The sequence below is a fragment of the Paraburkholderia sejongensis genome, assembly GCF_020880815.1.
Classification (GTDB): Bacteria; Pseudomonadota; Gammaproteobacteria; order Burkholderiales; family Burkholderiaceae; genus Paraburkholderia; species Paraburkholderia sejongensis.
The window spans coordinates 55827-169873 of record NZ_JAJITD010000009.1 but is presented as its reverse complement, the minus strand read 5'-3'; the positions used below and the strand labels follow the sequence as shown (position 1 = coordinate 169873).

The window sequence follows — 114047 nt, the reverse complement described above, 5'->3', positions numbered from 1 at the left end:
CTCACTGATGCGGTATCTGCGGGACTCCTACCGAATCCCCTTTCAAAAAATCGACGAACGCACGCAGCGGCGCGGGTACGTGGCGATGTCCCGGATAGTACAGAAACGGCCCCGAAAAGCTCTGCCACCACGGCTCCAGAATCGCTTCGAGTGCGCCGCTCGCGAGATACGGACGCAACATGTCCTCGAACAGATGAATTACGCCCAGGCCCGCGATCGCGCCGCTGATCGCGAGGTCGAGCGCCGCGCTCGGCCGCACCAGCAGCGGGCCGGCCGGATTCAATTGCAGCAGTTCGCCGTCGCGCTCGAAGGACCAGGTCGGCGTAGCGCCGCCGGCGAACTGGACGCGCAGGCACGCCTGCGCGAGTAGTTCGCGCGGATGGCTGGGGCGCCCATGCAGGTCGAGATAGGCGGGCGACGCGGCGGTTGCGAAGCGCTGCACGCGCGCGCCGATCGGCACCGCGATCATGTCCTGTTCGAGCCGCTCGTCATAGCGGACGCCCGCATCGCAACCGGCCGCCAGCACGTCGACGAAACCATCCTCGACCACCACTTCGACGCGAATGTCCGGGTACAGCTTCAGAAAGCGCGCGAGCACGTCGGGCAGTTCCATGCGCGCGACGCTGGCCGGCACGTTCAGCTTCAGCGTGCCCGTCGGCTTGTCGCGAAAGCCGTTGAGCACGTCCAGCGCCGCTTCCATTTCGCCGAACAACGGTGTCAGTTTTTCGATCAGCCGCGCGCCGGCCTCGGTCGGCGCGACGCTGCGCGTGGTGCGGTTCAGCAGGCGCAGCCCGAGCTTCGTTTCGAGGCGCCGCACAGCGATGCTCAGACTCGACGCCGACACGCCGCTCATCCGCGCGGCGTCGCGAAAGCCGCCCGCCCGGGCGACCGACACGAAAGCGGCTAGATCATTCATTTCCATGGAAGCACCGTTCATTTTTTTGAACAACCCGTGCACGTTAGGCCGCTTTTTTCAACAACGCAATCCGGCGATACTGCGCGTCATCACTTCACAAGGAGATCGTCATGCCGAACCTGAGCAACACCGACACCTTCGCGTTGGCCGGCCGCAGCGTGCACCGGATGGGATACGGCGCGATGCAACTGGCCGGGCCCGGCGTGTTCGGGCCGCCGAAAGATCGCGCGGCGGCGCTCGCGGTGCTGCGCGAGGCGGTCGAGTCGGGCGTCGATCACATCGATACGAGCGACTTTTATGGGCCGCACGTGACCAACCAGCTGATTCGTGAGGCGCTGCATCCATATTCGCGCGATCTGACGCTGGTCACCAAGGTCGGCGCGGTGCGCGACAGCGCCGGCGGGTGGCTGGCGGCGCAGGAGCCGGCCGACCTCGAACGCGCGGTGCACGACAATCTGCGCAACCTCGGGCTCGATGCGCTCGAGGTGGTCAACCTGCGGGCGATGGGCAACGTGCACGCGCCGAGCGAAGGGTCGATCGAACGGCAGGTGAGCGCGCTGGCGCAATTGCAACAACGCGGGCTGGTGCACCATATCGGGTTGAGCAATGTGACGGCCGCGCAGATCGAGCAGGCGCAGCGCATTACGCCGATCGTCTGCGTGCAGAATCATTACAACCTCGTGCACCGCGACGACGATGCGCTGATCGCCGCGCTCGGCGCGCAGGGCATCGCGTATGTGCCGTTCTTTCCGCTCGGCGGCTTTACGCCGATTCAATCGTCGACGCTGTCGGAGCTGGCGCGCCAACTCGACGCGACGCCGATGCAGCTCGCGCTCGCGTGGCTATTGCATCGGGCACCTAACATTCTGCTGATTCCGGGAACGTCGTCGGTTGGGCATTTGCGCGAGAACCTGCAGGCCGCGCAGCTCAAGCTCAGCGACGCGACGCTCGCTGCGCTGAATGCGCTTGGCGGCGGCGCGGGTGGAGTGCATTGAAGGCCGGGCTCGCCGCTCACACCGATGCCGCGATGAACTCCCGCAACCACCGGTGCGCGGGATCGCGATGCACGCGCTCATGCCACAGCATCGCCATTTCGTAGCCGGGCACGTCGACCGGCGGTTCGACCGAGCGTAGCGCGCTCGAACCGCGCACGAGGCGCGCGGGCAGCATGCCGACGAGGTCGGTGTTGGCGAGCACCGATTGCATGAACAGAAAGTGCGGCACCGACAGCACGACCTTGCGCGTGAGTCCCACCTTCGCGAGCGTCTCGTCGGTGATGCCGAAAAAGCCGCCGCCGTCCGGCGACACGATCACGTGTTCGAGCTTGCAGAACTGCGCGAGCGTGGGCCGGCGCTTGAGCTTCGGATGGCCGGCGCGGCCGACCAGCAGATAGCGTTCGGCAAACAGCACGCGGCGGCGCAAACCCTCGGGCGCGCCTTCGCTGGTATGAAAGCCGATGTCGATCTCGCCCTGTTCGGCCTGGCGCGCGAGCCGCGGCGGCACCGCCTCGACGATCGCCAGTCGCGTGCCAGGCGCGGCCGCGCGCAGGCCCGCGAGCATCGGCAGAACGATCGTCGATTCCGCGTAGTCGGTCGCGGCGATGCGCCAGCTGTGCGTGGCCGCGGCCGGATCGAACGCGCTGGCGGGCGCGACCGCGCGTTGCAGCGATTCGAGCGCGTCACGCAACGGTTCGCGCAGCGCCTCGGCGCGGGCGGTGGGGCGCATCCCGCGCGGGCCCGGCAGCAGCAACGGATCGCCGAACAGCTCGCGCAGCTTGGCCAGATGCACGCTGACCGACGGCTGCGAGAAGTTCAGCCGCTCGGCGGCGCGCGTGACGTTGTGCTCTTCGAGCAGCACGTCGAGCGTGACCAGCAGGTTGAGGTCGAGACTGCGCAGATTAACCACAGCAATACCTGATATGTTAGTAATTCATTTCCAATATACCTGAGCGACGCCTATCGTGACGACTTTCAGCCACGAAGGTCTCATCATGAACGTACTCATCGTCTATGCGCATCCCGAGCCGAAATCGTTGAACGGTTCGCTGAAGGATTTCACAGTCCGCCATCTCGAACGCGCGGGTCACACTGTGCAGGTGTCCGATCTCTACGCGATGAACTGGAAAGCATCGCTCGATGCGAACGATAGCCGCGAGCGCCTGAACGGCGAGCGCTTCTATCCTTCACAGGAATCGAAACATGCGTTCGAAAACGGCTTGCAGAGCGAGGACATCGCGCGCGAGCAGGACAAGCTGAAGTGGGCCGATGCGGTGATTTTCCAGTTTCCGCTGTGGTGGTTCTCGATGCCCGCGCTGATGAAAGGCTGGATCGAGCGGGTGTATGCGTATGGTCTCGCGTACGGGGTCGGCGAGCATTCCGATGCGCGCTGGGGCGAGCGTTACGGCGAGGGCAAGTTCGCCGGCAAACGCGCGATGCTGGTCGTGACGACCGGCGGCTGGGAGTCGCATTACAGCGCGCGCGGCATCAATGGTCCGATCGATGATCTGCTGTTTCCGATCCAGCACGGCGTTCTTTACTATCCGGGCTTCGACGTGCTGCCGCCGTTCGTCGTCTATCGGACGAGCCGGGTCGATGACGCGAAATACGTTGAGGTGAGCGAAGCACTTGGGCGGCGGCTCGACGCGCTGTGGAACGATGCGCCGATCGCGTTCCGGCAGCAGAACGGCGGTGCTTACACGATTCCGGCGCTGACGTTGCGCGATGAGGTCGCGCCGGGGCAGGTGGGGTTCGCCGCGCATGTCGAAGCACGCGCGAGCGGGGCGGCGGATCACGCAACGCCACTGCAGCCGCGCGAGACGGCTGTCATGTCCGCTGCGTGAGATCCCGCCTCCCCACGCCAATGCGTACGGCGCGACTATGACCGGTCGCGATTGCGCGCCCGGGTGGCACCGGTGGCCACCGCGATGCCGAGCAGGATGACGGCCACGATCGCAATGGTGTGCTGCGCGACATGCAGCGTCATCATTGCCCAGGCGACGCCGCCGATAAAAATGATCCATCCGAGCAGATAAATGAGTAGGGTCATCGTTGTTCTCCTTGTGATTTCGGCGAGTAGCGATCAACGAATCTATCCCTAAGCACATTGCGCGCCTGACGCGGCCGGCCGGCCAATTACCGAGGGCTTGAGCTTAAGAGGCGGCTCCCCAGCCGCCTCCCGCCTACGCGGGCACGCCCACCGGAATCAGATAAACGATGGTCTGCGCCTGCGGCAGCTTGAGCGCGCGCGACGCCTTGGGTCCATCGACCGCGCCCACCGTCACCGCGCCGAGCCCGAGCGTAACGGCCTGAAGCAGGATGTTCTGGGTTGCGTGGCCGACTTCGAGGTCCGCGTACAGATTGGCTCTGCCGCCATAGCGCTGCTTCAGCCGGCCAGGGTCCGCGGCCACCGCGATCACGAGCGGCGCGTTGCCGACCGATGCCTGGTCGACGGCAAGCGATCGCAGCTTCGGGCGCAGGTCAGCCGAGTCCCGCGTTTCGACGCGGTGGCCTTGCGGCAGATAGTGCAGCACCTGAGTGGCGGTCACCGCGTAAAGCTCGAGTGCGTACAACGCGCCCGCCGACGGCGCCGCGCGCCGGCCGTTGTCCGGGTTGGTGATGCCTTGCCCGGCCCAGAACAGTTGGCCGATGGATTCGATCGGCAACGGCTCGGGTTTGAACGAGCGTACTGAGCGGCGTCGCTGGATCGCGTCCTCCAGCGTGACCGAGCCGGTGGTATTGGGCTTTGCCAGCTCGACTTCATCGGTGAACGGCGCCTGGGCCGCTTGCGCCTCGCTGGTGGCAACCTCGGTCACCTCGACAAGCGCGCTTGCGGCCAGCATGGCCAACACTTCACGACGTTTCATTCGGCATCTCCGTTAGCGAGGGAACAGGCCAATCGGTGGGCCTCAGGCCTGTGCGAATCGTGTTTCGACATTCCGCGTTTATCTGTCGCGCGGGCCGGTGAGTCGGGGTTAAGTGTGTGACAGAAGGGCGAATTACGCCAATAGTTACGGAAAACAAAAAAACCGTTATTGCGATCCGGGTGGCTTTGTGTCGCCCTGAAATATGGTTGTAAGTCCCTATTGCTAAAGTCACCAGGAGCACCATCCCCTCCGAACCCTGGCGCCTTCATTCGGATGCCTGATGGATCGATGCCGGATCGATGCTGATTCGAGGCAAACGAAAGCAAGCGGGAGCGACCCACGATGAATCCAGTCCGTGCGTTCTGCCTGTTATTGATGTCGGTATTGATGCTGATCGCATCGCCGGTGTGGGCGTTCCAGACCCGCGTCGTCGCGATTCCGAGCGTCGCGATGCATCGGTCGTTCGACGCGACGGTCGTGTTGCCCGACCGATACGCGCGCGGCAACGCGAGCGCGCGCTTCCCGGTGGTCTACGTGCTGCACGGCTCCGGCGGCAGTTACACCGACTGGACCGCGAATTCGCAGATCGGCAAGCTCGCCGACCGCTACCACGTGATCCTCGTGATGCCCGACGGCGGTCATCAGAGCTGGTACATCGACAGCCCGGTCGATCCGCGCAGCCGCTATGAAACCTACGTGGGCTCCGAGGTGGTCGGCTATATCGATCTGCATTTCCGCACGATCGCGACCCGGCAGGCGCGCGCGATCACCGGTCTGAGCATGGGCGGCTTCGGCGCGTTGCGCATCGCGCTCGATCGCCCCGACGAATTCGGCGCGGCGGGCAGCATCAGCGGCGCGGTGGACCCGCGCGGCTGCGAGGATGAGCCGGGCATCGAACGCGTGTTCGGCGACCCGCTGAAAGATGCCCAGTTCTGGAACGACGAGGCGATCGTCGCGAGCGCGCAGGATTTCGGCCGTGAGCACATCGCGCTGACGATCGACTGCGGCGTCAACGACGCATTGGTGCAATCGAACCGGCTGCTGCACGAGCGGCTCGTCGAACTCGGCGTGCCGCACGATTACGCCGAGCGGCCCGGCGGCCATACCTGGGATTACTGGTCGAATGCGGTCAAGTACCAGGTGCTGTTCTTCGCCGGCGGCTTCCGGCAGGCCGTACATGCGGCGAACGGCGCGGCGACCTGAGCGGTCGCGCGGCGCCTACGAGGCCGCAACCTTCCCGCAACCTCGCTGCAACGCCCCGTCAATCGATCCCATGAAACACCGCATCGTCCGGCCCGAGATACACGGGCGGACGCCACGCGGCATCGCGCATCGAATGCTGGACCAGTTTCTCGACCCCAAGCAGCACCGCGAAAATCGCCATCCGCACCGGAATGCCGTTGTCGGTCTGGCGGAAGATCGCGAGCCGCGAATCGTGGTTCAGGTCGGTGCTCAGGTCGTTCGCGCCGGGGCGGCTGTCGCGCGGCAGCGGATGCATGATCAGCGTATCGGCCCCGCACACAGTGTCGACCAGCGCCTGATTGATCTGGAAGTCGGGCGTGTAGCCCTCGAACGATTCGTCGGCGAAGCGCTCTTTCTGGATCCGTGTCGCGTACACGACGTCGGCGCCCGCGAGCCCGCTGCGCAGATCGTGGGTCTGCTCGATCACGTGACCGTTGCGCGAAATCTGCTCGATGATGTACGCCGGCATTTCGAGTTGCGGCGGCGCGATCAGCGTGAACTTGATGCCGCGATACAGCGCCAGCAGCTTGACCAGCGAATGCACGGTGCGCCCGTATTTGAGGTCGCCCACCAGCGCGATGTGCGCGCCGTCGACGATCTTGCCGAGCCGCGAGAACTCGCGCTGGATCGTGTACAGGTCGAGCAGCGCCTGGCTCGGATGCTCGCCGGGGCCGTCGCCGCCGTTGATCACCGGCACGTTGGTCGCGCGCGCGAATTCGGCCACCGAGCCTTGCTCCGGATGGCGGATCACCAGCGCGTCGACGTAGCCGCTCATCACGCGGCTGGTGTCGTAGATCGATTCGCCCTTGGCCATCGACGAAAACGTGAAGCCGGTCGTGTCGCACACCGAGCCGCCGAGCCGGCAGAACGCCGCGCCGAAGCTCACCCGGGTCCGCGTGCTGGCCTCGAAGAACAGATTGCCGAGCACCGCGCCTTCGAGCACGCGCGAGATTTTGCGGCGTCGCGCGATCGGCTGCATGATGTCGGCGACCCGGAACAGCGCCTCGACCGAGTCGCGCGAGAACTGCTCAACCGACAGCAATTGCGGCCTGCCTTCGAACAGGATCTGGCTCGCGAGCGATTGCGAATCTACGCTTTGCGTATATTTTTCTCCGGGCTCGCCGCTCGCGACGATCTCCGACACGAAGCGCTCGACGATCTCCGGCATCGCCCGCGATTCCTGCGAGTCGTCGGGCAGTAGCCACGTGTCGAGCGCCCGGCGCGACACGCCGATCCGGCTGGCGAAGGTATCGCGCGTCATGTTCAGGCGACGCATCGCGTCGCGGAGGAAGGCTTGTTGCGGAACGCTCATGGGGCACCTGTCGGAAGGAAAGCGGCGGGAGGGCGGAAGTTCGCGCGTCGTATGTACGCGGTGCGTATATTAGTTTCCCGGCCCCGGAAGTCAAGACTTTTTCGAGACAAAACCGTGCCGCACGCCCGCAACGCGCCCCGCGGCGCGGCTTTCGCGGTTACACTGCCGTTCATGCATTCCGGCCCCATGATCCGACTCCGTTCGTCGCTTGCCGCTCGCGCCGCTCTTTCGAGCGCGGTGGACGCGCGCGCGAACGCCGGCGCGGACCAAGTCGGCGCCAAAGCCAAAAAACAGCCGCTCATCTGACCGGAGCGCTGTTCCGTCAGATGTTGCGACGGAACGACCGGTCGATTGCCCCCACGGCTTCTCCCTTTCTTCCTCGCAGCGCTGAGCGGATTCGATACGGTCGTTATCGAGGTAGAAAACATGTCTGATTTCTCGGGTATCTGGATTCCGCTGATCACGCCGTTCGTCGACGGCGCGGTCGATCACGCCGCGTTGCGCGCGCTGGTGCGCCGCTACGCGGACGCCGGCGTGGCCGGTCTGGTCGCGCTCGGCACCACCGGCGAGCCGGCCACCCTCGACGCGGCCGAACAGGACGCGGTGCTCGCGACGATCCTCGACGCCGCGCAGGCCGCCGCGGCCGGCAAAGCAACGGGCGCCGCGGCAACCGGTATCGCTCCACGCCGTCCGCTGCCGATCGTTGCCGGCGTCTCGGGCAACGACACCGCCGCGATGCGCGCGCGGATCGCCGAACTGAACCGCTTGCCGCTCGCCGGTCTGCTGATCGCCGCGCCGTACTACACGCGTCCGGCGCAGCGAGGGATCGTCGCGCACTTCGAGGCGCTGGCCGACGCGAGCGCGCATCCGCTGGTGCTGTACGACATTCCGCAGCGCACCGGCGTGCGGCTCGAACTCGACACGGTGCTGACGCTCGCCGCGCATCCGCGCATCGTCGCGATCAAGGACTGCGCCGGTTCGCTCGACACCACGCTCGCGCTGATCCGCGACGGCCGCCTGCAAGTGCTGGCCGGCAACGACCTCGAGCTCTTCAATACTGTGTGCGCGGGCGGCAGCGGCGCGATCGCCGCGTCCGCGCATTGGCGGCCGGAGCGCTTCGTCGCGCTGCATCGCGCGTTGGTGGAGGGGAGGCTGGAAGAAGGGCGGCGGCAGTTTCACGCACTGGTGCCGCAGATCCAGCTCGCGTTCGCCGAGCCGAATCCCGCGCCGGTCAAGGCGCTGCTCGCGGCCGGCGGGTGGGTGCGCAACGAACTGCGGCTGCCGATGACGCGCGTCAGCGACGCGCTAGCCGAGCGGCTCGCCGCGTTGAGCGAGGAGGTGGCTTAAGCGGTTTGAGTGGCTTGAGCGGCTTGAGCGCGGGGCGGAGCGGCTGACGAGCCGGGGCCAGCCCTCATCGCCCCCCGGCGTCGCAACACCCGCGACTCAAACATTCCACGACAGCGGCTGCGGATGCGTAATCCCGTCATGCTGCCCATACACATGAGCGAGCCGGTCGCGCCGGCGCTGCAATGCGCGCAACGTGCGGCTCGCCGCGAGCTGCGCGGACGCGCTGCGATCGAGCGTCGCGAGCATGTTGCGCTCGACGCTCAGCAGCTTGAACGCCAGCACGAGCAGCCCGCTCGCGAGCAGCAGGTCGCCGGCGAATACGAACGCGTAGAGCGCCGACATGGTTTGCGGACTGCCGAGCAGCAGCGACAGATGCGAGCGATTGGCCAGCGCGAGCAGGAACGGCAGCGTCGAGTTGAAACAGGCGATCACGCCGCCGATCGTCGCAATCGAACGGGCCGGGCCGAGCTTGCCGCGGCGCGGGCGCCACACTTCGTAGAGCGTGCCGATGCGGTAGGGCAGGAAGAACAGCGCGAGCAACGCGGCGCGCCACAGGATCGGCACGTGGAACGCGAGCATGCCCGCATAGAGCGCGCAGAACAGCAGCGACAGCGCGAGCCCGGTGCGCCACGGCGCGCGGCTGCCGAGCAGCTTGCGCAGGCCCGCCCATAACAACAGCCGGCATTGCAACGCCAGCGTCGCCGCCAGCACTGACAGCACATTGCTGTGCCACGTCAGGTGCGCAAACACGCAGGCCGCCGAGCCGGCATTCAGAAAGAACGCGACGGCCCAGAAGCGGAACGCGACGACCTGGGCGAACGTCCGCGACAACGCGGTGGTGAGCAGGGCGCAGCATAAAAACGTGACCAGCCACAACGAGGTAAAAGTCGCTACATCGAAAGTCATGAACTCTCCAGCACGGTCTGCCTGTGTTTGTTTATTCGTATGCGTCGCCGGTCCCTGAATGCCCGGATCGTGTCCCCCGCCGTGGCGGCAGCCGGCAACGTGATTGCACTGTTCTGATTGCCCGCCCCGTGCGACGCGACGCGCCGGTCGATCCGGCTACCGCGGCGGCGCGCACGGGTTGTTGTGCAGCCCGCTGCGCTTATGCGGCCATCATTCGTCCCCTGAGCATCGCGCCGAAATCGTCGGCGTTGACCGGCTTGCCGAGCAGGAAGCCTTGTATTTCGTCGCACATCATCGAGCGCAGCTGGTCGAGCTGCGATTGCGTTTCGACGCCCTCGGCGACCACGTCCATGTGGAGCGAGTGCGCGAGCGCGATGATCGCCGACACGATCGCGCTGCCTTCCGGCCCGTGCGAGTCGAGGCCCTTGGTGAAGGAGCGATCCATCTTCAGCTGCTTCACGCGAAACCGCTGCAGATACGCGAGGCTCGAATAGCCGGTGCCGAAATCGTCGATCGCGATCTCGAAGCCGCTCGCCTGGAACGCGCGGATCACTTCGATCGTGCGCGCCGCGTCGTGCATCGCCACGGTCTCGGTGATTTCGAACATCAGTTGTGTGCACTCGACCCGTTCGCTGCGCACGATCTCCAGCATCGTGTCGACCAGGTCCGGTTGCAGCAACTGACGCGGCGACAGATTGATCGCCACTTTCATTGCCGGCAGACCCTGGTCGATCCAGCCGCGAATGTGCCGGCAGGTTTCGCGCGCGACCCAGTAGCCGATCTGCACGATCTGTCCGGAGCGCTCGGCGATCGGAATGAATTCGAGCGGCATCAGCGTGCCCATCTGCGGATCGTGCAGGCGGATCAGCGCCTCGGCGCCCGCGAGCGTGTCGCCGCTGGCCTGAAATTTCGGCTGGAACTCGAGCGAGAAGCGGTTGTTGACCAAGCCTTCGTGCAGCGCGTGCTGGATTTGCAGCGTGCGCGTCGCCGCCTCGTTCATGCTGCGCTCGAAGAAACGGTAAGCGCCGCGGCCCGCGCGCTTGGCTTCGTACATCGCCGCGTCCGCATGCTTGAGCAGTGTTTCGACGCTGTCGCCGTCCGCCGGATAGAGCGCGATGCCGATGCTGGGCATCACTTGCAGCGGCTGTGCGTCGCTCCAGGTGCCGCGGCGCATCCGGTCGAGCACGCCGTCGGCGAGCGCGGCCGCGGCGTCGCGGCTCGCGAGGTTTTCCGTTAGCACGACGAACTCGTCGCCGCCGAGCCGCGCGACGGTGTCGTTCGCGCGCACGCACTGTTCGAGGCGGCGGGCGAACGCGATCAGCACCTCGTCGCCGGCCGAGTGGCCGAGCGAATCGTTGATCGTCTTGAAGCCGTCGAGGTCCATGAACAGCACCGCGAACGACGTGTTCTGGCGGCGTCCGTGGGCGATTGCGCTGTCGATCCGCTCGGTGAGGGTCGCGCGGTTCGGCAGGCCGGTCAGCGCGTCGAGCGTGGCGAGCCGCACGATCTGGCCGTTCAGCTTCGACACCGCGCCGAGCAGGAAAGTGGTGCGCACATCGAAGCGCGACAGCATCAATGTGACCGTCAGGATTGCGAACGTAGACAGCAGCACGAGGATCGCCAGCCAGGTCGAATCGATGCCATTGGCCGCGCCGCAGATCGCGCCGGGCGCGAAACCGGCGGCGGCCATACCCGCATAGTGCATGCCGCTGATCGCGACACCCATCACCAGCGCGGCAGCGAAACGTTTGCGCGCGAGGTGGAGGGTGTTTTCGTTGCTGAGCGCGCGCGCCATCCACAGCGCCGCGCTCGATGCGCCGATCGCGATCGCCAGCGACGCTGCGACCCAGCCCGGCTGATAGCTGATCGCGGGCGCCATCCGCAGCGCCGCCATCCCGGTGTAGTGCATGCCGGCGATGCCGAGCCCCATCAGCACGCCGCCGAGCAGCAGGTGGCCCGGCGTCAGGCGCGCGCGGGTGGTCATGCACAGCGCGAGGTACGACGCGCCGATTGCCAGCGCGAGCGACCATGCGGTCGGCCCGAGGTCGTAGCCGAGCGGGATCGGCAGCGAGAACGCGAGCATTGCGACGAAGTGCATCGACCAGATGCCGACGCCCAATGCCAGCGCGCCGCCGAGCCGCCAGATGTGGCGCCGCGGCGCCGAGGCGAGCAGGAAGATGCGGCCGGTCAGATCGAGCGCGGTGTACGACGCGAGGGTCGCCACCGCGAACGAAATCGCGACGAGCCAATAATTGTAAGAACTCTGCATAGTCAGTCGAACCGCGGGGAGGGTGCGGCTGGATATGTTATCGGCTAAATGCGGGTTTTATTTAGACTTTTTGAGAGGCGGCGGAGGGGCGGGCTGGGATGGGTTTGGTGCTTGGCTGCTTGTGGCTATAGCCGTTTTGGCACTACGTTCTCATCTGTTGGGGCGCGGCCCCGCGGACGCCGGCGCGCCGGCCGGCGATCATCTCGGATAACCAGTTCACGACGAGTGCCGTGTACGCCCATTGGCTGGCATCGTCCGACAGCCCATGATCCGCGCCCTCGATGATCCGGTACGTGAGCGAGTGCGCGGACAAAAAGGCCTGCAGGTAGCTGGCGATCGCGGTGTGCGGCACGATCTCGTCGTGTTCCGATTCGACGAGCAGCACATCGCCGCCAAAGCGGGCCGCAGCGCGCAAAGCGCGATTGTCCGACGACGGCACGATCCGTTTGCGATACGCGACCAGATCATGTTCTACATGCAGTGCGCGCTTCGGTGTATTCCATCCATCATCGAGGTAAAGCGCCGGCACGCGCAGGCCCAGCCAGCGCACCGGGCGCAACTCGGTCAGGATGGCTGCGAGATAGCCTCCGTAGCTGCTACCCACCACGGCGACCGCATCACGGTCAATCGACGGATGCGCAACGAGCGCATCGTATGCTGCAAGCAGGTCCTGCAGGTTGGCCTCCCTCGTCACGTTTTGCTGTTCGGCCACCGTGCGCCCATGTCCTGTCAGATCGAAGGTGAGGCAGACGCAGCCGAGCGCCGCGGCCTGCCGGGCGCGCTCGAGGTACTGCTCCTGACTGCCGCCCCAGCCATGCACGAAAAGAACGCCAGGCACCGTTGTCTTCGGCGCCACGAAGGTGCCGTCGAGGTAGCCGTGCTTCACCTTAATTTGCACACCGTAACGGTCCGCTGTCATATGTCGCTCCTCCCTTGAAAGGTGCATGGATCTACCGTGTAGTACTTGGTGATGGCGCCCACGTGCTCATCGACGCCTCGATAGACTATGCACGCGCCATCGGGTATCTGCGCACCTTCTCCATAAAGTTCGCGCGTCGAGGCGTGCACGGCGTATATCCGAGGGGATGCCCTGAACATGCGCAACGCGCCAATCTCCGCACCTGTTGCGCCGCCGACCCGCCACGACTGCTCGAGTACGCCGCAATGGCGTTTGCCTTGCGAATCGACGCCCCAAGCGACGTCGTAGTTACGCCGAGATGCAAAAAAGCCGGCGTAATCCAATTGCACGGCGGCATCGAACGCACTCGACTTGACGATAGCTTCGTGGATGTCGCTTGAGAGGTTGAGCCGCACGAGCATTTCGAAGCCACCGCGCACTACAACCAGATCCGTTCCGCCATACACGTGGTGCCCGTGGTTGTTGACGGTGAGACGCTGCACGCCGTAGTAACTCGCCACCATATCGTCGAGCGTGACCTGACCGACGCTCAGCGTTTCGATCGAATCAAGATGCCGCTCGACGACGATGCCTTCGGCTCGCAACGCCGCGTCGCCGAGCGCGGCAAGCTCCTTTTCCAGTTCATCCATGTTCGCAACGAGTGCCTGTCCTGCGCCGCCGATCCCGTAGGGCCGCTTGATCCGCACACGGCCGTCCTGCCAGAGCATGCGGGCCGCCTTGCGGGCATCATCGCGCGAGAACGCGGAGAAGCCCGGCAGAACCAGCGTCGCGGTGCGCTCTCCGAAGGCTCGCGACCAGCCACGTGGCGAAACCTGCGCGTCGTCGGGCAGGCGGTGTGCGATCACTTTCGTCGCGACGAACGGAAAGGGCACGACGCCACCGAACAGATCGCGCACCGAGCGCACACCAAGCCTGTGCGCTTCGGCCAGCGTAAGCGTGTCGTCAGGAATCAGGTAACGATGTGCGGGATAGGTGCGCATCGCATCGAACTCGCCCGCAAGCCGCGTGCCTTTGAGGTCAGCGATCTGGCTGGCGAGCTCCCATAGCGTGTCGACCTCGTGACCGGCGCGCGCCGCCTTGCGCCCTCCGGGATAGACAAGGACAACGGGTAGCCCTCGCGTCACAGTTCCCTTCACACGATTTCGCATCGAGCATGCCTCCTGAACCGAGCCAGGTCAGCCAAACCTGTTCGTCGTTGCTGTTGAAGCAGAAGGTTATCCGGGTTTCATTACACGTAGCACCGGACGTCCTTCAACGTCCCTCAGCGGGAAGTACGAGCGGTGTGTGGTTGGGTCGATGACCACAACATGCGCATTTGGCCCCAGGCGGCTTTCTCCGATCCTCGCGACAGTCGAGCCTTTCACGCTGAAGACCGATACAACGCCGGCTTCCCCGGCCACATACAGGCGGCCCAGGGCGGGATCGAACGCCAGCACGTCCGGGTCCTTGCCGATGTCGAACGACTGCACGACGCGTCGGGCGCTCATATCGAACACAAGCAGCCTGTGATTGCCCTGACAGGCGATAAATGCAAGCCGGTCCGGCGAATCGATCAGCAGTCCATGATTGTGGTCGGCGCCGCGCAGCGCAATCCGTGCGACGACCTTGTCGATCGCCGGGTCGATTTCAATGAGTTCATTGCGCGTCTGAACGTTGACAAAGACATGATGCGATTGTGGATCGTACTGCGTGTTGCCAACCTCGCCGCCAAGCGCAATGGTCGCGACACGCTGGTTGCTTCGGACATCGACGACCGTCTCGGTGCCGCCCGTCTCGTCCGACGCATAGAGCTTATGCACGTCGGGCGCGTAAGCCATGCCGTCCGGGTAGTGGCCGCCCGGCGTGCGTGCCACTATCTTGAACGTGGCTTCATCGATCGCGACGATCTCCCGTTCCCGTCGCCGAGGTGAGCGATGAACAGCAGGTGGCGATCCGGATCGTAGCTTTCGTAATCGAGTCGGGTCGTGCGACCGGGTAAAGGGATATCGGCGACGTGTGCGAGCGGTGGGTTATCGGCTCGCTCTTCTGCTGCAGCGCGGGGACCCATCGGTGACAGGCCACCTGCAATGGCAGACAAAACAACAAGAGCGAGGTACCACGGGATCGGGCGGCGTGAGCGCCAGTCTTGCAAGGCCTTCATGAAACCCTCCCACGACACGACTACCACGTCCGCGCATAAGCACATGGACGGCAGCGGGTCTGAACACCGTAGAGTTACCGCGCGCTTGCGCTCTGCACATCAAGGGCAGCCTTCCCCTTGCCCCGGTAGTGCAGGAACAGGTTCGCGGCGTCTCATTGGTCATATCACGAAGTTGTGGCGAGCCCTTGGACGGGCTCACCACGGGAACCGGGCGAGTCGCCGGGGCACCGCCGGTACCGGCGCCTAGCCGTTGCGAAAGAACGACTGCAACTGCGCGAGGTTGTGCACATCGAGTTTTCCGTAGATTTTGCGCACATGGTCGATCACCGTGCTTTCGCGGATGCCCATCAGCGTTGCAACTTCCCCATGCGAGCGGCCGACCAACAGATGGGTGCACAGTTGCCGCTGCCGCTCGCTCAAGCCATGCCGGAAGCCCCGCGTCTCCACCTCGAGCGCGAGCGGCGGGAAATGCTCGGCGTAGATCGCGATGCATATGTGTTGCGTGCTCGCGGTAGGGTCCTCGAAGCGATAGCCTTTGAACGTAAATCGGCCGGCGGCACTCACGCGTTCGTGCGCAGGAGGCGCGACGGCATCCCCTCGCCAGATGCTATTGAAATTCGCTAGCAGCGGCGTCAGCCACGGAGGCAGCCGCGCGGGCCGCCCGAAGCTGGCCGATTCGCCGCTCGCCAGCGCAAGCATCCGTATTCCGTCGTCATTCTGCAAAATGATCTTGCCCGCTGTGTCGGCGACGATAACCGTCGACCGGCCAGTCTGCGTGTGCTCGACGTGTTGCGCGTGGGGCGAAGTGAGCGCGTGCGCAATATGTCTGGAGAACGGCCGGATCTCCGCGATATCACGTTCCGAAAACGGCCGGCCATCCGGCATTCGCTTAAGCGTGACACTGCCCCACCCACGTTTCCCGTCGAACGCGGTCATTTCGAGGCTGTGCCTGATGTACACCGGACGATAAAGTTCTTCATACATCGCACTCTTAACCAATGTCGCATCGTTGCGCGCGGAGTTCTCGTAGCCGCGCCCTCGCCGCATGGCAGTCGAAAAGTCGACCCCCATCGCGTCACTCTGCGTTTCTTTGTTATGCACTTCCGACATATAAAGGGGCAAGATGCGATAGAGGCTCTCGTTCTGGCTGAACATCTCGCTGAGCGCATAGTTCGCGTCGGCATAGAAGAACATCCCCCAATCCCCGCCCACCAGCTTCCGGAGTACTTCAACCACGTGTGGAACGACGATGTGCGGATCAATCCCAAGCGAGCACAGGCGCCTTACGTGCCCCGCCAGGGCAGCGTGTTTTGAATGCATTTGCCGTCTCCGAAGTTGCAGGAAACCTGCTATGTCTTTCGTTACTTTCTATACTGTCAGACGGAATATGCAACTGTTACTCCTAATTGGGAGGACCGCGGTCCAATGCATGAGCCGGGGTTCGGAAGATGGAGCATGCCGACTACCTTCACGCCGCGGTGCGCCTCGTCTATCAGGCTGCGCTCGATGCGCGGCAATGGGACGCCGCGCTTGGTTCGGTCGCGAACGCGATCGGTGCACATAAGTCGTTGCTGAACGAAGTGGCCGGCGAGGCCACCGGTGTCATCGTCTCGGCAGGTTTCGAGCCAGCTCATGTGCGGCTACTACACCACGAAATGGTCTCGCGTATGCCGGGTTGGATCAGTGCTATTGCCGTGGGCGCTTCTTTGCGACAATCCTCGGCGATTTCGGACACGGATTTCAGACGTTCGGAACTCTACAACGAAGCGGTTCGCCCCGCGGGGGGCTTCTACGGAATCGTCGCTCCACTCGTTCGGACTCCTGCCCGGCAGGTTTATCTTTCGGCGGGCCGCGAACTGGGCGCGGAGGATTTTTCAACCGAAGATGTCGATGCGCTCAATGTCATCGTGCCGCATCTGATCAATTCGCTCGAGATCGGTAGTCGGCTGGCGCGCGCCAACCTGTACGCCCAGTCGCTACTCGATGTGCTCGATAGGGCGAACGTCGGCATTATTCTCTTCGACGCAGCGTTGCGCCCTGTTTTCGTGAATCGGTACGCCGACGCGCTCGCAGCGCATGGCGCCGGAGTGGTAGTGACGAAAAACAATGTCGCAGCTTCGAAGCACGCGGAAACGCGCTTGTTGCAACAGGCGATGGCTCAGTGCGTCGCTCTGCACCGCGCGAAGCCGGCTGACCGCGACAGTGGGCTGCTACGCGCGGTCCCGATGCGCTGCTATCTTTCTCGCGAGCCGTCACGGCCGGCCCTCGTTGCGAGAGTCATGCCATTTGCAACACCCGAGCAGCCCGGCAGGGATATGGAGCGTCGCGAAGCCGGGACCGCGTGCGGCGCGTTATTCCTTTCAGAACCCGACCGCCCGTTGGCCCTCGACGTTGATGCACTCACCGAGTCATTTCAACTGAGCCGTCGCGAAGCACAGCTAGCATTGTTGATCGCGAACGGATATGGCCTTGCGGAGGCGGCGTCGACGCTAATGATCGGGATCGGTACAGCGCGAGGCTATCTGAAGCAGGTTTTGGGCAAGACCTGTACTCACAGGCGGGCCGAGCTGGTCGCGCTGGTCCTGCGCAGCAGCCTATGCGCTTTCGGATTTGCGGATGGTCGCTACGGTAACGGTGGCGAGTGAGTTTCCGCGAAACCGGCGAGCAGGCGTTTTTCACGCACGCAGTGACATAACGCTCCAAGCGTCAGCAGTGCTATCGGATAGCACATCCGGTAGTTCAGGTCCGCAAGCAGGAAGCAGCAGGAAAGTAGGGCGAGTGGCGTAAGAAGCCATCGCTCTGCGCCACGTCCGGTCTTCCAGCAGGCGAAGATACAGACCAGATAAAGCACCACGAAGTTCTGGTTGGCGATGGTCAGCAGACCGGACAGCTTGATGTGGAACACCGTAGCAGCTGCCAATACTGCAACGAAGCTTACCGCCACCAACAACACCGCGTTGCGCGGCGTACCTCGCCGGTCCAGGCCCAGGCGCGCAAAGACGGGAGGCAGCAAACGGTTTCGACCGGCCGAGTAAAAAAGACGGCTGGCGGCAAACACCCAGGCGTTGGCCGTCGCCTGGATGATCCCCACGGTCACAAGAGAGAAAGCGGCCTGCCAGTGCCGCGGAACGAGATGGGCGACGCCTTCCGCCGCGCCCACGAACGGTTCGTTGCTCGCCGCACCGTTGACGGTGCCCGCGAGCAACGAATACAACACGATTACGACGACAAAGCTAATCGCATACACGTGCTTGATCGCGCGCTGGGGATCGCGGAATTCTTCGAGGCCGAACGAGACGTTTTCCCAACCTATGAATGCCCAGAAAAGGAGGGCGCTCACTTTCCATACCTGCGAGAGCGTGACGCCCGTCCAGTTCGGCCGCATCCACAACAGCATCCCGGCGTGCAAGTCGGCGCGTCTTGACACGCACAGACCGAGCACGGCGGTGGCGATCAGGCCGAGCGAGAGCTGATTGACGAGCGCGGCTGTGCGAATGCCGACGAGATTAAACGCGACGGCTACGAACAGAATCGATACGCAAACGGGGAAATGCGCGCTTTTGTGGAGTCCAAAGGCGACGAGCGCATAGCTTGCGCCGATCATCGACTGAGCCGGAACGGTGAGCGGGAAAGTCCCGCATAGAACGGCCGTCACGGCAAACTCGGCACGCTGTCCGAGCGCGGCTTCAGCGTAACGGGAAATGCCGGCGGCCGACGCATAGTGCGTACCAAGGGTCGCGAACACGCACAGCAGAGGAAGACAGGCAATCGCGCAGGCCAGCCATCCCAGCGCCGCGATTTGCGGCGATCCGAGCTCCAGCGCAAGGCCAGGTAAACCGAACACGCCGGAGCCGACGACCATCCCGACAGCCAGCGCGGTGCCCCCAGGCAACGAAATCTGCCGGCGTAATCCGTTCACCATCGTTCTCCTTACTAGTTAGGGGCTAACTGATTCAACGGTCGCAGGCTGGCCCGTCGTTTCGGCGCGCCGGTCTCACGCGTGAGGTTATTCGCCGGGCTGTGACGATCGCGCTGGACCGTAGGCAGTCCGGCGCCGCGTGGACTTGAACCGGGAGGCTGTAATGACAGTGTTTTCTTGATGCTAGATTCGGCGCGAAGATGAAGCACCCCATGCGCAGGGGGTATCCGCAATTCGGCGACTGGTCGACGCTGATCGCGCGCGGCTGGCGGAAAGAGCGAAGCTACCAGTGCTGCATTGCAAAGCGGGGGTTGGAAATTTCAGCCATCTGCATCGCGTCGCTCACCGGCGTGGCAAGGGCTCGCGTCGGCTTTGCCTTCGACTCACTGCTGCGGCCTGTCGTCTTTTCGAAGGACGACGGTTGAACGGCAGGGCGCTTTCGCCCGACACACCATCTCTAGCGGACCGCCGGTCCGGTTGTCGGAATTGCGTTTTTATCTGTGTTGCCGTCCAGAATCCTGGATCGCATGTTCGATGTCAGCCTGAGTGAGCTCGCGCGGTTTCTCTCTCCTTCAATCAGGCCGTGTTAGCGGTTCCTCCCCTCTCTTTCCTCGCGCGATCACCCTACGCGGGGTCTGCACAGTTCAGCTCAAACCCTTCATCGATCCAACCGGTAACGCCGCCGGCCATCAACTTGACCGGCCGCCCGAGCTGCGCGAGCCGCAGCGCGCCGCGGGCGGCGCCGTTGCAATGCGGGCCCGCGCAGTACGTGACGAACAGCGTGTCGGCCGCGTAGCCGCTCAGCTTTGAAGCGACGATCTTGCCGTGCGGCAGATTCAGCGCGCCGGGCACGTGGCCCTGCGCGAACAGCGCGGGGCTGCGCACGTCGAGCAGCACGAAGCCGGGGTTGCCGCTCGCGAGTGCGGCTTGGACGTCGGAGCAATCGGTTTCGAATTGCAGCGACGCCTGGAAGTGCGCGAGCGCGGCGGCGCTGTCGGCGGCGGGGATCGCGGTGACGGCGTTGGTGGCCGAGGTGGAAGCAGTGGCGGCAGCAGCAAGGTCGGTCATGGTCATGGCTATTCAGAGTGTCAGGTTTGAGCAGGTTGTCCGACGCGCGTGTCAGGCGATTCGATTGTGCCGGCCGGGACCTCGCCCGATAAGTGGCGTAATCGTCAATCTCCGGTAACATCGCGCCATGCAAAACCATCTCGTCGTCGCGCTGGCATACGACCGGCTCTGTACCTTCGAATTCGGCTGTGTGACCGAACTGTTCGCGCTCGAGCGTCCCGAACTCGGCGTGCCCTGGTATCGCTTCGCGGTCTGCGCGAGCGAGCCGGGCCCGATTCGCGCGGCGGGCGGCATCACGCTGGCCGCGCCGTACACGCTGGAATTGCTCGCGGACGCCGACACGATCGTGATCCCCGGCTGGCGCGACGCCGACGAACCGCCGCCCGCCGCGTTGCTCGCCGCGATCCGCGCGGCCTACGAACGCGGCGCGCGGCTGTGCTCGATCTGCTCGGGCGTGTTCGTGCTGGCGGCGGCCGGCGTGCTCGACGGCAAGACCGCGACGACCCACTGGCGCTACGCGGACAAGCTGCAGCAACGCTATCCGCGGCTGCGCGTGCAAGCGGATGCGTTGTATGTCGATGCCGGTCAGGTGATCACGTCGGCGGGTTCGGCGGCCGGACTCGACATGCTGCTGCATCTGGTGCGGCGCGATCACGGCAGCGCGATCGCCAATCGCGTCGCGCAACGGCTGGTGGTGCCGCCGCATCGCGAGGGCGGCCAGGCGCAGTTCGTGCCGCGTCCGGTCGCGCCCGACGACAGCGGGCGCATCGCGAAGCTGATGGACTGGGTGCGCGGCCACCCGGCCGAGCCGCACACGCTGCGCTCGCTGGCCGAGCGTGCGGCGATGAGCCCGCGGACGTTGCAGCGGCAGTTCCGCGACGCGACCGGGATGGCGCCTTATGAATGGCTGGTGCGCGAGCGGGTCGCGATTGCGCGCGAGTTGCTGGAGGCGTCGGCGGCGCTACCGATGGCGCGCGTCGCGGAGTTGGCCGGCTTCGGTTCGGAGGAGTCGCTAAGGCGGCATTTCCGGCGCATCGCGTTGACGAGTCCGGGCGCGTATCGGCGCAAGTTCGGCGGCGCGGAGGAGGGGTAGTGAGTTGCGGCGGTTCGCGCGAATCCGGGGCGGCGCCCAGCGCGTTGTGCGCGGCGCGCCGCCGACACGGTCAGGTCGGCGAGCGCCGCCGGCGATTGATCGCATAGTGCGCGGCGCTTATCGTCGCGAACAGAATGGCGATCGAGGTCGCCGGAAAAGCCCAGGCGAGCAGCTGATAGGCGCGTTCGATTCCACAGGCTTGCTCGAGCCACACCCACAATGGATGCGCGGCGTCCGTCAGGATCGGAACCCGCGCGTACCACCATAGCGCGTTCGCCAGCCACAGCAGCGCGGTGGCGTCGAGTGCCAGCAGGGGAATGTAAAACGCGCCGTTCGAGCGTTTCGATCGGGTCCAGCGGCGATATCCATAGACGAGCAGTCCACCGATTGCCACCGCTGCGACGAGCAGCGATAAACCAAACACGAGGTCGAGCTTGTCGTCGACGGTGGTCGCGCCGTACGCTTGCAGCAGCCAGCGCCAGCCCGGATTCGAGAACTGTAGGACAGACTCGCCGAGGCGCTCCGACCATAGCGCGCTGATGCCGGCGAAGCACAGGAGCGCCAGCGCGCCGGATAAAACGAGGGCGAGTTTTTTCATCGCACCGTCAACACGCGGTAAGTGGACAGCGCGGTACCTTCCACACGTACACGATGTGTTGCCGGGGAGCGCGGTAAGGTGGCGCCAGTCGGCCTGTTTAGTTCGAAGCTGCATTCAAGCATAAGAACTCGTCCGGTTTGGGTGAAGAGATTGACAATTGCGTCGAAAACGTCGCGATAGCGCTCGAAATGACGAGCAAGGGGCAGTATCTTGGAACCGGGCGTTACACCACTTGATCCGCCGCATGATTTGTCGATGTTGGCGTTGCGGGCGCCGCAGAGGAAGTGCGGCTCACCCCCATTCAGGCAGTGACACCAAGCCCGTTTCCCCCAATCGCGCAATCCCCATTTTTCTGTCAGCATCACGAGCGCGGCATCGACGCTCGCACACAGCATCGGCCGCTATAAAAACGGCGTTTTGAAACGGCTTTCGCAACACCCACGTTCTCTCGTCTGGTGCTCATGAACCTCAAAAACGCCGTCGTCTCCGCGGCTTCCGTACTCACGACCGCCACCGCGCTCGCGGCGCTCGCCGTCGCGCTGGGGCCGGCGAGCGCGGCCGCTCCCGCACAGCACCCCGACTCGCGCGCCGATCTGTACCGCCGGCAGTTGCTCGCCGGCCAGAACGTCGCGTGCCGCACCAACGCGTCGTGCGCGGCGCTCGGCGTGGCCGCGCTCGACGCGGGACGCATCGCCGACGCGCAATCGCTGGTCGCGATGGAGGCGGCGCTCGCCGAGGCGACCGTGCTGCAGGCGACCGACAACGATTCGCCGAAAGCGCTGAGTTCGGCCCGCGCGCGCGTCGCGATGGCGCTCGTGCATCAGGGCGACGTGCAACTGAAGCTCGGCGCGCTGCCCAACGCACGAGCGTTCTACCGCAGCGCGCTCGCGCGCGGCGACGACTATCCGCACGACGCATTGCTTGGCCGCGCGGTCGGCGCGGCGCGCGAGCGCTTCGAGTCGATCGCGCATAAGGAGCTGGTGAACGGTGTGCCGGCCGACGGCGCCCGCTTTCGCCGCTATATGTTTTTCGGCGCATGGAACAGCATCGACGTGAAGCCGGTGAAAGGACGCCATGGCGTGTACCGGATCGACGGCGACTTCGTCTATCCGATGGTCGACGCGCAGGGCGAGCCGAGCGCGAACGTCGGCGACCTGTCCGCGTATGTGCGCTTCTTCGACGGCGTCGCCCGCGTGCCGGTCAGCGACACCAGCAGCAGCGCGCCGCTCGACGCGACCGCGAAGATCGCCGACCTCGCGCGCTACGACCGGCAAGACGACAAATGCCTGCTGGAGTTCCGCCTCGTCGCGCCCGAAACGCTCGACGTGCGCACGCACGGCTCGCCGCAAGCGTGCGGCTTCGGCCACAACGTCAGCGCGGACGGACGCTACTTTCTGATGACGGGTTTCTGACCAGCCGGCTCGCGCTTGCACGCCCGGTTTTTTGCTGCGCTCTGGCCGCGGCGGGACGGCGCCGCTTATCATGCAGACGGTCGTGCCCGCATCGTTGCGGGCCGCGGTTCGTGTTCGCGAATCACAACAACGCACAACAACGCACAACAACAACGCACGCCATGCCAAACGTTCTGAACCATCCCGAACTGGTGTTCATCGTTTCGTTCGTCATCATGTGGGCGTCGGCGCGGATCGGCGCGACGCTGCTGCGCCGCTTCAGAAAAATCGCCGACGATGCGCACGACGACTTCAGCGTGATCCAGGCCGCGACGCTCACGTTGCTCGCGCTGATCATCGGCTTCACGTTTTCGATGGCGGTCGGCCGCTACGACCAGCGCGAGCATTTCGAGGAAGAGGAGGCGAACGCGATCGGCACCGCGTACCTGCGCGCCGATTTGCTGCCTGCCGCCGAGTCCGCAGCGCTGCGCAGCGCGCTAACGAGCTATCTGGACCAGCGCGTGCTGTTCTATACGACACGCGATCCGCGGGCGCTCGAACGCGTCGATAGCGAGAGCGCCCGGCTGCAAAACCGGATGTGGTCGGCCGTCAGAAGCGCGGCGGCCGCGCAGCCGACGCCGATCGCCGCGCTCGTCGTTACCGCGGTCAACGACGTGTTGAACACCCAGGGCTATGCGCAGGCCGCGTGGTGGAACCGCATCCCGGCCGCGGCCTGGGGCTTGATGGCGGTGATGGCGATGTGCGCGAATCTGCTGGTCGGCTACGGCGCGCGCGCGTTGAAAGCGGGCGAGGGCCTGCTGCTGGTGGTGCCGTTGGTCGTGTCGCTCGCGTTCACGTTGATCGCCGACATCGACAGCCCGCGCGGCGGCATGATTCATGTGCAGCCGCTCAATCTGCAGGCGCTGGTGCAGTCGCTGCGGCCGCATTGAATTCGCGTCAGGCGCGGCGGTCACATGCTCACCCGGCAAGCTTGCCGCTCATTAATGGAAGCCGTCCCATGCCCGATATTGCACAGATCATCGCCGCTTACAACGCCGGCCGCGACCCCGAACGGCTCGCGATGAAATACAAGGCGATGCGCGGCTCGCCTTTCGTGTTTCTGCGCGGCACCTGTCATCTGTTTTACGAACGGCTGCCGCGCGCGAAGGTGCTCGACGATGCACCGCCGGTGTGGATCTGCGGCGACATGCATCTGGAGAACTTCGGCAGCTACAAGGCCGACAATCGCCTGATCTACTTCGACAACAACGATTTCGACGAAGCCTGTCTCGCGCCGCCGCCGTACGAACTGGTGCGGCTGCTCACCAGCGTGCTGGTCGGCGCAGCCGATCTGAAGCTGAGCCGCGCGCAGGCGCTCGCGCTGTGCCATACCGCGCTCGACGCGTACGGCGCCGCGTTGGCTCAGGGCAAAGCGCGCTGGATCGAAGCAGAGATCGCGACCGGCATGGTGCGCGATCTGTTCGACGCGCTCGCGAGCCGCACGCGCGCCGCGCACCTCGACCGGCGCACGGTGCTCAAGGGCAAGACCCGCGCGCTGAAAGTGGACGGCAAAAAAGCGCTGCCGGTGAGCGACGCGCAGCGCGCGGCGGTGCTGCAATTCATGCAGCAGTTCGCGGCGGGCGAGCCGAACCCGCAGTTCTATCGCACCCTCGACGTCGCGCGACGGATTGCCGGCACCGGCAGTCTCGGCGTCGATCGCTATGTGATTCTGGTCGAAGGCAAGGGCTCGCCAGACGGCAACTATCTGATCGATCTGAAGGAGGCGTTGCCGTCGTCGGTCGCCCCGCACGTGAAAACGGCGCAGCCGAAATGGCAGAGCGAAGCGCAGCGCGTGGTCGAAGTGCAGCGGCGCAATCAGGCGGTCTCGCAGGCGTTTCTGCACGCGGTCGATTTCAATCAGCGTTCCTACGTACTGCGTAGCTTGCAGCCGTCGGAGGACCGCGTCGCGCTCGCCGATTGGGACGGCAAGCTGCCGCGTCTCGAAGAAGTGATCAACACGATGGCCGAGCTGAGCGCATGGGCGCATCTGCGTAGCGGCGGCCGGCAGAAGTCCGCGATCGCCGACGACCTGATCGCATTCGGTAGCCGGCGCGACTGGCAGTTGCCGCTGGTCGATCTGGCGACGCAGTGCGCAGCGCAGGTGAGCGCCGACTGGAAGGACTATTGCGATGCGTATGATCGCGGCGCGTTCGAGCCGACGGGGAAGGCTTGAAGTTCGGCGCGGCCGCGTCGCGAGCTGTGAGCTGTGAGCTACGAGTGCGTCGCGTCGCGTCGCCGGCTCGTGCCTTACCGCGCCGGCGCATGTGCGGCGAGCAACTGAAGATGGCGCGTTTCGGTTTCGTCGTCGGCGGGGAACATGCATTCGAGCCGCAGTTCCTGGGCGGCCACGTTCTGTGGCGCAGCCACGCTCGTCACCAGCGAGAAATAGCGCAACACCACGCCGTCGTTGACGAAGCCGAGCGGAATCACCGGCAGCGTCGCGCCGTCCGGCCCGTGGTGCGCGTTCCAGTCGCGCGGCACATCCGGGTACGCGAGCAGCGCGTCGAGCAGGCTGCGGGTGCCGGCGTCGATCGCGTGACCGACCGACTCGCGGTACACCCGTTGCAGCAGGCTGCGCGACACCGCATCCCAATCGGCCACGAAAGGGCGCATCCCCTGCGGATCGAAGATCAGATGCAGCATGTTGCGCGGACCCTCGCGCGCGGCCATGTCGACGAAACAGCCGAAAAAGCGCGGCGCCGCGTCGTTGGTCATCAGCACGTTCCAGTGACGGTCCATCACGATCGCCGGAAACGGCTCGTGCTGTCGAACCATCCGTTCCAGCGCGCGGGTGATGCCGTGCATCTCCCGCGCGTTCCACGGCGCATCCGCATACATCGGCGCGTAGCCGGCGGCGAGCAGCAGCGCGTTGCGCTCGCGCAGCGGCACTTCGAGCGTTTGCGCGAGCGTCAGCAACGTGTCCCGGCCAGGTACGCTGCGTCCGCTTTCGATGAAGCTGATCTGTCGTTGCGATACGCCGGCCTCGAGCGACAGATCCAGCTGACTCATCCCACGTACGTCGCGCCAGTAGCGCAGCAGGTCGCCCAGGTCGCGCGATAGTGCGTTCGGAGCGGGTCGGGTGGCGGTCATCGGATGGTTCCGGGGCGGTGTGGATGGAGGGTGTCGCAGCGGGGCTTCACTGCGCGGGCGCATGCCATGCGAATGCCTCGAACGGTGCTTCGAGCGGCGGCCGGGTCACGCTGCTGGTGTAGTTCGTGATCGTCGACGCCGCGACCACCGCGATCACTTCCAGCAGTTGCTCGGCGCTGAACCCAGCGGCGAGAAAGCGCCTCTGATCCGCGTCGTCGAGGTGGCCGCGCTGCTGGATCAGCGTGCGCGCCAGCGCCGACAGCGCGGCCAGCTGGCTGTCGGCGGGCGGCAAGCCGTGGCGGATCGCATCGACGTCGGCGGGCGGCACGTGTTGCTGCAACGCCAGTGCGGTATGAAACGCGACCGGCCATTCGCTCGCGTTGGTGACCGCATTGGTCAGCAACAGCGTCTGAATCTGCGGCTCGCTCAGACTGCTCGCGTGCACGCGCTCGAACAGGCCGATAAAGCCGTTGATCAGCGTCGGCGAGACGGCCATTGTGGCGGCGATGTTCGGAATCAGGCCGAACGCCTGCTGCAATTGCTGGAGCACGGGCTTCGATTGCGCGGGGGCGGATGCGATCGTGTGAAGGGGGTAGCGCGACATGGTATCTCCTCGGTCGATGGGCGCTGCCGGACATGGCGGCGCATGACGGGCAGAGTAGAAGCGCGTCGCGGGCGAGGCAATTACACCGCATGTAATCGGGCGTTTGTGCAGACGATTACATTGCGCCGTCGTACCGGCGGCTCTAGTATGGATGAGCGCGCGACGCGGCTCGCGTGGATGGCCGGGTCGTGCCGGCTCAACTCCTGTCAGGACACAACATGAAAATAATTGCTGCGAGGCGGCTCGGCGTAACGATCTGGATGGCGATGCTCGCGAGCGGCGCGAGCATCGCGCATGCGCAAAGCGCGGCGAATCCCCCAGGCGGGGCGCTGCTGCGCGTGGCCGGGCCGAGCTCGCCGCCGGGAACGAGGCCGGACACCTCGGTGGTGCGCGACGTGCGCCGCGCGTTGCAGCGCGTGCCGGACATGGACGATTCGACGATTCACATCCGGGTGCAGCACGGCGTCGTCACGCTGACCGGCACGGTGCCCGAGACCTGGCAGATTTCGCGCGCGGCCAATGCGGCACGCGGCGTGCTCGGCGTGAGAAGCGTGTCGAACCGCCTGACTCTGCGCAAGCAGCACGCCGCCAACGGCCAGCGTTTGATGGTGTCGGCCAACTAGGCGCGCGGCCGGCGCTTGCATCGGGCGCGGCCGGCTAAGGGCGAATGGCCAACGGCCAACGACCAACGACCAACGGCGAACGGAGGACATCATGCGCAAGCTCACGGTATCCGCGTTCATCAGTCTGGACGGGGTGATTCAGGGGCCGGGCGCGCCGCAGGAGGATCCGGGCGGCGAGTTCCGCTTCGGCGGCTGGATCGTCCCGTATGCCGACGAAGCGATCGGCGACAACCTGCAGGACCTGCTCTCGCAGCCGTTCGATCTGCTGCTCGGGCGGCGCACCTACGATATCTTCGCGTCGTACTGGCCCGGCGTGTCGGCCGACTCGGGCAACTGGGCGATCGCCGATCTGTTCAATCGGGTCGGCAAGCATGTGGCCACGCATCGGCCGGACAGCCTCGGCTGGCAAAACAGTCATGCGCTGCAAGGCGAGCTGGCCGACGCGGTCCGCGCGCTGAAACAGCAAAGTGGCGCCGATCTGCTGACGTTCGGCAGCGGCGCGACGATGCGGCAACTGTTCGCCGCCGGCCTCGTCGACGAACTTCGGCTGGTGATTTACCCGGTGATACTCGGACGCGGCAAACGGCTGTTCGGCGACGACGGCTTGCCGCGCGCGTTCCGACTGCTGCGCTCGACGGTGACGCCGGGCGGCGTGCTGATCACCCACTACCTGCAGGACGGCGAAGTGCGGACCGGGGCGTTCGATTGACGTGTTCGTGCTCGCGTCACGCGCATCCATTGCAGTGCTAAGCGATGCGCACCGCATCGTCCGATCGTGCGTGCCAGCAGCGCTCCAGACAAACCCTCATTGCCGCAAAGATTTGCCCACTGCTATCTTTCGCTGGTCCGTGTGGAAGCGCTTCCACTGATGAATCCGCGGCAGCTTTCGGGCCGCTGCAAACGGCAGCGCCCCCCTTCCGCCACACCCGCTTCAACGACCTCAGCGCAGGAGAGAATTCGTGGAAAACGAAGCATCCGCAGTCATCGACGCCGCCCGTGTGCCCGCCCCGAACCAGCCGCATCAGGAGCCGGGCAGCGACCCGCGCAGTGATCCCTTCACGCCGCCCGAAGACTCGTCGCTATGGCGCCAGGACTTCCTGCTCGGCGCGGCCACCGCGTCGTATCAGATCGAAGGCGCGATCCATGAGGACGGCCGACTGCCGTCGATCTGGGACACCTTCTCGGCGACGCCCGGCAAGGTGCTGGCCGGCGACACCGGCGAGCACGCGTGCGATCACTATCACCGCTGGGAACAGGACGTCGAGCTGCTGGCGGGGCTCGGCCTCGAAGCGTACCGGCTGTCGGTCGCGTGGCCGCGCGTGATGGACGCGAGCGGCGCGCCGAACCGCAAGGGCATCGATTTCTACAAGCGTCTGCTCACGCGTCTGAAAGAGAAGGGCATCACGACGTTCGCGACGCTGTACCACTGGGATTTGCCGCAGTATCTGGAAGATCGCGGCGGCTGGCTCAATCGCGACACCGCGTACCGTTTCGCCGATTACGCGGACTTGATGAGCCGCGAACTGCATGGCCTCGTCGACGCATGGATGACGCTCAACGAGCCGTGGTGCTCGGCGTTCCTCGGCTACGGCAACGGCCATCACGCGCCGGGTCTGACCAACGTGCGCTACGCGACCCAGGCGATGCATCATCTGCTGCTCGCGCACGGTCTCGCGGTACCGGTGCTGCGCGCGAACGATCCGCGCGCGCATGTGGGCATCGTCGCCAATGTCGGGCGCGGCACGCCCAATAGCGACAGCGCCGCCGACCGCCGCGCGGCCGAGCTGTTCGAAGTTCAGCACAACGCATGGATTCTCGATCCGTTGCTCAAGGGCGCCTATCCGCAAGCATTGTTCGAGTTGTGGCCGGGCACCGAACCGCTGGTGCTCGACGGCGATCTGCGCACGATTGCCGCGCCGCTCGATTTCCTCGGCATAAACTATTACTTCCGCACCAACGTCGCGAGCGACGGCGCGCATGGTTTCAAGGAGGTGCCGCTGGCCGGCGTCGAGCGCACGCAGATGGGCTGGGAAGTGCACCCGGACGGCCTGCGCGATCTTCTGACCGGTTTCAAGGAGACCTACACGAATCTGCCGCCGATCTACATCACCGAAAACGGCATGGCGTCCGACGACAAGGTGGTCGACGGCCGCGTCGACGACCCCCAGCGCATCTCGTTCGTGAAGCGCCACCTCGCCGCGGTCGATCAGGCGATCAAGGCCGGCGTCGACGTGCGCGGCTATTTCCTGTGGTCGCTGATGGACAACTTCGAGTGGGCGTTCGGTTACGAGCGGCGCTTCGGGATCGTGCATGTCGACTACGGCACACAGAAGCGCACGCTCAAACGCAGCGCGGAACTGGTCGCGAAGTTTCTGAAGGAGCGCAAGGCGCTCGCGTGACAGCGCGTGCCACGAGCCTGAGAGCCACGCAAACAACAACACGACGAGCGCCGCGCGAAGCGGCGCCAGCAACGCGGTAACGAAGGGTGGAGCTGGTTAGTCTTTCGACTTGACACACGGGCGGTGATCCCGGAGGAGACGGAATGAACAGCAGCAAAATGGTCTTACGAGGCGTGGCTGCCGCACTGGCGCTGTACGGCGTCGTCGCGCACGCGGAGCCGCTGAAGGCCAACGTGATTCACTGGTGGACCTCGGGCGGCGAATCGGCCGCGATCCGCCAGTTCGCCGACGCGTACGACAAGGCCGGCGGCAAGTGGGTCGACAACGCGGTGGCCGGCGCCGACCAGGCGCGCTCCACCGCGATCAACCGGATCGTCGGCGGCGATCCGCCCACCGCCGCGCAGTTCAATACGTCCAAGCAGTTCCACGACCTGATCGACCAGGGACTCCTGAATAACGTCGACGACGTCGCCACCAAGGAGAACTGGAGCGGCATCTTCCCGCAATCGATTCTCGACAGTATCCGCGTGAAGGGCCATTACTACGCGGCGCCGGTCGACATCCACATGCCGGCCTGGTACTTCTATTCGAAGCCGGTGTTCCAGAAAGCGGGCATCGCGAGCGAACCGAAGAGCTACGACGAATTCATCGCCGATCTCGGCAAGCTGAAAAGCGCGGGCGTGATTCCGCTCGCGTTCGGCGGCCAGCCGTGGCAGGAAAAGATCACCTTCGACGCGGTGCTCGCCAACGTCGGCGGCCCGGACCTGTATCTGAAGGTGTATCGCGATCACGACGCGAACGCGGTCAACTCGGAGGCGTTCCGAAAGGTGCTGGTGTCGTTCAAGCGCCTGCACGATTTCGTCGATCCGGGCTCGCCGGGCCGCAACTGGAACGACGCGACCGCGTTGGTGACCTCGGGCAAGGCCGGCGTGCAGATCATGGGCGACTGGGCCAAGGGTGAGTTCGTCGCGGCCAATCAGACCGCGGGCAAGGACTACGGCTGCTTCCCGGGCTTCGGCGCGCGCTCGCCGTATCTGGTCGCGGGCGACGTGTTCGTGTTCCCGAAGACCGACAACGCGACCGTGATCAAGGCGCAGAACCTGCTCGCCACGGTGATGACCTCGCCGTCGGCGCAGGTCGCGTTCAGCGCGAAGAAAGGCTCGATTCCGATCCGGCCCGACGTCGATGCGAACAGCCTCGACGTGTGCGCGAAAGAGGGCATCGCGATCATGAAGGACAAGTCGCGCCAGTTGCCGAATCCGGAAATGCTGCTGTCGCCGGATACCCAGGGCGCGCTGACCGACGTCGTGACGAACTTCTGGAACAAGAACCAGTCGATCGACGACGCGCAGAAAGCCTTCGCCAACGCACTCAAGAGCTAGTAGGGTCCCGCCATGCACGCGCTCAAGCTGCCAGCCGATGGTTCGAAACCGCTTCACCAGGCGGGCCGTGCGCCGCGTCATAAACCGCTGAAACGGCGCTTTTCGATCGCGGTCTGGCTGGCCTTGCTGCCGATGCTCCTGACCGTCGTGTTCGCGTATCTGGGCACGATGGTCTGGACCGCGCGGGTATCGCTGACCAGTTCGCGGACCTTTCCGTCCGACAACTTCATCGGCCTCACGCAGTACGCGCGGCTGTTCCATAACGACCGCTGGCTGGTGTCGCTGCAGAACATCGTGATCTACGGCGCGTGTTTCATCGTCGCGTGCATGGTGATCGGTTTGCTGCTGGCGATTTTCATCGATCAGCGGGTGGTCGCCGAAGGCGCGCTGCGCACGGTGTTTCTGTATCCGTATGCGATGTCGTTCGTCGCGACCGGGCTGGTGTGGCAGTGGATCCTGAATCCGGAACTCGGCGCGCAGCAGGTGCTGCACAGGCTCGGCTTCACGCATGCGCGCTTCGACTGGATCGTCGATCAGGACTGGGTGATCTACACGATCGTGATCGCGACCGTGTGGCAGGCGTCGGGTCTCGTGATGGCGCTGCTGCTCGCCGGCTTGCGCGGGATCGACGAAGAGCTGTGGAAGGCCGCGCGGCTCGACGGCATTCCGCGCTGGCGCGTGTACGCGAGCATCGTCGTGCCGATGCTCGGACCCTCGATCTCGACCGCGTTCGTCCTGCTGTTCGTGATGGTCGTGAAGTTGTACGACGCGGTCGTCGCGATGACCCAGGGCGGGCCCGGCACCGCCAGCGAAGTGCCGGCCAAATTCATCATGGACTACCTGTTCGGGCGCGCCAACATCGGCCTCGCGTCGGCCGCGTCGATCGTGTTGCTGGCCACCGTGCTGGCGATTCTCGCGCCGTTCTTCTATGCGCGCAGCCGCGCGGCGCTGCGTGGAGAGAAAGCATGAATACGCTCGATGCTTCGCTGAAGGGGCCAACCACAAGGGCGCACGCGCGGCCGCGCCGCTCGGCGTTCTCGCCGGCGCGCATCGGCATTTATCTGTTTCTGCTGAGCGCCGCCGCATTCTTCCTGTTGCCGCTGTACGTGATGCTGGTCACGTCGGTCAAGCCGATGAGCGAAATCCGCGTCGGCAATCTGCTCGCGTTTCCCACTCATTTCACGCTCGACGCGTGGAGTGCCGCGTGGCAGTCGGCCTGCACCGGGCTCGACTGCAACGGCATTCGTGTCGGCTTCTGGAACTCGGTGCGGATCGTCGTGCCGAGCACGGTTCTGTCCATCGCGGTCGGCGCGGTGAACGGCTATGCGCTCAGTTTCTGGCGCCCGCGCGGCGCGGGCCTGCTGTTCGGCGTGCTGCTGCTCGGCGCGTTCATTCCGGTGCAGGTGATGGTCTATCCGCTGGTGCGCGTGCTCGCGAGCGTGCATCTGTTCAGCTCGCTGCCGGGCGTCGTCGTGATTCATACGATCTTCGGGATGCCGGTGATGACGCTGCTGTTTCGCAACTACTACGTGTCGATTCCGCAGGAGCTGTTCAAGGCCGCGCGGATCGACGGCGGCGGCTTCTGGCGCATCTTCCTGCAACTGATGCTGCCGATGTCGACGCCGATCATCGTGGTCGCGCTGATCATGCAGGTCACCGGCATCTGGAACGACTTCATTCTCGGCCTCGTGTTCGCCGGCACCAGGAACCTGCCGATGACCGTGCAGCTGAACAACATCATCAACACGACGACCGGCGAGCGGCTCTACAACGTCAACATGGCGGCGACCATTCTGACGTCGATGGTGCCGCTCGCGGTCTATTTCGTTTCGGGCCGCTGGTTCGTGCGCGGCATCGCTTCCGGCGCGGTCAAGGGGTAGGGCATGGCAAACATGGCTAATACGATGAATGCATCGGTCGACGCGCTCGCGGATGCGGCCAGCGCAAGGGACGCGAGCGCGGCGCTCACGCAGCCGGCCAACGTCGCGGTCCGCAATCTGACGATCCGCCTCGGCGCGAACACGGTGATCGAAAACCTCGATCTCGACGTGAACGCGGGCGAGTTCGTCGTGCTGCTCGGGCCGTCCGGCTGCGGCAAGTCCACGCTGCTGCACAGCATCGCCGGCCTGATCGACGTCAGCGACGGCAGCATCGAAATCGCCGGCGAGGACATGACGTGGGCCGATCCGAAAGATCGCCGCATCGCGCTGGTGTTCCAGTCGTATGCGCTGTATCCGACGATGAGCGTCGAGCGCAATCTGTCGTTTGCGCTGCGTATCAACGGCACGCCGAAGGCGGAGATCGCGCGGCGGGTCGAGCGCGCGTCCGAGATGCTGCAACTCGGGCCGCTGCTCAAACGCAAGCCGTCGCAACTGTCGGGCGGCCAGCGCCAGCGCGTTGCGATCGGCCGCGCGATCGTGCGCGAGGCCGACGTGTTCCTGTTCGACGAACCGCTGTCGAATCTCGATGCGAAGCTGCGCACCGAGTTGCGCCGCGAGCTCAAGCAACTGCATCAGCGGCTCGGCGCGACGATGATCTACGTGACCCACGATCAGGTCGAAGCAATGACGCTCGCCACGCGAATGGCGGTGATGCGCGGCGGCGTGATCCAGCAGTTCGGCACGCCGGCGCAGGTGTACGCGCGGCCGGCCAACCTGTTCGTCGCGACCTTTCTCGGTTCGCCGGCGATGAATCTGCTCAAGGGCACGCTGGAAACGAGCGACGGCAACACGTCTTTCCGCACGCCTCACTTGCGGCTCGACGTGTCGTCGTATGCGTTCAACGAGACGGCCGACCCTGCGCCCGCGGCGCCCAGGCACGGCCAGCGCTGCGTGCTCGGCGTGCGCGCCGAAGACGTGCACGTGCGGGCGGGCTCGGACACCGGTGCGAACGACAGCGCACGCGGCGAAGCCGCAAAAGTTTCGCTGGTTGAGCCGATGGGCAACCACCGGGTGATCTGGCTCGACTATCATGGCGAGCAGATCGCGTCGATCGATCAGACCAAAGCGGCCGTTGCCGAAGGCGACACCGTGGCGTTCTCGCTCGACGCCGCGCACGTGTCGCTGTTCGACGAAGCGGGCGGCGCGCGTCTGTGACGCCGCCGCGCCCGAACGCGAGGCGGCGCCCTATGTAAACAGCGCCAGGCTTGATGGAGAACCGCGTGGCAACTTTGAAGGATGTCGCGGAACTGGCCGGCGTGGGCATGTCGACCGCCTCACGAGCCATTTCCGGTAAAGGACCGGTTTCCGCCGACGCCGCCGCCCGCGTGAAGGCGGCGATCGAGACGCTGAACTTCCGCCCGTCGTCGATCGGCCGGGCGATGGCCACCCAGCAGCTGGGCATCATCGGCCTGTTCGTGCCGACGTTTTTCGGCTCTTACTACGGCACGATCCTCACGCAGATCGACACCGAGCTGCGCGCGGTGCACCGTCACGTGGTGGTCGCGACCGGTTGTGGCGAGGTCTCGCCGCGCGAGCAGGCGATCGAGGCGGTGCGCTTTCTGATCGGCCGCGATTGCGACGGCGTGGTCGTGATGAGCCACGACCTGCACGACGAAGATCTGACGATGCTGCACCGGATGCATCCGAAGATGGTGTTTCTCAATCGCGCGTTCGAGCAGTTGCCGGACGCGTCGTTCTGCGCCGATCACCGGCACGGCGGCGAGCTGGCCGCGCGCACGCTGCTCGAATTCGGCCATCGCGACATCGGCGTGATTTCCGGGCCGGCTACCGCGTCGGACAACCAGGCGCGGGTCGAAGGCTTTTTCGGCGAACTGGCGCGCGCCGGCATCGCGCGCGACGACGTCACGCTGATTGAATCGGACTTTTCTCCGCAGGGCGGCTACGCGGCCGCGCAACAGTTGCTCGAGTCGAAGCGGCGCGTGACCGGCCTCTTTTGCGCGAACGACACGATGGCGCTCAGCGTGCTCGCGCGTTTTCATCAGGCGGGCGTTTCGGTGCCGAACGACATTTCGGTGATCGGCTACGACGACGATTATTCGGCCGCCTATACGGCGCCCGGGCTCACGTCGGTGCATATTCCGACCGCCGAACTCACGCAGAACGCGGTGCGCTGGCTCGTCAATCAGTGCTATGGGACGACGTGGGAGATCTTTCGCGAGTTTCCGGTCAGCGTGACGATGCGCGAATCGGTCGGGCCGGTGCCGGCGCTCAAACGCAAAGCGCGTGGCGGCGACCGCTAGAAGCGCCGATCTAATTCTCGCGAAAAGGCGCGTTTTTTAAGCTCGCTGTAATCGTTTGCAATAGAGATTTGCGGTTTTCCCTCATTAAATTGAGGTTAAAAATCGTTAGACTGCCCGGTAACAAGTTGTTACGGGGTGACAAATGCTGGCCGTGTTTCTGATTACCTGTCCTATCTGCATTGCCGCGCTGTTCGGTTTTGCGCGCCATGTGGATCCGCACACGGGACAGTTCAAACGCTAAATACTATCGAGCGATTTCTCCCGGCATTCCTGTCCCGGAGAAAACGTTCGGCGGTAGCGGCGCGTAGGCGGGTTGTCAGGTTTAAACCGGCAGCCTGCGGATTTCCTTTCGATTTACTTTCTCTTTGCCGTTTTCTCAATAGGCTGTTCGCGGCGCGATCAGCGCTTGCCTTTGCATGCGCACTCGCGGCACGATGCGCGATACACCGGGTTTTAGGGCGGCATCGCGTATGCAATTTTCTCTGCAAAAGTTCGCGGCATGCGCGAACGTGCTGAAGGGCATTCTTCCGTTGAACCGGGCCGCGGCCGCGCGCGATGCGCTGGCCGGCGTGCAGCTTGCGTCGATGGACATTCCGCAGGTGCTCGGCTACGCGCGCATCGCCGGGATGCCGGCGGTCACCGGGCTTTACACGGTGTTTCTACCGCTGATCGCGTTCGCGTTCTTCGGCGCGTCGCGGCATCTGGTGGTCGCCGCCGACTCCGCGACCGCGACGATTTTCGCGAGCCGGCTGGCGACGATGGCCCCGGCCGGCAGCGCCGAATACGCGACGCTCGCCGCGATGGTCGCGTTGCTGACCGGCGCGCTGCTGCTGATCGCGCGCATCTTCAAGCTCGGCTTTCTCGCCGATTTCCTGTCGCGCACCGTGCTGGTCGGCTTTCTCGCCGGGGTCGGCGTGCAGGTCGGCATCGCGATGCTCGGCGACATGCTCGGCGTGTCGGGCCATGCGGCAAGGAGCGTCGATCAATTGCTGCTGGTGGTGCGCGAGGTTGGACACATCCATCTGCCGACGCTGGCGATTTCGCTCGCGGTGGTCGCCGCGATCCTGCTGTGCAAACGCTGGTGGCCGCGGCTGCCGGTGCCGCTGTTCGCGGTCGTCGCCGGGATCGCGGCCAGCGACGGCCTCGACTTCGCCGCGCATGGCATCTCGATCCTCGGGCCGGTCGCGGGCGGCCTGCCGCCGCTGCGCATTCCGCTCGTGACGTGGCAGCAACTGCTCGATCTGATTCCGGTTGCCGCGTCCTGCTTCGTGATGATCGTCGCGCAGAGCGCGGCCGCGAGCCGCGTGTTCGCCGAGCGCTATCGCGAACCGATCGATACCAACGCGGACCTGCTCGGCATCGCGGCGGCCAACGCGGCCGCCGCGATTTCGGGCGCGTTCGTCGTCAACGGCAGCCCGACGCAGACCGCGATGGGCGATCGCGCCGGCACCCGCAGCCAGTTCGCGCAACTCGCGTTCGCGCTGGTGGTGGTGATCGTGCTGCTGTTTTTCAGCCGTTTTCTGCAGTACCTGCCGCACTGCATTCTGGCGAGCATCGTGTTTACGATCGCGGTCGGTCTGATCGACGCGCGCGCGCTGGTCGCGATTCGCCGCGAAAGTCCCGGCGAATTCATCCTCGCGCTGTTCACCGCGGCGGCGGTCGTGCTGATCGGCGTCGAGCACGGCATTCTGGTGGCGGTCGCGCTGTCGCTGCTGCGGCACGTGCGTCACAGCTACCGTCCGCACACGATGCTGCTCGCGCCCGGTGACGACGGCCAGTGGGTGCCGGTGCCGGCGGTGCCGGGCATCGAGACCGCGCCGGGGCTGATCGTCTATCGCTTCGGCGCCGATCTGTTTTATGCGAACGATCATTTTTTCGTCGAGGATTCGCGCCGGCTGATCGATCGCGCGCCGCATCCGGTGCGCTGGTTCGTGGTCGACGCGAGCGCGATTACGGACCTCGACTATTCGGCGGCGCGCTCGGTCGGCGACCTGTGTACGCAGTTGAAAAAGAGCGGGATCGAGATCGTGTTCGCGCGTGTGAATCGTTATCTGCGTGCCGATATGGACCGGCATGGGATCACGCCGGTCATCGAGGAGCGCTGCATTTTCGGCACGCTGCATGAGGCGCTGCGCACGGCCGGAGTCGAGAAGCCGCACGAGCAGGTGAAGGGCGCGCCGTGACGGCGCAAGGCCGCGCTAGTTGCGCGACGTCAGCAGCTTCAGCCCGGCAATCCCGAACATCACCGCGAGCGAGCCGTCGAGCCAGCGCCGGATCGCCGCGTAGATCCGCCGCGCCGACGCGGTCGAAAACAGCACCGCGTAGCTGCTGAACACGGCCGCGCCGATCGCCATGCAGCCGAGCACCACCGGCATCACATGGGCCGCGCCATGGACCGGCGAGAGCGCCAGCGACACGATCGACATCCACACGAGCACGGCTTTCGGGTTGGTCAGATGCAGCAGCAGGCCGCGCAGATAGAGCCGCCCGAGCGGTTCGTCGGCGCGTGCCGCGCGCATCGCGGGGGGCTTTGCGCTGAGCGCCGAGCGCGCGGATTTGAAGCCGAGCCACAGCAGATACAGCCCGCCCGCGATCCGGATCGCGACGAGGCACTGCGAGTAGCTGGCGAGCACCGCGGATAACCCCAGCGACGCGAGCAGCGCCCACGAGAACGAGCCCGACACCACGCCCAGTGCGAATACCAGCGCCGCGCGCCGGCCGGCGCTCATCGCCAGCGACATGATCGCGAGATTGCTCGGCCCCGGGCTCGCGGTGCCGACGAAGTAGGCGCTGTAGGCGATCAGGACATCGGCGGTGAGCAGCGGGCTGGCGATCATGATGGAGGCGCGGGCGGGTGGAGCAGGCGATTGTGCGCGCCGCTGGCCCTAACTCACAGATACAGTTGCCGGTTTGCGCGGCGGCACACCTTGCGTGGCCGCCGCCGCGTCAATCCTGAAACCCGCGCAGCACAGCGTCGAGTTCGTCGATCGCGAACGGCTTGCGCAACGCCGCCCATTTGAACGGCACCGCCGGCAGCAGCGGCATTTCATAGCCGGACGAAAACACCACGCACAGCGACGGCTGCCGCGCGGCCGCCTGCTTCGCGAGTTCGACGCCGTCGATGCCGGGCATTTTAAGATCGGTGATCAGGACGTCGAACGGTTCGCCGGCGAGCCACTGCAACGCATCGTCAGGCGAGGTTGTCGCCTTGGCCGCGTGACCGCTCAGCGCGAGTTGTTCCTTGACCGCGTCCGACAGATTCGCGTCGTCGTCGACCAGCAGGATGCGCAGCGCCTGCCCGTTCGCGGCCGCGGTGGAGGCGGGCGCGCTGGCCGCCGGCGCCGCCGCCGCCGCCGCCGCGCCGCGCTTGTCGAGCATCTGGCGGATCTTGCGAGCAAGCTGCTCGCGACTATAAGGTTTGCTGAGCAATTCGACGCCGGGGTCGAGCCGCCCGCCGTGGACGATCGCATTCTGCGTATAGCCGGACGTGAACAGCACCTTCATGTCCGGTTGCAGCAGCACCGCCTGCGCGGCCATCTCGGGGCTGCGCAGCGGTCCCGGCATCACCACGTCGGAGAACAGCAGGTCGACCTCGACACCGCTGCGCAGCACGGTCAGCGCTTCCTGCGCATCGTCGGCTTTCAGCACGCGATAACCGAGCGCGGACAGCGTGTCGATCGCGGTGGACTGCACCTTGCGGTCGTCCTCGACGACGAGGATCACTTCGGTGCCGCCCTTGACCGCGCCGCGCGTGCGCGGCGGCGGTTCGACGGCCTCGCCGGTGGAGCGCGGCAGATAGATCTTGACGGTGGTGCCGTGGCCCGGTTCGCTGTAGATGCCGATATGGCCGCCGCTCTGTTTGACGAAGCCGTACGCGGTGCTTAGGCCCAGGCCGGTGCCGCGGCCTTCCGGCTTGGTCGTGAAGAACGGATCGAACGCGCGGCTCACCACGTCGGGCGGCATGCCGGTGCCGGTATCGGTGACCGCCAGCAGCACGTACTGGCCGGGGGCCAGCTCCGGCACCGACGCAACGTAGTCGTCGTCGAGCATCGCGTTGGACAGCTCCAGCGTCAGCTGGCCGCCCTCGGGCATCGCGTCGCGCGCATTGATCGCCAGATTCAGCACGACGTTTTCCAGCTGATGAATGTCGACCAGCGTATTCCACAGCCCGCCCGCGACGACCGTCTCGATCGAGATGGTTTCGTCGAGCGCGCGGCGCAGCAGATCGTCCATCCCGCGCAGCGCGGCCGCGAGGTTGATCACGACCGGTTGCAGCGGCTGCTGGCGCCCGAACGCGAGCAGCTGCGACGCGAGCTTCGAGCCGCGCTCGACCGCGTCGATGGCCTTGTAGACGCGGTCGCGGGTCCATGCGTCGCGATGATGGCGGCTGTCGAGCAGTTCGAGGTTGCCGCGCAGCACCTGCAACACGTTGTTGAAGTCGTGCGCGACGCCGCCGGTCAGCTTGCCGACCGCTTCCATCTTCTGCGCCTGGAACAGCGCGGCGCGAGTCTGTTCGAGCGCGCGGCTCGCCTCCATCCGTTCGGTGATGTCGCGGGTGATTTTTGCAAACCCGGCCAGCTCGCCCTGTTCGTCGCGGATCGCATCGATCACCACGTGCGCCCAGAAACGCCGGCCGTCCTTGCGCACGCGCCAGCCTTCCGATTCGAAGCGGCCCTCGCGCGCGGCGATCGACAGTCCGCGTTGCGGCAGTCCCGCCTTCGCGTCGTCCGGCGTATAGAAGCGCGAGAAATGCGAGCCGATGATCTCGTCGGCGTCGTAGCCTTTGATCCGGTGTGCGCCCGCGTTCCAGTTCGTGACGATGCCGTCGGGCGACAGCATGAAAATCGCGTAATCGGTGACACCGTTGACCAGCATCCGGAAACGCCGTTCGCTTTCGACGACCGCTTCGTGCGCACGGCGCTTGTCGGTCATGTCGCGCACGATCTTGCCGAAGCCGAGCACGCGGCCCGCGTCGTCCTTCAGCACCGTGATCACCACGTTGGCCCAGAACCGCGAGCCATCCTTGCGCACCCGCCAGCCCTCGGATTCGACCCGGCCGGCGCGGCGGGCCTCCTCGAGCGCGGCGGCCGCGCTGCCCTGGCGGCGGTCTTCGTCGGTGTGGAAAATTTCGAAAGATCGACCGATTACTTCGTCGGCCTTGAAACCGTGAATGCTTTCGCCGCCCGCGTTCCATGTCTTTACGGTGCCGTCCGGCGCGAGGCCGATTACCGCGTAGTCGCTGACCGCGTTGATCCAGCGCCGGCACCAGTCGTCAGGAATGGAAGGACCGCCTTGTTCGTCGCCACACATGAGTTCGTCCCTGGCTTTATCGTGTACGGGCGCGTTGCGCGCAGCACGTCGCCTCATTGCATTGCTTATTCGGAGAAGCCACCAGCAGAAAATGTGCCCGCTACCGGTAAGTGCTGGTAAGTGCCGGGTAAGTGCCCCGTAGCGCCGCCGTGAACGGGACGCCGCTTTTTTTTCGCGAGTCAGATTAAAGCATGTTTCCGGATATTTCCGCTGCGCGACCCGTTCGGGACTCGCAACTATTGCATTAACGGGCGCTAACTTTATTGAACAAACGTTTGCCTGTCCGCAATTGCCGCGCATTGCTCCGCACGCATAAACGCCCGTTAATGCTTACGAAAACCTTCCTGACAGTTCCGCCATTTTCGCGCCATGCAGGCGTTGGCCCTAACGATCTAGCATAAGCGCAGAATTACACATACCTCCTCTCCCGCAATCCTCTCCGGCCCGTTTCAATGTGGATCGTCAACGTAGCGCTTAAGCGGCCATACACGTTCATCGTGATGGCGATTCTGATCGTACTGGCGACGCCCTTCGTGCTGTTCACCACGCCCGTCGATGTGCTGCCCGAAATCAATATTCCGGTGGTCAGCATCATCTGGACGTACACCGGTCTGTCGGCCGAAGACATGGCCAACCGGATGACCTCGGTCAACGAGCGCAGTCTGACCACCACGGTCAACGACATCGAGCACATCGAATCGCAATCGTTGCCCGGCATTGCGATCCTGAAGGTGTTTCTGCAGCCGAATGCGAACATCCAGACCGCGATCGCGCAGACCGTCGCGGTCGAGCAGGCGCAGCTCAAACAGATGCCGCCGGGCGCGACCGCGCCGTTGGTGATCAGCTATTCGGCTTCCAGTATTCCGGTGATCCAGCTCGGCCTGTCGAGTCCGAAGCTCTCCGAGCAGGATCTGAACGACACCGCGCTGAACTTCCTGCGCCCGCAACTGGTGACGATTCCGGGCGCGGCGGTGCCGTTTCCGTACGGCGGCAAGTCGCGGCTGATCTCGGTCGACCTCGACACCCGCGCGCTGCTCGCCAAGGGGCTGACGCCGACCGACGTGGTCGACGCGTTCAATGCGCAGAACCTGATTCTGCCGACCGGCACCGCGAAGATCGGCCCGAAGGAATACACGGTCAACATGAACGGCTCGCCGGAGACGATCGAAGGGCTCAACGATATTCCGGTGCGCACCGTCAACGGCGCGACCACCTATCTGCGCGAAGTCGCGCACGTGCGCGACGGCTACTCGCCGCAGACCAATATCGTGCGGCAGAACGGCCATCGCGGCGTGCTGATGTCGGTGTTGAAGAACGGCAATGCGTCGACGCTGTCGATCGTCGATACGTTGAAAGGACTGTTGCCGGACGCGCGCGCCGCACTGCCGCCCGATCTGCAGATTACCGCGCTGTTCGATCAGTCCGTGTTCGTGAAGGCGGCGGTGCAGGGCGTGGTGCGCGAGGCGCTCGTCGCCGCCGCGCTGACCGCCGCGATGATCCTGCTGTTTCTCGGCAACTGGCGCAGCACCTGCATCATCGCGATCTCGATTCCTCTGTCGATTCTCGCGTCGCTGCTCGCGCTGCACGCGCTCGGGCAGACTATCAACATCATGACGCTCGGCGGTCTCGCGCTGGCGGTCGGCATTCTTGTCGACGACGCCACCGTGACGATCGAAAACATCGAACGGCATCTGCATGCAGGCACCAATCTGCACGACGCGATTCTCGACGGCGCCGGCGAAATCGCGGTGCCGGCGCTGGTGTCGACGCTGTGTATCTGTATCGTGTTCGTGCCGATGTTCTTCCTGACCGGCGTCGCCCGCTATCTGTTCGTGCCGCTCGCCGAAGCGGTGGTGTTCGCGATGCTCGCGTCGTACATCCTGTCGCGCACGCTGGTGCCGACGCTCGCGATGCTGCTGATGGGCCACGCGCACACGCCGAAGGAGGGCGCGAAGCCGAACCGGTTCATGCGGCTCTATCACCGTTTCGATGCCGGCTTCGAGCGGATGCGCGCGGGCTACATCATGATCCTGAGCAGCCTGCTGGTGCGCCGCAAGCTGTTCGGCAGCCTGTTCCTCGCGTTCTGCGTGCTGTCGATGGGGCTCGCGTTCGCGCTCGGCGAGGACTTCTTTCCGAACGTCGACGCGGGCGATATCCGCCTGCATATGCGCGCGCCGACCGGCACGCGGATCGAGGAAACCGCGCGCCTCGCCGATGAAGTCGAGCAGGTGATTCGCGAAGTGGTGCCGCCCAAAGATCTCGGCACGATCCTCGACAACCTCGGGCTGCCGTATAGCGGCATCAACCTGTCGTACAGCAACTCGGGCACGATGGGCACGCTCGACGGCGAAATCCAGATCGCACTGAACGAAGGCCACCAGCCGTCGCAGGTCTATATGGACAAGCTGCGCACGATCCTGCCGCAGCGCTTCCCGGGCGTCGAGTTCTTCTTCCAGCCGGCCGACATCGTCACGCAGATTCTCAACTTCGGGTTGCCCGCCGCGGTCGACGTGCAGATTTCCGGCGCCAATCAGCAGGGCAATTTCGACGTCGCGCGCAAACTGCTCAAGGAAGTCCGGCTGATTCCGGGCACCGTCGACACCCACATCCAGCAGAAGCTCGACGAACCGGTGCTCGACCTGCATATGGACCGCACGCGCTTGCAGCAGTTGAGGCTGAGCGCGAACGACGTCGCGCAGAACGTGCTGGTGTCGCTGTCGGGCAGCTCGCAGACGTCACCGGGCTTCTGGATCAACAACCGCAACGGCGTCGAATACAGGGTGCAGGTGCAGACGCCGCAGTACCAGGTCGCGTCGATCGACGATCTGCTGCGCACGCCGGTGTCGGGTTCGTCGAGCGGGCCGTCGCAACTGCTCGGCAACCTCGTGCGGATCGCGCCGAAGAGCCAGTTCGCGCAGGTGTCGCACTACAACATCCGGCCGGTGATCGATCTGTACGTGAGCGTCGAAAAGCGCGACCTGGGCAGCGTCGCGCGTGAGGTCGACAAGCTCGTCGAGCAGGTGCGCGCGGCGCTGCCGCGCGGCAGCACGATCACCGTGCGCGGCCAGGTGCAGACGATGCGCAGCTCGTACATCGGCCTGGGGCTCGGCGTGGCGATGGCGATCGTGCTCGTCTATCTGCTGATCGTCGTGAACTTCCAGTCGTGGATCGATCCGCTGATCATCGTCAGCGCGTTGCCGGCCGCGCTCGCCGGCATCGTGTGGATGCTGTTTCTGACCGGCACGCACCTGAGCGTGCCCGCGCTGACCGGCGCGATCATGACGATGGGGGTGGCGACCGCCAATAGCATTCTGATGGTCGCGTTCGCGCGGCAACGGCTGACCGCCGGCGCGCCGCCGCTGACCGCCGCGCTCGAAGCCGGCGCGAGCCGGATCCGGCCGGTGCTGATGACCGCGTTCGCGATGATCATCGGCATGATCCCGATGGCGCTCGGGCTCGGCGAAGGCGCCGAGCAGAATGCGCCGCTCGGCCGCGCGGTGATCGGCGGACTGCTGTTCGCGACGGTGTCCACGCTGTTTTTCGTGCCGGTCGTGTTTGCCGGAATTCACTCGCGGCTCGCGCGGCGTCGCCATGGCGATGACGGCCCGCGCCAAAGTTAAACGATGGTTGATTGAGATGACAGAAAAAACGCATGCATCGCTGGCGATCCCCGCGCGGGAAACCGAGGAGGGCGAGCACCGGCTGCCGCCGCGCCATCGCGAATGGAAGCGCGCGAAGATCGCCGTGCTGATCGTGCTGATCCTGCTCGCGCTCGGCGCGCTGCGCACGGTGATCGCGAACATGATGCAAAGCCGCGAGGTCGCGGCGAGCACCGAGCAGAACGCGCAGCAGTACGTGCACATCGTGCTGCCGAAGCAGACCGACAGCGGCGGCAGCTCGCTGCTGCCCGGCACGTTGCGCGGCTATGTCGAGTCGCCGATCTATGCGCGCTCGACCGGCTATCTGCTGCACTGGTACGCCGATATCGGCGCGCATGTAAAGCAGGGCCAGCTGCTCGCCGAACTCGACACACCCGAGGTCGACCAGCAACTCGCGCAGGCGCTGGCGCAGCGGCAACAGACCAGTTCGAGCCTCGCGCTGGCGAAAAGCTCGCTGGAGCGCTGGCAGCAGTTGCGCCAACGCGATGCGGTGTCGCAACAGGAACTCGACGAGCGCCAGAGCACGTACACGCAGGACGTCGCGAATCTGGCCGCCGCCGATGCGAACGTGAAGCGGCTGCAGCAGCTCGAATCGTTCAAGCGGATCGTCGCGCCGTTTACCGGCGTGGTCACGCAGCGCAACGTCGATGTCGGCGATCTGATCGACGCGGGCAGCGGCACTAGCCGCGCGCTGTTCGCGCTCGCGCAGTCGGACCCGCTGCGGGTCTACGTGCAACTGCCGCAGGCGTACGCGCAGAACGTCGCGGTCGGGCAGAAGGTCGTGGTGACCCAGGCCGAGCTGCCGGGCCAGCAGTTCCACGGCACGATCACGCACATGTCGGGCGCGATCGACGTGCCGACGCGGTCGTTGCAGATCGAGGTGACGTTGCCCAATTCCGACGACCGGCTGCGCCCTGGCGCGTACGTGCAGGTTGCCGTGCCCGCCACCGCGCATGCGCGCCTGACCGTGCCGGGCAACGCGCTGCTGTTCCGCGCGGAAGGTCCGCGTCTGGCGGTCGTCGATGCGAACGGCAAGGTCGATCTGCACAAGGTCGTGATTGCGCAGGACCTGGGCCAGACGCTCGAAATCGAAAGCGGAATCGAGCCGACCGACCGGATCATCATCAACCCGAGCGATTCGATCGCGGACGGCGATCACGTGCAGGTGCAGCCGCAAAAGAGCGGCAAGGGGGCGTCGTGAGGGTCGCGCTCACCGCGCTGGCCGGCGCCGCATTGCTGTCCGCCTGCACGGTCGGCCCCGACTATCGGCGCCCGCAGGCCGAGGTGCCGCCCGAGTGGCACACCGATTCGTTCTGGCGGGTCGCCGCGCCGTCGCATGCGCCGCTCGCGCCGGACTGGTGGAACGGTTTCGCCGACCCGACGCTCGCGTCGCTGGAGACTCAGGCGCTCGCGCAGAACCAGACGCTCGCGGCCGCGAGCGCGCACTACGAGCAGGCGAAGGCGACGCTCGCGAACGTCAGCGCGCAGCGCGTGCCGGAAGTGGACTTCGCCGCGTCGGCGTCGCGCTTCCGGATTTCGCATGACCGGCCGCTGACCAACTACGCGACGCCGACCGAGTCGACGGTGCAGAACAACATCCAGCTCGGGCCGACACTCAGTTACGACACCGATCTGTTCGGCCGCATCCGCCGCGAGGTGGAAGGGGCGCAGGCGTCGGCCGAGCAATCGGCCGACGATCTCGCGAACGCGCGCCTCGTCTTGAGCACCGAGGTCGCGACCGACTATTTCTCGCTGCGCGAACTCGACGCCGAACTCGACGTGCTGAACCAGTCGGTCAAGCTGCAACAGAAAGCGCTCGACTACGTGAACGCGCAGCACGATCTCGGCGCCGTGTCCGGGCTCGACGTGCTGCAGCAGAAGTCGCTACTCGACTCGACCCGCGTGCAGGCGCAACTGCTGCTCAATCAGCGCGCCCAATACGAGCATGCGATCGCCGCGCTGGTTGGCGTGCCGGCGCCGCAGTTCGCGATCGCCCCTGAAGTGCTCGACATCAAGGCGCCGGCGATTCCGCTCGGCGTACCGAGCGACGTGCTGCAACGCCGGCCCGACGTGGCATCGGCCGAACGCGCGATGGCCGCCGCGAATGCGCAGATCGGCGTGGCCAAGGCGGCGTTTTTTCCGAGCCTGACTTTGAGCCCGGGGATCGGCTGGGAGAGCACGCAGTTCGCCAATCTGCTGAGCGCGCCGACGCTGATGTGGACGCTCGGCGCGACGCTCAGCCAGGTGGTGTTCGACGGCGGGCGGCGCGCGGCCAACGTGAAGTACGCGAGCGCCGGCTACAAGGCGACCGAGGCGAATTACCGGCAGACCGTGCTCGCCGCATTCCAGCAGGTGCAGGACGGCATCACCGGGCTGTCGGTGCTCGACGGCGCGGCGAGGCAGTCGCACGAAGCGGTCGACGATGCGCGGCGGCTGCTGTCGCTCGCGAACGATCGCTACTCGGGCGGACTCGTCGCGTATCTGAACGTGATCGACGCGCAGCAATCGCTGCTGACGAGCGAGCGCCAGGAAGTGCAGATTCACGGCCAGCAGTTGACGTTGTCGGTGGCGCTGGTGAAGGCGCTCGGCGGCGGGTGGACGGGCAGCGACGACGGCGACGCGAGCGCGCCGCAAACCGCGGCGGCGGCCGGCAGCGAGCACGCGCAGACAAGCGCGCAGACAGGCGCGCCCGCGCGCTGAATCAAGCGGCCCTACGGGCGCGCGCGGGCCGCTACGGCGGCCTGACGAATAGAGGGCGTTTCGTATAATGCACAGAAAGGTACGCGCATGAAATTGCTAATCGTTGAAGACGAGCACAAGGTAGTCGACTATCTGCGCTCCGGTCTGACAGAGCAGGGCTGGGTCGTCGACGTCGCGCTCGACGGCGAGGAAGGCATGCATCTGGCCACCGAATTCGATTACGACGTGATCGTCCTCGATGTGATGCTGCCCAAGCGCGACGGCTTCAGCGTGCTGAAGGCGCTGCGCCTGCGCAAGTCGACGCCGGTCATCATGCTGACCGCGCGCGACCACGTGAACGACCGCGTGCGCGGCCTGCGCGAAGGCGCGGACGACTATCTGACCAAACCGTTTTCGTTTCTCGAACTGGTCGAGCGCCTGCATGCACTCGCGCGCCGCACGCGTTCTCAGGAATCCACGCTGATTTCGGTCGGCGATCTGTTCGTCGATCTGATCGGCCGGCGCGCGACCCGCGACGGCGTGCGGCTCGATCTGACCGCGAAGGAGTTTCAGTTGCTCAGCGTGCTCGCGCGCCGCCAGGGCGACATTCTGTCGAAGACCGCGATCACCGAACTGGTGTGGGACGTCAATTTCGACAGCCATACCAACGTCGTCGAAACCGCGATCAAACGGCTGCGCGCGAAACTCGACGGCCCATTCCCGTCGAAACTGCTTCATACCGTGCGCGGCATGGGCTATGTGCTCGAAGTACGCGAAGAGGCTGAATCGTCATGAACCGTTCGATTGCGCGGCGGCTGGCGTCGATGTTCGCGCTGGTCGCGCTGTTCGTGTTCACGCTGGTGGGCACCGGGCTCTTTCTGGTGCTGCGCACGCAGCTCGAACATCACCTGCGCGAGTCGCTCGACGATCGCACGCAGATCGCCCGCATCATCGTCTATCACGCGGTCACGCCCGAGAAGTGGCGGATGGCCCGCGAAAAACTCACCGACATGACCCCGCACGACAGCAGCACCGTGTACTCGGTGTCGAGCATGGATCCGAACTTCAACTTCGGCAGGCCGGTCGAGGGCACCGTCGTGAAGAGCTGGCCCGGCGGGTACGCGCGCATTGCGCCGGCGGGCGGCGGCGCGGATATGCTGATTTCGACGGTGTCGGTACGGCCTAACGGCGCGCGTCCGCCGATGCAGTTGCAGGTCGCCGTCAGCTACTCGCCGAACCTGCGCACGATGCGCGTGTTCGGCTCGGCGCTCGCCGCGCTGTCCGCGCTCGGCAGCCTCGCGGTGCTGCTGCTCAGTTATTCGGTCACGCGCCTCGGCCTCGCGCCGCTCACGCGGCTCACGCGCGACGCGTCAGCGGTCAGTCCGAACAATCGCTCGCAGCGGCTCAATACCGCGTCGCTGCCGCACGAACTGAACGATCTGGCGAACTCTTTTAACGGCGCGCTCGAACGGCTCGACGGCGCGTATGGCCGGCTCGAATCGTTCAACGCGGACGTCGCGCACGAACTGCGCACGCCGGTCACGATCCTGATCGGCCAGACCGAGGTCGCGTTGACGCGCAACCGCTCGGTCGAGGATCTACGCCACACGCTGCAATCGAATCTCGAGGAATTCGAGCGGATGCGCGCGATCATCAACGACATGCTGTTCCTCGCGCGCGCCGATCAGGGCGAACGCGCGACCGGGCTGATCGATGCGTCGCTCGCGGCTGAAGTCGCGCATACGCTGGAATTTCTGGAGATCCCGCTCGAAGAGGCGCGCGTGCATGCGCAATTGCGCGGCGACGCGTTCGCGCGCGTGAACCGTTCGCTGTTCGGCCGCGCGTGCACCAATCTGCTGATGAACGCGATCCAGCACTGCGAGCCGGGCGCGACGATCAGCGTGACGATCGCGCGCGGCGACGGCGAGATGCGCGATCAGGTACGGGTGATCGTCGCCAATCCGGGCGCGCCGATCGCGCCGGAAGTGCTCGAACATCTGTTCGACCGTTTCTACCGCGCGGAAGTCTCGCGCACCAATAGCCGCGAAAACCACGGGCTCGGGCTCGCGATCGTGAAGGCGATCGCGGAGATGCATCGCGGCACCGTGTCGGCGGAAAGCGCGAACGGTATCAATACGTTTTCGTTCTCGGTGGCCGCGCCGTTGTCGGCGGGTGCCTGCGACGTGCCGCCGCTGCGCGCGAGTGCGAATGCCAACGCGAATGCCAACGCGACTGTGGCCGCCGATACCGCGTATTCGTCGCTCGCAAAAGGCAAGTCGGCCTGAGCCGGTGAGACGGTGAGCCGGCACGCCGGTATGTGCGGCTTGTCGGCGCTAGAAATCCAGCGTGAACTGGGGCGACTCGGTGCCGGTCGATTCCCCGGCCGGTTGCAGGTTGCCGGCCTTGACTCCGAGCAGCCTGATCGATTTCACGAGGTCCACTCTTTTCAGACAGTCGGTCGCCGCGCGGCGCAACGCTTTCGCATCGGCAATCGGCTCGGGGAGCGTGATATCGCGCGTGACGGTCTTGAAGTCGTTGAAGCGCAGTTTGATGCCGATTTTCCGGGCCATATAGCCCTTTCTCTGCAGGTCGAGCGCCACCTGTTCGCACAGACGCGTAAAGGCGGCGCTCAATTCCTGGCGATGCCGTACGACGTGCAGATCGCGCTCGAAGGTGGTCTCGCGGCTCATCGACACGGGCTCGCTGTAGGTGACGACCGGCCTGTCGTCGAGACCGTGCGAGACTTTGCGAAGCCACGCGCCATAGCTGCGTCCGAAGTGCTCGACGAGCCAGGCTTCGTCGCGTGCGGCGATCTCGCCGATAGTTGTGATTCCGAACGACGCAAGTTTGGCGCTAGCCTTGGGCCCAATGCCGTTGATCCGGTTCGCGGCCATCGGCCAGATTTTGGACTGCACGTCCTCGAACCTCACGATCGTGATGCCGTCTGGCTTCTGCATGTCGGAGCACAGTTTTGCCAGCAGCTTGTTCGGCGCGATCCCGACAGAGCAGGTGAGGTTGGTTGCTTCGAATACCGCCGACTTCAGCTTGCGGGCGATTTCTTCCGACGTGCCGGGTGTCAGCGATACGTCCGCGTAGACCTCGTCGATTCCAACGTCCTGGATGTGGGAACTGATGGAGCGCACCGCGTCCTTGAAGAGTCGCGAGTAACTTCTGTAGAGGTCGAAGTTCACCGGCAGCAGGATCGCGTCCGGCGCCAGTCGGGCCGCTTTCATCGCCGGCATTCCGGAATGCACGCCGAACGCGCGAGCTTCGTATGTCGCGGTCGTCAGCACGCCTCTGCCCACATAGTCGCGCAAGCGGGAGAATTCGCGGGTGCCGTCCGCGTTGGTGCGTGGCGCATCCGAGCGACGGCCCGCCACCACCATGGCCTGGCCTCGCAGCTCGGGGTACTGCGATAGTTCACAGGACGCAAAAAAGGCGTCCATGTCGATGTGGGCTATGCGCCGTTCATCTGGCATGCCTAAGACTCAAAAATAGCGGTTCGTTGCTTCGCGCGACTGGGACGGCGGGGTTTCGGCGGCTCGGCGGCGCTCGTGGAGACACGCAGCGAGCCCGCGTAATGCAGCGCTTGTCGGGATTTTACGAGACTGTACATTCATACAGTGTTTTTGTCAGGGTTCTTCTATCGCGCGCGTGATGTTTGCGAGTGATCGCAAGCGTATGTTCCATCTCACCAGGTTGCCAACCCGCGCCCCGCCTGCTTGCCAAGCTGAGCGCGCGCGGCTCGCGCCAAAACAGCGCCGTCGATGCACTGGCGCGGTGCCGCGCCGCGTCGCGCGAGTGCAGCCGCACAGCGCGCCGGCGGGGCGGCGCGGCGAGCGGCGGGCACGCGGCGCTTGCCCGCCGCGTCTGGTCGCACTGGCACGACATTCGCTTATAGACATACACAGAGTAGAAGCGGCTAGCGAGGCGGCGTATCGAGCCGGCTATCGTGGGGCATTGCTCTTGGGGCGCATCGTGCGCCCACGCCGAAGCGTATTCGGCGTTTGAACGGAACCGTCCGGTTCCGCCGACAAGGAGCGTGCAATGCAGTTGCCCCGAATCCTCATCAGGTTGTCGTCCGTCGCGGCGCGTGTTGCATCGTGCGCCGAGTCCGTCGCGCGCGGCGAGCCGCTTGCGCGTGCCGTCGCGCGTGCCGTCACGCGTGCCGTCACGCCCGCCGCACTCGCCGCAACGCCGCAACGCGCTCCCAACCTTCCAACCATTCCAACCATCCTCACTTCCACACGGAGTCACGTCATGCGCGTCACGCGTTTTTCGCCTCTTCTGCATCGCCTGCGTCGTCTGTCCTGTATCGCCGCATCGGGCCGTTCATGGTTCGCGCGCGGCTTGAGCGGCGCCGCGCTGGCCGGCGCCGCGCTCGCCGCGCCGCTCGCTCATGCCGACGACCACGTCACGCTGCTGACCAGCTGGTACGCGCAGGCCGAGCACGGCGGCTTTTACCAGGCGGTCGCGACCGGCATCTACAAGAAGTACGGTCTCGATGTCACGATCAAGATGGGCGGCCCGCAGGTCAATGGGATGCAGTTGCTGGCCGGCGGCCAGGCGGACTTTCTGCTCGGCTACGACTTCCAGGTGCTGTCGGGCGTCGAAGCGGGCATTCCGGTGACCACGGTCGCGGCCGCGTTCCAGTACGACCCGCAAGGGATGATGACCCACGCCGACGTGACGAGTCTCGCCGGTCTGAAGAACAAGACGATCCTCGTCGCGGGCTCGGGCCGCACGACCTGGTGGCCGTGGCTGAAGGCGAAGTACGGCTACACCGAAGCGCAGGCGCGTCCATACACGTTCAATCTGCAGCCGTTCTTCGCCGACCAGAACGTCGCGATGCAGGCCTATCCGTCATCGGAAACGTTCCAGGCCGAACAGGCACATGCGAACGCGCACTTCTTCCTGTTCGCCGACGACGGCTACCCGCCGTACAACACGACGATCGTGACGATGCGCGACACGTTGAAGAACAAGCCGGACGTGGTCGCGCGTTTCGTGAAGGCGTCGATGGAAGGATGGAAGAGCTATCTGGCCGATCCCGCGCCGGGCAACGCGCTGATCAAGAAAGACAACCCGCAGATGAGCGATGCGCAACTCGCGTACGGGGTCGCGCAATTGAAGAAGCTGAAGATCGTGACCGGCGGCGACGCGGCCACGCAAGGCATCGGCACGATGACCGACGCGCGCTGGAAGAAGACCTTCGACTACATGGTCGACGCCAGGCTGCTCAAACCCGCCACCGACTATCGCGCGGCCTACACGCTGCAATTCATCCAGAACGCGAAGGTGATGCCGTGAGTCTCGCGCACAACGCACGCAAAGCACTCAACGCATTCAACGCACTCAAAGCACTCGGCGCCACCACGCCCGAACCGAACGCATAAGAACAGGGAGCCTCACATGCTGGTTACACGTCAACAGGTTTTGCGCCGCTTCTGGTACGCAATCATGCCGATGACCCAACTCGATGCCGGTCCGCAGCCGTTCACGCTGCTCGGCGAACCGATCGTGCTGTGGAAGGGCGCGGGCGGCAAGCCGCACGCATTGCGCGATCGCTGCTGTCATCGGACCGCGAAGCTGTCGAAGGGATTCGTCGACGGCGACGGCAACATCGCCTGCGGCTATCACGGCTGGACTTACGACTGCAGCGGTCAATGCGTGAAAATTCCGCAAGCGAGCGGCGGCGCGATTCCGTCGCGCGCGGTGGTGCCTGCATATCACTGCGAGGAGCGCTACGGTTACGCGTGGGTCGCGCTGGAAGACCCGCTGCAACCGATTCCCGAATTTCCCGAAGACGGCGCGCCCGGCTATCGCCGCATCCTGCAGTTCTACGAACGCTGGCAAACCAGCCCGCTGCGGATGATGGAAAACTCGTTCGACAATTCGCACTTCAGCTTCGTGCACAAGAGCAACTTCGGGCTGTTCGACAACCCGAAGCCGTCGAAGTATGAATTCCGTCCGCACGAATGGGGCTTCGAGGCCGAGACGCACGTGCCGGTGCGCAATCCGCCGGCGAGCCATCGGATCACCGGCACCACCGAGGAGATCACCGAGCGGCATCTGATCAACCGCTGGTTCATGCCGTTCGCGCGGCGCTTCGGCTGCGTGTATCCGGCAAGCGGCATCCATCACATCATCTACAACTGCGCGACGCCGATCGACGACAGCACGCTGATGCTGTCGCAATGGCTGTATCGCAACGACACCGAGGACGCGTGCTCGTCGCAGGAACTGATCGACTGGGATCGCCCGATCACCGACGAAGACCGCGAGATTCTGGAAGCCACCGACTACGACGCGTGCATCGACGTGCGCCGCCAGCAGGAGTGTCATATGGAATCCGATCAGCCGGGCTTGCTGATGCGCCGCATGCTGCTCAAGCTGCTGCACGATCATGGCGAGTCCGAAGTATTTCGCGACGTAGTGCCTCTTCACGTGGAGCAAGCATGATGGCCGACACCGAAGCCTATGTGAGCAAAGTCGCACCGGTGCTGTCGGTGCAGCGTGTCGACAAACGCTATCCGAACGGCACGGTCGCGCTCGAAGACGTGCGCCTCGCGATCGAGCCCGGCGAATTCGTGTCGCTGCTCGGGCCGTCCGGTTGCGGCAAGAGCACGCTGCTCAAGATGATCGCCGGGATCGAGACGCCGAGCCACGGACATCTGCGCTGGTGGGGACAGCCGCTCGCGACGCTCGGCTCGCCGGGGCGGCGCATGTCGATGGTGTTTCAGGAGGCGACGCTGATGCCGTGGGCGACGGTCGCGGACAACGTGCGCCTGCCGCTCGACCTCGCGCACGTGCCGCGCCGCGAAGCCGACGCGCGCGTCGCCGACGCGCTGGCCGGCGTCGGGCTCGCGAAATTCGGCAACGCGCGGCCGCGCGAGCTGTCGGGCGGCATGCAGATGCGCGCGTCGCTCGCTCGCGCGCTCGTGACCGAGCCGGACCTGCTGCTGCTCGACGAGCCGTTCGGCGCGCTCGACGAATTCACCCGCAACCGCCTCGACGAGGATTTGCGCGCGCTGTGGCAACGGCGCGGCATCACGGTGGTGTTCGTCACGCACAGCATTTACGAAGCGGTGACGCTGTCGAGCCGGGTCGTCGTGATGCAGGCGCGGCCGGGCCGCATCATCGCCGACGTGCCGATCGACGATGCGCGCGACGCAGTCACGGGCCGCGCGCTCGAACGCGACGACGCGTGGCGCGTCAGCGAGCCGTTCATTCGCCATTGCCGCACGCTGTCGGAACTGATTACGGACGCGCATCGCGCGTCGCATGCCAACGAACCGAGTGAGGTGTCGTGATGACAGGAGAAGTGCTTGCCGTGCGGTCCGCCCGTTCTTCCAAGCGCGCCGACGATGCGCCCGCGCAGCCGGCGCGCGAACCCTGGCTGCAACGTCCGGGCGTCGCGAAGGCGCTCGCGCCGTGGGTGGTCGGCGTGCTGGTGCTGGCGATCTGGCAGGGCTGGTGCGTGCTGATGAAGGTGCCCGCGTATCTGGTGCCGTCGCCGTCGGCGATCGTCGCGGAGCTGGTGCAGGATGCGACGCTGCTGTTCGGCAGTCTGCTCGCCACGCTGAAGATCACGTTGCTCGCATTCGCGCTCGCCACCGTGGTGGGCGTTGCGATCGCGTTGCTGTTCGTGCAGAGTCCGCTGATCGAGGCGAGCCTGTTTCCGTACGCGATCCTGTTGCAGGTCACGCCGGTGGTCGCGATTGCGCCGCTGATCATCATCTGGGTGAAGAACACCGATGCCGCGCTGGTGCTGTGCGCGACGCTGGTCGCGTTGTTTCCGATCATCTCGAACACCGCGCTAGGCTTGCGCAGCGTGAACCCCGGCCTCGTCAATCTGTTCAGGATCAACCGGGCGACGCGCTGGCAAACGCTGGTGCGTTTGCGCATTCCGAGCGCGTTGCCGTATTTTTTCGGCGGCCTGCGCATTTCGAGCGGCCTCGCGCTGATCGGCGCGGTGGTGGCGGAGTTCGTCGCCGGCACCGGCGGCACCGGCGCCGGCCTTGCGTATCAGATCCTGCAGGCGGGCTTCCAGTTGAACATTCCGCGCCTGTTCGCGGCGCTGTTGCTGATCACCGTGACCGGCGTCGCGCTGTTCGCGCTCACCGCATGGGTGTCGCGCATCGGCCTGCGCGGCTGGCACGACAGTCAACTCTGATTTTCAGGCTCATAAGCACATGACGACACACGCTACGCCCACTTCCACGCTGATCCGCAATGCGGCCGCGATCATGACCGGCGGCCGCGGCTCGAACGACGATCCCGCGCGCGTGAACGGTCCCGACATCCGCGTCGTCGGCGACACGATCGACGCGATCGGCACACTGACGCCGCGACCGGGCGAGACGATCGTCGACGCGACCGATTGCGTGATCTACCCCGCGTGGGTCAACACCCATCACCATCTGTTCCAGTCGCTGCTCAAGGGCGACACGGCCGGCCTCGACGCGACGCTGACGCCGTGGCTCGCGGCGACGCCATACCGGTTTCGCGCGCTGATCGACGAGCGGCGCTTCCGGCTTGCCGCGCGTATCGGCCTGATCGAACTCGCGCGCTCGGGTTGCGCGACGGTCGCCGACCACAACTATGTGTACTACCCGGACATGCCGTTCGACAGTTCGGCGATCCTGTTCGAGGAAGCCGACAAGCTCGGCTTGCGTTTCGTGTTGCTGCGCGGCGGCGCGACGCAAACCCGGCAGCTCGAGGCGCAATTGCCGACCGCGTTGCGGCCCGAAACGCTGGATGATTTCGCCGCCGACATCGAACGGCTCGCCGCGCGCTATCACGATGCGTCGCCGCGCGCGATGCAACGCGTCGTGATGGCGCCCACTACCGTGCTGTACTCGATCTCGCCGGCCGAGATGCGCGCGACCGCGGCGCTCGCGCGCAAGCTCGGCTTGCGGCTGCATAGCCATCTGTCGGAGACGGTCGGCTATCAGGACAGCGCGCACGCGCTGTACCGGCAGTCGCCGGTGGCGTTTTGCGGCGAACACGACTGGCTCGGCAGCGACGTCTGGTACGCGCACCTCGTCAAGGTCGATGCCGTTGAAATCGCATTGCTCGCGCAGACCGGCACCGGCGTCGCGCACTGTCCGCAGAGCAACGGGCGGCTCGGCAGCGGCATCTGTCCGGTGCGCGAGATGGCCGACGCGGGCGTGCCGGTGTCGATCGGCGTCGACGGCGCGGCGTCGAACGAAGCGGCCGACATGATCTCCGAAGTGCACATGACTTGGCTCGCGCAGCGCGCGCGGCTCGGCATGCTGGCGCAGCCGGCCTATCGCGGCGGCAGCTTCGAAGGCGGCGCGAGCGCGGCCAGCATCGCCGACGTGATTCATTGGGGCACGGCGGGCGGCGCGCGGGTGATGGGCCTGACCGAAGTCGGCCGGATCGCGCCGGGCTTCGCCGCGGACCTCGCGGTGTACCGGCTCGACGATCCGCGCTATTTCGGGCTGCACGATCCGGCGATCGGGCCGGTGGCCTCGGGCGGGCGGCCGTCGCTGGCGGCGCTGTTCTGCGCGGGCAAACGCGTGGTGGCGGACGATCAGATCGACGGCGTCGATCTGCGCGAACTCGCGCGCGACGCGCGCGCGGCGGTGCGAGAGTTGCTGGCCGAAGTGGGGTAACTCGCCGGCATCGATGCGGCGCGGCGGGTCCTCGCGGTCCCGCTCGCTCTTGATTTGGAAATGATCGTTTCCTATAATCGCCGGCATGACTACCGCTCATCCCCATCATGCTTCGTCCCGCAGCCGTAGCCGCGGCCGTCCGCGCGAGTTCGACATGAACAGCGTGCTGGATGGAGCGGTGTGCGTGTTTCGCGAGCGCGGCTACCATGCCACCTCGGTCGGCGACCTCAGCGACGCGACCGGGCTGACCGCGGGCAGCCTGTACAAGGCATTCACCGACAAGCGCGGCGTTTTTCTCGCCGCTTTCGAGCGCTATGTCGAAACCCGCAACGCCGAACTGCAACGCTTGCTCGAGCGTCAGCCGGACGGCTTCCACAAGATCCGCGCATTGCTGCGCTTTTACGCCGAGTCGTCGCATGGCAGCGAAGGGCGGCGCGGCTGCCTCGTCGTGGCGAGCGCCACTGCGCTCGCCACGTTCGACGAAGAGGTCGCCGGGCGGATCGAAGCGACGATGCGGCGGTCCGAAGCGCTGCTGCGCCGGCTGCTGCAACAGGGGCAGGCGGACGGTTCGGTGGCCGCGGGACTGCCGGTGGCCGCGACCGCGCGCTCGCTGCTCGCGTTTTTATACGGGCTGCGCCTCGTCGGAAAGTTTGGCCGCTCGCAGCACGACATGCAGACGGCGGCGGACGAGGCGCTACGGATACTGCGCTAAATTTTTTTTGCCAATTTAGGAAATGATCGTTTCCATTTAACCAGTGCAGGAGTTTTACGATGAACGTGCAACAGGAGATCGCTCGACGATTCGTCAATCCGGGCCCGGCCGCGTTGCCCGACCCGGTGCTCGCCGGCTTCGAGCATCGCTACGAAACCGTCGATGGCGTGCGGCTGCATTACGTGGCCGGCGGCAACCCCGACGGCGAGACCGTCGTGCTGCTGGCGGGCTATCCGGAGAGCTGGTTTGCATGGCGCAAAGTCATGCCGGTGCTCGGGCAACGTTATTACGTGATCGCCCCGGACCTGCCCGGCCAGGGCGACTCCGACCGGCCGCTGGAAGGCTATGACACGCTGTCGCTCGCCAACGCATTGCACGCTCTGCTCGGACGTCTCGGTCAGCAGCGTTATCACGTTGCGGCCCACGACGTCGGCGCATGGGTTGCCTATCCGTATGCCGCGAGCTTCGGCGACGAACTGCGCAGTCTCGCGCTGCTCGATGCGGGTATCCCGGGCATTACGTTGCCCGATGCGCTGCCGATCGCGTCCGAGCGCGCATGGCGCACGTGGCATTTCGCGTTTCACGCGGTGGCCGACTTGCCCGAAGCGCTGATCGAAGGCAAGGAGCGTGTTTATCTGGACTGGTTTTTACGACGCAAGACCGCTAATCCGCAAGCGTTCAACGAGGCGGATCTCGACGAATACGAGCGTGTGTTCACGAAGGAAGGCGGTTTGCGCGCGGGGCTGGCTTACTATCGCGCGGCGGCGACGTCCGCGCGCCAGAACCGGCAGTTGAGCGCCAACGGCAAATTGCGGATGCCGGTGCTGGCAATGAGCGCCGATCAGGGCTCGATCGTCGATATGGCCGGACCGCTGGCCGCGTACGCCGAAGCGGTGGAGGGCGTGACGATTGCCCATTGCGGGCATTTCATTCCCGAGGAGCAACCGGGGGCGGTGGCCGAGGAACTGCTGCGGTTCTTCGGTTGACGCGCGCGGCTAGCGGAAAACATCTTCGATCCGTTGCGGTGCGCGACGGGCGAGCCAGGGTTGCGTTCGCCCTGGCTCGCCGCTGCGGAATTGCCGCGAGCGGCGCGGCAACACGCTTACTGCTGCTTGATCCCTTCAGCCTGGATATGCAGCGTGGTCTTCATGTTGAAGCCATACGCCTTGCCGTAGTCGACGCCGAAGTCGTCGCGATTGAACGTCGCGGTCGATTCCGTGCCGCACACTTCGCGCTTGAGCATCGGGTGCTGGATGCACTTGAACGATTCGATCTTCAGATTCACCGGCTTGGTCACGCCGTGCATCGTCAGCGTGCCGATTACTTCGACCGGCGTGTCGCCGTCGAAGCGGATCTGCGTGCCCTTGTAGACCGCGGTCGGGTATTTCGCGGTATCGAAGAACTGCGGCGACACCAGCTCATGGTTGAGCTTGTCGTTGCCGATGTCGACCGACGTGAGGTCGATCGTTTCTTCGAGCGTGCCGGTCTTCGCCGCGCGATCCAGCACGACGGTTCCGGTGTTCTTCGTGAACTTGCCGCGCCACACCGACAGACCGCCGAAGTGGTCGGTCTCGAAGCTCGGCGCCGTGTGGGTCGGATCGAGCACATAGGTATCGGCGGCCATCGCGTTGAACGAGAAGGCAGCGGCGAGTGCGCCGGCGGCGAGCAGGAAAGAGTTTTTCATGTTGGATTCCAGATAGGTGGGGGAGAGAGTGCTGAGTTAGCGAAGCTTATTTTTTGGCCGAGACCAGATGAAATTTGATGACGACTTCGTCGGCGACCACCGACGTGTCCTTCCATTCGCCGGTGCCGACGTCGAATTGCGTGCGTTTGATCGGCAGCGCGCCGTCGAAAGTCTGCGTGGCGCCCTGGCTCGCAATCGTCACCGGCACGACGACGGTCTGCGATTTGCCCTTGATCGTCAGCTTGCCGGTCACCTTGTACTGGTTGCCGCCGGCCGGCGCGATCGCGCTCGACACGAAGGTCGCGCTCGGGTACGCGGCGCTGTCGAACCATTCCTTGCCTTGCGCCTGCTTGTTGTAGTCGTCGGCGCCCAGGTCGTAGCTGGCGGTGTCGATCGACATGCTCGCGGTGCCCGCGGCCGGCTTGGCCGGATCGAAGTTCAGCTGCGCGGAGAACTTCTTGAACTTGCCGTCCACCGGCACGTTCATCTGTTTGGTGGTCGCGATCACGGTGCTTTTCGCGAGGTCGACGTCGGCGTGCGCGAGGTTCGCACCAAACAGCGTAAGCGCCGCGACCGAAGCCAATGCCGCGCGCTGAGCGGAGAGATAAAAGGGTGTTTTCATAGTGGTACGCATCCTATCCGAGCCGCGCGGCCGCATTGCTCACCGCGAGGAATTTGATTGCCAACGAGTCGTAGCCAATGTGACATTCGTTATTCATTTCAGGCCGCTTGCCGCTTGCCGCTTGCCGCTTGCCGCTTGCCGCTTGCCGCGCGCCCGTCGGAGCGCAAGCGAGCGCGCTGACGCGTGCGCTACCGGGCGCAAGCACGCGGCACATCAGCGGGTTTTCAAAAACGGCACCATCCGTGCGAGCAGCCCGTCGCGATCGATGAACTGATGCTTGAGCGCGGCCAGTACATGCATCGCGACCAGCGCAAGCAGCGTGTAATTGAGCAGTACGTGGACCGTGCGCAAGGTGGCCTTCAACGCCTGGTCCGGGCCGATGATGGTCGGCAGCGGCACGACGCCGAGATACACGACCTGAATACCGGCCGCCGAGCTATAGAAATAGCCGGACAGCGGAATGGCCAGCATCAGCAGATACAGCACGCCGTGCACCGCGTGCGCGGCGGCCTTCTGCCATGCGGGCGTCGCCGCGTCGAGCGGGGGCGCGCGGTGGGTCGCGCGCCACAGCACGCGCAGCAGCGCGAGCGCGAACACAGTCACGCCGATCCACTTGTGCCACGAAAAGTACTTGAGCTTGGTCGGCGTGAAACCGGGGATGTCGGTCATGATCCAGCCGAGATAGAAGCCGCAGATGATCAGCGCGGCGATCAGCCAGTGCAGTGCGATGGCTGCGCCGTGGTAGCGCGCGGAAGCTTGTGTTTGCATCGTGTTGGTCCGTTGCTGGAAAAGGCCGCGTGGGAATGCGGATAGTAGGGATGCCAAAGAAAACCGACTAGGCGGGCACGCGGGAACAGATTGTTGTAGCCGTGACGCTAATGGAATTGAAAGGCGTTCGCGCGCGATCTGGGCTGTGGTAATTTGTGGCCCGAACAACGAGCTCGCGCGTGCCGCGCGCGAGCGCCAACATAACCCATTATCCGGGCTGACGTCGTGAATTCCGTTTTTCTTTCCTGGGGTATTGCCGCCGCCGCGACGGCGGGCGTGATCACGCGGCCGTTCAAATGGCCGGAAGCGGTGTGGGCCGTCGCGGGCGCGGTGTTGCTGGTGGTGCTCGGGCTGCTGCCGCTGCCGCTCGCGTTCGAGGCGATCGGCAAGGGCACCGATGTCTATCTGTTCCTGTTCGGCATGATGCTGCTGTCCGAAGTCGGGCGGCGCGAAGGGCTGTTCGACTGGGTCGCGGTGCTGGCGGTCAATCATGCGCGCAGTTCGCCGCGCAAGCTGTTCGTGCTCGTCTATCTGTTCGGCGTGGTGATCACCGCGTTTCTGTCCAACGACGCGACCGCCGTCGTGCTGACGCCGGCCGTGTTCGCGGCAGCGAAGAAAGCGAAGACGCCGCCGTTGCCGCTGCTGTTCGTGTGCGCGTTCGTCGCCAACGCGGCGAGCTTCGTGCTGCCGATTTCGAATCCGGCCAACATCGTGCTGTACGGCAATCACACGCCGCCGCTCGGTCACTGGATGGCGCGTTTTGCGCTGCCGTCGCTGCTGTCGATCGTCGCGACGTTCGTGATGCTGCGCTGGACCCAGCGCCACGCGCTGGCCGGCGTCTGCGAAGCGAATCTCGAAGCGGTGAAGCTGTCGGCGAGCGGCAAGGTCGCGCTCGCGGGCATCACGGTGACCGCCGGCGTGCTGCTGACGGTGTCCGCGTACGACATCCAGCTCGGCATGCCGACCGCGATACTCGGCGCGCTGACCGCGCTGGTGGTGTTGCTCAAGGAGCGCAAATCGCCGCTGCCGATGATCCGCGAGATTTCCTGGAACGTGTTGCCGCTGGTCGCCGCGCTGTTCGTGCTGGTCGAAATGCTCGATCACACCGGCGTGATCAGCACGCTCGCGGCCGAGTTGCGGCGCGCGACCGAGCGCAACGAGATGGCCGCGGCGGGGTGGGCCGGCGCGATCATCGCATTCGGCAGCAATCTGATGAACAACCTGCCGGCCGGGCTGATCGCGAGTTCGACGGTCATGCAGGCGCACAGTCCCGAGCGCGTGATCGATGCGTTGCTGATCGGCGTCGACCTCGGACCGAATCTGTCGATCACCGGCTCGCTGGCGACGATTCTTTGGCTCAACGCGATTCGCCGCGAAGGCGAGGACGTGAGCTTTCTGAAGTTTCTGAAGGTCGGGGTGCTGGTGATGGTGCCGGCGCTCGTGCTGGCGCTGGGGGTGCGGGTTTTGATGGGGTGAGTTTTTTGCAAGCCAATAAAATGACCCTCCCCCCTGTTCACGTGGTCGAGCAAATCTGCCAGCCCCATGTCAGCGTTCGCTGGATGCGGACAACTTCACCTTGTCGTGTCGGGTGGATTATTCCGCCGCTCCGAGTGCCGCTGAAAATCGTCAAATGCTGCGCGATGAAATAGACCGCCAATTCAATCTCGTGCAGCCCACGTACGTGATAACGGGCGGCATGTTCTCGATGGTGCTCGACTCACAAAAGAGAATCAGGGATTGGGACATCTATACCAATCCGGCGCGCTGGACTCGGCAGACCTTGCCTCGCGCGGACGCAAGACCCGCAACGCCAATCGTGGACGCGGCATTCGACGGCAATGGACATGCGCAGGATATCGGCGAGCCCGAAATTCACTACGACGCGCAGCGCGGGACGATTTGTCTGTGCTGGGGGAAGTGGCGAGCTGGCATGCGGTGGCTCCAGCGTTCTCGCTCGGCGTGACTGGAGATAACCGGTTGGTGCAAATCCGGCTCGACGGTGTGCATGTCGAATCGGTCCGCGGAGATCGTTCCGGGCCGTTGGCCCGGTTACGGCAGCGTTTCGGCTGCCGCCGCTAACTCGCGGGGGGCGCTCACCGCTCCGGGTGCACGTCCGCCCCCGCGCTTGGCAGATGCGTCAAACACCCGCTATCAAAGCCGAGCCCGACCGCGTCGTTTCAGGGACCTGACTCAGCCGCGAACCGGCCGAGCGCAACATCGCTTCGAGGCGCACCACGCGTTCGCGTTGCGCGGGCATCAACGATAACGACATCAGCGCATGCAAGCGCCGCTGCCAGTACGACAGCGGAAAGCGGTCACGCGGAGAAATCAGGCCGAATACCACTTCGAGATGGGCAATTTCCTTGTCGATATCCTGGTAACTCATTTGTAGGGGTCCGGAAAGATTGGGGTTAGCCCGCGCGAATCCCTTTCTAAAAGCAATCATCGTTCCAACTTCGTTGAAGGCGGCTGAAGCCAGAGGCGGTGGCGGAAAGCGGCGATTCGACCTGCAAGTTCGGTACATCAATAGGAGTAAAAAGCGCCAACGGCTGCAAGCTTTACTTAATCGTGCCCCCTCACGCTCGCCGTCGGAATTTGCTTTCAAATAACTAACGTCGATGGCGCGGGCGTGCACCGCGGGCGGGCGCCGCATGCCGGTGCAATCGCATCGAGTCATGCAGTGACGGCTCGCCCGCCATGACATAACTCGACATGATTGTTCAATTGCGCGGCAACGATGCCTGGCCAAGAATTCACGCTGTCATCGAAACGGATCGCGGCATTGGCAGGCGACGGCGATGACCCCATCGAAGGAGTCAGTCATGAAGAAGTTGCTCGCCACCGTGCTGCTGTGCTGCGCATCGACCGTCACGTTCGCGCAGGCCACGCCGCAGAGCATGAACCCGCAGCGGATCGAACGCATGGAGCAGCAGTTGCAGACGCGCTTTGCCAATGCGAACACCACGCACGACGGCAAGCTTACGCGCGAGCAGGCCGCCGCCGGCATGCCGATGCTCGCGCGTCATTTCGATGAAATCGACGCGCAGAAACTCGGCTACGTGACGCTGCCGCAGATCGAGGCGTTCATGCAGGAACGCGGGGCGGCGCACTGAGCGGCGCCGGAATCGGCGCAATCGTGGCGGGCGAGGCCGCACGGCACCGCGCGGTTGCCATCGCCGTTGCGCTAATGATCGCCATCGCCATCGCCATCGCCATCGCCATCTCGCTCATGATCGCGCCGCCGCCCGGCACAGCTTCCGCGTTTGCGTTCATACTCGGCGTCGTAGCGCCCGCGCTCGCGGCAAACCCAGGAGCCGTCGCATGGAACGTCCTGCCAGAATCATCGTGCTCGACGACGAAGTCGAGCTACGCAACATGCTGCTGCGCTTTCTGCGCGGACACGGCTTCGACGTGCGCGCGGCCGAGGACAGCAAGCGCCTCTATCGCTACCTGGAGCGCGAACCGTTCGATCTGCTGATCCTCGATCTGATGATCGGCGACGAAGACGGCCTCGAAATCTGCGCACAATTGCGCGCGCAGGGCCAGACGCTGCCGATCCTGATGCTGACCGCGAAGGGCGATCCGCTCGACCGCGCGGCGGGCCTCGAAACCGGCGCCGACGACTACCTCGCAAAGCCGTTCCTGCCGCGCGAACTGGCCGCGCGTATCAACGCGCTGCTGCGGCGGCAGAAGATCGCCGCGGGCGAGCCGACCGTCACTTCGCAAAGCGTGCGCTTCGGCGAATTCGCGCTCGATGTCGGCAAACAACAGCTCACGCGGGCAGGCGAGCCGCTCGAAATTCATTCCGCGCAGATGCTGCTGCTGGTCGCGCTGGCGTCGTCGCCGAACCGCGCGGTGAGCCGCGACAACCTGCTCGCGCGAGCGCGCGGCCGCGATCATGACGCGCTCGATCGCAGCATCGATGTGCAGGTGCTGCGGCTGCGCCAGATCGTCGAGGCCGATCCGTCGAAGCCGCGTTTCATCAAAACCGTGTGGGGCGTCGGCTATATGCTCGCCGCGGACGTCGAATCATGACGCGGCCGCCATGGCGCAAGCTGCTGCCGCGCACGCTGCTCGCGCGCAATATCGTGCTGCTGATCGTGCTGGTGATGCTGAGCCAGATCGCCTCGATCGTGGTGCTGCTGCATTACGTGCAGCGTCCGCGCGTCGAGCGCGCGGCGGCGGTGTTCGCGACTTACGTGACCACGCTCGACGAGCTGCTCGCCGCGAGCCCGCCCGCGTCGCGCGCCGCGCTGAGCGCCCGGTTCGATGCGCGCGAGCAGTTGCCGCCCGAAGCGAACGAAGCACCGCCGCACGATCTGCTGCGCGCGTATCGCAGCTATCAGCGCGGGGTGTTTCTCGACAGCCTGCGCGCGCATCTGCCCGCCGACATGCCGGCCCGCTGGCAGAGCGAGGGCGCACAGCGGCTGTGGATTCGCATGCATGCGCCGGCCGTCGGTGTATCAGAATCAAACGCGGAGTTGAGCGCGGCGTCAAACGGCGACTCGAACGCGGACTCGAGCACAGGCGCACGCGCCACCGCGCCGCCCAGCGCGCCATACTGGATCGCGCTGCCGATCCCGGCAGACGCCCAAGGCAGCGGTCTCGAAGCGGCGATCTTCCTGTCGCTCGGGCTCGGGGTGCTGGCGGCGCTGGCCGGCTACGCGATCCAGCTGCATCTGAACGAACCGCTGCGCGAGCTGACCAGCGCCGCGCGCCGCGTGAGCGCCGGCGAGATGCCCGAACCGCTGCCGACCGGCGGTCCCGCCGAAATCGCCGCGGTCGGCGCCGCTTTCAATCAGATGACGCACGCGTTACGGGAAGCCGAGGCGAGCCGCGCGCTGATGCTTGCCGGCATTTCGCACGACATCCGCACGCCGTTGACCAAGCTGCGGCTGTCGATGGCAATGGCCCTGCCGGAAGGCGCCGACGGCAGCTTCGTGGGCACCGCCGAAGCGTATCTGGACCAGATCGAAACGATCCTCCAGCAGTTCATGGATTACGCCGGCAGCCGCGAGCGCGAGCAGGCGCAGCCCGGGGATCTGAACGCGCTGATCGAGCGGCTAGCCGGCGATTTCGCGGGACTCGGCCACGACTTCGAGCTGTCGCTGGGCGCGTTGCCGGCGCTGCGCTACCGGCCGATCGGCATGATGCGGCTGCTGATGAACCTGATGCAGAACGCGATCGTCTACGGCGGCACCGGGCTTGCGGTGCGCACGTGGGCGAGCGGCGGCGCGGTGACGGTCGCGGTCGGCGACCGCGGCAAGGGCCTGACGGCGGCGGAGCTGGAGAAACTGAAGGCGCCGTTTCAGCGCGGCCGCAATGCGCGCGCGCAGAGCGGCGGCACGGGCTTGGGTTTATCGATCGTCGAGCGGATCGCGCGGCTGCACGGCGGCGGCCTGCAGTTTCATCCGCGCGACGGCGGCGGGCTCGAAGTGTGGGTCGTGTTGCCGGTCGACGCGGCCAGGTGAGCACGTGGCGCGTTTCGCGGTTCGGCCGCGCCGCACAGCACGCCGTTCACTCCCGGTCGAGCCATGCGTCGAGGCCGACGCGAAACGCGACGCCCGCGATCACCGGCACCGTCATCATCAGGATGATGCCGAAGTTCGGAATCTGATCGCCATACATGATCGGGTTGTACAGCACGATGCCCGCGACGATCACGAACATGATCACGCCGATGAGAACCATCAGCAGATTGCGCGCGGTCAGGGACAGCGTCTTGCGCTTCGCGTCGTCCGGCGGAGTATGCGCGCCGGGAGCTTGATCGGGTTGGGCAGGCATGATGGTTCTCGTGGCAGGGATGCGGGATCGGAACTCGAGGGCGCGGCGTGCCGCGCCCGGCATCATACCCGCACACGCCGGGCCCGGGCAGATCGGGCAACGCCGTCGCGGATTTCGATCCCTGACATCAATATATGCCGCCTTGCCCGCGAATTCACGTGTCGGAATCGGCCGGCGCCGGTTCGTGCGCGGTGTCCGGCGTGGGCGGCGCCGCCACGGAGCGGGCCGTCGCCTGCAAAGCCGCGAGCTGTTCGGTCAATTCGAGCGCGTCGAGAATCGCGCTCATCAGCCCGGCGCGCCGCCATTGCAGCCATTTGATGTAGCAGGTTTGCGACGGCGGAAACGTGGCCGGCAGCCGGTGCCATTTTTCGTTGTGCGTGAGCACCCACAGGATCGCATCGAGGATCTCGCGCGGCGGCCGCGCGGGCCGTCCAAAACGGTTGTTCGGTGGCGGCTGGAACAGATGACTGACGCGTGCCCACGCTTCATCGGAAAGAGGAAGATCTAGCATGCCACCCAACGCTTCACTAAGGGGTACATCACGATCTTACGGTTTGGGGGGTTGCTACTAATTCCGGAATTGAGCGTGGTTTCGGCGGTTCAACGGTGGATCGGCGCGTGGCGAATGCTGTTAGCGTCGACGTTTCGTCGTTTGTCCCCTGCGTTGCAATCGCTCGATTGCCGCGCTGCCGGGGACATACTTCGTTTCAGGTCGCGAAGCCGGCCGCGGTGCGGCGCGCGATCGACGGCAACAGCAGCACGCCGAGCAGACCGATCACCACGCTCGCCTGCACGTAGTAGATCGGCGCGAGATTGCTGCCGGTCGCGTGCACCAGCCACGTATTCACGAACGGCGCGAGGCCGCCGAAAATCAGTACCGCCAGGTTATAGGTGACCGCCGCGCCGGTCGAGCGCACGCTGACCGGGAACACCTCGGTCAGCACGATCGGCGTCGGGCCCCAGAAGAAGCTCATGAAGAACGACACACCGACCTGCACCGCGAGCAGCGAGCCGAAGCTCGGCAGCGTGACGAACTGCTTGAACAGCACGTACGACGCGATGCTGTAGCCGACGATCGCCGGCAGCAGCACCGCCTTGCGCCCGTAGCGATCCGACAGATAGCCGGCGAGCGGGCAGAACACCAGGATCACCAGCGTGCCGATGAAGGTGCTCAGGTTCACGTCGGTGGACGACATGCCCAGCTGCTTCTTCGCGAAGATCGGCAGGAAGAACACGAACACATACGCGGACACGGTGCCGACCACCGACATCCCGAGCGTGCCGAGCACCGCGCGCGGATAGTCGCGGAACACGGTACGCAGCGGCGTATTCACGCGCTTGACCTTGCCGCTTTGCACTTCCTGCGTGTACGCGACGAATTCCGGCGACTCGTCGACGGTCGAGCGGATCAGCCAGCCGACCGGCCCGATCAGGATGCCGAGCAGGAACGGCAGACGCCAGCCCCACGATTCGAGCGCTTGCGGCGTGAGGTTGACCGTCAGCAGATAGGCGACCAGCGCGCCGAGCGAGAACGCCAGCGCCTGCGAGCACATCTGGAAGCTGCCGAAAAAGCCGCGGCGGTTTTGCGGTGCGAACTCGACCAGCATCGTGGTCGCGCCGCTGAATTCGCCGCCGACCGAGAAGCCCTGGATCAGCCGCGCGAGCACCATCAGGATCGGCGCGGCGATGCCGATCGCCTCGTGGGTCGGCAGGACGCCGATCATGCCGGTGCCGATCGACATCAGCACGATCGTCAGCGACAGCGCCTTCTTGCGGCCGACGCGGTCGCCGTACAGGCCGAGCAGCACGCCGCCGAGCGGGCGCACTGCGAAGCCGACGCCGAACGTCGCGAGCGTCAGCAGCATCGACGCGAACTCGTTGCCGCTCGGGAAATACAGCTTCGCGATCATCACGGCGAACAGCCCGTAAATCGCGAAGTCGAACCATTCGAATGCATTGCCGAGCACCGAAGCGATGACTACTTTGCGCACCATCGCCGGCGACGGCGTCGGTTTTCCGTTCATAGCTGTTCCCCTCTGATCGATTGCTTTAGATGCGGCCCCAGCGGGCTCGCCGATGTTGCCGTTGGACCGCTTCAACCGAGCCGTTGCCGGACGATTTCGATGAACACCGCCGCGCCGGTCGGCGCGGTGTCGTCGTCGAAATCGAATTCGGGGTGGTGGCAGGTGAGCCCGTCGTGGCCCAGAAAGAAGTATGAGCCCGGGCGCTGCTGCAACATGAACGCGAAATCTTCCGAGGCCATCAGCGGCGCGACGTCGACGATCACGTTGCCCGCACCGAGCACATGTTCCGCCGCGCGCCGCACCGTGTCGGTTTCGGCGGGCGTGTTCAGCGTCGGCGGCGAGGTTTGCAGATGCTCGAAGCTCACTTCGCAGCCGTACATCGTCGCCGCGCCTTCGCAGATCGCGCGCAGTCGCGCGAGCGTGGTTTCCTGCGCCTTCACCGACAGCGTGCGCACCGTGCCTTCGAGCAGCGCGGTGTCGGGAATCACGTTGATCGCGGTGCCGGACAGGAATTTGCAGACGCTGATCACCGCGGTATCGAGCGGATCGACATTGCGGCTGACGATGCTCTGGATCGATTGCACCAGCGTGGTGCCGACAATCAACGGATCGATCGATTTGTGCGGCATCGCCGCGTGGCTGCCGACGCCCTTGATGTTGATCCGGAACAGGTCGCACGCCGACAGGATCGCGCCGCTGCGCACGCCGATCTTGCCGGCGGGCAGTTGATTGTTGTTATGCAGTGCGTAGATCTCGTCGCAATGAAAGCGCTCGAACAGGCCGTCGTCGATCATCGCGGAGCCGCCGCGCAGCGTTTCCTCGGCCGGCTGAAAGATCAGATGAACGGTGCCGCGAAAGTCGCGATTGGCGGCGAGGTGTTTGGCGACCCCGAGCAGGATCGCGGTATGGCCGTCGTGGCCACAGCCGTGGAATACGTTCTCGTGAATCGAGCGGTGCGCGGGGGTGCCTTTTTCGCTCATCGGCAGCGCATCCATGTCGGCGCGCAGACCGAGCGACGGACCGTCGCCGCGCGTGCCGCGAATCGTGCCGACCACGCCGGTGCCGCCGATGCCCGTCTGTACGTCGATCGCCCAGTCGGCCAGCAGCTTCGCGACCAGACCCGCGGTGCGATGCTCGTGAAATCCGAGTTCCGGATGCTGATGGATGTCCCTGCGCCACGCGCGCATCTGTTCGCCCAGAGCTTTCAATTCGCTGTCCATCTGCATACCGCCGATCCTCCTGGTGATGAATGGGTGCGGCGCTCGCTGCGAGACAGCCGGCGCCGGGTCGAGTCGAAGAATAATTTCATTAGTTGCAATTTTCAACTAATGCTTTTCCCTGGTAATCGAATAATGCGGAGGGTCTGGGCTATCATCCTCGATCAGATGCCCGCCGGTGCGTGAAGCGGGCGCTTAAGTAAAGTCTTCAGACAGGACGCGAACAGATGCGAGCAGGGACGCCAGTGGGGGAGCAAAAAAACAACGCGAAGCGGCGCGCCGGCAGGAAAGGGGCGAGCGCGCTGCCGGACGTCGGGCAGGAACCGGCGCGCGACGACGCGCCGGCCGTTGCCGCCGACACAACCGGCGCTGCGCCGGCGAGCAGCTCGATCGAGTGGAACTACTTTCTGACCTTCAAGCTCGATCTGCTGAAGAACGAGATGATCAGCCGCGCGAATGCTTCATACCGCGCCGAGGTCGGGCTCGACGTGCGGTCGCTGCGGGTGCTGCGGGTGATCTGCCACGCCGAGGGGATTACCGCGACCGAGTTGAAGGAACAGACGCTGATCGAGAAGACGCTGCTGTCGAAGCTGGTCGCCGATCTGATCGAGCGCAAGCTGGTGCGGCGCTCGATTCATCCCGACGATGCCCGCCATTTCCAGCTGTGGTCCACCGCCGCCGGCAAGCGGCTGCGCACGAGCGCCGATCAGTTCGGCCAGTCGCTGGAAACGGAAATGCTGTCGATGCTCTCGGCCGACGAGCGCAGCGAGTTGAACCGGATCGTCGACAAGCTGGTCGACGTGTTCCGGCGTAGCGGCAAGCAATAACGCGCGGGCGGCCGGCGCATTTTCTCGCCGGCGCTGAAAACAACGCTAGAAACGCGGCGCTGAATTTCACCGCCGCTTTTTTACACCCGCAGTCCGCGGCTTTTCAGCCGGTAAACCAGTTGCGGCCGCGTAATGCCCAGCGTGCGCGCGGCCGCCGACAGATTGCCCTGCGCGCGTTGCACCGCGCTTTTGAGCAGCGCGGTTTCGATATCGTCGAGCGACGTCGGATCGATCTCGCCGCTCGCGCCCATCAGCAGATCGTTGACCTTCCTGACGACCCGTTCCACTTCGCCGCCGCCCGCCTGCTGATCGAGCAGCGAGCCCGACGGCGTCAGCGAGCCGTTGCTGCCGAGGCCGAACATCTGCGCGTCGATCGTTTCGCCGCTCGTGAACAGATGGCCGATGTCGATCGCGCCGCCGTCCGGCGCGAGAATCACGCCGCGCTCGACGAGGTTTTCCAGCTCGCGGATATTGCCGGGCCAGCCGTAGTTGAGCAGCGCATCGAGCGCGCGGCCGGTGAAGCCGGTCACGTCGCGCGCATGACGTTCGCGATACTTGTGCAGCATGTGATTGAGCAGCACCGGTAGATCCTCGCGCCGCTCGCGCAGCGACGGCACCCGGATCGGAAACACGTTCAGACGGAAATACAGGTCTTCGCGAAAGCGCCCCGCGCGAATCTCGTCCTTCAGATCGAGGTTGGTCGCCGCGATCACGCGCACGTCGACGCGGCGCGTCTGCGTATCGCCGACCCGTTCGATCTCGCCTTCCTGCAAGGCGCGCAGCAGCTTGCCTTGCGCGGTCAGACTGAGAATGCCGATCTCGTCGAGAAACAGCGTGCCGCCGTTCGCGCGTTCGAAGCGGCCCGGGCGGCTCTGGGTTGCATCGGTGAAGCCGCCGCGTTCGACGCCGAACAGTTCCGACTCGACCAGCGCCTCCGGAATCGCCGCGCAGTTGACCGCGACGAACGGGCCGTCGCCGCGCGCGCTGATCCGGTGCAGCGTGCGCGCGCACACTTCCTTGCCGACGCCGCTTTCACCGAGGAACAGCACGGTCGCGCGGGTCGTCGCGACGCGCCGGATCATATGGCAGACCGCGTTGAAGCCGGGCGACGCGCCGACCATGTTGTCGTCGCCGAACGCGGTCGGGGTCGGCGGGCGGCTGTCGCCAGGCAGCGCGGCGATCGCGTCTTGCGTGTCCTGTTGCAGCGCGCGCTTGAGTTCACCGTTCGCCGCGCGCTTGCCGGCGTGCTTCGCCGTCTGACCGGTGTCGCGCCGCGACGCGGCCACTGAAAGCCCGTGCGTAAACGACTGCGCCTGCATGAAGCGCAGATCGTCGGCGGCTTCGTCGCCCCATTCCTCGACCGGCTTGCCGACGATCCGGCATTGCGACTGCCCGAGCGCGCGGCACTCCACTTCGCGATAGACGATCGGCCGTCCCATGAACACGCTCGTATAACCGGACGCATAGCCGATCTGCGTCCAGCACACCGGCTCCGCGCCGATCCCGTAGATGCGCACGTGCTCCTCGTCTTCCGCGCAGTTCTTCCAGACGAACTCGCCGTAGTAGTGGCCTTTTTCGACATCGAGCTCGAGCCGCACCGGCTCGACCACCGTCATGCCTTCGAGCATGTGCAGTTGCGGGCCGACCGCGAACATTTCGGTGATCGAACTATCGGGGCGCACCTTGCGCGCGAGTTCGGCGTCGCGCGCGCCGGAGTTATAGCCCATCCGCGTGAGCAGGCCGCGCGCCGCGTCGATGCCGAGACTGTCGATCAGCTCGCGGCGCATCACGCCGACCGAGCCGGTATGCACGAGCAGCATGCGCTGGTCGCCGAGCCAGATGCGGCCGTCGCCGGGCGAGAAGTGCAGCCGCGACATCAGGTCCGCGATGTCCGGATAGCGCAGGCGGTCCACGCACGCGCCCTGCGGCGAGACCATCGACATGCGCGGATTTTCGGCGGGCTTGCTTCGGGTGACCATCGGGATTCGTCTCCAACCACGTGTCTGATTTTTTACCGGCGGTGCCGGGCCGTCAGTATGCAATGTCGCGCGCGCCGCTGCATGACCGATCGCGGGCCGCACGGCTCCGGGTGTTCCCTGATACCGATTTGATCGGCCGCCCGACGCGCGCGGCGGCCCGCTTTCGATCATTTGATCTAGCGCAAACCGGCCCGCGCGTCGCCACGATTTTGCCGCGTTATTTTCCGCGCGTCGCTTATCCGTTGATTCACAAGGGATTGTGCGCTTTCTGCCGTGCGTCGCGAGGCTTTTCGCGCCGCATTGGCATAGCGGTTGCATTAATAGGCGCGCAGCAGCGATTTTCGATCAAAGCATGCAGTGAAACAGAAGCAGGCGCCGTGCGTGGTCCGACGCGCGCGGAGACCTCGCAACAACACCAAGGAGACGGCGATGTCCTCGCATTCACCCCACGCCGAACCGGCGTCGCGCAGTTTCGATGTGACGCGCCGCTATGTGCGCGTGCGCGAACGCCGCGACGACGGCTTCGTCGAGTTCGATTTTTCGATCGGCGATCCGGGCCTGAGCGTCGAGCTCGTGATGAGCGCGCCGGATTACGCGTCCTTTTGCGCAATCCATCAGGTGCTGCAACTGAGCGACGACGAAGCGGCGGCGCTCGATCTCGAACAGCTGAAGTGGCGTTACGGCCAGCCGGGCGTCAGCGAATAAGCGGTACCGAAGGGCGCGAGCCCCGTAGAACAAACGAAGGAAACGAAGGAGATACCCCATGCAGATCGACATCAAGACCTCTTCGGTCCAGCAGATCCGCCAGACCTTCTCGCATGTCGCGAGACGGCTCGGCGCGGACAAGCCGGCGTCGCGCTATCAGGAAGCGACGCTGGAACTGCAGCCCGAAGATAACTTCCATTACCGGCCGCTGTGGCAACCGGAATTCGCGCTGTACGACAAGGGCCGCACGGCGATCCAGATGAATGACTGGTACGCGTTCAAGGATCCGCGCCAGTACTACTACGGCGCGTATACGATCGCCCGCGCGCGTCAGCAGGACGCGATGGAAAAGAACCTCGAGTTCGTCACGCGGCGGCGTTTGCTGGCCGATCTGCCCGACGACGCGAAAGCGCGCATCGCCGCGTTGATGGTGCCGCTGCGCCACGTCGAATGGGCGGCCAATACGAATAACTGCTTCGTCACCGGGTATGGCTGGGGCACCGCGATCACCCAGGCGACGATGTTTCATTCGATGGACCGGCTCGGCATCGCGCAGTACCTGTCGCGGCTCGGGCTGCTGCTCGACGGCAATTCGGGCAGCTCGCTGATAGACGGCAAGGCGCAATGGCTCGATGAGCCGATGTGGCAGGGACTGCGCCGCGTGGTCGAAGACACGATGGTCGTGAAGGACTGGTTCGAGACCTACGTCGCGCAGAACGTCGTGCTCGACGGGCTGCTGTATCCGCTCGTGTATCGCCATATCGACCAGCGGCTGTCGAAGGAGTACGGCGCGGCGCTCGGCATGGTGAACGAGTTCGCGAGCAGCTGGTTCGATGAAACGAGCCGCTGGGTCGATGCGACTTTGAAGACCGCGGCGGCGGAATCGGCGCAGAACGCGGCGTTGCTCGGGCAATGGATCGCGAAGTGGCGCGCGCGAGTGCTCGATGCGTTGCAACCGCTCGCAGTGGAGGCGCTCGGTGCGCAGGACGGCGACGCCGCGTTGCGGGAAATCGCCGCGAGTTTCGATGCGCGGGTGCAGAAGCAGGGCGTTTCGATCGAGACGGCGCAGCCGCCAAGCCAGGAACAAGCGCAGCCGCAAGCCCAGGAGACCAACCATGGCTGATTCGGTATTCATCGCATTCCAGGCCAACGACGACTCGCGTCCGATCATCGAGGCGATCGAGGCCGACAACCCGCACGCGGTCGTCAACGCGTTTCCGGCGATGGTCAAGATCGACGCGGTCGGCCGGCTGGTGATCCGGCGCGAGTCGATCGAGGAGCGGATCGGCCGCGACTTCGACCTGCGCGAACTGCAACTGAATCTGATCTCGCTCGGCGGCAATATCGACGAGACCGACGACGAATTCATTCTGGAATGGAAGGCCTGAAAATGAGCACCCCGAACGCAACGCCGAAAAAACTCAGCATCAAGGAAAACTACGCGATGCTGACTCGCGGTCTCGGCTGGGAGACCACCTATCAGCCGATGGACGAAGTGTTCCCGTACGACCGCTTCGAAGGCATCAAGGTCCACGACTGGGATAAATGGGAAGACCCGTTCCGCCTGACGATGGACGCGTACTGGAAGTACCAGGGCGAAAAGGAACGCAAGCTGTACGCGATCATCGACGCGTTCCAGCAGAACAACGGCCAGTTCAACGTGACCGACCCGCGCTATATCAACGCGCTGAAGCTGTTCCTGACCGGGGTGAGCCCGCTCGAATACGCGGCGCATCGCGGCTTCGCGCTGGCCGGGCGCAACTTTCGCGGCGCCGGCGCGCGCATCGCGTGCCAGATGCAGGCGATCGACGAACTGCGCCACGCGCAGACCCAGGTCCACACGATCAGCCACTACAACAAGTTCTTCAACGGCTTTCACGACTTCAAGCATATGCACGACCGGGTCTGGTATCTGTCGGTGCCGAAGTCGTATTTCGAGGACGCGATGAGCGCCGGTCCGTTCGAGTTCGTGACCGCGATCTCGTTCTCGTTCGAATACGTGCTGACCAATCTGCTGTTCATGCCGTTCATGTCGGGCGCCGCGTTCAACGGCGACATGGCGACGGTCACGTTCGGCTTTTCCGCGCAGTCCGACGAATCGCGCCATATGACGCTCGGCCTCGAAGTGGTCAAGTTCCTGCTCGAACAGGACCCGGGCAATGTGCCGATTATCCAGAAGTGGATCGACAAGTGGTTCTGGCGCGGCTACCGGCTCCTGACGCTGGTCGCGATGATGATGGACTACATGCTGCCGAAGCGGATCATGTCGTGGCAGGAAGCGTGGGAGACCTACTTCGAAAAGAACGGCGGCGCGCTGTTCCATGATCTGGAGCGCTATGGGATCAGGATGCCGAAGTATCACGAAGTCGCGTCGAAAGAGAAGGACCGCATTTCGCACGAGGCGTGGGGCATTTTCTACAACTACACGCACGCGGCCGCGATGCACACGTGGATTCCGTCCGACGACGAAATGAACTGGCTCGCCGAAAAATATCCGGCCACGTTCGACCGGCTGTACCGGCCGCGTTTCGAGTACTGGCGCGAGCAGCAGAAAGAGGGCAAGCGCTTCTACAACAATACGCTGCCGATGCTGTGCCAGATTTGCCAGATTCCGATGGCCTTCACCGAGCCGGACGACCCGACCAAGATCTGCTACCGCGAAAGCGATTATCTCGGCAACAAGTTCCATTTCTGCTCGGACGGCTGCAAGGACATCTTCGACAACGAGCCGGAGAAATACGTGCAGGCGTGGTTGCCGGTCCATCAGATCTACCAGGGCAACTGCTTCGAGAAAGACGCGGACCCGAGCGCGGCGGATTTCAACCCGCTCGCGGAAGTGCTGCGCTACTACCACATCAATGTCGGCGAGGACGGCCACGAATTCGAGGATTCGCCGGACCGCAAGAACTGGCTGCGCTGGACCGGCAAGCCGAGCCACGGCGGCGAGGGCACGAGCGAAGCAATCGCCGGGCAGGCTGCGCAAACGCAGGCCGCGACCCCCACGCCGACTACAACCGCCGCTCAGCTCGCGTGAGCATCACGTCCGCGCCGACACCATACGAAGGAGACACGACATGTCAGTTATCGCGCTGAAAGATGGCTACACAGGTGAAATGAAGGACCGCGAAGAGAATTTTCACGGCAACCGGCTGCTGTTCGTCGGCTGGGAAGATCACCTGATGTTCTGCGCGCCGCATTGCATCCCGGTACCGCCGTCGATGACGTTCGCGACGTTCGCGCACGACGTGCTGCCGGGCATCTACGCCGCGCATCCGGACTGGGACAAGGTCAAGCTCGACGAGATCGAATGGTTCAGTTCGAACCGGCGTTTCACTCCGGCGTTCGAGCGCACGCTCGGCGAAAACGGCCTCGGCCACAAGGCGGTGCTGCGTTTTCGCACGCCGGGGCTGACCGGCATTCGCGGCTCGTGCAGCTAGGCCCGGCTTGAAGTAACGACGCAACAGTAACGCAAATAGAAACGGAAATTGACACGGAGACGCTGACATGAGTTATCAGCTGACCATCGAGCCGCTCGGTCACAGCATCGAGATCGGCGACGATCAGACCATTCTCGACGCCTGTCTGCGCGCCGGCGTGTGGCTGCCGCACGCGTGCTGCCACGGGCTATGCGCGACCTGCAAGGTGCAGGTGGTCGACGGCGAAATCGAGCACGGCAATGCGTCGCCGTTCGCGCTGATGGATTTCGAGCGCGACGAACGCAAGTGCCTCGCGTGCTGCGCGACCGCGCAATCCGATCTGACGATCGAAGCCGACATCGATGAAGACCCGGACGCGCGTCACTATCCGGTGCGGGACTTCACCGGCCGCGTGAAGGACAGCGTCGATCTGACGCCGACCATCAAGGGCATCTTCGTCGAACTGGATGGCGCCGGCATCGAGTTTCAGGCGGGCCAGTACGTGAACGTGCAGATTCCGGGCGAGGACATGCCGCGCGCGTTTTCACTGGCCGGCAAGCCCGGATCGGCGACGCTGATCGAGTTGAACGTGCGGCGCGTGCCGGGCGGCAAGGGCACCGGCTATCTGCACGAAGCGTTGAAACCCGGCGACGCGCTGCGCTTTAGCGGCCCGTTCGGGCGCTTCTTCGTGCGCGCGTCGGACCCGCAACCGGTGATCCTGATTGCCGGCGGCTCGGGGCTGTCGAGCCCGCGCTCGATGCTGCTCGATCTGCTCGAACAGGGCGACACGCGACCGATCACGCTGGTGTACGGCGCGCGCGATCGCGCGGAGCTGTACTACCACGACGAGTTTGTCGAACTGGAGAAACGCCACGGGAATTTCACCTATGTGCCGGCGCTGTCGAACGAAGCCGAGGGCAGTACATGGGACGGTTTTCGCGGCTTCGTGCACGACGCGGCGAAAGCGCATTTCAATGGCGATTTTCGCGGCCACAAAGCCTATTTGTGCGGACCGCCGGTGATGATCGAAGCGTCGATTCGCGCGTTGATGCAGGGCCAACTGTTCGAACGCGATATTTACACGGAGAAGTTTCTCAGCAACGCCGACGGAGCGGACGCGCTCGCGAAAAGCCCGTTGTTCAGGTCGATATAACTCACGCGATTCAAGCAGGGCGGCGGCATCGTCATCCATAAAGAACCGGCATACCCCTACGGTATGAAAACAGTCTGAATCGGTGTTGGACGGTGCCGCCGCTTCGCCGCAGAATCCACACGGCATCACCCATAACAAGCCGATAAAACGAAAAAACAGGAGATGGAGATGAAGACATTACTGACCCGTTGCGCGCTCGCCTGCGCGGTCGCGCTGACGGGTTCCGCTCTCGCAGCCGGTACTAGCATAAACAGCACAAACAGCACCAGCGCCGCGCACACCGCCACGGCCACCCAAAGCAAACGTCCGAACATTTTGCTCATCGTCGCCGACGACCTCGGCTATTCCGATATCGGCGCATTCGGCGGCGAAGTGCAAACGCCGAATCTCGACAAGCTCGCGCACGAAGGGGTGCGGATGGCCGACTTCTACGCGTCGCCGTTCTGTTCGCCGACCCGCGCGATGCTGATGTCGGGGGTCGACAATCACCGCGTCGGGCTCGGCGGGATGGCCGAACTGCTTACGCCGGCGCAGCGTAGCGCAGCGGGCTACGAAGGTTACATGACCCATAGCGTGGTGACCTTTCCGCAACTGCTGCGCGACGCCGGCTATCACACCTATATGGTCGGCAAATGGCACCTTGGATTGACCGAGGAATACGGCCCCGCGTCGCGCGGTTTCGAACAGTCGTTTGCGATGGTGCAGGGCGGCGCGAGTCATTTCGGCCAGGTCGGCATCATCACCAACGACCCGGACAAGACGCCGAAAGCGATGTATCGCGAGAACGGCAAGCTGATCGATTTGCCAGAAGGCTTCTATTCGACGATCGGCTATACCGACAAGATGCTGTCGTATATCGACAGTCATAAGGACGACGGCAAGCCGTTCTTCGCGTACGTCGCGTATACCGCGCCGCACTGGCCGCTGCAGGCGCCGGACGAAGCGATCAAAAAGTACGAAGGAAAATACGACGCCGGCTACGACGCGATCCGCGCGCAGCGTCTCGCGAAAATGAAGGCGATGGGTCTGGTGCCAAAGGATATGGAGGCATACACCGGCGACGAAGTGTGGCCGCAATGGAGCAGCCTGTCGCCCGTGCAGAAGCAGATCGAGTCGAAGCGGATGGCGGTCTACGCGGCGATGATCGACGTGATGGACACGCAGATCGGCCGCCTCGTCGATCATCTGAAGGAAACCGGCCAGTACGACAACACAGTGATCTTCTTCATGTCGGATAACGGCGCGGACGGCAACAGCATTCTCGACGAGCAGGCGAATCGCGAATGGATCAAGCGTCACGCCGACAACAGCCTCGCCAATACCGGCCGCGCGGGCTCGTTCGTCGAATACGGACCGGGCTGGGCGCAGGTCAGCATGACACCGTTGCGGCTCTACAAGGCATTCGCGTACGAAGGCGGGATCGCGGTGCCGAACATCATCGTGTTGCCGCACGGCGCGCACGACGGGCAGATCAGCAAGGTGCCCGCGCACGTGACCGACGTCGCGCCGACCATTCTTCAACTGGCCGGCGTCGCGCAACCAGACGGCCGGTACGACGGGCGGCCGGTGTTCCGGATGCAGGGCACGTCGATGCTCGACTTCCTGAGCGGCCAGCGCAAAACCGTGCATCCCGAGTTCACCGAGGGCTGGGAGCTGAACGGCCGGCGCGCGATGCGCAAGGGCGACTGGAAAATCTCATATGCGAACAAGCCGTGGGGCACGGGCGAGTGGCAGCTGTTCCATGTCAGCGTCGACCGTTCCGAGCTGCATGACGTCGCGAAGCGTTATCCGGCCAAGCTGAAGGAACTGCTCGCCGACTACGACGCGTATCAGACGGAGAACGGCGTGCAGGATATCCCGCATCTGGGCGAGCGTCCGGGCTACAGCAACGCTACGCATTACTACCAAGATGAACTCGAAACCAACCGTTGAGCGGCGGCGCGCTCGCGTGCCGGGCCGTATGGCGGGCGCGGTTGCGGCGCGGGTGTCGAGGTTGATGCCTGCGCTGCTGCTGGCCGCGTGGCTGCCCGCTTCGGCCGGCGCCGTGAGCGCAGCTGCGACCGCCCCGGAAGACCCCACCGCCGGCCCCCGTCTATGCGCCGCGTACAACGGCGTGCCCGCCGGCTTCGGCCCCGCGCGCAACGGCGTCGCCAATCGAGCGGGCCTGATCCGCATTCCGGCGGGCCGTTTCCGGATGGGTTCGAACGACGGCTATCCGGAAGAGCGCAACGTGCGCAGCGTGCGGCTCGACAGCTTCCTGATCGACCAGCACGAAGTGACCAATGCGCAATTCGCGCGCTTCGTGAAGGCGACCGGCTACGTGACCGACGCCGAACGCGCGCGCGATCCCGCGCAATTACCCGGTGTGCCCAAGGAGCAACTGGTGGCCGGTTCGGTCGTGTTCGTATGGCCGAAGGGCACCGAGCAGTTCGACGACGCCTATCGCTGGTGGAAATTCCAGCCCGGCGCGAACTGGCGTCATCCGTTCGGGCCCGGCAGTTCGATCGCGGGCAAGGACAACCATCCGGTCGTGCAGGTCAGCTACGCCGACGCGCAGGCGTACGCGAAGTGGCTCGGCCGCGATCTGCCGAGCGAGGCCGAGTACGAATACGCGGCGCGCGGCGGCCTGGACGGCGACACCTATCCGTGGGGCAACACGCCGAGCGGGCAGGGCCGCTATATGGCGAACACGTGGCAGGGCGATTTTCCGGCGCGCAATCTGGCGCGCGACGGCTACAAGGGCACCGCGCCGGTCGGCTGCTTCCCGGCCAACGGCTACGGGATGTTCGATCCGGTCGGCAACGTCTGGCAGTGGACCCGGGACGTGTATGAGGACCGCCATCCGCAGGACGAAGCGCAGAACCCGCTGGTGGTGACCGTCTCGCAACCGGTCGACACGCTCGAGCGTCCGGCGCGCGTGATCAAGGGCGGCTCGTTCCTGTGCGCGCCGAACTTCTGCGTGCGCTACCGGCCGTCGTCGCGGCAGCCGCAGGACCCGACGCTCGGCACCGTTCACATCGGCTTCAGAACCGTGCTGCGCGAGCCATGAAAGCGCGCCGCCTGACCCTGCGTCTGTTAAGCAGACCTACGAAGCCGCCTCGAAGCGGTCGAGCCATTGCGCGAGTTCGCGGCGCAACTGGCCAAAATCGAGAGGCTTGCCGAGCAGCCGGGCGCCAGGAATCGTCTCGCCGATCTCCGCGCTGCGACCGTAGCCGGACACCAGCAGCACGCGTATCGACGGCTGCTCGCGACGCACGACGCGGGCGAGTTCGGCGCCGGACATGCCGGGCAGCGTCAGGTCGGTAAGCAGTACGTCGTAGTGCTGCGCGGCCGCGAGCGGCAGCGCTTCCTCGGCGCTGCCGGCCGCGCTGCACGCGAGGCCGAGCGCGCCGAGCAGTTCGGCGAGCGCCTCGCGCGACTGAGCATCGTCTTCGACCAGCAGCACGCGCGCGGCTTCGCGCGGCGCCGGCTCGCCGTGCTGCGCGGCCGCCGCCGGTTCCCGCGTGCCGTCGTAAGCAGCGGGCGGCACGCACGCGGCGATGCCCCCGTCGTGCACCCCGGCGGCCGGGTCCGCATGCGCGGGACTCGCGCGCAGCACGTTGCGCACCATCCGCGCGAGATCGTCGCGCCGGTACGGTTTCGACAGCAGCGTAATGCCCGCGTCGAGCTTGCCGTGGTGCACGATTTCGTCGCGCGTATAGCCGGACGTGAACAGCGTCGGCACCGGCGGCGTGCGCGCGGCCGCGCGCTGCGCGAGTTCGACGCTCTTGAGCTTGCCGGGCATCACCACGTCGGTGAACAGCAGATCGATCGGCACGTCGCTGTCGATGAATTCGAGCGCCGCGTCGCCGTTCGACGCGGTCAACACCTTGTAGCCGAGTTGCGCGAGCATTTCGACCGCGGTCAGCCGCACGTCGGCGTCGTCCTCGACCACGAGGATCGTTTCGCCGCCGCCGACCGAGGTCGCCGGGCCGTCGACCGGCTCCGGCGTCTGCGCTTCGCGGCAGCGCGGAAAGAACAGCGACACCGTGGTGCCGTGGCCCACTTCGCTTTCGATCGCGACACAGCCGCCGCTCTGGCGCGCGAAGCCGAACACCATCGACAACCCGAGCCCGGTGCCGTGGCCGTCCGGCTTGGTCGTGAAGAACGGCTCGAACACGTGTTGCAGGATCTCGGGCGACATCCCCGAACCGGTGTCGGCGACCGAGAACTCCACGTATTCGCCCGGCGACAGTTCCGGCTTGTCGTGGCAGAACGCGGCGTCGAGCCGGCGGTTGGTCGCGCGCACCGTCAGCACGCCGTCGGCGCGCATCGCGTCGCGCGCGTTGATGGCGAGATTGAGCAGCGCGTTCTCGAGCTGATTGCGGTCGACCTGCACGTTCCACAGATCGTCGCTGACGACGGTATCGATGCGCACGGTCTCGCCGAGCGAGCGGTGCAGCATCTCGCTCATCCCGTTTAGCAGGCGGCGCGGATTGAGCACGGTCGGCGACAGCGGCTGGCGTCGCGCGAACGCGAGCAGATGCGCGGCGAGCCTGGCGCCGCGTTTGACCGCCTCCGTCGCGGCCGCCAGACGCCGCTGCGTGACCGGCTGGTCGCCGGCGTCGGCGGCCAGCATCTGCAGGTTGCCGTTGATCACCTGCAGCACGTTGTTGAAGTCGTGCGCGACGCCGCCCGTCAGGCTGCCGATCGCTTCCATCTTCTGCGCCTGGCGCAACTGCTCCTCGGCGAGCGCGCGCGCGGCGATCGAATCGGCGACGCGCTGCTCCAGCGTTTCGGTCAACTGAACAAGCGACTGTTCGGCGATCTTGCGCTCGTGGATGTCGATCAGCACACCGGGAAAACGGCTCGGCCGGCCCTCGGCGTCGAATTCGCAGCGGCCGTTCGCCTGCACCCACACGTAGCCGCCGTTCGGGCGGCGGATCCGGTACTCGGCGCGAAACGGCTCGCCGGTGCGAATCGCGTCGGCGCTCAGCCGCTCGATGAACGGCTGGTCGTCGGGATGAATCATCGCGGTGGTGGCGTCGCGCGACACGCCTTTCGCGGTTTCTTCGAGCGGGAGGGAAAAAGTGCGCGCGAAGCGTTCGTCGCCGCTGACCTTGCCGCTTTGCACGTCGAGCACCCACGTGCCGAGCACCGCGCCGGTGTTCAGCGCGAGCTGCAAACGCTCGTTGGTCTCGTGCAGTTCCGCTTCGGCGCGCTGGCGGCTGCGCTCGGTCAGCACCCGGCCGGTGGTCTCGATCACCAGCGCGATCACGCCGGCCGGCGCGCCGCTGTCGCCGGCGACGGGGCTGTAGTACAGATCCATCCACACGTCTTCGGGCTTGCCGTCGCGCAGCAGCACGAGTTCCTTGTCGCGATACGACAGCGTGCCGCCCGCGAGGCAGGTGGTCATCACGTTGCGATTGAATTCGGCGACTTCTGGCCAGCCGGCTTCGACCGGACAGCCGAGCAGATAAGGGTGGCGCCCGCCCGCGAACACCGCGTACGCGTCGTTGTAGATCATGTAGCCGGGCACGTCCCACAACAGCACGAGCGGGACCGGCGAGGCGAGCATCATCTGCACCGTCGAGGTCAGGCTGCGTTGCCAGTGGTCGATCGCGCCGAGGCTGGTCGCGCTCCAGTCGAACTCGCCGATGCGGCGCGCCATCTCGCCGCGCCAGCCGGCGCAACCGTAATCTTGGGCCGGAAAGGGCATGCTGCTCTCCAGGAGAGATTGCGTCGGAAAGTGCTTGTTCATCATCCGGCGCAGCGGTTCCAGCGCCCACTGCAAACCGTCGATCAGGTCGGCGCGGCGCCGCTCTCGCGCCGCGTCGCGGGTTCCGGTCATTGTAGGCCACAACATTGCATCGGTGAGCGCGGCGAGGCCGCTATGCGGGGTTTGCCTGGCAATCCCAACTTGCGCGAGCTGGCGCAACTCGTCGTTTCGCCGCGCTCGCGCGCGCCCGGTTCGATGTCCGCGCAACTTTTACCGCGGGCGCCGCGGCACGCGTTCGGCAAGTGGCAAGAACGGCCGTCATCGGATTGTCAGGTTCGCCACGTGCTTGGCATCGTCCGACCTCGTACGCGTGCGAGCGCCGCGCTCCGGCGGGCGCGTCGGCCGCGCGCGTAAGAAATCCTCTTCCAGACAGAGCGAACCGCACGATGCTGAACGACACCATTTCGCCACCCGACCCGTCGCAAAAGCGGCTCAAGGAACGTGACAGGGACACGCGCGCAAAGGAGCCGCGCGAACCGGTGACGCGCGAGAAGCGAACGCGTGACAAGCGGCAAAAGGAGCTACCCAAACCGTCAGCACGTCAGCCGCGCCTGACGTTGCGGCGCAACGCGAAAATGGCGCGCTCGGCGCATGCGTACGTGCGCGGCAATACCGCCAAGTTCTACGAATGGCTCGACGGCATCGATGGTCACGCGTTGCCGGAGGGACCGGCGATCTGGATCTGCGGCGATTGTCATACCGGCAATCTCGGGCCGGTCGCCGACGCGCAAGGGCGCGTCGAAATCCAGATTCGCGACCTGGACCAGACCGTGATCGGCAATCCGGCGCACGACCTGATCCGGCTCGGGCTGTCGCTGGCGACCGCCGCGCGCGGCTCCGACCTGCCCGGCGTGACGACGCTGCGAATGATGGAAGCGCTCGCCGACGGTTACGAGCGCGCGTTCGACGAAGTCGCCGGCGACGCGGACATTCGTGCGGAAAAACCGGAAGCGGTGCGCGTCGTGATGAAAGAAGCGGTGCGCCGCTCGTGGCGGCATCTGGCCGAGGAGCGCATCGACGATCTCGAACCGACCATTCCGCTCGGCGCGCGGTTCTGGCCGCTCGCGCAGCGCGAGCGGCGCGAGATTGCCGCGCTGTTCGAGAAAGGCTCACTTGCGCGGCTCGCGACCGAACTGCGCGGCGCCGGCGACGACGCCGACGTCGAGGTGCTCGACGCCGCGTACTGGGTCAAAGGCTGCAGTTCGCTGGGCCGGCTGCGCTACGCGGTGCTGCTCGACATCGACGGCGCCGCGCTCGACGGCGACGACCTGTGCCTGATCGATATCAAGGAGGCAGCGCAGGCCGCCGCGCCGCGCTACCCCGGCGCCCGGATGCCGCGCGATAACGCTGCGCGCGTCGTCGAGGGCGCGCGGCATCTGTCGCCGTCGCTCGGCGAGCGGATGCGCGCCGCGCGTCTGGGCGAGCGCCCGGTGGTGCTGCGCGAGTTGCTGCCGCAAGACATGAAGCTGACGATCGAACAGCTGACGCGCGACGAAGCGATGAAGGCGGCGCGCTTTCTCGCGCTGGTGGTCGGCCATGCGCACGCGCGGCAAATGGATCGGGCCGAGCGGCGCGCATGGTTAGGCGAGTTGCGGCGCAATCGTTCGAAAACGCTCGACGCGCCCGGCTGGCTGTGGACCAGCATCGTCGAGCTGGTCAGCAGTCATGAGGCCGGCTACCTCGAACATTGCCGGCGCTACGCGTTGGAGTCCGAAACAAAGAAGGCGTAAGCGGCGGGCGAGGGCTGCGGCGAGCCGGGCGGCGCAGCTTTTGGCGCTGAGTTCGCCCGGCCCGGTGCGGCGCCGGCCGCCGCCCAGCGATCAGTTCGACAGCGACAGATACTGCGACTGCAACGGCGTCGGCGGGAACGGCTGCAAGCCGGTCTGCTTGCTGAAGCTGTAGCGCACGTAAACGGCCGCGAGCCACTCGCGATATTGGTAAGCATTACCGAGCGATGCGGTAGCGCCGAACGCGAGCTGCGGCGCGAGCTGGTATTCGCCGGTCGCGCTGAACGAGTACGACACGCCGGTCTTGCTCTGGCCGGGGTAGACCTGGTCGGCCTGCACGCCGCTGGCGTTTCGCGTGGCCAGCACCGCGTTGTTTTGCCTGTCGCCGTCGGTCGGGAAGTAGTTCGACGGGTCCTCGCGGTAATGCTGGACCCCGATCGAGCCTTTCACGTCATACGTAAACAGGCCCGCGCGGCCCGACCATTCAACCGGCAGATTCAGGATCACGTACTGCTGCGGGCTGAAGTAGCCGCCCTGACCGTACGTGAAGTACGACAGATTGCGGTTGTAGCCCATCAGCGTGGTGTTCACGCCGATCGTCAGCGTCTGGTCGGCGTCTTTCAGCAAGCGCGTATAGACGCCGCCACCGCCCTTGATCGCGTTGTTGCTCTGCACGTTCGTGCCCATGTAATGCTGGTACGACGCATTCACATACAGGCCGCTGGTGCCGTCGTCCCACGTCAGCGCGGCGCGCGCGCCGTTCGACGTGACGCCGCCCCATTCGAGGCCGGCGCCCGCATCGCGCGCGCCCGCGTAGGACAGCAAACTATCGGTCACCGCGCGGCGCGCGACCGCGAGTGAGTACGAAACCTTGTCGGTGATCGCGCCGTCGTATTCCGCGCCGCCGACGATGTTCTGTTCGCGAAAGCCGATCGGCGTCACGCCGATATCGCCGCTGATGCTGCGGCTTTCATAGCCGACCGACAGCCCCACGCCGCTCGCGGTCTGGCTGCCGTAGTTGTTGGTGTTGGCGACCGCCGCATGGGCCGACGCCGCGGTCGAGATGCCCGCGCCAAAGCGCGCGAGCGTCGACGTGCTGCTCGACGCGGTGCCGGCATCGAGCGTGACCGGTGTCGCGGTGACCACCACATGGCCGTTGCCCGCCTTGATGCGCCCCTGGATCGGCGCCTCGATATCGGTCACCGACGACAGTCCATCCTCGCCCGCGCGATTGCGGAACACCAGCCCGCCGGACACGGTGCTCGACTGCTCGCGATTGACCTGCGCGAGTTCTTCGGCGACGCCAAGCGTCTGCGCGTTCGCGACATTGGCGGGGCGGCGGTTCTGCGCATCGCTGCCGGGCGGATAGTACGGCTGCGCGTAACCGGTCGGCGGCTGCGGGATGTACGGCTGCTGCGCGTAGTAGCCCTGGTTCGGATAGGGCTGCTGCTGTTGCGGATAGGCGGGATACGGCTGTTGCGGGTAAGCCTGCTGTTGTAAATACGGCTGCTGCTGCGGGTAAGCCTGCTGCTGCGGATACGGCTGCTGCTGCGCGTAGACCGGCGCGGCGCGGCTCGTTTTCGTGCCGCTCTTTTTCGCGGTGCCGGTGCGGCTCGTCGTCGGGCGCGTCGCGCCGTACGGCAGCGACGCGCTCGATCCCGCGTTGGCCTGCGCGTCGCGCGCGGCCGGCGACATCGGCCACGGCGTGGCCGCATAGCCGTCCTGCGCGCCGTAGGGCGCCGGTTGCCCGTATGCCGGCTGCCCATACGCCTGTTGCTGCTGCGGATAAGCCTGCTGCGGATACGCCGGTTGCTGCGCATACGGCTGCGGTTGCGCATATGCCGGCGGCTGTTGCGGCACCGGCAACGACTGCCCCTGCGACGACTGCATCTGCGCCGGCCCTTGACCCGGATACGGCTGCAACGGCGCGCCCGACTGGCTCGATCCGTAGCTTTCCTGACCATAGCCGCTCGTTCCGGCATCGGAGCGCGGCGCGTTGTACGGAGCGGCGACGGGCGCCGGATTCGGGTACGCCTGCGCGGGCGCCGCGGAGGGCGCGGAATACGGCGCGACGTACGGCGTCACATACGGCGCGGGCGGAGTAGGCGGCGGATAGTTCGGCACGGTCTGCGTCGGCGTGGAGGACTGCGAATTCAGGAACGGAAGCGCGGAGCGCGTGGCGGTGTCGGCGCTGCCCGGAGTGGCGATCGCCGTCTTGCCTTCGAATGGGTTGGTGCCGGGCAGCGGCGTCGCGCCGATCTGGCGCATCGCCGTTTCCCAGCCGCGCGGCACGTTGGCGGCTGCGCCGTTGCGCGGCCCGCTCGGCTGCGCGGGCGTATTGGCCGCGATCAGCGAGCGTTGCAGATAGGTCGACGCGAGCGACAGCTTGCCCTGCGCGCGATACATGCGGCCCACGGTCGCCAGCACGCCCGGATCGTCCGGCGCCTGCTGCAGCGCCTGCTGCGCAAGCGTTTCGGCATAGCCGAACTGTTTGGTCGCGGCCGCCGCGGAGATCGCCGCCTGCACGAGGTTCAGATCGTCGGGGCGGCGTTGCAGCGCGACCCGGTAGCTGGCGAGCGCGTTGCGGTCGTCGCCGGCGCTCGAGTACAGGCGGCCGAGCGCGGCCTGCAGGTCGGGGTTGTCGGGCATCGCCGCGAGCCACGGCGCGATCACTTCGTACGCGCTGGCGAGGTCGCCGCGCTGACGCACCAGATCGGCCTGGCGCACCACGATGCCCAGATTCAGATTGGCGAAATCGGTGCGCTGCTGCGGCGTCAGCTGCATCGCTTGCAGGCGCCGCATCACCATCCCGAGTTCGTCCTGCTGACCGGTCGCTGCCAGAATCCCCGCGTATTGCAGCAGCAGGTCGGTGTTGCCGGGCGCCGCGTTCATCGCGCCGCGCACGAGGCCGAGCGCCCGGGCCGGGTCGCCGGCCTGCTGGTACGCGCCGGCGATCACGCCGATCAGCTCGGGGCTGTTGCCGGCCACCGGCTCGGCCGCGCGCAGCGTCGCGAGCGCCTGCTGGGTCTGGCCGCCTTTGGCCATCCGCGTGGCCAGATCGGCCTGCTGATGTACCCACAGCCGATGCTGCAACGTCGTCATCGCGGCGGTGCGCTGCGCGACCGGAATGCGGTCGAGCTGCGCGAGACCGGTCGACCAGTCCTGGGTCTCCGCCGACAGCAGCGCGCTCGCATACAGCGCGTCGGTCATCTCCGGATGCGCGGCGAGCAGCCCGTCCATCATGCTGCGCGCGTTCGCGACCGCGCCCTGGCGCACGTAGATGCGCGCGAGGTCCAACCGCAGCCACGGATCGTCGGGCTTGTTCAGCAGCGCGTCCTCGAACAGGCTGCGCGCGGTGCCCAGATCGCCGCGCGCTTCGGCCGCGCGCGCCTGAGCGGCCTGCGCGTCGCCGCGCAAGCGGTCGACGCCGCCGACCTTCGCCTGCTGCGCGGCGTTCAGCTGATTGGCGAACTGCAACGCTTCTTCGCCGCGGCCTTGCGCGGCCAGCGCGCCGACGAGGCCGCGGATCGCGTCGGGGTTGTCGGCCTGGCGGCGCAGCGCCATCCGGTACGCCTGTTCGGCGCCGGCCGGGTCGTGGTTCTGCAGCAGCATTTCGCCGAGCAGCACCTGCGCGGTCACGTCCGACGGATTGAGCGCGATCGCGCGCTCGAACAGCGACTTCGCCTTCGCGAACTCGCCGTTGCTGCGCGCGCCGATCGCGTCGCTGGTGTAGGTCCAGTAGGTCGCGCTGTCGAGCGCGCTCTTCCAGCGCGCCGGGCTGCCGGCGCGCGACGCGCGCTCCAGGTAGTTGCGCGCCTCCGCGAAGCGCTCCTGCTTCAACGCGGCGATGCCCATGCCGCCGAGCGCGTCGGGATCGTTAGGATTGCTGGCCAGCACCGCCGAGAACTTCGCGCGCGCGCTCACCGCGTCGTTGCGGTCGAGCGCGGCGAAGCCCTCGGCGACCACCCGGCCGCGCGCGTCGAGCGCGGCGTTTTCCTGTGCGCGCGAACGGGCCGCGCTGTCCTGCTGGACCATCGAATCGAAGCGCGCCTTCACCGCCGCGTCGTCGCCGGCGCTTTGCAGATACGCCTCGTAGAGCGGCGCATCGGACGGCCGCGCGTCGAGCCACAGCAGCGCCTGGCGCCAGCTCTTCTTCGCGGCCGCGCCGCTCGTGCTGTCGCCCGCCAGTTTCTGCAGACGCGCGATGCCGTCGCGCCGTGTGACGTCGCGATAGGTCAGATGCTGCGCGTACGCGAGCGCGTAGCGCGGCTCGTTGGGGTTCTCGCGCGCCAGCTGTTCGAGGCCGCGGCGCGCCTCGTCCCAGCCCTGCGGGGTCGCCGACAGCGCCTGAAAGTATTCGAGCTGCAATTCCGGGGTGGCCGGCTTGCCGGCCAGCGCGCGCTGATACTGCTGCACCGCGCTCGCGCTCTGGCCGCTTTGCGCGAGCCGCCGCGCGTCGTTGATGGTCTGGTCGCGCGGGCTGCTCTGGCCGAGCCGGCGGCCCAGTTCGTCGAGGCGCGGATAGTTCGGCGCGGCCGCCTTCAGCTGCGCGAAATACTGCTGCGCGCCCGCGCCGTCCTTGCGGTCGGCCAGCACCATGCCCATCCCGAACAGCGCGTCCGGTTGCCGCGGATCGATGCCGAGCACCTTGCGCCACGCCTGCTCGGCGAGGTCGCCGCGCTGATGCGACTGCCAGTACTTGCCCTGATCGATCAGGACTGCGAGCGGATCTTTGGCCGCTTGCGCGAGCGCGCCGGGCGCGGCCGCCGCGATCGCGCACAACGCGCCGGCCGACAGTGCAACGCGCAACGACTGCGCGAGTGCGTTCAATCGCATGCATTCCTCCAGGCGGGCACGAGGCGGCCGGCTTCATCGAAGCGGTAGCGGCCGTCGATAAACCCCGTGCCGAACAGACCCAGCACACGATCGTAGTAAACCGGGTCGCGGCCCGGCACCTCGGTTTCGAGCGCGGCGAGCCGGCTGCGCGCGAGGCCGAGGCCGCGCTCGTCGCCGAGCGCCTTGAAGTAAGGGGCGAGCGCGCCCCAGTAGCTGAGCGGGCCTTCGCCGCTCGACGCGCCGGTGGTCGACGACACCTTCTCGGGCGGGAAGCCGTTCTGCGCGACCTTCGCGCGCATCCCGCCGAGCGCGCCGAGCCACGACTTCGCAAGCGGATCGGCGGGGGCGGTCAGGCCGGCCCACAGATAGACGCGAATCGCGTCGTAGCTGCCGACGTCGCCGTTCTTCGGATCGACCACGAACCGGCCGTTCTGCCACGCCGCCCAGTCGGGCGCGAAGCCTTGCGGCGACACCGTGCGCACGAACTGGTAGGCGGTGTCCGCGAGCTTGCCCCACGGGCCGTCCGGCGCTTCGTGCGCGAGGCCGCGGAGCAGCGGCAGCGGCAGATAGCTCGGATTCAGGCGCGTGACGCTGCCGTCGCGAAAGCCTTGCGAGCCCGGCAGCAGCATCGGCCCGAGGCCCGGCAACGTGACGACTTCGTCGGCGGCGATGCGCGCGGCGAGGCTGCGGCCCAGCTGCGTGTAGGCCGGGTCGTGCCACAGGCGGCCGGCTTCGAGCAGGTCGTAGGCGATCCACAGGTCGGAGTCCGACGCCGAATTCGGGTCGAGCACGCCGAACGAGCCGTCCGGTCTCTTGCCCCATTGCCACGCCGGCAGCCGCATTTTTTGCGCGTCGAACTGGTTGGCGGCCAGGTTCGAACGGGTCCACCCGAGCAGCTTGTCGAAGCTCGCGCGGTCGTTCGCGACCAGCGCGAAAAACATCGCGTACGACTGGGCTTCCGAAGTGGTCTGCCGGGTCGGCGTCGAAAAATCGATGACCCGGCCGTCGGCCTGCATGAAGCGCGCGATGAAGCTGCGATACGCGCTCCAGTCGCCGCAGCCGGCGCCCCCCGGCGCGGTCTGCGCGGCCGGCGCGCCGCTCGCGGCGGCGCTGACGCAGGCCGCCGCCGCGAGGCCGCGCGCGAGCGCGAGGCCGGTCTTTCTGTTGATCCGCAACCGCATACGAGTCATATCCGTTCTATCAGTCTTTGTTCCGTCAGTCCTTCAGGCGGCGCGCGGCGATCGCGCGCAGCGTCCGGTAGCACAGGCCGGCGATCAGCAGCGCGGCGAGCACGCCGCCGAACAGCAGCAGCAGCGGGTGCGACGACAGCGCCCAGCGCAGGTACTCCTGTGGCGACAGACGGCCGACAAAGTAAGCCGTGCCGTTCGACGTGATGGTCACCTCGCGGCCGTGGATCACCGCCATCGCGCCTTGAATCTTCGGCAGCACGTCCGCGTCGAGCAGCGCGCCGGCCAGATCCGCATCCGACTGGCCGGCCGCGCTGACCAGCGCGACCACGCTGCGGCCCTTTTGCAGCGGCGACTCGAAGCCGGTCAAGAGCGCCGCGCCGGCCGAGCTGACCATCGTCAGATCGGCGCGCGCGGGCGAGCGCTCGACCCCGCGTTCGCCATGCCACCAGTCCTGCAACTTGAATACGAGGTCGGTGAGCTGGAACGTGTGCGCGTCGCCGCTGCTGGAGAACGGCATCGCTTTGGCCCAGTGTTGCAGCAGCGGCTGCTTGCCGGGCGCGCCCAGCACGATCAGGTCCTTGTCGGCGTAGCGATCGACGTCGGCCGCATTGGTCACGGTCACGCCGGTCACCGGGTAGCCGCTCGACTCGCCCATCCGGCCCATCGTCAGCAGATACATGCTGTACTCGCCGGGGCCGGCGTCGTTCGGCAGCACCACCGCGGTTTCCGACAGATCGGCCATGCGCGTGAACGGGAAGCCGCTGTTGGCGAACGCGGCGAGGTCGGGCAGCGCCATGTAGTGCGGGAACGACGACAGGTCGATGGTCGAATTCGGATCGATCGCGCCGACCACGTTCGGCAGCAGCCGGCCCGTGCATTCGCCGGTGTTCGGGATGTCGTAGAAGAAGTGCAGCCGCAACTGGGTGCGCGGCGTCAGCAGCAGCGGCGGGATGCGGATGTTGCGCTGCGCGTCGGCGGTGCCGTCGGGCATCACGAGGCTGAGGTAGCGGCTCAGTTCGAACACCGAGGTCGTGCGCGACGGAATCGGCAGCGCCTGCACGAAGCCGTTGTTCACGCTGACGTTCAGCGACGAGCGGTCGCGCGCCGGCCGCACCGTGTAGCGGTAGCGCAGGTCGATCGGCGCGCCGCGGCTGTGCCACATGAACAGGTCGGGCGGCACGCGCATGTTGATGCGCACCGCGTCGGCGTCGTAGCCGAACACGGTCAGGTCCTTCGGATCGGCGAGCTCGCCGAAGCGCACCGCGCGATTGGTCGGCAGCCAGTTCGGCGCGTCGTACGGCACCCGTGGCGTCAGTTCGTTCAACGTAGTAATCGTCGCGCTGGCGCCGGACAGCGCGCTGTGACCGATGCCGAGCGATTTCGCGGCGGTCTTCAGCTCGGCCTCGGTGCGCCCGAGCACCAGCAGCAGCTTGCCGTGCGCGGCCGGCTCGCGCTCGACCACCGCGACGGTCGGGCCGTTGATCTCGGGCAGCGCGACGCCGGCCGGGTGCTGCTCGCTGGTCGCGAACACCACCGCGTTGCCGGTCAAAGGCGGGCTGTCGAGTTGCGCGGGAAACAGCGCGCCGCGAAAGCCCGCCAGCGCGCCGAACCATGACGCGACGATCCCGGCGGCCTCCAGCGTGCCGTTGCCCGGCTTCTGCGCGAACACGAACGGCAGTTCGAGGCGGCGCACGTCGCGGCGGTCGAAGAACGGCTTGGGCAGCGCGGCCAGCTCGGGCCTCACGGCGAGCGACGCGTAGGTCAGGTCGAGCGAACTGGCGTTGCTGATGGTCGCCCACAGCGCGGAGTTCGACGGGTCCTCGCAACTGGTCGTGTAATGGCCGATCAGTTGCAGGTTCAGGTGGTTGAAGTCGGTGATGAAGCGCGGATCGATCGAGATGTCGCGCGCGACCAGCATGCCGGCCTGTTCGTGCGGCACCGGCAGCGTCGCGGCGACCTCGCCGTTGACCAGCACTTTCAGTTGCGACAGCTGCGGCAGCAGCGCGGGCGAATAGCTGTAGATCAGATGCAGCGTCGCGGCGGTCACCACCTCGTCGTTGCGCACCGAGAACGCGATGCCGTTCTGTCCGTCGACGCCGCGCAGTTGCAGCGGATCGAGCGCGCCGAAGTCGGCGAACGTGAGCGTCTGGCGCCGCCCGCCCGGCACCTGGATGCCCGGCTCGGCGGTGGTCGGTGTGCGCATGCCGAGCGTGCGCACCGACGACGCGGCGAGCGCCGGGGTCGGCGTCGCCAGCGCGCCCTGGGCGATCGCATTGGCATCGAATTGCACCGCGGGGCCCGGCGGCGCGACGTTGCCGACGCCGGTTGCGCTCTGCGGGGTTTGCGCGGCGTTCGCGCCGCTGGCGGTTGCCGCGCCCGTTGCGGACTTCGCCGCGGTTGCCGGCGCGGCCGCCGCCAGCGGCGCGAACGCCGCGAGCGGCGCGGCCAGCGCGGTTTGCAACGCGAGCCAGCAGGCGAGGCCGCGCATCAGCGGGCGCGCGTAGGGCGAGTGCCGTGAGTGCCGCGCACGCTGGTCGGCCCGCGCGCCGCGGCCGGCGTCGGCGCTAGCGCCGGGGCCGGAGGGCGGCAGTGATTCGGTACGGCTGCGCCCGTGAGCCGGGCGTTCGAGGTTGTCGTTCGCGATCCTGTTGCCCATAGATCAGTCTTTGGTTTTTAGCTTCTTGACGTCCGCCGGACGGCTTTTGATCGAACTGCGCAGGTCGTCGTACAGATGTTCGAACAGCCCGCCGATGCCGCGCGCGCCGACCTTCAGCACGTGCGACAGACCGCGCAGCGGGGTGTCCTGCTCGCGGCCCTCGGCCCAGCCGGTCCACGCATCGGCGCGCGCGAAGGTGGTCTTGACGAACTCGTACTCCTGCTCGCGGCTCATCGCGCCGAAGCGCAGGCCGACCCGGCCGGGCTCGGTAAAGCTGACGGTGGCCGGGAACGCGAATTCTTCGTCGCCGCGAAACAGCGACACGCTCACGCGCTCGTGCATCGGCACCTCGATGCTGGCGGGCAGCGCGACGCCGACGCCGCCTTCCGAGTAATCGATGGTTTCGCACGCGAGCGTGCGGCCGGTCGAGAACTTCAGCATCACCGGCATCTTCATCGCGACCCGGTGCACCGCGCGAATCTGCCGGCGCTCGCTGGCGGCGGCCACGCTGGCGCCGAGAATCAGCATGTTGTAGCCGGTCCACGCGAGGTTCAGCACGGTGGTCTCGACGATGCTGCGCACGTGGAAATTCAGATAGATGTGCACGAGTCCGGCCAGAAAGCCGAGCAGGTTCAGCAGCAGCAGGAACAGATACGGCCGCGAGATCGACCAGTCGAAGTAGTTCTTCTCGATCTGGCCGCCCTTGGCCGTCACGTTGAATTTGCCGAGCTTCGGGTTGATCAGCGCGAGCAGCGTCGGCGCGGTGATGTACGAGGCCAGCACCGATTCGTACACCTCGGCCCAGAACGAATGGCGGAACAGCCGCTGCATCCGCGAGTTGGTGATGCTCGCGTGCATCATGTGCGGCAGCGCGTAGATCGCGATCGTGCCGGCGGCCGCCTCGATCACGTGCGCGCCGAAGAACAGGAACGACAGCGGCGCGGTCAGGAACACCAGCCGGGGCACCCCGTAGAAGAAGTGCATCATCGCGTTCAGATAGCACAGCCGCTGGCCGAGCTTCAGCCCCTTGCCGGTGAGCGGATTGTCGATCCGGAAAATCTGGGTCATCCCGCGGGCCCAGCGGATCCGCTGGCCGATATGGCCGGACAGGCTCTCGGTCGCGAGGCCGGCGGCCTGCGGGATCGCCAGATACGCGGTGGTGTAGCCGAGCCGGTGCAGCTTCAGCGCGGTGTGTGCATCTTCGGTCACGGTCTCGACCGCGATCCCGCCGATCTCCTCGACCATGCTCCGGCGCAACAGCGCGCACGAGCCGCAGAAGAACGTCGCGTTCCACAGATCGTTGCCGTCCTGCACGAGGCCGTAGAACAGCTCGCCCTCGTTCGGCACCTTGCGGAAAGTGCCCAGATTGCGCTCGAACGGGTCGGCGTTGAAGAAGTGGTGCGGCGTTTGCAGCATCGACAGCAGCTTGTCGCGCAGGAACCAGCCGAGGCCGATCTGCAGGAACGAGCGGGTCGGGATGTGATCGCAGTCGAAGATCGCGATGTACTCGCCGCCGGTGATCTTCAGCGCTTCGTTGATGTTGCCGGCCTTCGCGTGACGGTTGTGAGTGCGAATCGTCCAGTTGACGCCGACTTCCTCGCAAAACGCCTTGAACTCGGGGCGGCGGCCGTCGTCGAGCACGTGGATCGACAGTTTATCGGCTGGGTAGTCGAGCGCGAGCGCCGCGTAGATGGTCGGCTTCACGACCGACAGCGGTTCGTTGTAGGTCGGAATGAATACATCGACGGTCGGCCAGGCCTCGCGATCGGCGGGCAGCGGCAGCGGCTTGCGCTTGAGCGGCCACGCGGTCTGGAAGTAGCCGAGCATCAGCACCAGCGTCGAGTACACCTCGGCGGACACCAGCAGCAGCCCCCACGCGGCATCGAGCGGATGTTCCCAGTAAGTGGTCTCGGTCAGGCGCCAGTACATGTAGCGGCCGGACGCGACGATCGACAGCATGATCATCACCATCGTCGCGTAGCGGCCCTGCATCCGCCGGAACAGCAGCGCGAGCGCGAAGCAGCAGGTCGCGAAGGTCAGCTGCTGCGCGAAGCCGAGCGGCACCGTGAACACGAAATACAGCATGTACAGCGCGAGCAGCGTGACGAGGCCGGTGACGATGCGGCTGTTCCAGAAACGCGCGTCGATGAAGCGCGCGAAGCGCGAGGACTCGCCGCCCTCGGGCTCGCGCGAAGAGGCCGGGCTGCTCATGCGACGTTCCTCGGCGGCACGGCGATCGCGTCGAGCGCCGCGGTGAGCCACGCGCCGCACGCGCGCAAGTCGGCGGCGGCCTGGCTGAGCGGGTCGTAGTGAATCAGCGTGGTGTCGCAGGCGAGCGCTTCGCTGACGCCTTCGTCGAGATGGATCACGCCGGGGAACACGCGGCCGGCGAGCATGTCGCGCAGCACCTTCAGCACGTCCTTGGTCAGCTGGCGCGACTGGTCGATCTGGTTGACCACGTAGCCGACCCCGCCGAACTCGGGACGCGGCGCCGCGTAGCTGGCGATCAGCCGTTCCATTTGCGGGATCGCCGCGTACGACGCGGCGTCGGCGAGCACGACGTTCAGCGCGAAGGTCGCGGCGGTCAGCGCGGTGCGCACATAGACCGACGAGCCGGGCGGGGTGTCGACGATCACGATGTCGGACGGCTCGAGCCGCAGGTGCTGCAACATGTGCGCGAGCCACTGCGGATGCTGGTCGAGATACGCCTCGAAACGGCGCCGGTCGTCTTCGAGCACCGCGCCGTACGGCAGCACGGTGACGCCGTCGATGCCGTCGAACATTACCGTTTGCCACGGGTTGCCGGACAGCGTCGCGCGCGACAGACCGTCGATGCTGTCGAGCGGCACGCCGAAGTGCAGGCGCAGCGCGTTCTGCGGGTCGAGGTCGAGGGCGATCACGCGGCGGCCGCTATTGGCCAGCACGGACGCGAGATTGGCGGCGAGGGTGGTCTTGCCGACCCCGCCTTTGGCGGACACCACGGCGATGACTTTCATGAGCGACGCGAACCGTTGGTGAGCCACGGCGCGAAGCCGCCGCGAGGGGTGGGGGCGGCCGGTGCTGCCGGTGTTGCCGGTGCTGTCGGTGCTGCCGGTGCTGCCGGGTGGTTGGCGGTGGGCGCGGGGGTGCCGCGCAGGCGGTCGAACACCGATTGCAGCGGCGCGGGTTCGGAGCCGTGCGCTTGCGACGGCGCGGCCGGGTTCTGCGCGGCGAACAGTTTGCCGAGGATGGAGCCGGGTTGCGTGGCTTGCGGCGCTTGTGGCGCTTGTGGCCCTTGCGCGGGGGGCCACGCCTGGGTTGGCGGCGCCGGTTGCGCAGCTTGCGCGGCCGGCCACGGATGCGTGGGCTGGGCGGGTTGCACAGCTTGCGCCGCCGGCCACGAACGCGCGGGCTGGGCGGCTTGCGTCACGTAAGCCGGTTGCGCCGCATGGGCGGGCGGCAGCGGCGCGGCCGGCGCTTGGCTGAGGTTCGGATTGCTTGTTGCGGCGGCGCGCGCCCACGCCGGGGCGGGCGGCACGGACGGGATAGGGGGCACCGGCTGCGCGGCCGGCGCGGCAACCGCACCGGCTGCAACCGCCGCGCGCTGCGCCGCCTGCTGCTCGAGCGCCGCTTCAGCCGCCGCTGCGCGCGCACTCGCTTCATCGAGTCCTTCGAGCGTGTTGAAGCGCGCCGCGCCGCTCGGCGTGAGCGGCTTTTCGACGACCGGCTGCACCGGCGGAATGTCGCGCCGGTGCGAGCGCGTGAACAGCTGCGACTTCGCGCGCGTGACCGACGAAACGTCCTGCGGGGTCGTGTCTTTCTGCGCCGCGGGCGCCGGCGCGGCGCTCGCCGGCTGCGGGCGGCTCTCGCCGGCCATGCCGATTTCCGGAATCGCCGGCTGGGTCAGATCCAGCGTGACGAGCAACGGCCAACGGGTGCGCGCGCTGCGCGCGTCGTTTTCGCGGCCGATCTCCTGGTACGCGTTGGCGTCGCCGCCAAACTGATCGAACAGTTTTTCGATGTCGCTCGATGAACTCATGGTGCCGCCGTCTTTTACCTGCTTTGCAGTGCCCCGCTCGGACTCGCCGGGGTGCTATTTATATGAACTGCTTATCCCTGATCCTGGTTGGCGGCCGCCCGGGGCATCGCCGCCTTGCCGCGCCCGGCATTCCCGCCATCCGCCTTCGTCGGCGTTAGCCGCCGCCCTGTGATGCATCCGCGCTGCCAGAACGGCGCCGCGGCCTTGCAGATTCGTTCGTCGATCGGAAGTTAAGCCGGATGCCGGCCGAGGCGGAATTCGAGCGCGCTGTCGACGCCGAACCCGCTCGTCTGCACAACCGACAGACCTTGCGCGCCCAACGCGCTGAACCAGCTCTGATAGACGCCCTCGAGAAACGCCGGGGTCCACGCGAGCGCCGTTTCGCCGAACGCCGGCAGCGGCGCGCAATAGTGCACGATGCGCAGCGACTCGGCTTCGTCCGCGAGTTCGACATAGCCCCAATCCATCGCGCGCCAGTAGTCGTTCAACGCCTGCTGGAGGTCGGCCGTTGACCCGCACGCGGGCAGCGGATGCGCTTGCGCGAAGCGAACCCCGACGCGCTGCATCAACTGGCGCAGTTCGTCACGGCCGATCTGCGCTTCGAACTCGCCGGCCAGCGCGCTCAACATGCCGCGCCATTGCGGCGAGATCTGGCGTTCCAGCAGGTAGTCGAGAATGGGGACCATGGTTTCCGGGAATGATGACTGTCGGGTCCGTCGCGGCGGTCCGGCAGCCAGTAAGAATCAAAGGCAGCGCGGCCAATCATGACGCGCGTACGTCATATTTACCGCGGTGTCCAGTCTGTTGCGAACACTTCGCAGGAAGTCTACTTAAGACACTAACTTTTAGCCACTTTCGATTGGCCAGTTATGCGTGAGTCGACGTACCCGAGCGACACGCAATTACGTCATTTTTTCTGAATCGCTTGTATCGAAACGGTTTTTCGCTATGCATGGCGAAAAACGCTCGCGCGGCTATAGGTGTATTAACCGACAATCAGGTATCGCGCCTACTCTTTTATGCGCGCTCGACATGCCGGCGCGAGCGTGCGGATAAAGCCCGCGTGGCCGGCAAAACTTGCGAATTCTTTCCAAAATGTAGGACGGCGCGCATAGCGCTGCGGCAAGTCCGGCATACGAGCGCGTCTATGTGATGCGTATTAACTCCGTGATTGAGCGAGTGTCTGTTTTGTTCACGGCGACGCTCGCCGCTTATCACGCGGTCCGGGTATTTTTGGCGAATAAAAATCTGCGTAGCATGCACGCGAAGCCGGCCCTGCGATATGCGGCGCGGGGGCAATGCCGTTCGATTCAAATCGACTCGGGAATGCGCGCTCGCGGTGCAAGCGGCGGCGTGCACGCGGGCGGCGGCCGCGGGGTCACGTGGCCGCCGGGCATCCGCGCGATTAACTTTTGTCGGATGTTTGCCGATAACCACTGGCGGAGCAACCGGAACCCAGCCTGATCGCCCTTTATGTCTGCCATCTCCATGCAGCCCCCCGAGCCCGGTTTGCGCGAGCGCTTTCACCAGCGCTCGCTCGATCACCAGAGGCCGGTCTCGATCGTGACGATGGCCTTCACGGTGATCGCGTTCCTGTGCATGGTGGCCGCGCGCACCCAGGTTTCCGGGCCGGCCGCGCCGCTCGCCTACCGGCTGCTGTGCGCGCTGGTGCTCGCGCTGCTGGTGCTGGCGCTGCCGCGCGCGCGCTCGCCGTTCGCGTTCGGCGCGCTCGGCGTCGCTTATCTGCTGGTGTTGACCGGCGGGGTGGTGCTCAATGCGGGCGGCGTCGCGCAGCCGTTGCTGTGGCTGCTGCCCGCGCTGGTCGTGATCCCGATCTGCGCGGGGCCGCTGTGGCTCACGCCCGCGCATTTCATCACGGGCAGCGTGCTGTTCTATGCATGCGTGATCGGTCTGCTGCTCGGCATCCAGCGAACTCCCGAGGTCGACGCGGCGGTGTGGACCTGGGTCGTCGCGGTCGGCGCGCCGGCCTCCGCGGTGTTCCATTTCGGCTTCTACCGGTTTCGCCGCGCGCATTTTCTGCTGGAAAGCCAGCTCGCGCAGCTCGCCGCCACCGATCCGCTGACCGGTCTGCAAAACCGCCGCGCGTTCGTCAAGCGCGCGGAGGAACGGCTCGCCGCGCCGGCGCCGGGCGGGCCACTCAGCGCGATCTTTCTCGACATCGATAATTTCAAGTCGCTGAACGACCGCTTCGGTCATGCGGTCGGCGACCATGCGCTATTCCGGGTCGCGCAGGTGCTGATGGACGAAGTCGGCGCGGGGCAGAGCGTAAGCCGGATCGGCGGCGAGGAGTTCGCGCTGCTGCTCGATGCCGACCTTGCCGGCGCGCTGCGGATCGCGGAGCGGGTGCGCGCCGGGATCGCCGGCATCGAACGCCCGGACGGTTTGCTGAGCGCGAGCTTCGGGGTCGCCGAGCATCGTCCCGGCGAGAGCTTCATGGGACTGCTCGATCGCGCGGACGAGGCGCTGCTGCGCGCCAAGCAGTCGGGGCGTAACCGGGTTTGCGCGGAAGGCGCGGTGCCGGTTGATGCGGCGGGTGCGGTGCGTGTGCCGCATGAGGGCGGCGGCCGCGTATCCGGCGGGCCGGGCGGTGAAGCGGTTGGGACTGCCCTGGTCGATGCGGCGGCGGGGACTGCCCGAGCTTCCGCTGCCGCTGAGGCGTCTGAGGCCGTTGAGACCGCTGAGGCCGCTGAGGCCGCTGAGGCCGCTGGGACTGCCGTGGCCCCTCGCCACCTGTGGAACGACTTCGCGTTGATCTCGCATTTCCAGCCGCTATACAGCCTGTCGCATCAGAAGCAGGTCGGCTTCGAGGCGCTGTTGCGCGGCGAGCGCGACGACGGCTCGCTGGTGCCGCCGGCGACGCTATTCGCGCCGCAGCCGGCCAGCGACGAAGGCGCGCTCGACCGCGCGAGCCATGCGGTGCATCTGGACAACGCGCGCCGCGCGCTGCCCGCCGATGCGTGGCTGTTCCTGAACATCCTGCCGGCCACCTTCATTGCCGACGGCTATGCGGACCGGTTGACGCAAATCGTGCGCGGCGCCGGACTCGAGCCCGAACGCGTAGTCCTGGAGATTCTCGAATCGCACGGCGGCAGCGTCGCCGAGATGTCGCGCGCGGCCGGGCGCTATCGTCAGCACGGTTTCCTGATCGCGGTCGACGATTTCGGCGCGGGCCAGTCGAACCTCGACCGGCTGCTGCGAATCCGTCCGGACCTCGTGAAGCTCGACGGCGAACTGATCCGCGCGACCAGCCACGGCACGCAGCGGCCGATCCTGCCCAAGCTCGTGTCGCTGCTGCATCAGGCGGGGATGCTGGTGGTGGTCGAGGGCGTGGAGACCGAAGCGGAACTGATTCTGGCGGTCGAATCGAATGTGGATTTCGCGCAGGGTTATCTGCTCGGCCGGCCCGCGCGCGAGATCGCGCCGCCGGAGTCGGTGCACCGGCGCATCGACGACGCGTTCGACGTAATCGCGCAGGGCCGCGCGCATCAGCACGCATTGTTCGAATCGGAAGTGGAACCGTACCGGCTGGAACTGCGGCGCGCGGCCACCGAATTACGCGCGGGCGCCGCGATGGACGCCGCGTTCGCGACGCTCGCGGCCTTCGCGCGCTGCATCAGCTGCTTCATTCTCGACGGCAGCGGCCGCCAGCTCGGCCACGAAGTGCGGGGGCCCGCATGGTGCAAGGATACGGCGTCGTTGCAGCCGGTCGCGAATCCGCGCGACGCGCGTTGGGATCATCGGCCGTATTTTCGCAACGCGGTGCTGTTGCCCGGCGAGCCAGTTACCAGTAATCCTTATCTTTCGCTCGCGAGCGGGCGGCCTTGTATCGCGGTGACACTGGCCGAGCAGCTCGGCACCGAGCGCTGCGTGGTCGGTGTCGAGCTGGACTGGTCGGCGCGCGGTTTGCCGTGGCCGGCGCGGGAGTAGGGGAGCAGTAAAGGCTTGTAGTGCGGTCTAGTAACCGCCGTTGACCGGCGCGGCGCTCGCCGGCGTGTCCTTGAACGACGCGGCCAGATCCGCGGCCGCGCGGCTCAGCAGACCGGTATCGGTGCCGACCGCGACGAAGCTCGCGCCGGCCGCCAGATACTCGCGCGCGAGCGCCGGGTCGGGCGCGAGCACGCCGGCCGCCTTGCCCGCGTCGCGCACCGTCGCGATGCCGCCGCGAATCGCGTCGCGCACCCGCGCGTCGCCCGGTTTGCCGAGCAAACCCATCGACGCGCTCAGATCCGACGGCCCGAAAAACACCGCGTCGACGCCGTCGACGCGCGCGATCTGCGCGAGGTTGTCGAGGCTCTGCACGGTCTCGGCCTGCACGATCACGCACAACTGCGACGCGGCGCCAGTCAGATAGTCGGGCACGCGATTCCAGCGCGACGCGCGTGCGAGCGCGCTGCCCACACCGCGAATTCCGTGCGGCGGATAGCGGGTCGCCGCGACCGCGTCGGCCGCTTGCGCGGCGGTGTCGATCATCGGCAGCAGCAGCGTCTGTGCGCCGATATCGAGCAGTTGCTTGATCAGCGCGGCGTCGCTGCGCACCGGCCGCACGACCGGATGCGACGGATACGCGGCCACCGCCTGCAATTGCGCGAGCGTGCTGCGTACGTCGTTCGGCGCGTGCTCGTTGTCGATCAGCAGCCAGTCGAAGCCGGCGGTCGCCAGCAGCTCGGTCACGTACGCGTCGGCGAGCGCGGCCCACAGGCCGAATTGCGGCTTGCCTTCGGCGAGCGCGCGTTTGAACGGGTTATGCGGCACGGACATATCGAGTCGCTCAGATGAAGTTCAAACCGATGCCGCCGAGCGGCCCATAGTCGACGTGGAACGTATCGCCGGCGCGCGCGGGGATCGGGCTGGTGAACGAGCCGCTCAGGATCACGTCGTGCGCGTTCAACATTTCGTCGTACGGAGCAATCTTGTTCGCGAGCCACGCGACGCCGGTGGCCGGATGATTGAGCACCGCCGCCGCCAGCCCGCTTTCCTCGACCGCGCCGTTCCTGTACAGCAGCGCGCCGACCCAGCGCAGATCGACGTCGAGCGGCCGCACCGGCCGGCCGCCGAGCACCACGCCGGCGTTCGCGGCGAAGTCGGAGATCGTGTCGTAGACCTTGCGCGGCGCGCGGGTGTCGCGATCGAACTGCTCGATGCGCGCATCGATGATTTCCACCGCCGGGGTCACGTAAGCGGTCGCGTCGAGCACGTCGAACAGCATGACGCCGGGGCCTTTGAGCGGCCTCGCCAGCACGAACGCGAGTTCCACTTCGACGCGCGGCGCGATGAAACGATCGGCGCGGATGTCCTGGCCGTTGTCGATAAACATGCTGTCGAGCAGCGGCGCGTAGTCCGGTTCGTCGATCTGCGACGAGCGCTGCATCGCGCGCGAGGTCAGGCCGATCTTTCTGCCCTTGATCACATGGCCTTCGGCGAGCTTCAGCCTGACCCACTCGCGTTGGATCGCATAACCGTCCTGCACGGTCATCTGCGGATACTGCGCGGAAAAATGGCGCAGCTGCGTGCGGGTCTTCTCGGCATGGTCGAGTTGCGCGGCGAGTTCGCGGATGATCTGTTCGTCTAGCATGATGAGTACTCAGCCTTTCAGGCGCGCATGCAGGTTGTTGTGTTTCCAGCTGCCCGCTTCGCTGAACTCGTTGATTTCCAGCGACAGCGCGAGACCCCGGCGTTCGAACTCCACTGCGAAGCGCTGCTTGAGCACCGCGAACAGCGCATCGCCGGCGGCCTTCTTCACCGCATCGGAGCGGCCCGCGCCGATCTTGAAGTTCGCGTGCATAAACGCGGCATCGGGGCGGCCGTCGGCGATGCAGTACTGCTCGCAGCGCAGCGCGCGCACGCGGATCCCGCCGAGCGGGAACACGCGTTCGCCGTTGTCGCGTTGTGCGTCGATGCATTGCGCGAGTTCGCTGCACAGTGCGCCGATTCGTTCGGCGTCCGCGAGATTCGCGCTGTATTCGAGTGTCAGGTGCGGCATAAGGGTGTGCTCCGTAATCAGGCGGGCAGCGGTGTGACCGGGAAGATCGCATTGATCTGGCCGGTGCCGGAACTGCCGAAATAAGGGGTGACGACTTCGACCTTGCCGTCGTAGCGGTCCCAGCCGAGCGCGCCGAGTAGCATCGCGGTGTCGTGCATGCCGCCTTCGCCCCAGCATTTCTCGTTGTAGAGCGGCAGCATTTCGCAGAAGGTTTTCCAGTCGCCGCTTTCCCACATGCGGACCACACTGCGGTCCATCTGTTCCAGCAATGGACTCCACACCGTGTGCATGTATTGCTCGGCGGTGCCGTTGTTCGCGAAGTGATGGCTGAGCGAGCCGCTCGCGAGGATCGCGACGGTGCCGTCGTAGCGTTCCTCGATCGCCTTGCGTACCGCGAGGCCGAAGCGCGCACTGGTTTCGAGGTCGTGCCACATGCACCAGCCGGCTACCGAAACGGCCTTGAAATGCTGGTCGCTATTCATGTAGCGCATCGGCACCAGCGTGCCGTATTCGAGTTCGAGCGTGGTCTTGCTGTGCGCGCGGCTTTTTACGCCCATTTCGTTCGCGACCTCGGCGATCAGCTCGCCGAGGCCGACGTTGCCGGGGTACGCGTACGGCATGTTGTTGATGAAATGCGGCAGCTCGTTGCTGGTGTACACGCCTTCGAAATGCGGCGCGCAATTGATGTGGTATTCGCTGTTCACGAGCCAGTGCACGTCGAACACGACGATCGTATCGACGCCGAGTTCGCGGCAGCGCCGGCCGATTTCGTGGTGGCCGTCGATCGCGCTCTGACGGCAGCCTTTATGCGGACCGTCGAGTTCCGACAGATACAACGACGGTACGTGAGTCACTTTTGCTGCTAACGCGAGTCTGCCCATGGCGCGTCTCCTCTGTCGATCCGGCGGCTCGCCGGTTTTACACGCCCCAGCGCGGAATATGATGCGAGCCGAGCGACACGCACACGTTCTTCGGTTCGAGGAATACTTCGTAGCTCCAGGTACCGCCTTCGCGCCCGACGCCCGATGCCTTGGTACCGCCGAACGGCTGGCGCAGATCGCGCACGTTCTGGCTGTTGACGAAGCACATTCCCGCTTCGACGGCGGCGGCCACCCGCAGCGCGCGGCCGGTGCTCTCGGTCCAGATATAGCTCGACAGGCCGTACGAGATATCGTTGGCCAGCCGGATCGCGTCGGCTTCGTCGTCGAACGGAATCAGGCACGCGACCGGCCCGAAGATTTCTTCCTGCGCGATGCGCATCCGGTTGTCGACGTCGACGAACACCGTCGGCGCGACGAAGTTGCCTTTGCACATCGCGTCGGGCAGATCCGGCAGGTCGAGGCCGCCGCACGCGAGCGTCGCGCCTTCCTTCGGGCCCAGTTCGATATAGCCGCGCACTTTGGCGAGGTGCCCCTGGCTGATCATCGGGCCGACGATCGTGCTGTCGGCGAGCGGATCGCCGACCGTCAACCGCTTCGCGCGTTCGATGAAACGCTCGGCGAAACGCGTGTAAATGGAGCGCTGCACGAGGATGCGCGAGCCGGCGGTGCAGCGTTCGCCGTTGTTCGAGAAGATCATGAACACCGCGGCGTCGAGCGCGCGTTCGAAGTCGGCGTCGTCGAAAATCACGAACGGCGACTTGCCGCCCAGTTCCATCGAAAACTTTTTCAGCCCGGCGCTCTGCACGATGCGGTTGCCGGTCGCGGTCGAGCCGGTGAACGACACCGCGTGCACGTCGCGATGCGCGACCAGCGGCTCGCCGGTTTCCTTGCCGTAGCCGTGCACGACGTTCAGCACGCCGGCCGGAATGCCCGCTTCGAGCGCGAGCCGACCGAGCATCGACGCGGTCAGCGGCGACAGCTCGCTCATCTTCAGCACCGCGGTGTTGCCGAATGCGAGGCAGGGCGCGACCTTCCACGTCGCCGTCATGAACGGCACGTTCCACGGCGAGATCAGCGCGCACACGCCGACCGGATGAAACAGCGTGTAGTTCAGGTGCGAATCGGTCGGGTAGGTGTGGCCGTCCACGCGCGTGCACATCTCGGCGAAGTAGCTGAAGTTGTCCGCCGCGCGCGGCACCAGTTGCTTGCGCGTCTGCGAGATGGTCTGGCCGGTGTCCTTCGTTTCGGTTTCCGAAATTTCCGGCACATGCTTCGTAATCAGCTCGCCGAGTTTGCGGGTCAGCTTCGCGCGTTCGGCGGCGGGTTTGGCCGCCCACGCGGGAAAGGCCTGCTTCGCCGCCTGCACGGCTTCGTCCACTTCCTTCTCGCCGCCGCGCGCGACCTCGCCGAGCACTTCCTGAGTGGCCGGGTTGACGGTTTCGAAGTACTCGTTCGAGGCACGTGCCTCGCCGTTGATCAGATGGTCGATCGGCATTGCGTTGTCCTTTGCGTATGCGCTCGCGTGGTGCTGTGAGCGTAGTCCTGTGAGCGTGGTCCTGTCAGCGTGGTCCTTTTAATCAGGCGCGACCGAAGTCCGCGTCCGATGCGATCGTGTTGACGAGACGGCCGAGGCCGTCGATTTCGCAGACGACTTCGTCGCCCGCATCGACGTTGACGGTCCCTTCGGGCGTGCCGGTCAGGATCACGTCGCCGGGTGCGAGCGTCATGAAGCTGCTCAGATATTCGATCAGCGCGGGGATGTCGGTGACGAGGTCGCGCGTGTTGCCGCGCTGCTGCAGCGTGCCGTTCACGAAGGTGCGCAATTCGAGCTGGTTCACGTCGGCGATGTCGGCCGCGTCGACGAACCACGGTCCCAGCACCGTGCCGCCGTCGCGGTTTTTCACGCGCAAATTCGGGCGGTAGTAGTTCTCGAGATAATCGCGAATCGCGTAGTCGTTCGCGATCATGTAGCCGGCCACGTGCTGCATCGCGGTGTCGCGCGTGACGTTGCGTGCGCCGCGGCCGATCACGACCGCCAGCTCGCACTCGTAGTGCATGAAGGTGACGTCAAGGGGGCGGCGCGTGAAGCCGCGATGACCGATTACCGTGCCCGGTCCCTTCATGAACACCAGCGGTTCTTCCTGTTTGCCGAACTGCAATTCCTTCGCGTGCTCCGCGTAGTTCAGACCGAGCGCGAAGATCGTGCCGGTTTCGAGCGGCGCGAGCCAGACCACTTCGTCTTCGCGGCGCACGCGGCCGTCGGCGAGACGCACGCCGTGTTCGTGAGGAGTCGCTTCGTGGATCGCTCCCGCATAGGCAACGCGGCCGCGCATCATGACGGTTCTCCGTTGGTTTCAGTGTTGGTTCGAGTGTTGGTTTGGCTTGCGCCGATGAACGTGATGCTGAGCGGCGGCAGATTGCCGATCGACAGGCTCGCGTTGTCGCCGATATGCGCGACCGGCGAGCCGTGGCGCACGCCGAGCGTCAGCACGTCGCCGGCACTGAGCGTCATGAAGTCGGTGACGTCGGCCAGCAACTGCGCGACGTTGCGCACGGAAGATGCGGTGCTGCCGCTAAAACTTGCGGCGCCGTTCAGCGCCACGCGAATGTCCAACGCATCCGGCGTCGCGACGTGGCGCGCGGCGACGAGGGCGGGGCCGATCACGCAGAAGCCGTCGCGCGCCCGCAGCCGCACGTTCGGGCGATATACGTTCGTATGCGGCACGCTCAGATCGGCGAGCAGCGTATAGCCGGCGATATAGCCCGCCGCCTGCGCAACGTCGACGCGCGACGCGGTGCGGCCGATCACGATGCCGAGCGACGCGCCGACTTCGACGCCGAACGCGTCATCCGGCACGACCACTTGCGCGCGGTGTCCGGCCAGCGTATTGCGCGGCTTCAGATACAGCACCGGCGCTTGCGGCGGCGCCTTGTACGGCGGCGCGTTGACCGCGTCGCCCAACGCGGCGAGCGCCGCACGGTCGTTCAACAGCGTGCCGTACACGGCGCCGGTGACGGGCGCGCGGCACGCAACGCCGCTCGCCAGCAGCGCGGCCGCGGCGTTCGCGTCCACGTCGCGCGGCAATGGATCGCCTTCGGGATGCAATAGATGATCGGCAAGGACAAACATGGACGGGCGGCCTCGTGGCGAGATGAATCCGGCGAAAACACTAATATGTTAGTAGTATTGCGCTTGATATGATTCACGGTCAATAGGCTGTCGATCAATCACGGGTTTTCCCTTAATCGACGTTCGCTTCCACTTTTCTTGCCGATATGTCCGCTGCGTCTACCCGAGTTTTGCACCGTAATCTGCCCATGCTGCTGCTGCGCGCACGCGAAAAAATGATGGAGCGTTTCCGTCCGCTGATCACCGCGCATGGACTCACCGAGCAGCAATGGCGGGTGATCCGCGCGCTGAACGAGCACGGCCCGATGGAGCCGCGTCAGATCTCCGATATCTGCACGATTTCGAGCCCGAGCATGGCCGGTGTGCTCGCGCGGATGGAGGCGATGGAACTGGTGACGAAGGAGCGTTTCGCCGAAGATCAGCGCCGCGTGCTGGTGTCGCTGACGGACACCAGCATCGAGCTGGTGCGGGTGATTTCGAAGGATCTCGAGGCGCATTACCGCGAGCTCGAGCGCAAGGTCGGACCGGAGATCGTCGAGCGCGTGTATCGCGCGGTCGACGATCTGCTGGCCGGGTTGTCGGAAGAGGACGAGTGAACAGGGGACGGCGTAAAGGTTATGCCGCGCCGCCCGCGCCGGGTTGATCGCGCAGCGGTTTACCAGCCGTAAAACCGCGGCCATTCGGTGCTGCTGCCATCGGCGGCCACCGCGTGATACTCGGGAAATTGCGCGCCGGTCGCGCATGCGTGATTCGGCAGGATGCGCAGCTTCATGCCGATCGGAAAGCGCTGCGCGATATCGCCGGCGGGCTCGCCGTCGGCGACCGCCGCGAGAATCCCGTGCTCCTGATTCGCGCCGCTCACCACGTAGCCCGGCAACAGCGTGCCGTTCAGCAAACACGGCTGTCCGTAGCCGAAATCATGGCTTTGCCGCGACGTGCCGCGATCGCGGCTCAGCGCCATCCAGCCCGCGTCGAGAATCGCCCAGCCCTTGTCTTCCTGATGACCGATCACGGTCGTCAGCACGCTGAGCGCGATGTCGTCGAGCGCGCATACGCCGACATTGCGCATCACCAGATCGAACAGTACGTAGACGCCGGCCCGCACTTCGGTCACGCCTTGCAGATCCCGCGCGGCGAGCGCGGTCGGGGTTGAGCCGACGCTGACCGCCGGGCACGCGATGCCCGCCGCGCGCAGCCGTTCAGCCGCGCGCACGCAGCCCGCGCGTTCCTGTTCGGCCAGCGCCGCGAGCGCGTCGGGCGTGTTCAATTCGTAGCTCGACCCCGCATGAGTCATCACGCCGCCGACCGTCACGCCGTTCTCGTGCAGGATCCGGCCGACGTCGAGCAGAGTCTGCTGTTCGGGCTGGATGCCGGAACGATGGCCGTCGGTATCGATTTCGATCCACGCTTCGAAGCGTTCGCCGTGCTGGTCGCCGAACGCGGCGAGCGCCGCCGCGGCGGTCGGATTGTCGACCACCAGTTTCAGATCGCAGCCCTGACGGCGCAGCGCGAGCGCGCGCGGCAGCTTCGACGGCACGATGCCGACCGCGTACAGGATGTCGGTGACGCCGGCCGCGAAAAATGCTTCGGCTTCCTTCAGAGTCGATACGGTGATGCCGCGCGCGCCGGCGGCGAGCTGCGCGCGCACCACATCGATCGATTTGGTGGTCTTTACGTGCGGGCGGAATGCGACGCCGAGTGTGTTCATCCGCGCCTGCATGCGCGCGATGTTCTTCTGCATCCGCGCGATGTCGATCAGCGCAGCCGGGGTGTCGATCTGTTCGAGTTTCATGCTGGTACCAGGAAGGCGAAGTGTTGTCAGGATTGAACTGTACGCGTTGCGCCGAAGCGTGCGAGCCACGGCACGAGGCCGTCGAGCGAGCGCGCCTCGATCTCGGGCGCCGGGGCGCCGGCGACGAGCGGCAGGCCGATATGGTTGTGCCAGTAGGTTCGCAAGCCGACCGCCGCGGTGCCGAACATGTCGTAGCTTGAACCGGCGACGAAAGCCGCGCGTTGCGGCGCGACGCCGAGCTGTTCCAGCGCGGCGCGGTACGGCTGCGGGTCCGGTTTGTAGACGCCGGCCTGTTCGGCCGTGACGATCGCATCCCAGCGGACCGGCAGCAGTTCGGCCGCCTGCGTGCCGAGCCGCGTCGAACAGTTGGTGACGACCGCGAGCTTGCAGTGCGGAGCGAGTGCGCGCAACGCGTCGAGCGCGCCCGGCCACGGTGACAGGTTCAGCCAGTTCGCTTCGAGTGCGTGCGCGGCGGCTTCGGGCAGGCCGACTTCAGCGGCGGCTTCACGCACCAGTTGTTCGTACGGCACGTAGCGGCCGCAGCCGTAGGTCAGACGCAGATACGCGGCGCGCCACGCGCGGCCCGCGCTTTCGGAGCCGGCGGCGTGGTTCCACGCGGTCCATGAGTCGAGCAGCGCGGTGAGGAGGTCGAACAGCACCGCGTCCGGATACGCGGTACCAACGGTGGCGGGCGAAGGGGCGGGCGAAGGGGCGTGCGAAAGGGCGGCAGGGGCGGAGGAAGGCATGATTGCGCATTGGCCGGCTGTTGACGATGCTCCGATTATAGAAGTCCGTTGCCTGTCCGCCGTTCAGTCGGATCGATTGATAGATTCAGTTGGACTGAATCATCGCCGCCACGGCGGCGCCGGCTTGAAGCAGCTTTGCAGATACCGCATGAAATGACGCGTGCGCGCGGGCAATCCGGTACGGCGGTGAGTCAGCGCGATCACGTTCGCGTCCGGCGCTTTCCATCCCGGCAGCAGGCGCACGAGTTTGCCGCTCGCCAGATCGTCGGCGACGTCCCATTCGGAGCGCAGGATCACGCCGCGTCCTTCACAGGCCCATTGGCGGATCACGTCGCCGTCGTTGCAGCTCAGATGCGCGGCGACCCGCACGCTGCGGCGCGTGCGGCCCTTGCTGAACTGCCACAGCGACACGTCCTCGTTGTTCTCGCGCAGCACGATGCACGGCAGCGCGCTCAACGCGTCGGGCGAGTCGGGCAGTCCGAACCGTTCGACCAGCGACGGCGCCGCGCACACGAAGCGCGCGTTCGGCGCGATCGTATAGCCGACGAGGTTCGACAGCGGCAGCTCGCCGATATGGACGACGATATCGAAACGATCGGGCGTATCGGTCAGCGGCCGGTCCGATAGCGTGAGCGCGACGTCGATGTCGGGATTGCGCTGCTGGAACTGGCCGATCAGCGGCGCCAGATGGCGGCGCCCGAAACCGAGCGGCGCATTGATCTTCAGCGTGCCGACGAGGCCGCCGCGGCGCGTTTGCAGGTCGTCGAACAGCGCGTCGAACTGCTCGATCAGCGCGGCGCCGCGCTCGCATAGCAGCAGACCTTCGTCGGTGAATTGCAGGCGGCGCGCGCTGCGATTGACGAGCTGCGTGCCGAGTTTCTTTTCCAGTTGCTGCAAGCGCTGCGTGACCGCCGACGGCGACAGCGCGAGCTTGCGCGCGGCGGCGAGCAGGCTGTCGCTGGCGCGCAGCGTGAGCAGGAAGCGCAGATCGGCCGAGTCGTTCATAGGGGCAAGGGCGGCGTGCGCACGAGGATGGAGTTTCGCAGCATAATGCGTCGCGCGTGGCAGCGGGGTAAAGTGACGCTTCCGCTTGTGTTTCCGCGTGCGTTTCTGTGTGCGTTTCCGCTCGTGCTGCCGGTTTTGCGCGGGCCCGGCGCCGGAACGGCGCCGCGCGGGTTCCAACCTCGCGATCGTCGCGATCATTGAAAGAAGATACCTATGTCGTTGCCTCATCAGCCGTCGGCCGCGCCGTCCACGCCCGCCGCGAGTCCCGGTTCCCCGCTGAAACAGGCGGTTTTTCTGCATACCGGCTGGCGCAGCGCGGGCACGTGGGTGTGGTCGCGGCTGCGCGAACTCGAGCGCGCGGCCGGTTTTTACGAGCCGCTCAGCAACGTGCTCGCCGACCTGAATCTCGCCGACGTGGCTGCGTCGCGGCCTACGCTGACCTCCGGCCATCCGCCGCTCGCCGCGCCGTACTTCGACGAATACCGGCCGTTTCTGCGCGACGGCGCGCGCGGCGTGGCCGGCTACGACCGGCGCTTCAGCATCGACCGTTTCACGCGCGAGCCCGATGCGACTTTCCCCGCGTTGCAGCGCTATCTGCGCGCGCTGTGCGAGCACACGGCGGCGCGGCAGCGGGTGCCGGTGTTCAAGTTTTGCCGTACCGGCGGGCGCTTGCCGTGGCTGAAGCGCGCGTTCGCGGATGCGCTGCACGTCGGCGTGTTGCGCAACCCGGCCTCGCAGTTCGCGTCGGGCTGGCAATTGCGGCAGCAGTGGAGCAATGCGTTTTTCGTCGCCGCGCCGTTTCGCGTGCTCGGCCTGAATCAGACCGACCCGCTGGTGCGGGAAGCGCTCGGCGTGTGCGGCGTGCGCTTGCCGCCGCTCGCGCCGACGACCGAGGACGCGTATGCGCTCGGCTGCGAGCAGTACGCGCGCACGGTGGACAGCGACAACGCGTATCGCGCGTTCATTGCGTTGTGGATTCTGTGCGCGTTGCGGATGGGCGAGGGCGTCGATCTGCTGGTCGATATGGACCGGCTCGGCAACTCGCGCGAGTATGCGGCGGGACTGCGCGCTGAGTTCGCTGCACAGTGCGGGCTCACGCCGGAGTTCGGCAGCGCGCGCGATCTGCTGGAAGAAACGCGGCGCGGCGCGGCGCGGATGACCGGCATCGACGGCGGCGCGTTGCGCGCGGTGCATTCGGCCGCGTTGAAATTCCTCAAATCGCAGCCGGGTATCGAGGCGGGTTTCGTCGAAGTCGTGCGGCAGAAGATGGTGCTGGCGAACGAGCTGACCGAAGCGTGGCGCTGAACGCGAGAGCGCCAGCGCGCGAAGCGGTTGAAAGGCGAAGCGGTTGAAAGCGCGCCGCGGGCGCGGCGCGCTTGGCTGTTGCCGCTGTTTGTTGCCGCTGTTGTTACCGCATTATCGAATCAGGCCGCGGCCGCCGACACCGCCGCGCGCAAGCCGAGCAGATAGCTGTCCACCCCGAACCCGCAAATCTGTCCTTTGACGATCTCAGCGAACACCGACTGATGCCGGAACGCCTCGCGCGCGTGAATGTTCGACATATGAATCTCGACGACCGGCACCGTCAGGATCGCCAGCGCGTCGCGAATCCCGTAGCTGTAGTGGGTCCACGCGCCCGCGTTGATCAGCACGCCGGCCGCGTTGTCGGTGAACGCCTGATGGATGCGCTCGCACATTTCGCCTTCGTTATTGGTCTGAAAGCTCTCGACCCGCACGCCGAGTTCGTCGCCGAGCGCGCGCAGGCGGTCGTCGATTTCGGCGAGCGTGATGGTCCCGTATTGCGCGGGATCGCGCTTGCCGAACATGTTGTGGTTGATGCCGTGCAGCATGACGAAGGTTTTCATTGAGTACCCTGGTAAATGGTTCGGAGCTATCGAGATGACGTGCGTCGCCCGCTAGTTTAGCGTCGCCTCGGCCGTTAGCGTCGTATCGACCAGCGTGCCGGTGCGGGCGGCCTCGACGATCGCCTCGGTAATGCGCAGATTGCGCAGACCGTCCTCGGCGCTGACGAGCGGCGGCTCCTCGCCGTGGATCACCCGCACGAAATGTTCGATCTGGCGCTTGAGCGGATCGTCGCGGGTCATGTCGGCGACGCTGACGTCGAACGGTTTCCACCATGAGCGGTCGGCGGCGTTCGCGTAGGTTTTCAGGCGCATCGTCGGCACCGCGAGCGAGCCGAAGGTGCCGGCGATCACGTAGCAGTCTTCGTCCGGGTAGGTCGGATACGCGTGGTTTTCGCGCGCGGTCTGCTCCCAGCTGCGCGCGCTCGCGGCCGTGTCGGACAGCATGAAGCTGCCGAGCGCGCCGCTGGCGAAACGCAGATTGATCGCGACCGTGTCCTCGACCGCGAAGCCGCGCGTCGCGTGCGATGCGATCGCCTGCACGGCGACGATCTCGCCGCACAGCATGCGCAGGTTGTGCACCTCGTGAATCATGTTCAGCAGGATCGGACCGCCGCCCGGCTGGCGCCGCCAGTCGGCGTCGGCGAAGTATTCGTCGGGCTTGAAGAACACCGCGCTGCCCATCACCGCGACCAGCTTGCCGAGCCGGCCTTCGTCGATCAGCTGACGCGCGCGCGCCATGATCGGGCTATGCGCGCGGTGATGGCCGATCAGCAGCGGCACGCCGCTGCGCCGTGCTTCGGCCACCAGCAGTTCGGCTTCGTCGACGCTCGGCGCGATCGGCTTTTCGAGCAGCGTCGGCACCCGCGCCGCGAGGCAGCGCGACGCGTGTTCGACGTGCAGCTGATTCGGCGTCGCGAGGAT

97 protein-coding genes and 1 pseudogene (2 of these 98 cut by a window edge) are annotated in these 114047 nt (G+C 65.9%); 50 read left to right on the top strand and 48 right to left on the bottom strand.

The window, feature by feature from the left end:
- Positions 1–8: the 3' portion of a response regulator gene (locus LJ656_RS19115; RefSeq protein ID WP_230510940.1), read on the top strand. 352 nt of this gene lie to the left of the window's left edge; only the last 8 of its 360 coding nucleotides appear in the window; the start codon falls outside the window, past its left edge; it ends in the stop codon at positions 6–8.
- Here LJ656_RS19115 and LJ656_RS19110 read toward each other — a convergent pair.
- Entirely contained in the window at positions 2–922 is a 921-nt protein-coding gene (locus tag LJ656_RS19110) for a LysR family transcriptional regulator (RefSeq protein WP_230510939.1), read from the bottom strand. The genes LJ656_RS19115 and LJ656_RS19110 overlap by 7 nt on opposite strands.
- Positions 923–1026: 104 nt before the next feature.
- Between LJ656_RS19110 and LJ656_RS19105 the strand changes: the two genes are divergently transcribed.
- A complete protein-coding gene (locus LJ656_RS19105) occupies positions 1027–1911 on the top strand; it encodes an aldo/keto reductase family oxidoreductase (protein WP_230510938.1) in 885 nt (294 codons plus the stop codon).
- 16 nt (positions 1912–1927) lie between these two features.
- Here the strand turns inward: LJ656_RS19105 and LJ656_RS19100 are convergent, their stop codons facing one another.
- The gene (locus LJ656_RS19100; protein WP_230511098.1) at positions 1928–2836 is read right to left on the bottom strand and encodes a LysR family transcriptional regulator; all 909 of its coding nucleotides are present in this window, start codon (positions 2834–2836) and stop codon (positions 1928–1930) included.
- A 70-nt stretch (positions 2837–2906) separates the two neighbouring features.
- Here LJ656_RS19100 and LJ656_RS19095 point away from each other — a divergent pair, with 70 nt between their 5' ends.
- Positions 2907–3755, top strand: coding sequence for an NAD(P)H-dependent oxidoreductase (locus LJ656_RS19095; protein ID WP_230510937.1), 849 nt, complete (start codon positions 2907–2909; stop codon positions 3753–3755).
- A gap of 35 nt (positions 3756–3790) precedes the next feature.
- Here LJ656_RS19095 and LJ656_RS19090 read toward each other — a convergent pair whose 3' ends face one another.
- Both LJ656_RS19090 and LJ656_RS19085 read right to left on the bottom strand, forming a co-directional pair.
- Positions 3791–3961, bottom strand: coding sequence for a hypothetical protein (locus tag LJ656_RS19090; protein ID WP_230510936.1), 171 nt, complete (start codon positions 3959–3961; stop codon positions 3791–3793).
- 133 nt (positions 3962–4094) lie between these two features.
- Positions 4095–4778 carry a SagB/ThcOx family dehydrogenase gene (locus LJ656_RS19085; RefSeq protein ID WP_230510935.1) on the bottom strand — a complete coding sequence of 228 codons (684 nt, stop codon included), beginning with the start codon at positions 4776–4778 and terminating at the stop codon, positions 4095–4097.
- A gap of 342 nt (positions 4779–5120) precedes the next feature.
- Between LJ656_RS19085 and LJ656_RS19080 the strand changes: the two genes are divergently transcribed.
- Complete coding sequence (locus tag LJ656_RS19080; protein ID WP_230510934.1) at positions 5121–5981, top strand: alpha/beta hydrolase; 861 nt, start codon at positions 5121–5123, stop codon at positions 5979–5981.
- Between the two features lie 58 nt (positions 5982–6039).
- Here the strand turns inward: LJ656_RS19080 and LJ656_RS19075 are convergent, their stop codons facing one another.
- Complete coding sequence (locus LJ656_RS19075; protein WP_230510933.1) at positions 6040–7332, bottom strand: aspartate carbamoyltransferase; 1293 nt, start codon at positions 7330–7332, stop codon at positions 6040–6042.
- Between the two features lie 426 nt (positions 7333–7758).
- Here LJ656_RS19075 and dapA point away from each other — a divergent pair, with 426 nt between their 5' ends.
- Positions 7759–8679, top strand: a complete 921-nt coding sequence (gene dapA / locus LJ656_RS19070; protein WP_230510932.1) for a 4-hydroxy-tetrahydrodipicolinate synthase — start codon at positions 7759–7761, stop codon at positions 8677–8679.
- Between the two features lie 96 nt (positions 8680–8775).
- Here dapA and LJ656_RS19065 read toward each other — a convergent pair whose 3' ends face one another.
- The 6 genes and pseudogenes from LJ656_RS19065 to LJ656_RS19040 all read right to left on the bottom strand — a co-directional run bounded on the left by LJ656_RS19065 (position 8776) and on the right by LJ656_RS19040 (position 16233).
- Positions 8776–9585 (bottom strand): hypothetical protein, encoded by an 810-nt coding sequence (locus tag LJ656_RS19065; RefSeq protein WP_230510931.1) that lies wholly within the window; start codon positions 9583–9585, stop codon positions 8776–8778.
- Positions 9586–9784: 199 nt separating this feature from the next.
- A complete protein-coding gene (locus LJ656_RS19060) occupies positions 9785–11854 on the bottom strand; it encodes a putative bifunctional diguanylate cyclase/phosphodiesterase (RefSeq protein ID WP_230510930.1) in 2070 nt (689 codons plus the stop codon).
- A 142-nt stretch (positions 11855–11996) separates the two neighbouring features.
- Entirely contained in the window at positions 11997–12773 is a 777-nt protein-coding gene (locus LJ656_RS19055) for an alpha/beta hydrolase family protein (RefSeq protein WP_230510929.1), read from the bottom strand.
- A complete protein-coding gene (locus LJ656_RS19050) occupies positions 12770–13921 on the bottom strand; it encodes a DUF3182 family protein (protein WP_230510928.1) in 1152 nt (383 codons plus the stop codon). The genes LJ656_RS19055 and LJ656_RS19050 overlap by 4 nt, the downstream gene beginning before the upstream one ends.
- 66 nt (positions 13922–13987) lie before the next feature.
- Positions 13988–14913: pseudogene (locus LJ656_RS19045) on the bottom strand (YncE family protein).
- A 243-nt stretch (positions 14914–15156) separates the two neighbouring features.
- Entirely contained in the window at positions 15157–16233 is a 1077-nt protein-coding gene (locus LJ656_RS19040; RefSeq protein ID WP_230510927.1) for a helix-turn-helix transcriptional regulator, read from the bottom strand.
- Between the two features lie 128 nt (positions 16234–16361).
- Here LJ656_RS19040 and LJ656_RS19035 point away from each other — a divergent pair, with 128 nt between their 5' ends.
- Positions 16362–17558: a helix-turn-helix transcriptional regulator gene (locus tag LJ656_RS19035; RefSeq protein WP_230510926.1), complete on the top strand. Its 1197-nt coding sequence runs from the start codon at positions 16362–16364 to the stop codon at positions 17556–17558.
- Here the strand turns inward: LJ656_RS19035 and LJ656_RS19030 are convergent.
- Positions 17537–18835 carry an APC family permease gene (locus LJ656_RS19030; protein WP_230510925.1) on the bottom strand — a complete coding sequence of 433 codons (1299 nt, stop codon included), beginning with the start codon at positions 18833–18835 and terminating at the stop codon, positions 17537–17539. The two genes, LJ656_RS19035 and LJ656_RS19030, sit on opposite strands and share 22 nt — an antisense overlap.
- A gap of 197 nt (positions 18836–19032) precedes the next feature.
- Here LJ656_RS19030 and LJ656_RS19025 point away from each other — a divergent pair, with 197 nt between their 5' ends.
- Positions 19033–19257: a hypothetical protein gene (locus LJ656_RS19025; protein WP_230510924.1), complete on the top strand. Its 225-nt coding sequence runs from the start codon at positions 19033–19035 to the stop codon at positions 19255–19257.
- Between the two features lie 199 nt (positions 19258–19456).
- Here the strand turns inward: LJ656_RS19025 and LJ656_RS19020 are convergent, their stop codons facing one another.
- A complete protein-coding gene (locus tag LJ656_RS19020) occupies positions 19457–19900 on the bottom strand; it encodes a rhodanese-like domain-containing protein (RefSeq protein WP_230511097.1) in 444 nt (147 codons plus the stop codon).
- Positions 19901–20027: 127 nt separating this feature from the next.
- Between LJ656_RS19020 and ftrA the strand changes: the two genes are divergently transcribed.
- Positions 20028–20993 carry a transcriptional regulator FtrA gene (gene ftrA / locus LJ656_RS19015; RefSeq protein ID WP_230510923.1) on the top strand — a complete coding sequence of 322 codons (966 nt, stop codon included), beginning with the start codon at positions 20028–20030 and terminating at the stop codon, positions 20991–20993.
- Between the two features lie 70 nt (positions 20994–21063).
- Here ftrA and LJ656_RS19010 read toward each other — a convergent pair whose 3' ends face one another.
- Positions 21064–21591: a hypothetical protein gene (locus LJ656_RS19010; RefSeq protein ID WP_230510922.1), complete on the bottom strand. Its 528-nt coding sequence runs from the start codon at positions 21589–21591 to the stop codon at positions 21064–21066.
- A 461-nt stretch (positions 21592–22052) separates the two neighbouring features.
- On the opposite strand from LJ656_RS19010, the gene LJ656_RS19005 reads away from it, so the two are divergent.
- From LJ656_RS19005 to LJ656_RS18995, 3 genes are all read left to right on the top strand, one after another.
- On the top strand, positions 22053–23003 hold the full coding sequence (locus LJ656_RS19005) for a hypothetical protein (protein ID WP_230510921.1): 951 nt from the start codon (positions 22053–22055) through the stop codon (positions 23001–23003).
- 161 nt (positions 23004–23164) lie between these two features.
- On the top strand, positions 23165–23932 hold the full coding sequence (locus tag LJ656_RS19000; RefSeq protein WP_230510920.1) for a bestrophin-like domain: 768 nt from the start codon (positions 23165–23167) through the stop codon (positions 23930–23932).
- Between the two features lie 68 nt (positions 23933–24000).
- Entirely contained in the window at positions 24001–25215 is a 1215-nt protein-coding gene (locus LJ656_RS18995; RefSeq protein ID WP_230510919.1) for a DUF2252 domain-containing protein, read from the top strand.
- Between the two features lie 74 nt (positions 25216–25289).
- Here LJ656_RS18995 and LJ656_RS18990 read toward each other — a convergent pair whose 3' ends face one another.
- Positions 25290–26132 carry a helix-turn-helix domain-containing protein gene (locus tag LJ656_RS18990; RefSeq protein ID WP_230510918.1) on the bottom strand — a complete coding sequence of 281 codons (843 nt, stop codon included), beginning with the start codon at positions 26130–26132 and terminating at the stop codon, positions 25290–25292.
- 46 nt (positions 26133–26178) lie between these two features.
- Positions 26179–26736 (bottom strand): carboxymuconolactone decarboxylase family protein, encoded by a 558-nt coding sequence (locus LJ656_RS18985; protein ID WP_230510917.1) that lies wholly within the window; start codon positions 26734–26736, stop codon positions 26179–26181.
- A gap of 218 nt (positions 26737–26954) precedes the next feature.
- On the opposite strand from LJ656_RS18985, the gene LJ656_RS18980 reads away from it, so the two are divergent.
- The 9 genes from LJ656_RS18980 (at position 26955) to LJ656_RS18940 (ending at position 37524) form a co-directional block, all read left to right on the top strand.
- Positions 26955–27359, top strand: coding sequence for a BON domain-containing protein (locus LJ656_RS18980; RefSeq protein WP_230510916.1), 405 nt, complete (start codon positions 26955–26957; stop codon positions 27357–27359).
- A 91-nt stretch (positions 27360–27450) separates the two neighbouring features.
- Entirely contained in the window at positions 27451–28068 is a 618-nt protein-coding gene (locus LJ656_RS18975) for a dihydrofolate reductase family protein (protein ID WP_230510915.1), read from the top strand.
- 250 nt (positions 28069–28318) lie between these two features.
- Positions 28319–29758, top strand: coding sequence for a GH1 family beta-glucosidase (locus LJ656_RS18970; RefSeq protein WP_230510914.1), 1440 nt, complete (start codon positions 28319–28321; stop codon positions 29756–29758).
- A 143-nt stretch (positions 29759–29901) separates the two neighbouring features.
- A complete protein-coding gene (locus tag LJ656_RS18965) occupies positions 29902–31140 on the top strand; it encodes an ABC transporter substrate-binding protein (RefSeq protein WP_230510913.1) in 1239 nt (412 codons plus the stop codon).
- Positions 31141–31152: 12 nt separating this feature from the next.
- Complete coding sequence (locus LJ656_RS18960) at positions 31153–32109, top strand: carbohydrate ABC transporter permease (protein ID WP_230510912.1); 957 nt, start codon at positions 31153–31155, stop codon at positions 32107–32109.
- Entirely contained in the window at positions 32106–33020 is a 915-nt protein-coding gene (locus LJ656_RS18955; RefSeq protein WP_230510911.1) for a carbohydrate ABC transporter permease, read from the top strand. The genes LJ656_RS18960 and LJ656_RS18955 overlap by 4 nt, the downstream gene beginning before the upstream one ends.
- A gap of 3 nt (positions 33021–33023) precedes the next feature.
- Entirely contained in the window at positions 33024–34235 is a 1212-nt protein-coding gene (locus tag LJ656_RS18950) for an ABC transporter ATP-binding protein (protein ID WP_230510910.1), read from the top strand.
- 53 nt (positions 34236–34288) lie between these two features.
- Positions 34289–35341: a LacI family DNA-binding transcriptional regulator gene (locus LJ656_RS18945; protein ID WP_230510909.1), complete on the top strand. Its 1053-nt coding sequence runs from the start codon at positions 34289–34291 to the stop codon at positions 35339–35341.
- Between the two features lie 470 nt (positions 35342–35811).
- Positions 35812–37524 carry a SulP family inorganic anion transporter gene (locus LJ656_RS18940; protein ID WP_230510908.1) on the top strand — a complete coding sequence of 571 codons (1713 nt, stop codon included), beginning with the start codon at positions 35812–35814 and terminating at the stop codon, positions 37522–37524.
- 15 nt (positions 37525–37539) lie between these two features.
- Here the strand turns inward: LJ656_RS18940 and LJ656_RS18935 are convergent, their stop codons facing one another.
- Together LJ656_RS18935 and LJ656_RS18930 are read right to left on the bottom strand one after the other, a co-directional pair.
- The gene (locus LJ656_RS18935; RefSeq protein ID WP_230510907.1) at positions 37540–38178 is read right to left on the bottom strand and encodes a LysE family translocator; all 639 of its coding nucleotides are present in this window, start codon (positions 38176–38178) and stop codon (positions 37540–37542) included.
- Positions 38179–38287: 109 nt separating this feature from the next.
- Positions 38288–40651 carry a PAS domain S-box protein gene (locus LJ656_RS18930; RefSeq protein ID WP_230510906.1) on the bottom strand — a complete coding sequence of 788 codons (2364 nt, stop codon included), beginning with the start codon at positions 40649–40651 and terminating at the stop codon, positions 38288–38290.
- A 452-nt stretch (positions 40652–41103) separates the two neighbouring features.
- On the opposite strand from LJ656_RS18930, the gene LJ656_RS18925 reads away from it, so the two are divergent.
- From LJ656_RS18925 to LJ656_RS18905, 5 genes are all read left to right on the top strand, one after another.
- Positions 41104–44271 (top strand): efflux RND transporter permease subunit, encoded by a 3168-nt coding sequence (locus tag LJ656_RS18925; protein WP_230510905.1) that lies wholly within the window; start codon positions 41104–41106, stop codon positions 44269–44271.
- Between the two features lie 16 nt (positions 44272–44287).
- The gene (locus LJ656_RS18920; protein ID WP_230510904.1) at positions 44288–45511 is read left to right on the top strand and encodes an efflux RND transporter periplasmic adaptor subunit; all 1224 of its coding nucleotides are present in this window, start codon (positions 44288–44290) and stop codon (positions 45509–45511) included.
- Positions 45508–47010 (top strand): efflux transporter outer membrane subunit, encoded by a 1503-nt coding sequence (locus LJ656_RS18915; RefSeq protein WP_230510903.1) that lies wholly within the window; start codon positions 45508–45510, stop codon positions 47008–47010. Before LJ656_RS18920 ends, LJ656_RS18915 begins: the two co-directional genes overlap by 4 nt.
- Positions 47011–47097: 87 nt before the next feature.
- Positions 47098–47784 (top strand): heavy metal response regulator transcription factor, encoded by a 687-nt coding sequence (locus LJ656_RS18910; protein WP_230510902.1) that lies wholly within the window; start codon positions 47098–47100, stop codon positions 47782–47784.
- Positions 47781–49274 carry a heavy metal sensor histidine kinase gene (locus LJ656_RS18905; protein ID WP_230510901.1) on the top strand — a complete coding sequence of 498 codons (1494 nt, stop codon included), beginning with the start codon at positions 47781–47783 and terminating at the stop codon, positions 49272–49274. Before LJ656_RS18910 ends, LJ656_RS18905 begins: the two co-directional genes overlap by 4 nt.
- A 48-nt stretch (positions 49275–49322) precedes the next feature.
- Here the strand turns inward: LJ656_RS18905 and dinB are convergent, their stop codons facing one another.
- On the bottom strand, positions 49323–50468 hold the full coding sequence (gene dinB, locus LJ656_RS18900; protein ID WP_230510900.1) for a DNA polymerase IV: 1146 nt from the start codon (positions 50466–50468) through the stop codon (positions 49323–49325).
- Positions 50469–51249: 781 nt separating this feature from the next.
- On the opposite strand from dinB, the gene LJ656_RS18895 reads away from it, so the two are divergent.
- The 7 genes from LJ656_RS18895 to LJ656_RS18865 all read left to right on the top strand — a co-directional run bounded on the left by LJ656_RS18895 (position 51250) and on the right by LJ656_RS18865 (position 58328).
- Complete coding sequence (locus LJ656_RS18895) at positions 51250–52299, top strand: ABC transporter substrate-binding protein (protein WP_230510899.1); 1050 nt, start codon at positions 51250–51252, stop codon at positions 52297–52299.
- Between the two features lie 102 nt (positions 52300–52401).
- Positions 52402–53451: an aromatic ring-hydroxylating oxygenase subunit alpha gene (locus LJ656_RS18890; protein WP_230510898.1), complete on the top strand. Its 1050-nt coding sequence runs from the start codon at positions 52402–52404 to the stop codon at positions 53449–53451.
- Positions 53448–54302 carry an ABC transporter ATP-binding protein gene (locus tag LJ656_RS18885; protein ID WP_425605960.1) on the top strand — a complete coding sequence of 285 codons (855 nt, stop codon included), beginning with the start codon at positions 53448–53450 and terminating at the stop codon, positions 54300–54302. Before LJ656_RS18890 ends, LJ656_RS18885 begins: the two co-directional genes overlap by 4 nt.
- Positions 54302–55165, top strand: a complete 864-nt coding sequence (locus LJ656_RS18880; RefSeq protein ID WP_230511095.1) for an ABC transporter permease — start codon at positions 54302–54304, stop codon at positions 55163–55165. Before LJ656_RS18885 ends, LJ656_RS18880 begins: the two co-directional genes overlap by 1 nt.
- 19 nt (positions 55166–55184) lie before the next feature.
- Positions 55185–56630, top strand: coding sequence for an isoxanthopterin deaminase (locus tag LJ656_RS18875; RefSeq protein ID WP_230510897.1), 1446 nt, complete (start codon positions 55185–55187; stop codon positions 56628–56630).
- 154 nt (positions 56631–56784) lie between these two features.
- Positions 56785–57342, top strand: a complete 558-nt coding sequence (locus LJ656_RS18870) for a TetR/AcrR family transcriptional regulator (protein WP_230510896.1) — start codon at positions 56785–56787, stop codon at positions 57340–57342.
- Between the two features lie 59 nt (positions 57343–57401).
- Positions 57402–58328 carry an alpha/beta fold hydrolase gene (locus LJ656_RS18865; RefSeq protein WP_230510895.1) on the top strand — a complete coding sequence of 309 codons (927 nt, stop codon included), beginning with the start codon at positions 57402–57404 and terminating at the stop codon, positions 58326–58328.
- 116 nt (positions 58329–58444) lie between these two features.
- Here LJ656_RS18865 and LJ656_RS18860 read toward each other — a convergent pair whose 3' ends face one another.
- The 3 genes from LJ656_RS18860 to LJ656_RS18850 all read right to left on the bottom strand — a co-directional run bounded on the left by LJ656_RS18860 (position 58445) and on the right by LJ656_RS18850 (position 60416).
- A complete protein-coding gene (locus LJ656_RS18860) occupies positions 58445–59026 on the bottom strand; it encodes a YceI family protein (protein ID WP_230510894.1) in 582 nt (193 codons plus the stop codon).
- A 46-nt stretch (positions 59027–59072) separates the two neighbouring features.
- Entirely contained in the window at positions 59073–59648 is a 576-nt protein-coding gene (locus LJ656_RS18855; protein WP_230510893.1) for a YceI family protein, read from the bottom strand.
- Between the two features lie 213 nt (positions 59649–59861).
- The gene (locus LJ656_RS18850; RefSeq protein ID WP_230510892.1) at positions 59862–60416 is read right to left on the bottom strand and encodes a cytochrome b; all 555 of its coding nucleotides are present in this window, start codon (positions 60414–60416) and stop codon (positions 59862–59864) included.
- A gap of 225 nt (positions 60417–60641) precedes the next feature.
- Between LJ656_RS18850 and LJ656_RS18845 the strand changes: the two genes are divergently transcribed.
- On the top strand, positions 60642–61892 hold the full coding sequence (locus tag LJ656_RS18845) for an arsenic transporter (protein WP_230510891.1): 1251 nt from the start codon (positions 60642–60644) through the stop codon (positions 61890–61892).
- Positions 61893–62046: 154 nt separating this feature from the next.
- Entirely contained in the window at positions 62047–62379 is a 333-nt protein-coding gene (locus LJ656_RS18840) for a hypothetical protein (protein ID WP_230510890.1), read from the top strand.
- Positions 62380–62553: 174 nt separating this feature from the next.
- Here the strand turns inward: LJ656_RS18840 and LJ656_RS18835 are convergent, their stop codons facing one another.
- Positions 62554–62802, bottom strand: coding sequence for a hypothetical protein (locus LJ656_RS18835; RefSeq protein WP_230510889.1), 249 nt, complete (start codon positions 62800–62802; stop codon positions 62554–62556).
- Between the two features lie 436 nt (positions 62803–63238).
- On the opposite strand from LJ656_RS18835, the gene LJ656_RS18830 reads away from it, so the two are divergent.
- The 3 genes from LJ656_RS18830 to LJ656_RS18820 all read left to right on the top strand — a co-directional run bounded on the left by LJ656_RS18830 (position 63239) and on the right by LJ656_RS18820 (position 65887).
- On the top strand, positions 63239–63529 hold the full coding sequence (locus LJ656_RS18830; protein WP_230510888.1) for an EF-hand domain-containing protein: 291 nt from the start codon (positions 63239–63241) through the stop codon (positions 63527–63529).
- Positions 63530–63737: 208 nt separating this feature from the next.
- Positions 63738–64451 (top strand): response regulator, encoded by a 714-nt coding sequence (locus LJ656_RS18825; RefSeq protein WP_230510887.1) that lies wholly within the window; start codon positions 63738–63740, stop codon positions 64449–64451.
- Positions 64448–65887: an ATP-binding protein gene (locus tag LJ656_RS18820; RefSeq protein WP_230510886.1), complete on the top strand. Its 1440-nt coding sequence runs from the start codon at positions 64448–64450 to the stop codon at positions 65885–65887. Before LJ656_RS18825 ends, LJ656_RS18820 begins: the two co-directional genes overlap by 4 nt.
- Before the next feature lie 46 nt (positions 65888–65933).
- Here the strand turns inward: LJ656_RS18820 and LJ656_RS18815 are convergent, their stop codons facing one another.
- The 4 genes from LJ656_RS18815 to LJ656_RS18800 form a co-directional block, all read right to left on the bottom strand.
- Positions 65934–66200, bottom strand: a complete 267-nt coding sequence (locus LJ656_RS18815; RefSeq protein WP_230510885.1) for a hypothetical protein — start codon at positions 66198–66200, stop codon at positions 65934–65936.
- Between the two features lie 154 nt (positions 66201–66354).
- Positions 66355–66711 carry a transposase gene (locus LJ656_RS18810; protein WP_230510884.1) on the bottom strand — a complete coding sequence of 119 codons (357 nt, stop codon included), beginning with the start codon at positions 66709–66711 and terminating at the stop codon, positions 66355–66357.
- A 196-nt stretch (positions 66712–66907) separates the two neighbouring features.
- Positions 66908–68224: an MFS transporter gene (locus tag LJ656_RS18805; protein WP_230510883.1), complete on the bottom strand. Its 1317-nt coding sequence runs from the start codon at positions 68222–68224 to the stop codon at positions 66908–66910.
- A 71-nt stretch (positions 68225–68295) separates the two neighbouring features.
- The gene (locus LJ656_RS18800) at positions 68296–69450 is read right to left on the bottom strand and encodes a M20 aminoacylase family protein (RefSeq protein WP_230510882.1); all 1155 of its coding nucleotides are present in this window, start codon (positions 69448–69450) and stop codon (positions 68296–68298) included.
- Positions 69451–69686: 236 nt separating this feature from the next.
- Between LJ656_RS18800 and LJ656_RS18795 the strand changes: the two genes are divergently transcribed.
- Positions 69687–70268 (top strand): MarR family winged helix-turn-helix transcriptional regulator, encoded by a 582-nt coding sequence (locus LJ656_RS18795; protein ID WP_230510881.1) that lies wholly within the window; start codon positions 69687–69689, stop codon positions 70266–70268.
- Between the two features lie 80 nt (positions 70269–70348).
- Here LJ656_RS18795 and LJ656_RS18790 read toward each other — a convergent pair whose 3' ends face one another.
- Positions 70349–72247, bottom strand: coding sequence for a sigma-54-dependent Fis family transcriptional regulator (locus tag LJ656_RS18790; protein WP_230510880.1), 1899 nt, complete (start codon positions 72245–72247; stop codon positions 70349–70351).
- A 429-nt stretch (positions 72248–72676) separates the two neighbouring features.
- Between LJ656_RS18790 and LJ656_RS18785 the strand changes: the two genes are divergently transcribed.
- The 8 genes from LJ656_RS18785 to LJ656_RS18750 all read left to right on the top strand — a co-directional run bounded on the left by LJ656_RS18785 (position 72677) and on the right by LJ656_RS18750 (position 80570).
- Entirely contained in the window at positions 72677–72952 is a 276-nt protein-coding gene (locus tag LJ656_RS18785) for a phenol hydroxylase subunit (protein WP_230510879.1), read from the top strand.
- Positions 72953–73010: 58 nt separating this feature from the next.
- Positions 73011–74075 (top strand): aromatic/alkene monooxygenase hydroxylase subunit beta, encoded by a 1065-nt coding sequence (locus LJ656_RS18780; RefSeq protein WP_230510878.1) that lies wholly within the window; start codon positions 73011–73013, stop codon positions 74073–74075.
- Positions 74068–74340, top strand: coding sequence for an MmoB/DmpM family protein (locus LJ656_RS18775; protein ID WP_129957605.1), 273 nt, complete (start codon positions 74068–74070; stop codon positions 74338–74340). Before LJ656_RS18780 ends, LJ656_RS18775 begins: the two co-directional genes overlap by 8 nt.
- Positions 74341–74342: 2 nt before the next feature.
- Complete coding sequence (locus LJ656_RS18770) at positions 74343–75986, top strand: aromatic/alkene/methane monooxygenase hydroxylase/oxygenase subunit alpha (protein WP_230510877.1); 1644 nt, start codon at positions 74343–74345, stop codon at positions 75984–75986.
- A gap of 40 nt (positions 75987–76026) precedes the next feature.
- Positions 76027–76389 (top strand): phenol hydroxylase subunit P4, encoded by a 363-nt coding sequence (locus LJ656_RS18765; RefSeq protein WP_230510876.1) that lies wholly within the window; start codon positions 76027–76029, stop codon positions 76387–76389.
- A 67-nt stretch (positions 76390–76456) separates the two neighbouring features.
- Complete coding sequence (locus LJ656_RS18760; RefSeq protein WP_230510875.1) at positions 76457–77521, top strand: NADH:ubiquinone reductase (Na(+)-transporting) subunit F; 1065 nt, start codon at positions 76457–76459, stop codon at positions 77519–77521.
- 168 nt (positions 77522–77689) lie between these two features.
- Positions 77690–79453, top strand: coding sequence for an arylsulfatase (locus LJ656_RS18755; protein ID WP_230510874.1), 1764 nt, complete (start codon positions 77690–77692; stop codon positions 79451–79453).
- Positions 79431–80570, top strand: coding sequence for a formylglycine-generating enzyme family protein (locus LJ656_RS18750; protein WP_230510873.1), 1140 nt, complete (start codon positions 79431–79433; stop codon positions 80568–80570). Before LJ656_RS18755 ends, LJ656_RS18750 begins: the two co-directional genes overlap by 23 nt.
- Before the next feature lie 36 nt (positions 80571–80606).
- Here the strand turns inward: LJ656_RS18750 and LJ656_RS18745 are convergent, their stop codons facing one another.
- Entirely contained in the window at positions 80607–83219 is a 2613-nt protein-coding gene (locus LJ656_RS18745) for a response regulator (protein ID WP_230511094.1), read from the bottom strand.
- A gap of 446 nt (positions 83220–83665) precedes the next feature.
- On the opposite strand from LJ656_RS18745, the gene LJ656_RS18740 reads away from it, so the two are divergent.
- Positions 83666–85009, top strand: coding sequence for a DUF2252 domain-containing protein (locus tag LJ656_RS18740; RefSeq protein WP_268998685.1), 1344 nt, complete (start codon positions 83666–83668; stop codon positions 85007–85009).
- A 90-nt stretch (positions 85010–85099) separates the two neighbouring features.
- Here LJ656_RS18740 and LJ656_RS18735 read toward each other — a convergent pair whose 3' ends face one another.
- The 7 genes from LJ656_RS18735 to bcsD form a co-directional block, all read right to left on the bottom strand.
- Entirely contained in the window at positions 85100–89842 is a 4743-nt protein-coding gene (locus LJ656_RS18735; RefSeq protein WP_230510872.1) for a cellulose biosynthesis protein BcsC, read from the bottom strand.
- Positions 89833–91023, bottom strand: coding sequence for a cellulose synthase complex periplasmic endoglucanase BcsZ (gene bcsZ, locus LJ656_RS18730; RefSeq protein WP_230510871.1), 1191 nt, complete (start codon positions 91021–91023; stop codon positions 89833–89835). Before bcsZ ends, LJ656_RS18735 begins: the two co-directional genes overlap by 10 nt.
- A gap of 34 nt (positions 91024–91057) precedes the next feature.
- Positions 91058–93688, bottom strand: a complete 2631-nt coding sequence (gene bcsB / locus LJ656_RS18725; RefSeq protein WP_230510870.1) for a cellulose biosynthesis cyclic di-GMP-binding regulatory protein BcsB — start codon at positions 93686–93688, stop codon at positions 91058–91060.
- Between the two features lie 3 nt (positions 93689–93691).
- Positions 93692–95899: a UDP-forming cellulose synthase catalytic subunit gene (gene bcsA, locus LJ656_RS18720; protein ID WP_230510869.1), complete on the bottom strand. Its 2208-nt coding sequence runs from the start codon at positions 95897–95899 to the stop codon at positions 93692–93694.
- The gene (gene bcsQ, locus LJ656_RS18715; RefSeq protein WP_230510868.1) at positions 95896–96684 is read right to left on the bottom strand and encodes a cellulose biosynthesis protein BcsQ; all 789 of its coding nucleotides are present in this window, start codon (positions 96682–96684) and stop codon (positions 95896–95898) included. Before bcsQ ends, bcsA begins: the two co-directional genes overlap by 4 nt.
- Entirely contained in the window at positions 96681–97706 is a 1026-nt protein-coding gene (bcsP, locus tag LJ656_RS18710) for a cellulose biosynthesis protein BcsP (RefSeq protein ID WP_230510867.1), read from the bottom strand. Before bcsP ends, bcsQ begins: the two co-directional genes overlap by 4 nt.
- Positions 97707–97936: 230 nt before the next feature.
- Positions 97937–98392, bottom strand: a complete 456-nt coding sequence (bcsD, locus tag LJ656_RS18705; protein ID WP_230510866.1) for a cellulose biosynthesis protein BcsD — start codon at positions 98390–98392, stop codon at positions 97937–97939.
- Positions 98393–99179: 787 nt separating this feature from the next.
- On the opposite strand from bcsD, the gene LJ656_RS18700 reads away from it, so the two are divergent.
- Positions 99180–101654 carry a bifunctional diguanylate cyclase/phosphodiesterase gene (locus tag LJ656_RS18700; protein WP_230510865.1) on the top strand — a complete coding sequence of 825 codons (2475 nt, stop codon included), beginning with the start codon at positions 99180–99182 and terminating at the stop codon, positions 101652–101654.
- A gap of 27 nt (positions 101655–101681) precedes the next feature.
- On the opposite strand, the gene hpaI is transcribed toward LJ656_RS18700, so the two are convergent.
- The 7 genes from hpaI to LJ656_RS18665 form a co-directional block, all read right to left on the bottom strand.
- Positions 101682–102485, bottom strand: a complete 804-nt coding sequence (gene hpaI / locus LJ656_RS18695) for a 4-hydroxy-2-oxoheptanedioate aldolase (protein WP_230510864.1) — start codon at positions 102483–102485, stop codon at positions 101682–101684.
- 10 nt (positions 102486–102495) lie between these two features.
- Positions 102496–103299 carry a 2-oxo-hept-4-ene-1,7-dioate hydratase gene (gene hpaH, locus LJ656_RS18690; RefSeq protein WP_230510863.1) on the bottom strand — a complete coding sequence of 268 codons (804 nt, stop codon included), beginning with the start codon at positions 103297–103299 and terminating at the stop codon, positions 102496–102498.
- Positions 103300–103308: 9 nt separating this feature from the next.
- Complete coding sequence (locus tag LJ656_RS18685) at positions 103309–103707, bottom strand: 5-carboxymethyl-2-hydroxymuconate Delta-isomerase (RefSeq protein WP_230510862.1); 399 nt, start codon at positions 103705–103707, stop codon at positions 103309–103311.
- 17 nt (positions 103708–103724) lie between these two features.
- Positions 103725–104588 carry a 3,4-dihydroxyphenylacetate 2,3-dioxygenase gene (gene hpaD / locus LJ656_RS18680; protein ID WP_230510861.1) on the bottom strand — a complete coding sequence of 288 codons (864 nt, stop codon included), beginning with the start codon at positions 104586–104588 and terminating at the stop codon, positions 103725–103727.
- A 37-nt stretch (positions 104589–104625) separates the two neighbouring features.
- Positions 104626–106083 carry a 5-carboxymethyl-2-hydroxymuconate semialdehyde dehydrogenase gene (hpaE, locus tag LJ656_RS18675; RefSeq protein WP_230510860.1) on the bottom strand — a complete coding sequence of 486 codons (1458 nt, stop codon included), beginning with the start codon at positions 106081–106083 and terminating at the stop codon, positions 104626–104628.
- An 82-nt stretch (positions 106084–106165) separates the two neighbouring features.
- A complete protein-coding gene (locus tag LJ656_RS18670; protein WP_230510859.1) occupies positions 106166–106924 on the bottom strand; it encodes a fumarylacetoacetate hydrolase family protein in 759 nt (252 codons plus the stop codon).
- A complete protein-coding gene (locus LJ656_RS18665) occupies positions 106921–107718 on the bottom strand; it encodes a fumarylacetoacetate hydrolase family protein (protein WP_230510858.1) in 798 nt (265 codons plus the stop codon). The genes LJ656_RS18670 and LJ656_RS18665 overlap by 4 nt, the downstream gene beginning before the upstream one ends.
- A 188-nt stretch (positions 107719–107906) precedes the next feature.
- Here LJ656_RS18665 and hpaR point away from each other — a divergent pair, with 188 nt between their 5' ends.
- On the top strand, positions 107907–108314 hold the full coding sequence (gene hpaR / locus LJ656_RS18660) for a homoprotocatechuate degradation operon regulator HpaR (RefSeq protein WP_230510857.1): 408 nt from the start codon (positions 107907–107909) through the stop codon (positions 108312–108314).
- A gap of 59 nt (positions 108315–108373) precedes the next feature.
- Here hpaR and LJ656_RS18655 read toward each other — a convergent pair whose 3' ends face one another.
- The 3 genes from LJ656_RS18655 to LJ656_RS18645 all read right to left on the bottom strand — a co-directional run bounded on the left by LJ656_RS18655 (position 108374) and on the right by LJ656_RS18645 (position 111261).
- On the bottom strand, positions 108374–109510 hold the full coding sequence (locus tag LJ656_RS18655) for a DSD1 family PLP-dependent enzyme (protein ID WP_230510856.1): 1137 nt from the start codon (positions 109508–109510) through the stop codon (positions 108374–108376).
- A gap of 26 nt (positions 109511–109536) precedes the next feature.
- A complete protein-coding gene (locus tag LJ656_RS18650) occupies positions 109537–110256 on the bottom strand; it encodes an HAD family hydrolase (protein WP_230510855.1) in 720 nt (239 codons plus the stop codon).
- A 99-nt stretch (positions 110257–110355) separates the two neighbouring features.
- The gene (locus tag LJ656_RS18645; protein WP_230510854.1) at positions 110356–111261 is read right to left on the bottom strand and encodes a LysR substrate-binding domain-containing protein; all 906 of its coding nucleotides are present in this window, start codon (positions 111259–111261) and stop codon (positions 110356–110358) included.
- Positions 111262–111474: 213 nt separating this feature from the next.
- On the opposite strand from LJ656_RS18645, the gene LJ656_RS18640 reads away from it, so the two are divergent.
- The gene (locus tag LJ656_RS18640; RefSeq protein ID WP_230510853.1) at positions 111475–112566 is read left to right on the top strand and encodes a hypothetical protein; all 1092 of its coding nucleotides are present in this window, start codon (positions 111475–111477) and stop codon (positions 112564–112566) included.
- A 119-nt stretch (positions 112567–112685) separates the two neighbouring features.
- Here the strand turns inward: LJ656_RS18640 and aroQ are convergent, their stop codons facing one another.
- Together aroQ and LJ656_RS18630 are read right to left on the bottom strand one after the other, a co-directional pair.
- Positions 112686–113126, bottom strand: a complete 441-nt coding sequence (gene aroQ / locus LJ656_RS18635) for a type II 3-dehydroquinate dehydratase (protein WP_230510852.1) — start codon at positions 113124–113126, stop codon at positions 112686–112688.
- A gap of 51 nt (positions 113127–113177) precedes the next feature.
- Positions 113178–114047 carry the 3' portion of a Gfo/Idh/MocA family protein gene (locus LJ656_RS18630; protein WP_230510851.1) on the bottom strand. It continues 201 nt past the right edge of the window, so 870 of the gene's 1071 nt are visible here — the last part of the coding sequence; its start codon lies beyond the right edge, outside the window — the gene reads right to left on this strand; the stop codon is at positions 113178–113180.

Excerpts from the sequence above, each read along its gene's own strand:
- LJ656_RS19110 (WP_230510939.1), bottom strand. The coding sequence starts at position 922 with ATGGAAATGAATGATCTAGCCGCTTTCGTGTCGGTCGCCCGGGCGGGC.
- LJ656_RS19105 (WP_230510938.1), top strand. The coding sequence starts at position 1,027 with ATGCCGAACCTGAGCAACACCGACACCTTCGCGTTGGCCGGCCGCAGC.
- LJ656_RS19095 (WP_230510937.1), top strand. The coding sequence starts at position 2,907 with ATGAACGTACTCATCGTCTATGCGCATCCCGAGCCGAAATCGTTGAAC.
- LJ656_RS19090 (WP_230510936.1), bottom strand. The coding sequence starts at position 3,961 with ATGACCCTACTCATTTATCTGCTCGGATGGATCATTTTTATCGGCGGC.
- LJ656_RS19085 (WP_230510935.1), bottom strand. The coding sequence starts at position 4,778 with ATGAAACGTCGTGAAGTGTTGGCCATGCTGGCCGCAAGCGCGCTTGTC.
- LJ656_RS19080 (WP_230510934.1), top strand. The coding sequence starts at position 5,121 with ATGAATCCAGTCCGTGCGTTCTGCCTGTTATTGATGTCGGTATTGATG.
- LJ656_RS19075 (WP_230510933.1), bottom strand. The coding sequence starts at position 7,332 with ATGAGCGTTCCGCAACAAGCCTTCCTCCGCGACGCGATGCGTCGCCTG.
- dapA (WP_230510932.1), top strand. The coding sequence starts at position 7,759 with ATGTCTGATTTCTCGGGTATCTGGATTCCGCTGATCACGCCGTTCGTC.
- LJ656_RS19065 (WP_230510931.1), bottom strand. The coding sequence starts at position 9,585 with ATGACTTTCGATGTAGCGACTTTTACCTCGTTGTGGCTGGTCACGTTT.
- LJ656_RS19060 (WP_230510930.1), bottom strand. The coding sequence starts at position 11,854 with ATGCAGAGTTCTTACAATTATTGGCTCGTCGCGATTTCGTTCGCGGTG.
- LJ656_RS19055 (WP_230510929.1), bottom strand. The coding sequence starts at position 12,773 with ATGACAGCGGACCGTTACGGTGTGCAAATTAAGGTGAAGCACGGCTAC.
- LJ656_RS19050 (WP_230510928.1), bottom strand. The coding sequence starts at position 13,921 with ATGCGAAATCGTGTGAAGGGAACTGTGACGCGAGGGCTACCCGTTGTC.
- LJ656_RS19040 (WP_230510927.1), bottom strand. The coding sequence starts at position 16,233 with ATGCATTCAAAACACGCTGCCCTGGCGGGGCACGTAAGGCGCCTGTGC.
- LJ656_RS19035 (WP_230510926.1), top strand. The coding sequence starts at position 16,362 with ATGGAGCATGCCGACTACCTTCACGCCGCGGTGCGCCTCGTCTATCAG.
- LJ656_RS19030 (WP_230510925.1), bottom strand. The coding sequence starts at position 18,835 with ATGGTGAACGGATTACGCCGGCAGATTTCGTTGCCTGGGGGCACCGCG.
- LJ656_RS19025 (WP_230510924.1), top strand. The coding sequence starts at position 19,033 with ATGAAGCACCCCATGCGCAGGGGGTATCCGCAATTCGGCGACTGGTCG.
- LJ656_RS19020 (WP_230511097.1), bottom strand. The coding sequence starts at position 19,900 with ATGACCGACCTTGCTGCTGCCGCCACTGCTTCCACCTCGGCCACCAAC.
- ftrA (WP_230510923.1), top strand. The coding sequence starts at position 20,028 with ATGCAAAACCATCTCGTCGTCGCGCTGGCATACGACCGGCTCTGTACC.
- LJ656_RS19010 (WP_230510922.1), bottom strand. The coding sequence starts at position 21,591 with ATGAAAAAACTCGCCCTCGTTTTATCCGGCGCGCTGGCGCTCCTGTGC.
- LJ656_RS19005 (WP_230510921.1), top strand. The coding sequence starts at position 22,053 with ATGAACCTCAAAAACGCCGTCGTCTCCGCGGCTTCCGTACTCACGACC.
- LJ656_RS19000 (WP_230510920.1), top strand. The coding sequence starts at position 23,165 with ATGCCAAACGTTCTGAACCATCCCGAACTGGTGTTCATCGTTTCGTTC.
- LJ656_RS18995 (WP_230510919.1), top strand. The coding sequence starts at position 24,001 with ATGCCCGATATTGCACAGATCATCGCCGCTTACAACGCCGGCCGCGAC.
- LJ656_RS18990 (WP_230510918.1), bottom strand. The coding sequence starts at position 26,132 with ATGACCGCCACCCGACCCGCTCCGAACGCACTATCGCGCGACCTGGGC.
- LJ656_RS18985 (WP_230510917.1), bottom strand. The coding sequence starts at position 26,736 with ATGTCGCGCTACCCCCTTCACACGATCGCATCCGCCCCCGCGCAATCG.
- LJ656_RS18980 (WP_230510916.1), top strand. The coding sequence starts at position 26,955 with ATGAAAATAATTGCTGCGAGGCGGCTCGGCGTAACGATCTGGATGGCG.
- LJ656_RS18975 (WP_230510915.1), top strand. The coding sequence starts at position 27,451 with ATGCGCAAGCTCACGGTATCCGCGTTCATCAGTCTGGACGGGGTGATT.
- LJ656_RS18965 (WP_230510913.1), top strand. The coding sequence starts at position 29,902 with ATGAACAGCAGCAAAATGGTCTTACGAGGCGTGGCTGCCGCACTGGCG.
- LJ656_RS18960 (WP_230510912.1), top strand. The coding sequence starts at position 31,153 with ATGCACGCGCTCAAGCTGCCAGCCGATGGTTCGAAACCGCTTCACCAG.
- LJ656_RS18955 (WP_230510911.1), top strand. The coding sequence starts at position 32,106 with ATGAATACGCTCGATGCTTCGCTGAAGGGGCCAACCACAAGGGCGCAC.
- LJ656_RS18950 (WP_230510910.1), top strand. The coding sequence starts at position 33,024 with ATGGCAAACATGGCTAATACGATGAATGCATCGGTCGACGCGCTCGCG.
- LJ656_RS18945 (WP_230510909.1), top strand. The coding sequence starts at position 34,289 with ATGGAGAACCGCGTGGCAACTTTGAAGGATGTCGCGGAACTGGCCGGC.
- LJ656_RS18940 (WP_230510908.1), top strand. The coding sequence starts at position 35,812 with ATGCAATTTTCTCTGCAAAAGTTCGCGGCATGCGCGAACGTGCTGAAG.
- LJ656_RS18935 (WP_230510907.1), bottom strand. The coding sequence starts at position 38,178 with ATGATCGCCAGCCCGCTGCTCACCGCCGATGTCCTGATCGCCTACAGC.
- LJ656_RS18930 (WP_230510906.1), bottom strand. The coding sequence starts at position 40,651 with ATGTGTGGCGACGAACAAGGCGGTCCTTCCATTCCTGACGACTGGTGC.
- LJ656_RS18925 (WP_230510905.1), top strand. The coding sequence starts at position 41,104 with ATGTGGATCGTCAACGTAGCGCTTAAGCGGCCATACACGTTCATCGTG.
- LJ656_RS18920 (WP_230510904.1), top strand. The coding sequence starts at position 44,288 with ATGACAGAAAAAACGCATGCATCGCTGGCGATCCCCGCGCGGGAAACC.
- LJ656_RS18910 (WP_230510902.1), top strand. The coding sequence starts at position 47,098 with ATGAAATTGCTAATCGTTGAAGACGAGCACAAGGTAGTCGACTATCTG.
- LJ656_RS18905 (WP_230510901.1), top strand. The coding sequence starts at position 47,781 with ATGAACCGTTCGATTGCGCGGCGGCTGGCGTCGATGTTCGCGCTGGTC.
- dinB (WP_230510900.1), bottom strand. The coding sequence starts at position 50,468 with ATGCCAGATGAACGGCGCATAGCCCACATCGACATGGACGCCTTTTTT.
- LJ656_RS18895 (WP_230510899.1), top strand. The coding sequence starts at position 51,250 with ATGCGCGTCACGCGTTTTTCGCCTCTTCTGCATCGCCTGCGTCGTCTG.
- LJ656_RS18890 (WP_230510898.1), top strand. The coding sequence starts at position 52,402 with ATGCTGGTTACACGTCAACAGGTTTTGCGCCGCTTCTGGTACGCAATC.
- LJ656_RS18885 (WP_425605960.1), top strand. The coding sequence starts at position 53,448 with ATGATGGCCGACACCGAAGCCTATGTGAGCAAAGTCGCACCGGTGCTG.
- LJ656_RS18880 (WP_230511095.1), top strand. The coding sequence starts at position 54,302 with ATGACAGGAGAAGTGCTTGCCGTGCGGTCCGCCCGTTCTTCCAAGCGC.
- LJ656_RS18875 (WP_230510897.1), top strand. The coding sequence starts at position 55,185 with ATGACGACACACGCTACGCCCACTTCCACGCTGATCCGCAATGCGGCC.
- LJ656_RS18870 (WP_230510896.1), top strand. The coding sequence starts at position 56,785 with ATGAACAGCGTGCTGGATGGAGCGGTGTGCGTGTTTCGCGAGCGCGGC.
- LJ656_RS18865 (WP_230510895.1), top strand. The coding sequence starts at position 57,402 with ATGAACGTGCAACAGGAGATCGCTCGACGATTCGTCAATCCGGGCCCG.
- LJ656_RS18860 (WP_230510894.1), bottom strand. The coding sequence starts at position 59,026 with ATGAAAAACTCTTTCCTGCTCGCCGCCGGCGCACTCGCCGCTGCCTTC.
- LJ656_RS18855 (WP_230510893.1), bottom strand. The coding sequence starts at position 59,648 with ATGAAAACACCCTTTTATCTCTCCGCTCAGCGCGCGGCATTGGCTTCG.
- LJ656_RS18850 (WP_230510892.1), bottom strand. The coding sequence starts at position 60,416 with ATGCAAACACAAGCTTCCGCGCGCTACCACGGCGCAGCCATCGCACTG.
- LJ656_RS18840 (WP_230510890.1), top strand. The coding sequence starts at position 62,047 with ATGCTGCGCGATGAAATAGACCGCCAATTCAATCTCGTGCAGCCCACG.
- LJ656_RS18835 (WP_230510889.1), bottom strand. The coding sequence starts at position 62,802 with ATGAGTTACCAGGATATCGACAAGGAAATTGCCCATCTCGAAGTGGTA.
- LJ656_RS18830 (WP_230510888.1), top strand. The coding sequence starts at position 63,239 with ATGAAGAAGTTGCTCGCCACCGTGCTGCTGTGCTGCGCATCGACCGTC.
- LJ656_RS18825 (WP_230510887.1), top strand. The coding sequence starts at position 63,738 with ATGGAACGTCCTGCCAGAATCATCGTGCTCGACGACGAAGTCGAGCTA.
- LJ656_RS18820 (WP_230510886.1), top strand. The coding sequence starts at position 64,448 with ATGACGCGGCCGCCATGGCGCAAGCTGCTGCCGCGCACGCTGCTCGCG.
- LJ656_RS18815 (WP_230510885.1), bottom strand. The coding sequence starts at position 66,200 with ATGCCTGCCCAACCCGATCAAGCTCCCGGCGCGCATACTCCGCCGGAC.
- LJ656_RS18810 (WP_230510884.1), bottom strand. The coding sequence starts at position 66,711 with ATGCTAGATCTTCCTCTTTCCGATGAAGCGTGGGCACGCGTCAGTCAT.
- LJ656_RS18805 (WP_230510883.1), bottom strand. The coding sequence starts at position 68,224 with ATGAACGGAAAACCGACGCCGTCGCCGGCGATGGTGCGCAAAGTAGTC.
- LJ656_RS18800 (WP_230510882.1), bottom strand. The coding sequence starts at position 69,450 with ATGCAGATGGACAGCGAATTGAAAGCTCTGGGCGAACAGATGCGCGCG.
- LJ656_RS18790 (WP_230510880.1), bottom strand. The coding sequence starts at position 72,247 with ATGGTCACCCGAAGCAAGCCCGCCGAAAATCCGCGCATGTCGATGGTC.
- LJ656_RS18785 (WP_230510879.1), top strand. The coding sequence starts at position 72,677 with ATGTCCTCGCATTCACCCCACGCCGAACCGGCGTCGCGCAGTTTCGAT.
- LJ656_RS18780 (WP_230510878.1), top strand. The coding sequence starts at position 73,011 with ATGCAGATCGACATCAAGACCTCTTCGGTCCAGCAGATCCGCCAGACC.
- LJ656_RS18775 (WP_129957605.1), top strand. The coding sequence starts at position 74,068 with ATGGCTGATTCGGTATTCATCGCATTCCAGGCCAACGACGACTCGCGT.
- LJ656_RS18770 (WP_230510877.1), top strand. The coding sequence starts at position 74,343 with ATGAGCACCCCGAACGCAACGCCGAAAAAACTCAGCATCAAGGAAAAC.
- LJ656_RS18765 (WP_230510876.1), top strand. The coding sequence starts at position 76,027 with ATGTCAGTTATCGCGCTGAAAGATGGCTACACAGGTGAAATGAAGGAC.
- LJ656_RS18760 (WP_230510875.1), top strand. The coding sequence starts at position 76,457 with ATGAGTTATCAGCTGACCATCGAGCCGCTCGGTCACAGCATCGAGATC.
- LJ656_RS18755 (WP_230510874.1), top strand. The coding sequence starts at position 77,690 with ATGAAGACATTACTGACCCGTTGCGCGCTCGCCTGCGCGGTCGCGCTG.
- LJ656_RS18750 (WP_230510873.1), top strand. The coding sequence starts at position 79,431 with ATGAACTCGAAACCAACCGTTGAGCGGCGGCGCGCTCGCGTGCCGGGC.
- LJ656_RS18745 (WP_230511094.1), bottom strand. The coding sequence starts at position 83,219 with ATGCCCTTTCCGGCCCAAGATTACGGTTGCGCCGGCTGGCGCGGCGAG.
- LJ656_RS18740 (WP_268998685.1), top strand. The coding sequence starts at position 83,666 with ATGCTGAACGACACCATTTCGCCACCCGACCCGTCGCAAAAGCGGCTC.
- LJ656_RS18735 (WP_230510872.1), bottom strand. The coding sequence starts at position 89,842 with ATGCGATTGAACGCACTCGCGCAGTCGTTGCGCGTTGCACTGTCGGCC.
- bcsZ (WP_230510871.1), bottom strand. The coding sequence starts at position 91,023 with ATGCGGTTGCGGATCAACAGAAAGACCGGCCTCGCGCTCGCGCGCGGC.
- bcsB (WP_230510870.1), bottom strand. The coding sequence starts at position 93,688 with ATGGGCAACAGGATCGCGAACGACAACCTCGAACGCCCGGCTCACGGG.
- bcsA (WP_230510869.1), bottom strand. The coding sequence starts at position 95,899 with ATGAGCAGCCCGGCCTCTTCGCGCGAGCCCGAGGGCGGCGAGTCCTCG.
- bcsQ (WP_230510868.1), bottom strand. The coding sequence starts at position 96,684 with ATGAAAGTCATCGCCGTGGTGTCCGCCAAAGGCGGGGTCGGCAAGACC.
- bcsP (WP_230510867.1), bottom strand. The coding sequence starts at position 97,706 with ATGAGTTCATCGAGCGACATCGAAAAACTGTTCGATCAGTTTGGCGGC.
- bcsD (WP_230510866.1), bottom strand. The coding sequence starts at position 98,392 with ATGGTCCCCATTCTCGACTACCTGCTGGAACGCCAGATCTCGCCGCAA.
- LJ656_RS18700 (WP_230510865.1), top strand. The coding sequence starts at position 99,180 with ATGTCTGCCATCTCCATGCAGCCCCCCGAGCCCGGTTTGCGCGAGCGC.
- hpaI (WP_230510864.1), bottom strand. The coding sequence starts at position 102,485 with ATGTCCGTGCCGCATAACCCGTTCAAACGCGCGCTCGCCGAAGGCAAG.
- hpaH (WP_230510863.1), bottom strand. The coding sequence starts at position 103,299 with ATGCTAGACGAACAGATCATCCGCGAACTCGCCGCGCAACTCGACCAT.
- LJ656_RS18685 (WP_230510862.1), bottom strand. The coding sequence starts at position 103,707 with ATGCCGCACCTGACACTCGAATACAGCGCGAATCTCGCGGACGCCGAA.
- hpaD (WP_230510861.1), bottom strand. The coding sequence starts at position 104,588 with ATGGGCAGACTCGCGTTAGCAGCAAAAGTGACTCACGTACCGTCGTTG.
- hpaE (WP_230510860.1), bottom strand. The coding sequence starts at position 106,083 with ATGCCGATCGACCATCTGATCAACGGCGAGGCACGTGCCTCGAACGAG.
- LJ656_RS18670 (WP_230510859.1), bottom strand. The coding sequence starts at position 106,924 with ATGATGCGCGGCCGCGTTGCCTATGCGGGAGCGATCCACGAAGCGACT.
- LJ656_RS18665 (WP_230510858.1), bottom strand. The coding sequence starts at position 107,718 with ATGTTTGTCCTTGCCGATCATCTATTGCATCCCGAAGGCGATCCATTG.
- hpaR (WP_230510857.1), top strand. The coding sequence starts at position 107,907 with ATGCTGCTGCTGCGCGCACGCGAAAAAATGATGGAGCGTTTCCGTCCG.
- LJ656_RS18655 (WP_230510856.1), bottom strand. The coding sequence starts at position 109,510 with ATGAAACTCGAACAGATCGACACCCCGGCTGCGCTGATCGACATCGCG.
- LJ656_RS18650 (WP_230510855.1), bottom strand. The coding sequence starts at position 110,256 with ATGCCTTCCTCCGCCCCTGCCGCCCTTTCGCACGCCCCTTCGCCCGCC.
- LJ656_RS18645 (WP_230510854.1), bottom strand. The coding sequence starts at position 111,261 with ATGAACGACTCGGCCGATCTGCGCTTCCTGCTCACGCTGCGCGCCAGC.
- LJ656_RS18640 (WP_230510853.1), top strand. The coding sequence starts at position 111,475 with ATGTCGTTGCCTCATCAGCCGTCGGCCGCGCCGTCCACGCCCGCCGCG.
- aroQ (WP_230510852.1), bottom strand. The coding sequence starts at position 113,126 with ATGAAAACCTTCGTCATGCTGCACGGCATCAACCACAACATGTTCGGC.